The 115,343-nt window shown below is 37.6% G+C and carries 120 protein-coding genes and 4 pseudogenes (2 of these 124 only partly in view); 37 read left to right on the top strand and 87 right to left on the bottom strand.

The features are described 5' to 3' along the window. A protein-coding gene (gene poxB / locus GLP24_RS04980) for a ubiquinone-dependent pyruvate dehydrogenase (protein ID WP_232575594.1) crosses the window boundary here: on the top strand, positions 1-1,160 show its 3' portion. Its footprint begins 559 nt before the window's first position; the window shows 1,160 of its 1,719 coding nt (coding positions 560-1,719); the start codon falls outside the window, past its left edge; its stop codon occupies positions 1,158-1,160. 58 nt (positions 1,161-1,218) lie between these two features. Here poxB and GLP24_RS04975 read toward each other — a convergent pair whose 3' ends face one another. Together GLP24_RS04975 and GLP24_RS04970 are read right to left on the bottom strand one after the other, a co-directional pair. Beyond that, complete coding sequence (locus tag GLP24_RS04975) at positions 1,219-2,379, bottom strand: alpha-hydroxy acid oxidase (RefSeq protein ID WP_232615627.1); 1,161 nt, start codon at positions 2,377-2,379, stop codon at positions 1,219-1,221. Between the two features lie 1,143 nt (positions 2,380-3,522). Beyond that, positions 3,523-4,607, bottom strand: a pseudogene (locus GLP24_RS04970) (type I restriction endonuclease). 526 nt (positions 4,608-5,133) lie between these two features. On the opposite strand from GLP24_RS04970, the gene GLP24_RS04965 reads away from it, so the two are divergent. Continuing rightward, the gene (locus GLP24_RS04965; RefSeq protein WP_232615625.1) at positions 5,134-5,283 is read left to right on the top strand and encodes a hypothetical protein; all 150 of its coding nucleotides are present in this window, start codon (positions 5,134-5,136) and stop codon (positions 5,281-5,283) included. A gap of 102 nt (positions 5,284-5,385) precedes the next feature. Here GLP24_RS04965 and GLP24_RS04960 read toward each other — a convergent pair whose 3' ends face one another. The 7 genes from GLP24_RS04960 to GLP24_RS04930 form a co-directional block, all read right to left on the bottom strand. After that, a complete protein-coding gene (locus GLP24_RS04960) occupies positions 5,386-5,544 on the bottom strand; it encodes a hypothetical protein (protein WP_232598848.1) in 159 nt (52 codons plus the stop codon). Beyond that, positions 5,522-5,737 (bottom strand): HP1 family phage holin, encoded by a 216-nt coding sequence (locus tag GLP24_RS04955; RefSeq protein WP_232615624.1) that lies wholly within the window; start codon positions 5,735-5,737, stop codon positions 5,522-5,524. The genes GLP24_RS04960 and GLP24_RS04955 overlap by 23 nt, the downstream gene beginning before the upstream one ends. 177 nt (positions 5,738-5,914) lie before the next feature. Further along, positions 5,915-6,379 (bottom strand): hypothetical protein, encoded by a 465-nt coding sequence (locus GLP24_RS04950; protein WP_232615623.1) that lies wholly within the window; start codon positions 6,377-6,379, stop codon positions 5,915-5,917. 74 nt (positions 6,380-6,453) lie between these two features. After that, the gene (locus tag GLP24_RS04945; protein WP_232615622.1) at positions 6,454-9,666 is read right to left on the bottom strand and encodes a reverse transcriptase domain-containing protein; all 3,213 of its coding nucleotides are present in this window, start codon (positions 9,664-9,666) and stop codon (positions 6,454-6,456) included. Positions 9,667-9,848: 182 nt separating this feature from the next. Then, a complete protein-coding gene (locus tag GLP24_RS04940) occupies positions 9,849-10,343 on the bottom strand; it encodes a hypothetical protein (RefSeq protein ID WP_232615621.1) in 495 nt (164 codons plus the stop codon). 128 nt (positions 10,344-10,471) lie between these two features. Then, a complete protein-coding gene (locus tag GLP24_RS04935; RefSeq protein WP_232615620.1) occupies positions 10,472-10,819 on the bottom strand; it encodes a hypothetical protein in 348 nt (115 codons plus the stop codon). A gap of 230 nt (positions 10,820-11,049) precedes the next feature. Then, on the bottom strand, positions 11,050-11,388 hold the full coding sequence (locus GLP24_RS04930; protein WP_269154960.1) for a tyrosine-type recombinase/integrase: 339 nt from the start codon (positions 11,386-11,388) through the stop codon (positions 11,050-11,052). 576 nt (positions 11,389-11,964) lie between these two features. Here GLP24_RS04930 and GLP24_RS04925 point away from each other — a divergent pair. Together GLP24_RS04925 and GLP24_RS04920 are read left to right on the top strand one after the other, a co-directional pair. Continuing rightward, positions 11,965-12,297 (top strand): hypothetical protein, encoded by a 333-nt coding sequence (locus tag GLP24_RS04925; protein WP_232615618.1) that lies wholly within the window; start codon positions 11,965-11,967, stop codon positions 12,295-12,297. Between the two features lie 27 nt (positions 12,298-12,324). Continuing rightward, positions 12,325-13,014, top strand: a complete 690-nt coding sequence (locus GLP24_RS04920; protein WP_232615617.1) for a hypothetical protein — start codon at positions 12,325-12,327, stop codon at positions 13,012-13,014. A gap of 487 nt (positions 13,015-13,501) precedes the next feature. Here the strand turns inward: GLP24_RS04920 and GLP24_RS04915 are convergent, their stop codons facing one another. From GLP24_RS04915 to GLP24_RS04740, 36 genes are all read right to left on the bottom strand, one after another. After that, a complete protein-coding gene (locus GLP24_RS04915) occupies positions 13,502-14,035 on the bottom strand; it encodes a type II toxin-antitoxin system YafO family toxin (RefSeq protein ID WP_232615616.1) in 534 nt (177 codons plus the stop codon). After that, a complete protein-coding gene (locus GLP24_RS19835) occupies positions 14,028-14,162 on the bottom strand; it encodes a hypothetical protein (RefSeq protein WP_269154959.1) in 135 nt (44 codons plus the stop codon). Before GLP24_RS19835 ends, GLP24_RS04915 begins: the two co-directional genes overlap by 8 nt. A gap of 95 nt (positions 14,163-14,257) precedes the next feature. Beyond that, on the bottom strand, positions 14,258-14,611 hold the full coding sequence (locus GLP24_RS04910) for a type II toxin-antitoxin system PemK/MazF family toxin (RefSeq protein ID WP_107274097.1): 354 nt from the start codon (positions 14,609-14,611) through the stop codon (positions 14,258-14,260). After that, positions 14,611-14,865, bottom strand: coding sequence for an AbrB/MazE/SpoVT family DNA-binding domain-containing protein (locus tag GLP24_RS04905; protein WP_107214036.1), 255 nt, complete (start codon positions 14,863-14,865; stop codon positions 14,611-14,613). The genes GLP24_RS04910 and GLP24_RS04905 overlap by 1 nt, the downstream gene beginning before the upstream one ends. A 417-nt stretch (positions 14,866-15,282) precedes the next feature. Further along, positions 15,283-16,587, bottom strand: coding sequence for a site-specific integrase (locus tag GLP24_RS04895; protein WP_232575586.1), 1,305 nt, complete (start codon positions 16,585-16,587; stop codon positions 15,283-15,285). Then, positions 16,587-17,561 (bottom strand): contractile injection system protein, VgrG/Pvc8 family, encoded by a 975-nt coding sequence (locus GLP24_RS04890; protein WP_232575585.1) that lies wholly within the window; start codon positions 17,559-17,561, stop codon positions 16,587-16,589. The genes GLP24_RS04895 and GLP24_RS04890 overlap by 1 nt, the downstream gene beginning before the upstream one ends. 3 nt (positions 17,562-17,564) lie before the next feature. Then, on the bottom strand, positions 17,565-17,768 hold the full coding sequence (locus tag GLP24_RS04885; RefSeq protein WP_045044485.1) for a hypothetical protein: 204 nt from the start codon (positions 17,766-17,768) through the stop codon (positions 17,565-17,567). Then, positions 17,765-18,133 (bottom strand): phage tail protein, encoded by a 369-nt coding sequence (locus GLP24_RS04880; protein ID WP_036794900.1) that lies wholly within the window; start codon positions 18,131-18,133, stop codon positions 17,765-17,767. The genes GLP24_RS04885 and GLP24_RS04880 overlap by 4 nt, the downstream gene beginning before the upstream one ends. A gap of 8 nt (positions 18,134-18,141) precedes the next feature. After that, a complete protein-coding gene (locus GLP24_RS04875; protein ID WP_232615614.1) occupies positions 18,142-20,904 on the bottom strand; it encodes a phage tail tape measure protein in 2,763 nt (920 codons plus the stop codon). A 112-nt stretch (positions 20,905-21,016) separates the two neighbouring features. Next, on the bottom strand, positions 21,017-21,586 hold the full coding sequence (locus GLP24_RS04870; RefSeq protein WP_232575583.1) for a phage tail assembly protein: 570 nt from the start codon (positions 21,584-21,586) through the stop codon (positions 21,017-21,019). Positions 21,587-21,649: 63 nt separating this feature from the next. Beyond that, positions 21,650-22,144, bottom strand: a complete 495-nt coding sequence (locus tag GLP24_RS04865; protein WP_232575582.1) for a phage major tail tube protein — start codon at positions 22,142-22,144, stop codon at positions 21,650-21,652. Then, complete coding sequence (locus tag GLP24_RS04860) at positions 22,137-23,312, bottom strand: phage tail sheath protein (protein WP_232575581.1); 1,176 nt, start codon at positions 23,310-23,312, stop codon at positions 22,137-22,139. The genes GLP24_RS04865 and GLP24_RS04860 overlap by 8 nt, the downstream gene beginning before the upstream one ends. 2 nt (positions 23,313-23,314) lie before the next feature. Continuing rightward, entirely contained in the window at positions 23,315-23,506 is a 192-nt protein-coding gene (locus GLP24_RS04855; RefSeq protein ID WP_232575580.1) for a hypothetical protein, read from the bottom strand. 57 nt (positions 23,507-23,563) lie between these two features. Continuing rightward, positions 23,564-23,791, bottom strand: a complete 228-nt coding sequence (locus tag GLP24_RS04850) for a tail fiber assembly protein (protein ID WP_232575579.1) — start codon at positions 23,789-23,791, stop codon at positions 23,564-23,566. Between the two features lie 14 nt (positions 23,792-23,805). Beyond that, a complete protein-coding gene (locus tag GLP24_RS04845) occupies positions 23,806-24,426 on the bottom strand; it encodes a hypothetical protein (RefSeq protein WP_232575578.1) in 621 nt (206 codons plus the stop codon). Positions 24,427-24,429: 3 nt separating this feature from the next. Continuing rightward, complete coding sequence (locus GLP24_RS04840) at positions 24,430-25,083, bottom strand: hypothetical protein (protein WP_081278114.1); 654 nt, start codon at positions 25,081-25,083, stop codon at positions 24,430-24,432. 8 nt (positions 25,084-25,091) lie between these two features. Continuing rightward, positions 25,092-25,394, bottom strand: a complete 303-nt coding sequence (locus GLP24_RS04835; RefSeq protein WP_232575577.1) for a hypothetical protein — start codon at positions 25,392-25,394, stop codon at positions 25,092-25,094. Further along, complete coding sequence (locus tag GLP24_RS04830) at positions 25,387-25,755, bottom strand: hypothetical protein (protein ID WP_232575576.1); 369 nt, start codon at positions 25,753-25,755, stop codon at positions 25,387-25,389. Before GLP24_RS04830 ends, GLP24_RS04835 begins: the two co-directional genes overlap by 8 nt. Before the next feature lie 18 nt (positions 25,756-25,773). Next, positions 25,774-26,298 carry a phage tail-collar fiber domain-containing protein gene (locus GLP24_RS04825; RefSeq protein WP_065176874.1) on the bottom strand — a complete coding sequence of 175 codons (525 nt, stop codon included), beginning with the start codon at positions 26,296-26,298 and terminating at the stop codon, positions 25,774-25,776. After that, positions 26,295-27,038 carry a phage tail protein I gene (locus tag GLP24_RS04820; protein ID WP_232575575.1) on the bottom strand — a complete coding sequence of 248 codons (744 nt, stop codon included), beginning with the start codon at positions 27,036-27,038 and terminating at the stop codon, positions 26,295-26,297. The genes GLP24_RS04825 and GLP24_RS04820 overlap by 4 nt, the downstream gene beginning before the upstream one ends. Continuing rightward, positions 27,022-27,999: a baseplate J/gp47 family protein gene (locus tag GLP24_RS04815; RefSeq protein WP_232575574.1), complete on the bottom strand. Its 978-nt coding sequence runs from the start codon at positions 27,997-27,999 to the stop codon at positions 27,022-27,024. The genes GLP24_RS04820 and GLP24_RS04815 overlap by 17 nt, the downstream gene beginning before the upstream one ends. Then, positions 27,996-28,328: a phage baseplate protein gene (locus GLP24_RS04810; RefSeq protein ID WP_107228681.1), complete on the bottom strand. Its 333-nt coding sequence runs from the start codon at positions 28,326-28,328 to the stop codon at positions 27,996-27,998. The genes GLP24_RS04815 and GLP24_RS04810 overlap by 4 nt, the downstream gene beginning before the upstream one ends. Then, entirely contained in the window at positions 28,325-28,909 is a 585-nt protein-coding gene (locus GLP24_RS04805; protein WP_232615613.1) for a phage baseplate assembly protein V, read from the bottom strand. The genes GLP24_RS04810 and GLP24_RS04805 overlap by 4 nt, the downstream gene beginning before the upstream one ends. Continuing rightward, positions 28,890-29,381 carry a hypothetical protein gene (locus GLP24_RS04800; RefSeq protein WP_232615612.1) on the bottom strand — a complete coding sequence of 164 codons (492 nt, stop codon included), beginning with the start codon at positions 29,379-29,381 and terminating at the stop codon, positions 28,890-28,892. Before GLP24_RS04800 ends, GLP24_RS04805 begins: the two co-directional genes overlap by 20 nt. Beyond that, entirely contained in the window at positions 29,347-29,862 is a 516-nt protein-coding gene (locus GLP24_RS04795) for a phage tail protein (RefSeq protein ID WP_232615611.1), read from the bottom strand. The genes GLP24_RS04800 and GLP24_RS04795 overlap by 35 nt, the downstream gene beginning before the upstream one ends. Beyond that, positions 29,843-30,175: a hypothetical protein gene (locus tag GLP24_RS04790; protein ID WP_232579664.1), complete on the bottom strand. Its 333-nt coding sequence runs from the start codon at positions 30,173-30,175 to the stop codon at positions 29,843-29,845. Before GLP24_RS04790 ends, GLP24_RS04795 begins: the two co-directional genes overlap by 20 nt. Positions 30,176-30,198: 23 nt before the next feature. Next, complete coding sequence (locus GLP24_RS04785) at positions 30,199-30,522, bottom strand: hypothetical protein (RefSeq protein ID WP_232615610.1); 324 nt, start codon at positions 30,520-30,522, stop codon at positions 30,199-30,201. Positions 30,523-30,591: 69 nt separating this feature from the next. Then, entirely contained in the window at positions 30,592-32,589 is a 1,998-nt protein-coding gene (locus GLP24_RS04780) for a ClpP-like prohead protease/major capsid protein fusion protein (protein ID WP_232615609.1), read from the bottom strand. Next, positions 32,573-34,060 (bottom strand): phage portal protein, encoded by a 1,488-nt coding sequence (locus GLP24_RS04775; protein ID WP_232615608.1) that lies wholly within the window; start codon positions 34,058-34,060, stop codon positions 32,573-32,575. Before GLP24_RS04775 ends, GLP24_RS04780 begins: the two co-directional genes overlap by 17 nt. Continuing rightward, positions 34,053-34,262 carry a hypothetical protein gene (locus GLP24_RS04770; protein WP_232615607.1) on the bottom strand — a complete coding sequence of 70 codons (210 nt, stop codon included), beginning with the start codon at positions 34,260-34,262 and terminating at the stop codon, positions 34,053-34,055. The genes GLP24_RS04775 and GLP24_RS04770 overlap by 8 nt, the downstream gene beginning before the upstream one ends. Further along, positions 34,259-36,352, bottom strand: a complete 2,094-nt coding sequence (locus GLP24_RS04765) for a terminase gpA endonuclease subunit (protein WP_232579708.1) — start codon at positions 36,350-36,352, stop codon at positions 34,259-34,261. Before GLP24_RS04765 ends, GLP24_RS04770 begins: the two co-directional genes overlap by 4 nt. After that, on the bottom strand, positions 36,333-36,803 hold the full coding sequence (locus GLP24_RS04760) for a hypothetical protein (RefSeq protein ID WP_045044047.1): 471 nt from the start codon (positions 36,801-36,803) through the stop codon (positions 36,333-36,335). The genes GLP24_RS04765 and GLP24_RS04760 overlap by 20 nt, the downstream gene beginning before the upstream one ends. 17 nt (positions 36,804-36,820) lie before the next feature. After that, a complete protein-coding gene (gene lysC, locus GLP24_RS04755; RefSeq protein WP_232598881.1) occupies positions 36,821-37,045 on the bottom strand; it encodes an Rz1-like lysis system protein LysC in 225 nt (74 codons plus the stop codon). After that, the gene (locus GLP24_RS04750) at positions 37,026-37,415 is read right to left on the bottom strand and encodes a hypothetical protein (RefSeq protein ID WP_232615606.1); all 390 of its coding nucleotides are present in this window, start codon (positions 37,413-37,415) and stop codon (positions 37,026-37,028) included. Before GLP24_RS04750 ends, lysC begins: the two co-directional genes overlap by 20 nt. After that, a complete protein-coding gene (locus GLP24_RS04745; protein WP_232598883.1) occupies positions 37,402-37,938 on the bottom strand; it encodes a lysozyme in 537 nt (178 codons plus the stop codon). The genes GLP24_RS04750 and GLP24_RS04745 overlap by 14 nt, the downstream gene beginning before the upstream one ends. Further along, positions 37,916-38,131, bottom strand: a complete 216-nt coding sequence (locus tag GLP24_RS04740) for an HP1 family phage holin (RefSeq protein WP_232575563.1) — start codon at positions 38,129-38,131, stop codon at positions 37,916-37,918. The genes GLP24_RS04745 and GLP24_RS04740 overlap by 23 nt, the downstream gene beginning before the upstream one ends. A gap of 208 nt (positions 38,132-38,339) precedes the next feature. Here GLP24_RS04740 and GLP24_RS04735 point away from each other — a divergent pair, with 208 nt between their 5' ends. Then, positions 38,340-41,342: an NACHT domain-containing protein gene (locus GLP24_RS04735; RefSeq protein ID WP_232615605.1), complete on the top strand. Its 3,003-nt coding sequence runs from the start codon at positions 38,340-38,342 to the stop codon at positions 41,340-41,342. 33 nt (positions 41,343-41,375) lie between these two features. Here GLP24_RS04735 and GLP24_RS04730 read toward each other — a convergent pair whose 3' ends face one another. Genes GLP24_RS04730 through GLP24_RS04710 form a run of 5 tightly spaced genes read right to left on the bottom strand, consistent with a single transcriptional unit; the run spans position 41,376 to position 44,472 of the window. After that, entirely contained in the window at positions 41,376-41,969 is a 594-nt protein-coding gene (locus GLP24_RS04730; RefSeq protein ID WP_232615604.1) for a hypothetical protein, read from the bottom strand. After that, positions 41,966-42,691: an ATP-binding protein gene (locus GLP24_RS04725; RefSeq protein WP_232615603.1), complete on the bottom strand. Its 726-nt coding sequence runs from the start codon at positions 42,689-42,691 to the stop codon at positions 41,966-41,968. Before GLP24_RS04725 ends, GLP24_RS04730 begins: the two co-directional genes overlap by 4 nt. Further along, the gene (locus GLP24_RS04720; protein WP_232615602.1) at positions 42,688-43,566 is read right to left on the bottom strand and encodes a hypothetical protein; all 879 of its coding nucleotides are present in this window, start codon (positions 43,564-43,566) and stop codon (positions 42,688-42,690) included. The genes GLP24_RS04725 and GLP24_RS04720 overlap by 4 nt, the downstream gene beginning before the upstream one ends. A 47-nt stretch (positions 43,567-43,613) precedes the next feature. Then, on the bottom strand, positions 43,614-44,183 hold the full coding sequence (locus GLP24_RS04715; protein ID WP_232578135.1) for a toxin YdaT family protein: 570 nt from the start codon (positions 44,181-44,183) through the stop codon (positions 43,614-43,616). A 52-nt stretch (positions 44,184-44,235) separates the two neighbouring features. Next, positions 44,236-44,472 carry a hypothetical protein gene (locus GLP24_RS04710; protein WP_232598887.1) on the bottom strand — a complete coding sequence of 79 codons (237 nt, stop codon included), beginning with the start codon at positions 44,470-44,472 and terminating at the stop codon, positions 44,236-44,238. A gap of 103 nt (positions 44,473-44,575) precedes the next feature. Between GLP24_RS04710 and GLP24_RS04705 the strand changes: the two genes are divergently transcribed. From GLP24_RS04705 to GLP24_RS04695, 3 genes are all read left to right on the top strand, one after another. Next, complete coding sequence (locus GLP24_RS04705) at positions 44,576-45,271, top strand: S24 family peptidase (protein WP_232578839.1); 696 nt, start codon at positions 44,576-44,578, stop codon at positions 45,269-45,271. A 185-nt stretch (positions 45,272-45,456) separates the two neighbouring features. Continuing rightward, positions 45,457-45,840 carry a hypothetical protein gene (locus GLP24_RS04700; RefSeq protein ID WP_232615601.1) on the top strand — a complete coding sequence of 128 codons (384 nt, stop codon included), beginning with the start codon at positions 45,457-45,459 and terminating at the stop codon, positions 45,838-45,840. Positions 45,841-45,850: 10 nt separating this feature from the next. Further along, positions 45,851-46,192: a helix-turn-helix transcriptional regulator gene (locus GLP24_RS04695; RefSeq protein ID WP_060999139.1), complete on the top strand. Its 342-nt coding sequence runs from the start codon at positions 45,851-45,853 to the stop codon at positions 46,190-46,192. A 450-nt stretch (positions 46,193-46,642) separates the two neighbouring features. Here the strand turns inward: GLP24_RS04695 and GLP24_RS19830 are convergent, their stop codons facing one another. The 4 genes and pseudogenes from GLP24_RS19830 to GLP24_RS04680 all read right to left on the bottom strand — a co-directional run bounded on the left by GLP24_RS19830 (position 46,643) and on the right by GLP24_RS04680 (position 50,627). Then, positions 46,643-46,810, bottom strand: a complete 168-nt coding sequence (locus GLP24_RS19830) for a hypothetical protein (protein ID WP_331254160.1) — start codon at positions 46,808-46,810, stop codon at positions 46,643-46,645. Between the two features lie 148 nt (positions 46,811-46,958). Further along, positions 46,959-47,735, bottom strand: a pseudogene (locus tag GLP24_RS04690) (IS256 family transposase). Positions 47,736-47,914: 179 nt separating this feature from the next. Continuing rightward, positions 47,915-49,303, bottom strand: coding sequence for a hypothetical protein (locus GLP24_RS04685; RefSeq protein ID WP_232615600.1), 1,389 nt, complete (start codon positions 49,301-49,303; stop codon positions 47,915-47,917). A 160-nt stretch (positions 49,304-49,463) separates the two neighbouring features. After that, positions 49,464-50,627, bottom strand: a complete 1,164-nt coding sequence (locus GLP24_RS04680) for a tyrosine-type recombinase/integrase (RefSeq protein WP_232575548.1) — start codon at positions 50,625-50,627, stop codon at positions 49,464-49,466. A gap of 179 nt (positions 50,628-50,806) precedes the next feature. Here GLP24_RS04680 and sbcB point away from each other — a divergent pair, with 179 nt between their 5' ends. The 7 genes from sbcB (at position 50,807) to purT (ending at position 57,516) form a co-directional block, all read left to right on the top strand. Further along, positions 50,807-52,228 carry an exodeoxyribonuclease I gene (gene sbcB / locus GLP24_RS04675; protein WP_232615599.1) on the top strand — a complete coding sequence of 474 codons (1,422 nt, stop codon included), beginning with the start codon at positions 50,807-50,809 and terminating at the stop codon, positions 52,226-52,228. Between the two features lie 166 nt (positions 52,229-52,394). Further along, positions 52,395-52,919: a hypothetical protein gene (locus tag GLP24_RS04670; protein ID WP_232615598.1), complete on the top strand. Its 525-nt coding sequence runs from the start codon at positions 52,395-52,397 to the stop codon at positions 52,917-52,919. Between the two features lie 117 nt (positions 52,920-53,036). Then, on the top strand, positions 53,037-53,381 hold the full coding sequence (locus GLP24_RS04665) for a CidA/LrgA family protein (RefSeq protein ID WP_101768373.1): 345 nt from the start codon (positions 53,037-53,039) through the stop codon (positions 53,379-53,381). Then, positions 53,378-54,067, top strand: a complete 690-nt coding sequence (locus GLP24_RS04660) for a CidB/LrgB family autolysis modulator (protein ID WP_152652642.1) — start codon at positions 53,378-53,380, stop codon at positions 54,065-54,067. Before GLP24_RS04665 ends, GLP24_RS04660 begins: the two co-directional genes overlap by 4 nt. A gap of 212 nt (positions 54,068-54,279) precedes the next feature. Next, a complete protein-coding gene (gene cdd, locus GLP24_RS04655; RefSeq protein ID WP_232575545.1) occupies positions 54,280-55,167 on the top strand; it encodes a cytidine deaminase in 888 nt (295 codons plus the stop codon). 133 nt (positions 55,168-55,300) lie between these two features. Continuing rightward, complete coding sequence (locus tag GLP24_RS04650; RefSeq protein WP_101768376.1) at positions 55,301-56,176, top strand: DMT family transporter; 876 nt, start codon at positions 55,301-55,303, stop codon at positions 56,174-56,176. A gap of 164 nt (positions 56,177-56,340) precedes the next feature. Beyond that, positions 56,341-57,516: a formate-dependent phosphoribosylglycinamide formyltransferase gene (gene purT, locus GLP24_RS04645; RefSeq protein ID WP_232615597.1), complete on the top strand. Its 1,176-nt coding sequence runs from the start codon at positions 56,341-56,343 to the stop codon at positions 57,514-57,516. Between the two features lie 76 nt (positions 57,517-57,592). Here purT and GLP24_RS04640 read toward each other — a convergent pair whose 3' ends face one another. Together GLP24_RS04640 and GLP24_RS04635 are read right to left on the bottom strand one after the other, a co-directional pair. After that, on the bottom strand, positions 57,593-58,231 hold the full coding sequence (locus GLP24_RS04640; protein WP_232615596.1) for a thiopurine S-methyltransferase: 639 nt from the start codon (positions 58,229-58,231) through the stop codon (positions 57,593-57,595). Positions 58,232-58,529: 298 nt separating this feature from the next. Beyond that, positions 58,530-58,823: a hypothetical protein gene (locus GLP24_RS04635; protein WP_005367981.1), complete on the bottom strand. Its 294-nt coding sequence runs from the start codon at positions 58,821-58,823 to the stop codon at positions 58,530-58,532. Between the two features lie 237 nt (positions 58,824-59,060). On the opposite strand from GLP24_RS04635, the gene GLP24_RS04630 reads away from it, so the two are divergent. Beyond that, positions 59,061-59,468 carry a nitrous oxide-stimulated promoter family protein gene (locus tag GLP24_RS04630; protein ID WP_232615595.1) on the top strand — a complete coding sequence of 136 codons (408 nt, stop codon included), beginning with the start codon at positions 59,061-59,063 and terminating at the stop codon, positions 59,466-59,468. 80 nt (positions 59,469-59,548) lie between these two features. Here GLP24_RS04630 and GLP24_RS04625 read toward each other — a convergent pair whose 3' ends face one another. Both GLP24_RS04625 and GLP24_RS04620 read right to left on the bottom strand, forming a co-directional pair. After that, complete coding sequence (locus tag GLP24_RS04625; protein WP_152652637.1) at positions 59,549-59,917, bottom strand: spore gernimation protein; 369 nt, start codon at positions 59,915-59,917, stop codon at positions 59,549-59,551. A gap of 74 nt (positions 59,918-59,991) precedes the next feature. Continuing rightward, complete coding sequence (locus GLP24_RS04620) at positions 59,992-60,681, bottom strand: pseudouridine synthase (protein ID WP_232615594.1); 690 nt, start codon at positions 60,679-60,681, stop codon at positions 59,992-59,994. Positions 60,682-61,022: 341 nt separating this feature from the next. Between GLP24_RS04620 and GLP24_RS04615 the strand changes: the two genes are divergently transcribed. Beyond that, positions 61,023-61,796: a class I SAM-dependent DNA methyltransferase gene (locus GLP24_RS04615; protein WP_221944959.1), complete on the top strand. Its 774-nt coding sequence runs from the start codon at positions 61,023-61,025 to the stop codon at positions 61,794-61,796. 101 nt (positions 61,797-61,897) lie between these two features. Here GLP24_RS04615 and hpf read toward each other — a convergent pair whose 3' ends face one another. Further along, positions 61,898-62,287 (bottom strand): ribosome hibernation-promoting factor, HPF/YfiA family, encoded by a 390-nt coding sequence (gene hpf, locus GLP24_RS04610; RefSeq protein WP_101768383.1) that lies wholly within the window; start codon positions 62,285-62,287, stop codon positions 61,898-61,900. A 484-nt stretch (positions 62,288-62,771) separates the two neighbouring features. Between hpf and GLP24_RS04605 the strand changes: the two genes are divergently transcribed. Further along, complete coding sequence (locus GLP24_RS04605; RefSeq protein WP_232615593.1) at positions 62,772-64,133, top strand: phosphatidylserine decarboxylase family protein; 1,362 nt, start codon at positions 62,772-62,774, stop codon at positions 64,131-64,133. 263 nt (positions 64,134-64,396) lie between these two features. Here the strand turns inward: GLP24_RS04605 and GLP24_RS04600 are convergent, their stop codons facing one another. Beyond that, positions 64,397-64,918, bottom strand: a complete 522-nt coding sequence (locus GLP24_RS04600) for a hypothetical protein (RefSeq protein ID WP_232615592.1) — start codon at positions 64,916-64,918, stop codon at positions 64,397-64,399. A gap of 703 nt (positions 64,919-65,621) precedes the next feature. On the opposite strand from GLP24_RS04600, the gene GLP24_RS04595 reads away from it, so the two are divergent. From GLP24_RS04595 to GLP24_RS04580, 4 genes are all read left to right on the top strand, one after another. Further along, positions 65,622-66,629, top strand: a complete 1,008-nt coding sequence (locus GLP24_RS04595) for a substrate-binding domain-containing protein (RefSeq protein WP_232615591.1) — start codon at positions 65,622-65,624, stop codon at positions 66,627-66,629. 286 nt (positions 66,630-66,915) lie between these two features. Then, positions 66,916-67,566, top strand: coding sequence for a 2OG-Fe dioxygenase family protein (locus tag GLP24_RS04590; RefSeq protein WP_232615590.1), 651 nt, complete (start codon positions 66,916-66,918; stop codon positions 67,564-67,566). After that, on the top strand, positions 67,556-68,800 hold the full coding sequence (locus GLP24_RS04585) for a cysteine desulfurase-like protein (RefSeq protein WP_232615589.1): 1,245 nt from the start codon (positions 67,556-67,558) through the stop codon (positions 68,798-68,800). Before GLP24_RS04590 ends, GLP24_RS04585 begins: the two co-directional genes overlap by 11 nt. 226 nt (positions 68,801-69,026) lie before the next feature. Next, on the top strand, positions 69,027-69,599 hold the full coding sequence (locus GLP24_RS04580) for a DUF2913 family protein (RefSeq protein ID WP_101768389.1): 573 nt from the start codon (positions 69,027-69,029) through the stop codon (positions 69,597-69,599). 129 nt (positions 69,600-69,728) lie between these two features. On the opposite strand, the gene GLP24_RS04575 is transcribed toward GLP24_RS04580, so the two are convergent. Next, positions 69,729-70,085, bottom strand: a complete 357-nt coding sequence (locus GLP24_RS04575) for a hypothetical protein (RefSeq protein ID WP_101768390.1) — start codon at positions 70,083-70,085, stop codon at positions 69,729-69,731. A gap of 183 nt (positions 70,086-70,268) precedes the next feature. Then, a pseudogene (locus GLP24_RS04570) lies at positions 70,269-70,428 on the bottom strand (GNAT family N-acetyltransferase); the annotation flags it as partial. A 470-nt stretch (positions 70,429-70,898) separates the two neighbouring features. Here GLP24_RS04570 and GLP24_RS04565 point away from each other — a divergent pair. Then, a complete protein-coding gene (locus GLP24_RS04565) occupies positions 70,899-71,369 on the top strand; it encodes a cell division inhibitor SulA (RefSeq protein ID WP_232577872.1) in 471 nt (156 codons plus the stop codon). 200 nt (positions 71,370-71,569) lie between these two features. Continuing rightward, on the top strand, positions 71,570-72,988 hold the full coding sequence (locus GLP24_RS04560) for a basic amino acid/polyamine antiporter (protein WP_232615588.1): 1,419 nt from the start codon (positions 71,570-71,572) through the stop codon (positions 72,986-72,988). Between the two features lie 81 nt (positions 72,989-73,069). On the opposite strand, the gene GLP24_RS04555 is transcribed toward GLP24_RS04560, so the two are convergent. From GLP24_RS04555 to GLP24_RS04530, 6 genes are all read right to left on the bottom strand, one after another. Then, positions 73,070-74,392, bottom strand: coding sequence for a GGDEF domain-containing protein (locus GLP24_RS04555; RefSeq protein WP_101768392.1), 1,323 nt, complete (start codon positions 74,390-74,392; stop codon positions 73,070-73,072). A gap of 211 nt (positions 74,393-74,603) precedes the next feature. After that, positions 74,604-75,884 (bottom strand): DEAD/DEAH box helicase, encoded by a 1,281-nt coding sequence (locus tag GLP24_RS04550; RefSeq protein ID WP_101768393.1) that lies wholly within the window; start codon positions 75,882-75,884, stop codon positions 74,604-74,606. Positions 75,885-76,022: 138 nt separating this feature from the next. Continuing rightward, positions 76,023-76,934, bottom strand: coding sequence for an N-acetylglucosamine kinase (gene nagK, locus GLP24_RS04545; RefSeq protein WP_101768394.1), 912 nt, complete (start codon positions 76,932-76,934; stop codon positions 76,023-76,025). A 162-nt stretch (positions 76,935-77,096) separates the two neighbouring features. Further along, positions 77,097-77,825, bottom strand: a complete 729-nt coding sequence (locus GLP24_RS04540) for a tRNA-uridine aminocarboxypropyltransferase (protein ID WP_101768395.1) — start codon at positions 77,823-77,825, stop codon at positions 77,097-77,099. 100 nt (positions 77,826-77,925) lie between these two features. Then, positions 77,926-78,951, bottom strand: a complete 1,026-nt coding sequence (locus GLP24_RS04535) for a sensor domain-containing diguanylate cyclase (protein WP_101768396.1) — start codon at positions 78,949-78,951, stop codon at positions 77,926-77,928. After that, on the bottom strand, positions 78,948-79,940 hold the full coding sequence (locus GLP24_RS04530; protein ID WP_232615587.1) for a response regulator: 993 nt from the start codon (positions 79,938-79,940) through the stop codon (positions 78,948-78,950). The genes GLP24_RS04535 and GLP24_RS04530 overlap by 4 nt, the downstream gene beginning before the upstream one ends. Positions 79,941-80,234: 294 nt before the next feature. Between GLP24_RS04530 and GLP24_RS04525 the strand changes: the two genes are divergently transcribed. From GLP24_RS04525 to GLP24_RS04515, 3 genes are all read left to right on the top strand, one after another. Further along, positions 80,235-80,591 carry a glutathione S-transferase N-terminal domain-containing protein gene (locus GLP24_RS04525; RefSeq protein WP_101768397.1) on the top strand — a complete coding sequence of 119 codons (357 nt, stop codon included), beginning with the start codon at positions 80,235-80,237 and terminating at the stop codon, positions 80,589-80,591. Positions 80,592-80,760: 169 nt separating this feature from the next. After that, complete coding sequence (locus GLP24_RS04520; RefSeq protein ID WP_232578862.1) at positions 80,761-81,453, top strand: DUF3334 family protein; 693 nt, start codon at positions 80,761-80,763, stop codon at positions 81,451-81,453. 203 nt (positions 81,454-81,656) lie between these two features. After that, on the top strand, positions 81,657-82,679 hold the full coding sequence (locus GLP24_RS04515) for an acyltransferase (protein WP_232615586.1): 1,023 nt from the start codon (positions 81,657-81,659) through the stop codon (positions 82,677-82,679). Between the two features lie 64 nt (positions 82,680-82,743). Here the strand turns inward: GLP24_RS04515 and GLP24_RS04510 are convergent, their stop codons facing one another. From GLP24_RS04510 to GLP24_RS04485, 6 genes are all read right to left on the bottom strand, one after another. Next, entirely contained in the window at positions 82,744-84,285 is a 1,542-nt protein-coding gene (locus tag GLP24_RS04510) for a GTPase family protein (RefSeq protein WP_232615585.1), read from the bottom strand. After that, entirely contained in the window at positions 84,282-85,454 is a 1,173-nt protein-coding gene (locus GLP24_RS04505) for a YcjF family protein (RefSeq protein ID WP_152652625.1), read from the bottom strand. Before GLP24_RS04505 ends, GLP24_RS04510 begins: the two co-directional genes overlap by 4 nt. Positions 85,455-85,614: 160 nt before the next feature. Beyond that, the gene (locus tag GLP24_RS04500; RefSeq protein WP_101768402.1) at positions 85,615-86,304 is read right to left on the bottom strand and encodes a potassium channel family protein; all 690 of its coding nucleotides are present in this window, start codon (positions 86,302-86,304) and stop codon (positions 85,615-85,617) included. Positions 86,305-86,317: 13 nt separating this feature from the next. Then, a complete protein-coding gene (locus GLP24_RS04495; protein ID WP_101768403.1) occupies positions 86,318-87,427 on the bottom strand; it encodes a lipocalin-like domain-containing protein in 1,110 nt (369 codons plus the stop codon). Continuing rightward, positions 87,427-89,886: an ABC transporter permease gene (locus GLP24_RS04490; protein WP_101768404.1), complete on the bottom strand. Its 2,460-nt coding sequence runs from the start codon at positions 89,884-89,886 to the stop codon at positions 87,427-87,429. Before GLP24_RS04490 ends, GLP24_RS04495 begins: the two co-directional genes overlap by 1 nt. Beyond that, positions 89,867-90,538 carry an ABC transporter ATP-binding protein gene (locus GLP24_RS04485; RefSeq protein ID WP_101768405.1) on the bottom strand — a complete coding sequence of 224 codons (672 nt, stop codon included), beginning with the start codon at positions 90,536-90,538 and terminating at the stop codon, positions 89,867-89,869. The genes GLP24_RS04490 and GLP24_RS04485 overlap by 20 nt, the downstream gene beginning before the upstream one ends. 554 nt (positions 90,539-91,092) lie before the next feature. Here GLP24_RS04485 and GLP24_RS04480 point away from each other — a divergent pair. After that, on the top strand, positions 91,093-92,553 hold the full coding sequence (locus GLP24_RS04480; RefSeq protein ID WP_101768406.1) for a DUF2867 domain-containing protein: 1,461 nt from the start codon (positions 91,093-91,095) through the stop codon (positions 92,551-92,553). 155 nt (positions 92,554-92,708) lie between these two features. Here GLP24_RS04480 and GLP24_RS04475 read toward each other — a convergent pair whose 3' ends face one another. The 6 genes from GLP24_RS04475 to GLP24_RS04450 all read right to left on the bottom strand — a co-directional run bounded on the left by GLP24_RS04475 (position 92,709) and on the right by GLP24_RS04450 (position 99,071). Next, complete coding sequence (locus GLP24_RS04475; RefSeq protein ID WP_227990240.1) at positions 92,709-94,232, bottom strand: BCCT family transporter; 1,524 nt, start codon at positions 94,230-94,232, stop codon at positions 92,709-92,711. A gap of 620 nt (positions 94,233-94,852) precedes the next feature. Then, on the bottom strand, positions 94,853-95,623 hold the full coding sequence (locus GLP24_RS04470) for a class II glutamine amidotransferase (protein WP_101768409.1): 771 nt from the start codon (positions 95,621-95,623) through the stop codon (positions 94,853-94,855). A 152-nt stretch (positions 95,624-95,775) separates the two neighbouring features. Further along, entirely contained in the window at positions 95,776-96,558 is a 783-nt protein-coding gene (locus GLP24_RS04465; RefSeq protein WP_152652621.1) for an AraC family transcriptional regulator, read from the bottom strand. Between the two features lie 159 nt (positions 96,559-96,717). Beyond that, positions 96,718-97,332: a glutathione S-transferase family protein gene (locus GLP24_RS04460; protein ID WP_152652620.1), complete on the bottom strand. Its 615-nt coding sequence runs from the start codon at positions 97,330-97,332 to the stop codon at positions 96,718-96,720. A 15-nt stretch (positions 97,333-97,347) separates the two neighbouring features. Beyond that, complete coding sequence (locus GLP24_RS04455) at positions 97,348-98,376, bottom strand: NADP-dependent oxidoreductase (protein WP_232615584.1); 1,029 nt, start codon at positions 98,374-98,376, stop codon at positions 97,348-97,350. Positions 98,377-98,480: 104 nt separating this feature from the next. Continuing rightward, positions 98,481-99,071, bottom strand: coding sequence for a TetR/AcrR family transcriptional regulator (locus GLP24_RS04450; RefSeq protein WP_101768413.1), 591 nt, complete (start codon positions 99,069-99,071; stop codon positions 98,481-98,483). Positions 99,072-99,275: 204 nt separating this feature from the next. Between GLP24_RS04450 and GLP24_RS04445 the strand changes: the two genes are divergently transcribed. From GLP24_RS04445 to GLP24_RS04435, 3 genes are all read left to right on the top strand, one after another. Beyond that, positions 99,276-99,866, top strand: a complete 591-nt coding sequence (locus GLP24_RS04445) for a hypothetical protein (protein ID WP_101768461.1) — start codon at positions 99,276-99,278, stop codon at positions 99,864-99,866. 203 nt (positions 99,867-100,069) lie between these two features. Beyond that, on the top strand, positions 100,070-101,305 hold the full coding sequence (locus GLP24_RS04440; protein WP_101768414.1) for an MFS transporter: 1,236 nt from the start codon (positions 100,070-100,072) through the stop codon (positions 101,303-101,305). A gap of 22 nt (positions 101,306-101,327) precedes the next feature. Next, positions 101,328-102,002: a peptidoglycan DD-metalloendopeptidase family protein gene (locus GLP24_RS04435; protein ID WP_232615583.1), complete on the top strand. Its 675-nt coding sequence runs from the start codon at positions 101,328-101,330 to the stop codon at positions 102,000-102,002. Between the two features lie 92 nt (positions 102,003-102,094). Here the strand turns inward: GLP24_RS04435 and GLP24_RS04430 are convergent, their stop codons facing one another. Together GLP24_RS04430 and GLP24_RS04425 are read right to left on the bottom strand one after the other, a co-directional pair. Further along, positions 102,095-103,261: a PcfJ domain-containing protein gene (locus GLP24_RS04430; protein ID WP_232615582.1), complete on the bottom strand. Its 1,167-nt coding sequence runs from the start codon at positions 103,259-103,261 to the stop codon at positions 102,095-102,097. Positions 103,262-103,543: 282 nt separating this feature from the next. Next, positions 103,544-104,323: an AraC family transcriptional regulator gene (locus GLP24_RS04425; RefSeq protein WP_232615581.1), complete on the bottom strand. Its 780-nt coding sequence runs from the start codon at positions 104,321-104,323 to the stop codon at positions 103,544-103,546. A gap of 191 nt (positions 104,324-104,514) precedes the next feature. Between GLP24_RS04425 and GLP24_RS04420 the strand changes: the two genes are divergently transcribed. Beyond that, positions 104,515-105,663, top strand: a complete 1,149-nt coding sequence (locus GLP24_RS04420; protein ID WP_232603816.1) for a multidrug effflux MFS transporter — start codon at positions 104,515-104,517, stop codon at positions 105,661-105,663. A 127-nt stretch (positions 105,664-105,790) separates the two neighbouring features. Here the strand turns inward: GLP24_RS04420 and GLP24_RS04415 are convergent, their stop codons facing one another. The 3 genes from GLP24_RS04415 to rsuA form a co-directional block, all read right to left on the bottom strand. After that, positions 105,791-106,444: a DUF2913 family protein gene (locus GLP24_RS04415; RefSeq protein ID WP_232577861.1), complete on the bottom strand. Its 654-nt coding sequence runs from the start codon at positions 106,442-106,444 to the stop codon at positions 105,791-105,793. 45 nt (positions 106,445-106,489) lie between these two features. Continuing rightward, entirely contained in the window at positions 106,490-107,680 is a 1,191-nt protein-coding gene (locus GLP24_RS04410; RefSeq protein WP_101768419.1) for a Bcr/CflA family multidrug efflux MFS transporter, read from the bottom strand. A 174-nt stretch (positions 107,681-107,854) separates the two neighbouring features. Beyond that, complete coding sequence (gene rsuA / locus GLP24_RS04405) at positions 107,855-108,553, bottom strand: 16S rRNA pseudouridine(516) synthase RsuA (protein ID WP_101768420.1); 699 nt, start codon at positions 108,551-108,553, stop codon at positions 107,855-107,857. Between the two features lie 303 nt (positions 108,554-108,856). Here rsuA and GLP24_RS04400 point away from each other — a divergent pair, with 303 nt between their 5' ends. After that, positions 108,857-109,351, top strand: coding sequence for a GNAT family N-acetyltransferase (locus GLP24_RS04400; RefSeq protein ID WP_101768421.1), 495 nt, complete (start codon positions 108,857-108,859; stop codon positions 109,349-109,351). 260 nt (positions 109,352-109,611) lie between these two features. Next, entirely contained in the window at positions 109,612-110,571 is a 960-nt protein-coding gene (locus GLP24_RS04395) for a DUF3137 domain-containing protein (RefSeq protein WP_232575521.1), read from the top strand. 62 nt (positions 110,572-110,633) lie between these two features. Here GLP24_RS04395 and GLP24_RS04390 read toward each other — a convergent pair whose 3' ends face one another. Beyond that, a complete protein-coding gene (locus GLP24_RS04390) occupies positions 110,634-111,227 on the bottom strand; it encodes an NlpC/P60 family protein (protein WP_101768423.1) in 594 nt (197 codons plus the stop codon). A gap of 292 nt (positions 111,228-111,519) precedes the next feature. Here GLP24_RS04390 and GLP24_RS04385 point away from each other — a divergent pair, with 292 nt between their 5' ends. The 3 genes and pseudogenes from GLP24_RS04385 (at position 111,520) to GLP24_RS04380 (ending at position 114,100) form a co-directional block, all read left to right on the top strand. Beyond that, positions 111,520-113,265 carry a DEAD/DEAH box helicase gene (locus tag GLP24_RS04385; RefSeq protein ID WP_232615580.1) on the top strand — a complete coding sequence of 582 codons (1,746 nt, stop codon included), beginning with the start codon at positions 111,520-111,522 and terminating at the stop codon, positions 113,263-113,265. Between the two features lie 91 nt (positions 113,266-113,356). After that, positions 113,357-113,467, top strand: a pseudogene (locus GLP24_RS19980) (IS91 family transposase); the annotation flags it as partial. 357 nt (positions 113,468-113,824) lie between these two features. Further along, complete coding sequence (locus tag GLP24_RS04380; protein ID WP_407951491.1) at positions 113,825-114,100, top strand: phage integrase N-terminal SAM-like domain-containing protein; 276 nt, start codon at positions 113,825-113,827, stop codon at positions 114,098-114,100. Between the two features lie 40 nt (positions 114,101-114,140). Here the strand turns inward: GLP24_RS04380 and GLP24_RS04375 are convergent, their stop codons facing one another. Beyond that, on the bottom strand, positions 114,141-115,343 hold the 3' portion of the coding sequence (locus GLP24_RS04375) for a hypothetical protein (RefSeq protein ID WP_232615579.1). 372 nt of this gene lie beyond the right edge of the window; the window shows 1,203 of its 1,575 coding nt (coding positions 373-1,575); its start codon lies beyond the right edge, outside the window — the gene reads right to left on this strand; its stop codon occupies positions 114,141-114,143.

Below are 115,343 nucleotides of genomic sequence, written 5' to 3'. Positions count from 1 at the left end.
CTGAATTAGCATTATGCAAAAAAATAATTAACCAATCATCAAAAATAGTTTTATTTTGTGGTGCTGGCTGCAAAGGCTCACACGATCAAGTATTAGCTCTAGCTGAAAAACTAAAAGCCCCCATTGTTCATGCCCTCAGAGGTAAAGAGCATATTGAATATGATAACCCTTATGATGTGGGTATGACGGGGCTCATCGGTTTTGCTTCTGGTTATCATGCGATGGAAAATGCTGACACAGTAATTTTACTTGGTACCAGTTTTCCATTTAAACCGTTCTACCCTAAAGCCGCTAAAATCATTCAGATTGATAATGATCCTGATGCTATTGGCCGACATACCCAAGTTGATCTTGCGTTGATTAGTGATATAAACCCAACATTATCAACACTACTACCATTAGTGGATGAAAAAACAGATCACCATTTTCTTGATAAATGTGTTGAACATTATCAAACAACGCGTAAAAATTTGGATAATTTAGCCGAGATAAAACCGAAAAGTACGCTCATTCATCCTCAAACACTGGCAAAAATGCTCAGTGCAAAAGCACAATCAAATGCTGTTTTTACATGTGATGTTGGAACGCCAACATTGTGGGCTGCGCGTTATTTCAAAATGAGCAGTCAGCGCCGCTTAATTGGTTCATTTAATCATGGTTCAATGGCAAATGCACTTGCACAATCTATTGGTATACAAGCCGTAGATACTACTCGTCAAGTCATTGCATTATGTGGTGATGGCGGATTTTCGATGCTAATGGGCGATCTTCTTACCTTAGTACCTTATAATCTCCCTATTAAAATAGTCATTATCAATAATAGCTCATTAGGTTTTGTTGATATGGAAATGAAAGCATCAGGCTTTGTTTCTAATGCAACTAATCTTAATAATCCAAGTTTTGCCGCGATTGCCAATGCTTGTAACATTAAAGGGATCAGCGTATCAGATCCTCATAAGCTCAGCGATGCTATTGATGAATTATTAAATCATGATGGTCCGGCACTGCTAGAAGTGATCACTGATAAAAATGAATTAAGCTTACCGCCAAAAATTAAACTGGCTCAAGAAAAAGGCTTTACCATCTACACATTAAAAGCCCTCTTTAATGGCTATGGTGATGAATTAATTGATCTTGTAAAAACAAATATACTCCGTTAATCCAAAAAAAGGTGTACTAAGTACACCTTTTCCATTTTTTAATACAAACAATCAATTATCAAAGATTTTTAATTTGAGCGAGATGATTAGGCAAATCTTGTGGTTTTTCACAACATACTTGCTCCATCACCTGCTGAAGTTGTTTTTTCAACATATTCATTGCGTGATAACCACCATTTTGACCAAGAGCACCCACACTGTACATAAAACTACGTCCCATAAACGTAAAGTCCATTCCCGCAGCCAATGTACAAGCAATATCAGAACCTTCTCTAATACCGCTATCCATCATAATGGTTGTTTGACCTTTACAAGCATTAAGAATTTCAATACCTTTACTAATGGTTGATGGACCCGCATCCAATTGACGTCCACCGTGGTTAGATACAATAATCCCATCAAGACCAATTTCAATCGCTTTTTTTGCATCTTCAACAGTTGATAACCCTTTTAATACTAAGTTACCATCCCACTTATCACGTAACTTACGTACTTTTTCTTCACTTAAACGTCCATTAAATGTTTTATCCATGAACAATGCTAAGTGGTGCATATTCATTGAACCAGACATATATTTAGTTAACGATTTAAATTCCGGCTTACCTTTAATTAATGTCTCAAGCGCCCATTCAGGAGAAAGCATAATTTGTAGCATATTTTCTGCTGTCATTTTTGGCGGCATCGCCAAACCATTTTTTATTTCTTTAGGACGATAAGCAAAGGTTGGAACATCAGATAGTAAGACTAATGTTTTAACTCCTGCCGCCTTACAACGAGCAAGTAAATCATCCGTAATAGCATCATCAACGGGATGATAAAGTTGAAACCACATTTTACCTTCAGTAATTTCAGCAATAGTTTCAATTGATGAAGTAGAGACAGTGCTCAACACAAACGGTACATTATTATCAAAAGCCGCTTTTGCTAAAATCTCTGGTGCTTGCGGCCAAATTAATCCTTGAAGTCCAACAGGACTTACACCAAATGGCGCATCATATGTTTCACCAAATAATGTCGTTTTTAAAGATACATCCTTATAATCTCTTAAATAATAAGGAATAAGTTCAAGCTTACGAATGTCATCAGTATTTCGTCTTAAACCAATCTCATTGTTACAACCGCCATCCACGTATTCAAACGCAAACTTCGGTAACCGTGATTTGGCTTTTTTTCTAAGAAGATCAATGGATGGGTATGCAGTATTAAAATAGTCTTTCATGAGACTTCCTTTATTATTTTGATAATATTTTTATTAGAATTTATAACTGAACTTTATATTTCTATTACATATATATCACAAAAAAAAACAAACGACTATCACTTTTATCAATTATAAGTAAAAAATTACATTTCGACATTTAGTATATAAATATAATAAAATAGCATCTTCATAAATACAGACTAAAATAAATAATCACGAGGATTTTACTGGTTACTTTCTTTGATTCATTATAAAAACAACATTATAGTGAGTTATTATCAGAATAATATGCAAAATTAAAGGTATTCATCACCATAGCGCGCCAATAAAGAACAAAAACAACTCAATAATGACAATAATACAACTATACGTCTCTCATCTATCACAAAAATCAGCAATTAAGTTACGCTGTCACAATTTAAAAGTAAGTAAAAATATCACCTCTTACCCACCCTACTTAGCATATTTATATTTACTCATTACTATTTCATCAAACAAATACCGTAATTATAAAATATACGTTAAGTTAAAAATTACTCTATGAATTTAACTATCAAAGAATCATCACCTAAAATTAATTTTCAATAAGTGTCTCAGTACCAATTAACTGAATATTATTATCAACAGTACATCTTCCATTACAATTTATGAACTATCATATTCATAGAGATGAAATAAATCAAACAATCACTTGGCACTTGGCACTTGGCACTTGGCACTTGGCACTTGGCACTTGGCACTTGGCACTTGGCACTATTGTAGTCAGTCATTACCGGAAAGATATAAAAAATTAAATATGGAAGGCTGATTTAAAGGTGATACCCGTTACCAGCACACCATAAATCGAGTTTATTTTCTCATTTTATTAGTAAAACTTGTCAATAATGAACTAAATATGTCCAATTAGAATAACTGCCCTACTGTAAACATCACTTATACCACAAATAACAGCTTAAACGTGACACTGTCACACTGTAAAAGTAAACAAGAAAGCAACTACCGACATTCGCCGCTATCGGAAAACATCATACTGAACTTAATGGGTAATCAACGTATATTTTAATTAGTCACGTTGAAGCATTAGAGATATTTCAAATCACAAGTCGAGCAACAATGTATCTTGTAAAAAACAAATCAAGGAGGCCTACCCTCCTTAATTTATCATTTAAACTTAGATGCTGCTTCTAACAACAAATCGCTATGCATAAAAATATCATCTAATGCTGAAATGGGATGTCTAACTTCTTTCTTATTTTCACCAACGACACCAAGATACTTTTGTTTTGCATTAAAATGTAATCTACATAATGGTTTTCTATTATTATCATCTAATAACACACCAAAGTAACTTTGCGTATCTCGATGAGTAATACGTGCAACTGCAAATTTTGAACGCAAAATTGCTTTAATAATATTAAAACCATCTAACTCATCTTGCGTTGTTTCAACCTTAGCTTTTTCATCTACTATATCTAACTCAATTTCAGCTATAGACTCAGGCATTAACGGTGTCTTCATTGAAATATCATCATTAGTACCAATCGCAGATTTTAATCGATTATTAATACTATCATTTAAAAATTGCTTTAAAGCTTTCGTTGTAATATCTAAAAATTGAGCCTTAACTTTTGCAGTTTGTACCCCTTCATATACTCTCGATGTAAAGAACTTAACAAATTCTTCTTCTGGAGCATTAAACTGTTCTTTCAATACCACTTTGATCTGATTAAGATATTTAAGCTCTCCAGCTGCATCAACAACTGAATCTACATCAAATGAAGACTTAGTCAGTTTTTTAACTTCTGGAACAATATGCTCGTCTAAGTCAGACATATTCAAGATCAAAAATGGTTTTTCATCCATTTTATTTGGAGCATCTAAATCTGTATAAAATTCATAAATATCACCATTAGTAAGTATGGCAATACGAGCATTAGTAACTGAAAAATATCGGAAAAGTTGGCTTGCATGTTTGGTTGATAATTTTTCACCAAATTTTTTACATTCAATTAAAATTTGAACTTCACCATCTTTAAGAAGAGCATAATCAACTTTTTCTCCTTTTTTAGTACCAGTATCCGCATTAAATTCAGGAACAACTTCCGTTGGATCAAAAACATCGTAACCCAAAACTGTATGTAAGAATGGCATAATAAGAGCATTTTTTGTTGCTTCTTCTGTCTCTAATGTAGAACCTATCTGTGAGATTTTTTTGATAAACTCTGTAAACGATCGATAAAGTCCATATACACACCACTAATTAAACAATTAAATTAATTGCATATATTACTATATCATATCGGTTTCATATAGGAGCGATAAATTGCATTTTCTTATGCAGTAACTTGCTATTATTTGATCTATGTATAATTTTGAATGCTAAAAATTATCAACTGTTCCGCAATATATGATGCTTAAATCAGCGATAAGTCACTGGTAATAATTAACTTATATTACATTGTGTCATTGATTACAGTAACTTTTAACCTAATTATATAAAACAATTAAATCAGTTTGATTATTTCTTAGGACACTTCACAGACAAAGTTATTTATTTTACGTATCAATCTAATACTATATAAATATAACTTATTTTAATTATTGAACCACATAAATAATAAATCTAGTACGTTCTGATGTTTGTGTTTATATAACTGTACCACTTCAATCTATACCAAAAAATATATTAAATAACAAATAACCATAAAATTCAGGACATGATTTAATATACTATTATACAAAGCCACTATATAAAAAAGAGCTGGAGAGATCATGAACAAAACAAAAACTAAGCGTTTATCGGCTCAAGACATGCTCAGCCTACTCTTGAAAAATGCTAAAACATTAATGTCGAATAAATACAAAACTTCTGCACCAGAATCAAATAGAAAGCGTTTGTTTTTATTTTGTTCTTCTTTTTGAATTGGTATATATCACCTTCGAAAATAACATCATCTCTAATACTATTAGTCATCCACATTATTATTAACTTTTATTCAAACTCACACTGACGAATAAACAAATTCAAGCCAGCCGCTCATTCGCACATAACGACCTATCACAAAATCCCCCCATCACCAAATAGTCTTCAGCAACGTACTCGCCCACTAATTCTACTACAACCGCCAGCACACTCGCGACCAAGCAGCCAATAACGCCACTAGTCTTCTTCAATTTGCTCATGGATTTTCTTCACCTCTGGATGGTTTTGCAGGGCTTTGAGGGTTCGATGTCGATAAAACCAGTTAATAAACGCGGTAAATACGGTGGCAAAAATAGAGATGAGCACCCCTATTTCGTTCATGGAAAGACCAGAGGCTACACCGGTTAAACCTGCCCAAAGGTAGGCAAACCAGCTAATAACTTTCTCTCTCATAGGCGAATTTCAGACATAAAAAACCGCCTCAAAGGACGGTTATGGATTAAATGGAATCCTAAAACGACAAAACCCCACCGAGTAGGTGAGGTTCTGCAATGTGGTGATATTGCCTAGATTCTTAGTTTAAGTCAATAGTAGATAATAATTCATTTAAAAATAGAAATAATCCAAATGCTATTTTTTCTTAGGGCAAGTACAGCAAGTTTCGAGAATGGCTTTATTAATTAAACTTGTTAATCTTTTATCCCAATCCCCTCTTTTTACACTTTCTGATTTATTTAAATGCCATGAATGATACTTTAGTTGACTTAAAAGCGTAGTTTCCCAATCTTTATCATTTCCTAGTGCTTCAATAATCTGTTCAAACGAATAAAGCATCTTTGCTACAAACCAACGATATTGAGTATAATCATCTGCATTCCGTGTTATTTCAGATTCCTTTCCATCAGCAAAAATAGGATGTTGAAAACAAAGGGTCAAATAATCTTGGTATGCTATTTTTGCAGTTGATATTTGACTTTCTTGTTTAGAACTATCTAATTGCTTTTTAGCGAAAAAAACAGCCACAACAGCTACAATAGCCATAACTATATTAGCAATTGCAACTAACAAATTTGTTTCAAAAAGAGTTTTAAACATTATTTTATCCTACAATTCAACTTCTGTTTTTATAAAAAACCAATTACTTTTCATTCATAAAAGAAAGAAAAAAATTATTTCTTATTTCCTGCTGGCCGAGTCTTAATCGGTTTGTTAGATTTCATTGATAATCCTATATCTCTAAAATCAAACATATTCATTTCAAAACTGGATATTGAAACTTGATGAGACCCATGAGTATGTGTAATTAATTTATCAAATTTGTTACTATAGGGAGCTTTAGCGACAGAGCCACCAAATTCACCACTATTGACTAATACTACATATTGGTACATATGATAAAATAATGAATCAAGCATACTATCAAATGTAGCTACATCTTTATTCATTGCGGAAATAATATAAGCATTTGATTTACTTTTAAGATCAGCACTAAGTTCAATATCGGTAGCATCATAACAAATAGAACCTGTAAGTTTAAATCCTTCTTGATTTTTAAAAGCAGGATGCAATAATTCAATTATTAACTGATATGGTCGCCATGGTGTAATATCCCTTATTTCTCCAATCGTCATATTATACTTCCCTTGTAAGCGTTTAATAAATCGTCGACCTGAGTTTTTTTGATTAGGTATTATCCATATGGCTGTATTATTTAATTCATGATCATTATTTATATGACTAAAACTAATACCAGCCAAAATAATTGCACCAGTCTTATCAGATAATCGTTCTAAAATATCTAAATCATCTGGTGACACTGATAATTCAGGCCATATAATTAAATCAACCTTACCTTTTAATTTTGGTTTTTCATTAGAATTATCTACAGTTTCAATATTATGAAGAATAAGCTCTGCTACTGATGCTATATGCCGACGATGCTTTGCTCTATATTTCGGCTGATCAAGTTTTAAACCATAAAGGCTAAAATCCGCCTCCATCGGTAATAGTGGTTGCACCATCATTACATTTAAACTTTTTTTGTCTTTACTCCAATTTAGATTAACCTTTTCAACATATGTTGGAATATTTGTTAGACGACAAAATCCTTTCCCTTGAATTTCGATTCTTTTTTCTATGAGTTTATTTAATTCAATTAAATTCCATTTTTTTGGCCAATCATAATCATCGCTTACATTATCAACACCAGGCCATTGCAGTAATTTAAATAACAATGAAGAGAGCCAATTACTCATTGGTGATTTACTATCTCCAAAGATTTCTGGAGAGTGAGCAATACCTATTTGACGTTTCAGTAAATTTGATTTAATACCTCGATAAGTAGGATTTCCCTGATCTATAGTTAAACTCCCACTCCAATCAACCAAGCCTAATAAACAATTACGGATAAACATTCCTATATAATATAATGAATGATGTTCTTTTATAAGCCATTTTGGAGGTGAATGGAAAAATTTATCCTTTGCCGACAAATAATTAATTTCAACATCTAATTTAGTTGAATTATTTAATTGTAGAAGACTATCCCAATCAGAACATTCAACTGTACAATTAGAAATATCAATTGGATTGGGTATTTCTGATTTTACAAACTGTTTCAATATTGACTGCAAAATCATTAATATTCCATTTTCATGTCTAAACGGATTATCCTTAGCTCTTAAAATAGCTAACAACGATATTTTTTTATTATTGTAGCTAGATAACTTTCCTCTTACTTTAGAAGCATTTGTTAATCCAAGATAATTAGACATATCTTTTACTTCTCTATACCATGTTAATCCCTGCTTTCTTGATGATTTATAAATAATCTCAAATAACTTTGGATCACCTAACATAATAGATCTACAAATTGATTTTAAATTGTGATAGTTAAGAGTTTTACTCTTTTCTTCTTCAGGAGGAATAGAAAATGGTATCCATGTTACGGTACAAAATTCAAAATTAAAATCAAACATTTTACTGTTTATTTTTTCTAATGTACTTTCAATAGACCTAATTACTTTATTTTTATCTGATGCTATCTGATATGCTAATAATATTGCCGTCGTCAATTCAGTTTCACTAATATCAATATCAATTGTTCTAAAACCATTAATTATTTGAGTTATAATATTAAAAGTTTTATCTGACATTTCATTTTTTAATGCTGAATCGTTTCTTATTAAGCAAAAAAACAATATTTGCTCACGAAGAGCATCATGCAAATCACCAAGATCACTTAATTGTGAAGATGCATAATTTTCTAAAAAAGTAAAATATCCTTGATAATCAGAATGAGCAGGAAAAGACCATTTATCTTTTATATGAATAACTGTTGCAGAATGCCTTAAAATCTCACTCAAACAATACTCAGCTAATAAAACTAATTCCTTATTATCTCTTTTTCTTACGTCTTCTAAATTTTGTATTACAGGTCGTAATAAATCAATATGTGGAAATAGTTCAAGTCCTTTTTTTAAAAGGAGAGTTAATGATGGATCTTTTGCCCATTTAGAAATTAATTTTCGCGCCATTCTTTCCTGTAAATAATCCCAACTTCCAGCAATAGGCTCCCCTCTATCATTAACATCTTGAGCAATCATATTACGTTTTTGTTTTAATAGATTATGTATCTTATTTGCAGTAAATCGTAATATAGTATCTTTTCTTACATCATTAAATGTTGTATCAACAAAAGCTAATTGACTTACAAAATTTATTTTTACGTTATTATAGTCACTATTCGATATATTCAAATTATCTGAAAGTTCAATTAACCCTTCTAGATGGCCTAATTGCTCATCTAGTTCATGTAGTGGCATAGGACCACTAACTTTGCTTTGAATATCTGCTAATTTTGCAGACACAGCCCCCTCTTTAGAGCTAAAAATCTTCACTTTTGTTTTTTTTTCTTGAATATTAAGCTTCAAATCTTTCGTACACTTTTCAAATGCAATTAATATTTTTTCAGCTATCTCTTGTTCAGTATATTTAAATTTAGTAACTTTAACGATTAAACGGAGATCATCCACATAACGACATGCATCTATTAGAAATATATCATCTTCAAATAAAGGTTTACCAATACAACTTGAAACAGCATCATCAAATTCTAACATATATATATTAGATAAAAATCCTCCTGCAACTAAACCTTGAGGTATACCTTTTTTATTTTCTAAACTAGTAATATCTTTATTTATACAAACATCATCATATAAACTTATAGATTCTTTACTCCAACTCCAATTTTCGAAACTATCTAACACATATTTCATACAGCTATCTGGATCTTTACGAGTTATATCTTTAATCAACTCGGATATTTTTTCAACAAGTAAAGTTCTATCTACTGAATCATAAAATTTAGCAAAATCCAAGTGTACTTCATATATCTGCTCATCACTTTTTTTTATCTGTCTTGCTTTTCTTCCAAAATAAATAGGTCTAGATAAAAACTGTTGGTAATCTTTGAAGAATTTACTATATACGTTACTATTACCCCATGAATAGTTAGCTTCATCATCTTTATATCTACAATATAATCTATTACCATAGTTAATTATTTTTTTTCATGAACAAAATCAAAACTAGTTAAAGGATCACCTTGAATTGATTCAACCTTATTTGCAATAAGCATCATTAATGCAGTAAATAATACTTGATCATCTATAGATACATGAGCTAATGGCCGCATTGGTTGTAATAACTTACTATCATTATCAGTCGATATTGGTGTCCATTTTAAAAGTATTTTATCTTTTCCTGAAATATTCTTATCAGTATTGTCTTCTATAAACTCCCAAGTATGAGATTTTGGTATTGGTATAAGTTTAAGATCCGATAAATTTAAACTTTCAGAATCTAAAGATGATGAAATATGACTAATTCTTTTATCTAGCTCTAAAGCTGACTTATCTAAGTCTAAACAATCGACATAAGAATTCATTCCTCTAATATGCTGATGTGCTTTTTTCCAAGCATTTAACAAAACAACTTCATCAATTAAGTAATCTTTTATAGGCAAAAGATTACTATATATTTTATTAAGTAGCATTTACTAATATCTACATTATGATTTCATCACAATATGATACATTACTTATATCAACCTAATAAGGTAATTATCCTAACAATTTGATCTAAATAGGATTAATAAAAAACAAAGACACAAAAAAGAAACATCTACACAACAATTAAAACACTCTCCCTCTCAACTTGCTCTTCCATCGCCATAACAGCTATCACTCTATTCTCCACCAACTGACTCAACACCACGTTATAACGCTTAAATCGACTATAAATCACAGGCAGAACTTGAGCAAAATACGCAAAGCGCGTTTCTTGCGTCCATACAATACGACCCGCTTTACAACACTGGCACTTACAACGATTACGGTTCTTATCCACCACAATGGCACTACCATTACACTCTGGACACACTTGGCCGTTCTGTTGAGTCACTTCAGCTATTGCAGTCGCACATAACGCTGTTAACGCCTTTTCAAGGTAAACACCACGCCAATATTCCATTAAACGTAATGTTTCACCTCTGGTCGCTATTTGCAGCTGTTTAAGAGCATGAACAGTATATAAATAAATATTAGGTCGAACCCATAAAGGGACATTTCCGTATTAGGAACTATATCCAACACAGATTAAATCCATAACCAAACCTACTTCAAATAATTATCCAGCTTCTCAGCATACAGCTCATACCCTTCTAACTGGTCTTTCAACCAATCATGTTTGTTATAAACTGCTCATATCCCACACAGCTCATGGCCTAACATCTTCTCGACTACATGTGGCATTACACCAAGCTCTGATGCACAGGTGGATAACGAACGTCTAAAATCATGGGTACACCAATCGTCAATGGGTAAGCCATATTTTATACGGCGGATATAACGGTTAGCGGCTGAAATAGTTATCGGCTTATCAAGATCACCACCAGGGAACAACACATCATCGTAGGTTGCCATTACTCGTTCTAAAATCGCCCTTGCTTTAGTTGGTATTGGGCGTCTTATTGGCGTGTTGATTATGGTTCGCTTTATTGGATGAGCTATCAGTGATCGATTCACCACATGTTTGAGCATTAATAACGCCAATGCAAAACAGTAAAAAATAACCCTACAACACGCGAATAGTAGATTCCCTATCGCCCTCCGCGAGCATTCACTGTAGGGAATGACGATGGGGACGCTTTATTTTCCCTAAAAACTTGCCTCTGTTAGGTCAGTTACGGGATACTTAGCTTTATAACGTATTGCTTTAAGAAAATATTAAGTTGATATGCAGCGTGTCATTAATTGCGGTAACTTAATATTGAGCCAACGGCTTTTGGGAAAACTATGAAAAAAACCAACGAACCAAGCTTATACTGGATTGACTCTAATACGTCACCTGTAACCATTTGATATAAAATAGCCAAATGACTTTCTTTGTTACTAAGGACACTTCAGGGACAATAGCACATATTAATTCCATTAAATTAGCATAGCCTAAATCATTCTCTACTGACTGAATGACACTACTCCGTATAGTTTCCATAATATAAAGAAAAGCTAACATTTATATATTGATAATTATTTTTTAAAAGCATATTTTACGTGAAAGTAAAAATACTTATTAATAATTCTGTATACAAAGCGTACTTGGTAAGGAATGTAAAAATGAACAGTCATGATTTTGATAATTGTAGAGAATTCCTAGAGAATTTAATTAAACAAGAAGGCATTAATGAAAGTCTTTTAAATGTCTACTCCAAGTTAATTGAACTTAAAAGTCTTCACGATAAAGAAATTGAAAAAGCTGTAATAGAAAAAGAAATTCGAGAATCAGAGTCTTATAACGATCTTCATGCAAAAAAGCATCGGAATGACACCGATTATGATATCACAAGAGATAACAATCAGACATCAGATTACAGAGAAGATCATCATACGCTTCGTGAATTGGGTATTGATTCGTTAAAAAGTATCGGCAATAGAAATCATAAATATTAAATTTACTTAGTTTGTAGGAAGTCATAAATGATGATGATAAATAAAGAAGAATTTGCCCCATCGATAGAGCCTACAGGCGATAAGATTCATAGGCTTGTAAGAGCTGGGATTGGCTTATCCCCAATGTTCTCTGGAACAGCCCTTGAGTTATTGAACTCTATTGTTGAAGACCCATATAATGCACGGAGAACACGTTGGCTTCATACCCTTACCGACGCGTTTAATAATACTTCGATAGATATGGAGAGGCTTAAAGCAGATGTAGATCGACATAATGCAGTTTTAAGTGCAATTCTAAAGTCAACAGATATAGCTCTAAAGACCAGTGATGTTTCTACTCATGACGCTCTTGTACAGTTGATTTTGAATTCAATTAAAACCAATAACGTTAGTGAAGAGTTGAACTCAATTTATCTTTCTACAATTAGCCAATTAACAGCAAGTCACCTAGCATTATTACGCTTGTTTAAGATCCGTGATCGGTATAAATCAGGGTCTGAATTACCTAAATATGAAGCAATATTAAGACAAGAGATCGAACAATGTGAGGGAGTGTCTAACTTAATACCATCTTCTCGTCTATTGAGTGATTTGCACTCAATGCAATTAATTTTCTCTCCTGAAAGTTCTCCTTGGTCGAGTGGTTGTACAAACTATAGCACGATGATGTTATCTGAGTACGCAGACGGCTTTTTAGCTCATTTAAACGCAATTTAACAAATAAGAATATGTATCCGCGTAGCCGACACATATCCGAAATATTGGACAAGCCTAAACCACCTCAAATAAGTAAATATTAAAAAAATCATGAAGGATGATACTGAAAAGAAATCAAGAGTTACCCTTAATTTTCCTAATACCTGCCAGCCTTAATAAATTAAAGAGCCAAAGCAGTTTATGTCCAAGGATATTTTAGGCCTAGTAATTTCGTCATTACCGTAGTAACCACGATATGAATATTTTTTAGGTAGCGTTACGCATCACGATCTTCCCTTTACCACCGAAAATAGTCTAAATCACCAACCTCGGTGGTGGTGGCTAAGAGAACCAGAAAATTTTTATTTCCCGAGAGTCTGCCTCGTTTGAAGTTTCTGAACGCCCAGAAGAACCTAACAATATAAATAGGTCATATATAATCAAGTAATGTTTTATCTCTACAAATAAAAACGAACCATAAAGGTCCGCTTCTATACGTAAGTTATATTTAAACAAAACAACCTTGATTATTCGGATAGTTTTCTCTATGCCATTCAGCCAGCACTAATAACTCTTCAATATAACTACGCTTATAATATTTATGAGCCCCGCTTTCATCTTCAGGATCAAAATCAGAGAGTATTTCATGAACTACAAATACAAGTTCATTAATATCATCCTTTTTATCTGTATATTTGAATGCTGAATATATGAGGGCATTTTTAGACGTTGTATACCATTGAACTTTAGGTGGCTCAGACCATTCAGCATCAGTATCAATATGGATATGTGCTAAATTATCAATCCAAATTTTTGCTAATAAATCTTTTGGAAAATCAAAAATTCGATCTCTACCAAAAAAACTATGAAGAGATGGCTCCTGACGTTGAGTTGATTCTTCATTAGGAGCTGCAAAATTATCATTCGGATTTTGTTGAATTGACAATTCTTTATATAACTTAAATTGCTCAACTATAAATTGTTCGGGAGGACTAAGATAACAATCATCACAAAGGTCATGAATTACAACAACTTTAATCAAGCAATCCTCTCTTCGTTATCTTAGCTCGAATTCGCTTTCGAGACTCAGACATTGTAACGCCTGGATTTTTCCAATCTGTTTTTTTACCAAATGGATTTTCAATTACTTTTCTTTCGATTTTTTCCATAATTAAGTCCTCTCTTGGCTTATTTAATCATTATACAAGAAGAGCTCATTTAGTCAAAAATCAATAACTACAAAGCACTTCATCATTAACTGAAATTAATCTTCAAACAGCGTGTCAGCACCAATCAATGGAATAATTCTCAACAGTACATCTTCCATTACACCACTGTCTGCAGTCGTAATTAACTTAGCACTACGGTCGGCCCATGACAGGGTTTGAATCAAACTTGCTGCCACTACTGATGGCTTATCTAGGTTCTTAACAGGTACTTCTGTCACTCCACCACGAATGCTTGTACTGATTGGACAACAAATTAATAGTCCAGACTTCTGATTATACTCTTTGCTCGATAGCACTAAAGCTGGACGATATTTACCAATTTCTTTACCTTTTACTGGTTCAAAATCTAACCAAACAATATCGTTCCTTTGCGGTATATATTTCACCATTACTCGCCTAGCTCCTTGGCTGAAACAACCGCAATTTCATCTGCATGAGCAGTATACGCATTCATGCTTTGTAATAATTCTTTTTCACTAAATGGAAAACGTTTTTTCTTTGCTTTAATTGGCTCAATAATAATTTTACCGCCTTCTGTTTTTACTTCGATTTCTGTGCCTTCTTCAAGACTCAACTGACGAATAAAAGCAGCAGGAATAATGTTACCTAAGCTGTTACCTATCTTTCTAACTTGAGTACGCATACATTACCTTTACGTGGCTACTTTGTTATAACACCAATTATTGTATGCTTAACTGCCAGTGTCAACATTGTTATAACTTTCATTCAAACTCATACTGACGAATAAACAAATTCAAGTCCGCCATTCATTCGAACATGGCCACCTCTTACCAAATACCCCCTTTCCCAAACCATCTTCAACAAAGTACTAGCCCACGAACTCGACAACTCACAACGCTCGGCAATCTGCTCTGCTGTTACCTTTTCACCAGGAATTATTAACTGCAGAACTTTCAACTGGGTTTTACTCAATTTTATTAGGCCAACTTGATGAGGAACAACGCGAGCTGATCCCATCAAATTAGCACTGATTTGTTCGTTTTTCGTACAAATCTGCATTCTTATTATCATCCGCTGAGGTTTATAATGAAAAGTGGCTTCAAGCCAGTCTGGATAAGGGTTTATCGAGGGTGTCATTTTGAATCGAGACAGGTGCTAGACAGGTACACCATCCTTTTTTAAGCCATTTATGGTACATTTCTAACGCTTCTTTCTTCTGTAATTCCATATGTGTATGGATATAGGCTTGATCTAGCTTATCTCGAGCATGATTAAGTAAAGATTCACAGACAATGTAATCAACCCCCAATTCCGCCCATATTGAACGTGCTCGCTTTCTAAGATCATGGGCACTCCATGCTTGCTTTGATACTCCTCGCACCCATTCACTGGCTTTAGCACTGTGGATTGGCTGATTATTCCAACGAGATAACGGGAACAAGTGATCACTGTTATAGCCTAGTCCACGTTGCCATGTTTGATATGAACGTAGTAGTTCAATCATCTCAGCGGTAAGTGGATAGCTCATTGCTACCCCATTCTTGGCATCTTCTTTAGGGATTAACCATCGCTTTTCAATAAAGCTGATATTCCGCCATGTTGCCTTTCTAGTCTCTCCAATACGAGAGCCATGCGCTAACATCATCATCAATAGTAATCGTTGTGGTGGTTGCTGTTGGCCAATTGCCGGCAAGATATCAATCAGGTCTTCAGTATTCACTCGACAGCCTTTGATTTGAGCTTCTGTAACAGAGAAAGTCTCAGGAAAAAACGTCTTAAATTGCACCTCTGATAGTGGATTGGCGGTAATGTGTTTCAATCGTCTAGCGATAGAGAAAGCTGTTTTCAATAAGAAGAAATTCGCCCTCACATAACTCACTGAATAGCCTTGTTCAAACATAGGCTGAATCAAGGCACTGTCTATCTTTTGATGGTCCATATCAGTGATAGCAACGCCATGAAATAGGCTCATAACGTGGGTTTCAGCCATACTTTTTAGGTTATTCAATCGCTCTTTCGTGGAACGTTTTAAGGTGCATTGCCGCTGAACATGCCAATCAACCAGCTGATCTACCGTTTCAAAGCGATTACATTCAATGGCTTTTCCTTTGGCTATTTGGACTGATACCGCACTCACCACATCCATAATGTCTTTGGCCTGAGTACCAGGATATTTAGCAATACGGTATGGGTATTGTTTGCCTGCTTCATAACGATAAAACCACCACGTTCCACCGGTTCGAGATGCATTAAACCGCAAGTAAAGTGGGCATCGAACATCTTTTAATTGGCGTACACGTTGATCATTAATATGACGTTTGATTTGAGCATCAGAGATTTTTACGGGGAGGGTTGCAGAAAAGAAGGCATGTTGATTAAAGCGAATTTTACTGTTTGTGATCATTACTCACCTATTAACGTTGCTTGAATACTCATTCGATTGGGTTGTAATCCTTGGCCAGAGAACGACACTTGATCAACAGAACATTGACCTTTGAAGGCACGAGGAAAAGTGTCATCAAGTAGCACTAACCCTTCAGCAAAAATGGTGGGATTAGGCGGTGCTTCAATGCTGATCTTTCGTCCTTGGCGTTGCATTTTTCGAAGCTCGGCAGCACACGCTTGTTCTGCTTCCTTCTTGGTGTTCTTATCTTTGCCTAACGACTTAAACGGTTTACTCCCCACCTTAACTTGTTGCCGGCTTCCATCTGCAGTTGAACTATAAAAAGCCTTAACACCATTAAAATCTTGGCGACCGTCTAACTCTGCTGACACATTAACAAAGTCACTATTGCCCGGATGATTCACCACAGGGAGTGACAGCGTAACGCTTTCAATACGCTTACCTGAAGCACTACGTTGTTCACCCATTGGCACAAAGATAAACCGCCCTTCAACAGGTTTCGCTATTGCATCATAAGACTTAGCCAAGCGGTTCATAAATGCAGGTGTACTTTCATCAGAACGATCAATATGCTCGATTTCAATTTTTTGTAATCGCGGATGAACAAAAACATCAAAGCCATGAGGGGTAAGACAGTCATACACGACTTGTCCTACTGTTGTTTTATCCCAACTGCACGACTTACGTTCACGATAACCACTTTCATCTTTGATAGAGAAAGGCGCAACAGTGAGAACTAACGTGATCTCTCGTGGATATAAATTTACTGACCGTTTTGATATCTGAAAACTATCCCGTACAACATCCCCCAATCGCACCGAATAACGTTCACCTTTGGGTGGCAGTCCATCAACATCATCAGAGCTCACCACCAAAGTGACGTTATCGCCTTCGGTACCGTTGCCATCATTCAACCGCCATGACTTTAAACGGTCCAAAATCAAATCAGCATTATTGCCTATTAAATGAAACATTCCTTAATCCCATGATTTAGTAACACGTTGAGTTTTAGGTACCTGCTTGACTTGAGGTAACACTACTTCGGTATCGACAAAAAAAACCTCACGCCGAACGTGAGGATTTAATTGATAGAAGGCTTGTTCTAATTGGTCATTATCTTGGCCAGTGTGCTTATAGAGTAAATCGGTGATCAACTCACCGGCTTTGGCGCTTACCTTCACTCGCGGTACTCCTTCAATTGCAGCATGACATCTGTCACCATGGCTTGGCCGTTATGGATCAATGCCGACTTACCTTCTTTCAGTTGTTGAATCGTCCATTTACCTAAGTTAATGCCTTGGCCATCACTGACTTGTTGTGGAGATTCAATTAACGTTCGGAGCTTTTCAACTGACTCTTGCGCCCCGTATTGCAACCATTTTGCCGTTATATCAAGGGTTTCAAGCGGTTTTCCGGTCATTTCAGAGCGAGCGTCATAAATCAAACTGACTTCTGAATACGCGCCTGGTGAAGTTCGCTCAAACTTCATAATTGGTGTTTTATCACCCACAGAAAAAACGAACTCACCAATCACTAAATGGTGCATAACGATCCTTAGCTATCTCTATCAATAGCGGCATAACTAAATTGGGTGGATAAGGTGTTCTCACCCATTAATGACGATAATTGTTGGTTCATTTGACGGGTAATTTCTTGCGCTATCAGCTTTTCATCTTGACCCGCTGCAGCTGTTATTTGAAAAGTAGGTGAAAAAGATATGGGTGGGCTTTGCTTGGCCATCGCCTCTTTACTTTGAACTTCATCAACCTTTTTAGCGGTTTCTTCAGGTGAATCGAGTTTCTTGCCAAACCAGCCGCCGAGCATTTCACCGCCCATGCCACCCGCAATAGAACCCAACAAACCACCAATCGCAGTACCGATACCAGGTAAAATGAAAGTACCAATAGCAGCACCTAACGCACCACCGCCCATAGAACCACCGATATCCCCCAATGCACCGCCTGTTTGTTCCATATCTCCATTAATGACACCTTCAACAACGGAAGAGGCATTCATCATCATTCCTAATGGTTTCAATACCTTGGTTAGTCCTGTTTTACCCGCAGTTTCAGCAATATCACCACCAATTCCAATCACATCCATTGCATCTGATGCTATCGCGTCCATAGGCATTAAAGCTAATCCAGAACCCGCTAAGGCCATAGCTGCACCTTTAGGGGTAACATTACTTACCAAAGACTGAGCACCAGAACCCACCTTTTGAGCCATTTGACTTTCCATAACAGAACTAAGTAGCCCACCTAACCCTTTACGGCGACCACGAACACGGCGACGACCTTTACGCTTTTTACGAGAACGGGCTTCTTTACCTACACTGCTATTGCCTTTCCTTTCTGGCCCTTGGCTAGATGAAACAGCCGCATTTAAGCTTCGCCAACGTTTGGCAGCCAATGCCGCAATCCGCCCACCGTCTTGGGTTTCACGATTTAAACCTTTCGTAAATAAACGGGTTTTATCCATCGAATTACCAAAGACGAGCGATAACGCTTTCCCCGCTAATAACACCCCTTTCAAACCAATAAACGCTGCAACACCAATACCCACCGCTTGAGTGACACCAGTATTCGCTTCAGCAAAGTTAGCCAGTAAATCAACACCTTTACCTAACGGTTCAAGTACCCAATTAAGAGCTGGCAATAACGCGGTACCAAACACTACACTGAGTCGATTTAACTTATTCACGAACATATCAATGCCACTACCTGTAGTACTGATTCTGGCATTGTATTCTTGGTCAAGAGAATCAAGATGAACGGTAGAATCTTCTTTTGATAGCGTTAACAGCTTAGTGAAATTCGCCATATTGCCCGATAGGGATGCCACTGCACCTTTGGCTTCTTCACCAAATATCTGACTTAATATGGCGCTTTTATCTTCTTTTGGTGCCTGATTAACGGCATTAAGCACTTCAATCAAGGTGCCTGATGCATCATCTTGCATTCTTGCGGCAATATCATCAGCATCTAAACCAATTGAGGCCATCGCTTTTTGTTGAGTACCACTTGCTGCATCACCTAACGTCAATCGACCGGAGATATTCTTCAAGGCTGTTGCTGCACGCTCTTCACCCATGCCTAATGACAATAATGAAGCCGATAATGCCGTGGACTCATTAACTTTAAAACCACCTGTTTTGGCAGATGCCCCTTCACGCGCCATCACACCCGCAATATCTTTCGCTTTGGCATTTGAGTTGTTTGAAAGATAGTTAGCCAAACCAGCAACATTCATTGCCCCTTGTTGATCAACACCTAATGCCGCCTTAAATATTGATAAGGTTTCACCGGCTTGACCCGCATCCATATCAAAGGCAACGCCCATCTTAGAAGAATCAAGTACAAAGCTTTTCAGTTCATTGATGTCTTTAATACCACTTTGACCACCTGCCGCTAACATCGCATTGATATTATCGGCACTCATGGGTGTTGTGGTTGAGGTTTTCAGCGCCCACGATTTCAATTCGGTGGACTGCTCATCACTCATGTTGACGACTTTTTTTACATCAGCAAATGAGGTTTCATTTTTAATCGCTGTCCAAATAGAACCAACAATCGGTGCTGCCGCTGCCGCTAATCCTGTTGCTTCACTGCCTATTTCACCTAACTTCGCCTTACGACTATCAATCCGACCTTGGATTGATTGCATCTCTTTTAAACGAGCATTCTGCTTTTCAAGGGCTAAGGTGGCTTTATCAGCTTGTTGTTTTAAACGGTTTTGTTCATCACCAAGCTTATCGGTACTCACACCCGCCGCTTGCAGTGAGCTTTTTAACTTGTTTAGCGTGTTATGTTGCTTTTCTTGCCTGTCGGTTAACTTACCCACTTTTCCGCTGGCACGTTTATAAGCAACAGAGAGATTATTAGTTTGGGCTTTGTTCTGATAAATCTCAGTATTGAGTGATTCAAGTCGAAGTTGAGCCTCTTTTAGCTTAACTTGTAAGACCTGTGCCCCTTCCTTTGAGGCTTGTTGCATTTCCTTATTTAACCCACGAATTTCGTTCTGAGTTAAATTGTATTCACCCCGCAATTGGGTGGTTTTCTGCTTACTCTCAGCGATGGTAGCACTAAGAGACGTCATGGTACTTTTGGTTTCAGCTAATTGAGCAGACAGCTTTTCAGCTCTAAGCTCTGCCGCTTCAAAGCCTTTAATACCCTTTAGCTGACCATTTAATGACTGAACCTCACCCCGTTGTTCTGCCAATGCTGCAGTTAATCGTTCTGTCGCGGTCGTGGTTGAAACAATGTCTTTAACACCTTTGACTGACGCATCTAAGACAAAACTAATCTTTTCGGTCATTGTTTGACTCCGAGCTTAGATAAGATCAATTCATAACGCCGTAATGCCTGGTCTTGTGACCATTCTCTGAGTTCACTTTCAGTGGTATTTCGGTGCATTGGGATCAAATCAATCAGAGCTTCGACGTCACGGGGCGAAAGTAATCCCCCGCAAGTTGAAAAAAAGCGCCCACCTGCGGTTTAATGGCTAAGTAATCATTCAATGCCATGGCGTCCATATCTTGTTTATCTAAATGACATACCACCCGAAACATAAACTCTTCACGTTCGTAATGATCATCAATATCTGCCAATGCTTCAGAATGTTTCACCTTAGGAACAGCAAATTTAATGTGGCTAATGGTTTCTTCTAGTTCATTGGTAAACGGAAACGCCAAATCAAATTCAAAGTCTTTACCTGTTAATGCGTGATCATTCATTTCATCGGATGGCGTTAAGATAAAAGCACGAATATCTTGATGTAATTGGGTGAAATCAGGCACCGACAGCTCTTCAAACTCAGTTGGTGTTAAGTCCGTACAGGCTAAAATCATCGCCTTAAACTGCTTAAATTGTTCCGCTGCAGACAGATCATCCTTCATCACAAAAGGCAGCTTACGAAACGCGCCTAAGGTAATGGTATTAATCGTTAATTTATGGCTACCTGTACGGGTAAAAAACGGAAGTATGATTTGTTTATTCATTGTTTTTCCAAAAAATTCATCAAAAAAAGCGCCCGTAGGCGCTATTCGTTATTCAAGATAAAATTAGATTGAAATGATGCCGGCTAATCCCATCAAATCGACACCACCAACAATCGTTTTACCGGTATTCACATTAATATCGTGAACGATAATGCCAGTATCATGTTGGGTATAAGCTTTACAGGTCCCTTCAATGGTAATGGTTGGCTTCTCACCCATCTTCACCGCTTCTTTCTTAATGGCCGTGATCGGTCCATACATTGAATAGGTTTCCACATAAGGAATGCCATCAGTACTTTTGCCTTTTTCAACCACGTTAATCTGAGCATTACCCATGGTGTACTTACCCAAAGAGCGCGATAACACCCCATGTTCGCCTTTCACTTTCAATGACCAACTGAGCTTTTCTAAGCCCACGGTATCTTCAGAAGCCACAAATGCCCCTTCGTTATTGGCTAACTTGGCTTTTACTTCTGGTGGTGTAAAGTCCACAATTTCATTCATCAATGGCACAGATTCAACCTGTGCCGTAATACGCATACGAATACGATCAGCCATTTACCACCTCATCAAGCCATGCTGCAATTAACCCGTTATCAACACTCATTTCATACACCATGTGTTCATTTGGTGAGTAGCGGCCATAGTTCACGCATAGGAACCACCGACCCGATGTATAGTTTTCTAACGTATTCTTAGTGGGATGAAGAAAGGCTTTAAATACCGGAATCACGGTCTGCGCCACTAAGTCTTGTCCCCAATTGGTTAAACGATCAACAACTTGCTGCATGAACTCTTCAGTTAATTGTTTACCTAATAACGGTTGGCTGGTTTCTTCTAACTTACGTGCCATCAAGTCTTCTAAACCAACATGGGAGATAAAACGTCCGGTATTAGTGCGGTTACCAATGATCGAATAACCGCCCATCCGTGTATGCGCTATCGTCACCAACCCATGCTTATTCAGAAAGTTCGCTTGCGTGGTTTTATCATTGATTTTATAAGCAATATTACGGGCGGTTTCATCACACACCACAGAGCGATTTTGTGGGCTTTCCCAACCTGATACCGAAGCCATTGCCGCGACTAATGCAATGGATGCTGGCATTAATACCTGTACGCCATCGTAAGTTTTCATAAACCAAGGATCGATAATGCACAGTTTATCTTCGCCCGTCCCTTCAGCGCCAAACTCTGCCGCAAACTCTGCCGCTGCCATATCATTGGTGTTTGGGCCATCAAGTACAGGACGACAACGTACATCGCGCCCAATTAACGCTAACTTTTGTCCTACTGCTTTTGAATGAAAACCAGGGGCGGCAATAATAGTGGGTGTTTCAGGACAAGCCTTAACGGTTTCCAAACCACGAATGGCACCGGTTGCTGAATCCACACCACCAATCACATTAGCTTCTGTTGCTGCAGTAGTCGCACCAACTTCTACTACTGTCACATAGAGTGCGCATTTCACGTACTCAAACAAGTAACGCACCACGGTAGGTAACGAACCTTGACGGTTACCCGTTGAATCTAATGCCATCATTGCATCAGCATAATTCCATAACCGTGTTGGCTCGTTATAAGCAATAGAGCCGCGTTTATCGGGAGCTGTACCAATCAAGTGCACCACCTGTTGCGCTAATGGCCCCATACTTGGTTGCGGTTCAATGGTACGAACCTCAACCCCGTTTAATTCAAAATCTTGAATGGGTGCTAATGAACTCATTGTTACTGTCCTTTGGCTTGTTGTTGGGTAGGAAGTTGTGCCGGTTTACCAATCTTGCCATTCATCAACAGAAAAGCTGTTTGTGTTGGATGCAAAGCAATAGTGTTATCTGTAGGTGAATACCAACGCCCATTTAAACGAAAAGGCTGCAAGATCGGATGATCTTGCAGCCCTGTTTGATTCAAGGTTGCCATGTTGTTCCTTATTAACTCAGATTTTAGATATAAAAAAACCGCCAACTAGAGCGGTTTCTAAAGGGTTGGCTTCGTTGGCCATGCAATGTCATCAGGATTATCGTAAGTTTGGGGAATATCACGAAGAGCTTGGCGATAAGCTGTAAATTCAGCTTTCTTTTCTGATGTTAATGGTGAATCAGAAACTTGCATGAAATCAGTTTCTAAAATCAAATTATCGCGACGAGAACGAGTCGCTGCCCAGTTCATTAGTTGAATCACTTTTTGAGTTGGTTGATTTATCATTAAAATATACCTAATTAAAATACAACAGTTTCAGATAAACTAAATTTAGCCTTCAAATCATTAACATTAAATAAACGACCATTACCCACACGCATCGTATCTACACGACACGTAGTAAAATAAATAGAAGGTATTTTAATACGTAGAATTACATTACCATTTGAATCGGCATAACTTGCCGGCGTAAAATTACCAAAGGCATTTTGATTTAATAATGATCGAGATACTGAGTAACAATAACCAACGATAGTTTCATCAATGATCTTAGCTGTACCATAACTATAGCCACGGATGTTAAACCAAAACATCTCATTGTTTTTATTAATATTTAAAGGCGTTTTAAAATGTATAAATACATTACCGGATGCTCCTAAATCATCAGGATTAGAAAACCCACCAACACCAGCAACCCCTTGCACACCACCAGTTCCGATAACTTGTCCTTGAAAAATGCTCATTCTCATTGCACCAGCAATACTTTCATCACCCAGTACATCTTTTTTATTACGCCATTCATCAAATTGGGCTTCAGCGCTATCCATGCGCTTATCTATTGTCCCAATCTTGCCATTCACGGCACCCGTAAGGTTTTCTGAGGCTTTAACCAATGCCCCTATTTGTTGTTCTAAACTCATTGATTAACTTCCATTAATTGTATTCGCTGCATCATTGAACGATGCTGCAAGTCGTGTAAAACCATCCGCAATCTCTTGCTCTAATATGGATACTTGGCCTGAGGTTGCATAGTGAGCGGGCGCATTACCACCAAACAGCGTGGTATCTGCCGCTTTACCTCGTTTAGTTAGAAATTGTGCATCCGCCGCCGTGATGCTATAGACCTGATTGGCATTAGCTTTCTTGGCTAGCTCTGCTGTCATAGTGGCAGCAAAATGCGGATCATTACCTAGTGCCTTGGCCAACTCTTCAAAGGTATCTAATACTTCAGGTGCCACACCTATTAATTGCTTAATACGGGCATCTATTTGTGCCGGTGTTAAGGTATCAATCGTGTCGGCTTTATCATCAAGTGCAGGAATGGTGACCTGCAATGTGACATTACCCGAACCATCAAAGGACACTGAGCCATTTGCATCGCGGCCAAGGGTTATGGTGCGTGCGACTTTGAGTTTATTCGCCGTTGCTGTGTTAGCGCCTAAGGTAGAAAGCGGATCATCAAGATAAGAACGTGGATAGATTTCTGTTTTGTCAGCTTTTAATCGCAACTTGCCATTAATCACACCCATCACGTTATTGAGTGCCGCTATCAGTTGGTCAATTTTATTGTTTAACACTTTCACTCCTAAGCTGACAGTTCCCCCGCCTGAAAGTTAAACCCGTTAGTAATGCTAATAATGACGCTATCTAACAATGTTGCGGTTGATTGGGTAATCTCCGAAGCGGTCACCGCTAAAGCTTTTGCCTCTGCTGCCGTTGCTAAGACTTCTTCACTGACCGTACCCACTGGCCCTTGCTGACCAATCGTTACCACTTGAATATTGGGTTTCACTTGCTCACGAACGACAGCAATCCCTTGGGGTAACCGTACTGTTATCACGCGGTCAGTATTGAGCGTGACCAACACTTTTGCATTTGCGCTAATCATCAACCGCCCCTTTTATCAGTACCGCAGGACCACGTAAGATGCTGTAAGGATCACCACTCGAAAAGGTTACCCGCACTTCATAACTCGCGTTCTCCCATGCTGTTGGTTGATGGCCTTGGGTTTGGTCATGGGTGACTTTGATATCGAGTGCATCGCTTTGCTGTGGGTGTTCAATAATGGTGATATGTCCAGATTCTGTGGTACCCCGTACCAGCACTTCACCCTCAATAGAACGCACAACGAAAACAGCAGTACAGCCAAACAATTTCACATAAGGATTACAGTCATCACCAGTCGTCCAACTAACATCAAAGCCATAGGTTGTGCCGGCAATAATGCTCAGTAACGGCGGTCCCTCCATTGTGCATGCCATATTCCCTCACACTCTTTTCTCTAGTTCATTAAAACGAAATAGCAATTCAAGATGGCGCGACATATTGCCAATTTGAGCCGTTGCCATGGTGGTTAACTCTTCACCTAGTAACAGGTTTATATTGTCATTACCGACCTCAATCGTGATGCTATTTGACGGCAACGGGGAGACATCTAACGTGAATTTCTGTAACCAGCTGGCATTGGCTGATTTATACGCCAATAAGGTATTCGGCACTGAATAGACCGCTAACAAGGTGCCAGTTTCTAAAAAGAACCCGACTTCTCGCACTTCATATTCCAGATTGCCTTTAAATACTGCCGCCATGCGTAGTTGTGTGGGGCTTAATTCTTCCCAATCTGAAATCAGTTCACGTTGCTTTTCGTTGTACAACGCTTTTTGTTCAGGTGTTGGCTGATAACTGCGGTCACCTGCCGCTATCCATTTAATCGCCCCTTTGATGCCTTGGTTTTTGGCGCTAATTAGCTCGGCCAATCCCACTTTAGTAAATTGAACAACGGGTGAACTCATGTTCTTGCTCCTAACGTTATATCGGTACTCATCACCATACGCATACCGCCTGCAAAATAGCTTCCACCTACACACCATGAGTCATTAGGCATGGCTCCTTGATACGACTCATCACCGATTGTGGTATGAAAGTGACCACCTGAAACACCAAAGGGAGCCAATACCAACGGTGATGGTGGCATGATGCCAGAGGCTGAATCATCGTAATCAACAACGGATGGCTGTTTTACCCCTGAGAACGTGAGCCCAGTATCTAAACCAAAGGCTAAAATCAGTTCAACGGTGTCACGCTCAGATTTGGTATTTTCAATCCGTGTCAGCATCCGTTTAGCGGTTTTTTGATTCACTGGCTTATTACGTTTCCAAGCCACTACCTCAATATGATAAGGACCTGGCGGCGCATCCATTTGATACCAAGGGGTAACTTCAATATCACAATCCAACGCATCCATAGCCACCGCTAAACCGTGACGAGTTCCTGCTTTTCGATGGATTTCAAAAGCATTATCGGCAGTTTTACGTTGCTGCTCTAAGGAATCTTCAGGTCGCCAATCGGTTACCCCTCGCTCACCAGCGAGTAAGGAAACAAAGTGCTCTGAGGTTAATCGTGGTTGTTTCAGTTCAGGGAAAGGATCGGTTTGGTTAGCCAGTAAGGTATGCCAGGCATACTCTAAGGATTCTTCAATCAGGGTGCGGTTTTCAGGTTGAACCGAAATAAAAGGCTCAGTCACCTCGAACATCAATGATCACCTCCGTACAATACGGCGCTTGATCCCACTGGCAAATAACATCAGCTGCAGGCTCATGGACTTTGGCGCGTTTTGCCCCTAACTCATAAAGAATGTGTGCCACCTCTTCTCTATCAACAATGCCATGTAACTTATGGCGTTTTTCAGCTAACGCCCATGCAGCGTGTTCGGCTTGGGTTTTATCAACATGCGAACTTGGATCAGAGCCGGTATACACCGTGGCCACAATTCGATACAGCTTTGGAGCTGCACTCTTAGTGGTGATTTCATCAGACTCTTGGGCAATATCATCACGTTGAAGGTAATCTCCTACCCGCTTTAATAACGCAGCACTGGCAATGCCTTGTGGATGTTCTCGACTTAGCACTGCCACACACACTTTGCCAGAGTTAGGCGCTAACATTTTAGGCATCGCATCTTTAACCGGCATTGGCCTGTTTAAGTGCTGAAATTCATACCGCATCACCACCGCATCGGGTTCTGATTCAATCTTTATCAGCGGCCGTTCATCTAAGGTCAGCGCATGGAATTTATACCCCATTCGCGTACCTGTGGTATGAAACTGATAAGGCGCTAAATCAAACCTCTGCAATAGGCTTGCATCTGATTCCATAATGGCGGGTTTAGGTGGAAAAATACTGTTATCACTTGGCGTTAATATTTGCCGCTTTAAGCCATATTGCAATGCCAGTAAATCGACCATATCGGATTCAGTGACGAACTTACGAAACATCTGTAAGGCTTGGTGATTCTGCTCTCGAATCTCAGCCACTCGCTTTAACACAAACGCCTGAGTCACTTGTGCCAGCAGTTCACCATCATTGGTCATGGCTTGGTGTAATAATTGCGCCTTATCGGTATCTGACTTAGCGCAATACGCCACCGCCGCTTCAATATACTCACTTAATAAGGTTTCAAATTCAGGCACCACAAACGCTTTAGGTAAACTCATAACCGCACCTGTAATTTAATCTCATTCCCTTGCCACACGCCTTTCACCACCACTGAAAACCCTGTATCACTTGATATGGCTTGGCACTGTTTAGCTTTAAATTGGATTAAACCATTAGCAGGGTTCGCCAGCGCTTCAAGGGATAGGTTTTGTACTATCATGGCTTCCGTTGGGCTTTGCATGCGACCTAAACGGGCAATCACTTTATTGCCTATTTGACGGCGCTTAATCCGTGAGGTCATTTGTGTTGTCAGGATCCGTTCAAACCGACACGTTAACGCAGCTATACCTGTGACGGTTTTCCCTGTTTTAGGATCAATCCCTATCATTGTTGTTGCTCCGTTGTACTGGTGTTAGGGTTTCCATGCCGATGGATATGACCGTTATAAATCTTACGATCCGCAGCCATCGAACGAGTACCATCAGCCACATCACCCGAAGCACGATAATTACCCTCTTGTTCAATATCACCCACCACTTTGACACCACCAGGATAATGCGCCGTTAATGCACCTGTATCTAAGTCATAACACTCCGTCATACCGTTGCCGTAATCGGTCATTACTTGGTTTTCTTCGGTCGTTGGACAAGGAAAGTTTGTTGACGGTAATCCCATCAGAGCAACAGAATTATTGAGGTTATCGCCGCAGCCTAAGTTAATCAGAATGCACTGCTCACCCACACTAGGACGCCGATAGTGACTAACACGCCCCGCACTATGAACAAAGAACGGCACCCGCGTTGCCTTATTCTGACCAGCGGTAACATCAACGCTTTGTTTTGATGCCGCAGCCACCACACCAAGGCGAATAATATTGCTCGAAGAACGGCGGTTTTCTTCCATTTCTTCACGCAAAGCCATCACTTCTTTTTCTAACGAACGGATCCGTTCAACTAATGCCCTCAACATTGGCTTTCGTTCCTATAATCTCCTGCCAATCGTGTTCAATCGGCCCCATAAAAATACGCTGCTTGATGGTAACAACCCGTAAGAACACGCCATTATCTGGATTAAAACGGCGCGGCAGATTTGAAATCAATCGCGCCTCTTCCATATCATCAACACAACCAAAACGTTCATTGAATAACTCACGTTCAATACGGCTAGATAAGTCCAGCGCCACCACATCAAAGTTAGCTTGAGCTATTGGCACTTCTACCAAGAATCTCAGCTCAATCTCATGGATTTTACGGCCATCATTGTTGGTGTAATTAATGGATTGGCACTCACCACATTGATAACGCACGATAGGCGCACTTGGCTCTGTTTCTTCACGTTGATAAGCGGTTTCTATCTTGCCAAGCTGTAAACGCTGCTCTAACCGTTCAATGACGGTCATCACCCACTCACTGGGTGCCCGAAAGAATGAATTGGAACTCACGATGAAAAAACTCCTCAAATTTACGGTTCAAATCGGGTAAGTAAGAATCAATGATATCTTCTGCTTCCTCACTAATATCGATGGTGACTAACTTAATGGATTTTCGACCTTTATTTTCACGGCGAAAGACCAGCAGTTGATCACTGTCCATTGGTGAAATAAACGCACCATCATAGAAATGGCTACCGACTTGCACCCCTTTACCATTTTGAACGGGTCTGCCTAATCGATGCACACCAAGGCTTCTTACCCCCACCCACAGCTTTGACATCCCGCCGTTTTTATAGGTTCTAAAACGGGTGGTCATGGCTTTTGAATCAATACTGAGTTCATACCCTAAATCAGCCATAGAAGCCGCCCTTAACCAGCGATTGGTTTTGATCATCGCTTGTTTAGCGGCTTTATCTAATTCATCGGGAAGGTAAGAAAGACGAGCAAGAAAACGGGTGTCCAATACCATATTAGAATTCAGAGAAGTCATGTGTAATCCCTGCTTGTGATAGATTTAAAACATATTCACGTTGCAGCTGACTGTCTTTATTACCCTTGCCTTGTTCATGGCCAGAGAACACCAAGCTATAACGCTTACCCTTTATCATCATGGTTGATAACGGTGGTAAACAACTGGCCGTTAATAACCGTTTAATGGCATGACTCTCTGTTGATTGGTGTTTGATGTAACCTTGAATTTTTCGTTGTTGGCCATCGGGTAACATCACCACTAATTCACTGCCAAAACACTGCTGAATAGCGACTCGAATCAATTGCCGAGCATCATCAAACGCACTCTTCATTGATGATCACCACCCCTTATGAATTAACCGTTTAAGGTAACGCCCATCAACAACACGCCGTTATCAATGAATGAGCCGATAGGAACAGTCACAGCGCCATCACCTGTTGGTGCGGTTTTAGTAAAGAAGCCACTGTCAAAATAAGCCGCTTCACCAATAAATGACGGTGAATCACCCGCTTTAATGGGTCCATCAAACAAACCACGATAAGTACAGCTCACCACTTGACCTTCTTTAGCCGAATAGTTAGGTACCACAATCAACGCGCCATACTTAACCGGCACATCTTTCTCAAAGCCACCCACTGGCGCTTTTAAATCAATCTTTAAACCATCAGCAATACGCATAGTGTTTTCTGTCCATGTGTTTATTACGCTTATAAAAAAGGATGCCGAAGCACCCTATAACAATCGATATTATTTATTGGCAAACGTTGCCTGAGCGATGCCACGACGATCAAGCACTTTCGAGGTCACATCATAAGTAATACGGAACTTAGCACCGTCACTGCTCCAACCATCCCCCGTTTCTAACCAAGGATCTTGTGCACCATCAAGGAAGCCCATCACCACCGAATCAAAGTCTTTACCGGTTAACGCAATCGCCCCATTAATCGAGGCTAATCGTGCCGTTTCAACCACTTTAGGAAACTTCTTATAAGCAGGATTAAACGTATCAGGTTTACTGGCCGTATTTAGTACCGCTTCTAAAAATGATGCATGGTCAGGGTTAGCAAGCAGGATTTCACCGCGTAAATCTAACGCATCACCTTCAGAGGTGGTCGCGGTTGCAAAGGCTTTATGCAGCGCCATCACTAAAGCTTGGTAATCAGCGGCAGGAATATCATTAACTAAGTTACCCCACTTATTCGCGCCACCCGCTTGGAACACACCTTTGCCATCACCCATCTTTCCGCTGAGAATGGCGTTAAACATCAACTTATCCGACAAGCGATAAGCCGATTGCATAAACTTACGTGGAATTTTCGAGATCAAGGCAATCTCATCATTGATGATAGCTTGACGAGTAAAGGCAATTTCACGACCAAAACTGGCTAACTGAATTTTCTCACCACTGCCTTTAATAGTGGCTGATTTGTATTCACCATCTTCTGATACCGCCATTAAATCAGGCGCATCATTAATCAGAATTAAATCGGTTTCTTTAAAGTTAGGCAGGTTTTCAGTATTCGCCAAGTCTCGCCATAAGGGTGCACGTACTTGCGCTTCATCTCGCATCACCGTTCGTACACTTTCGGTGATGATGTCAGCAAAATCGCCGCTGTTAAACGCACGAGCGACTAATTCATTCTTGTTACCGCAATATTTAGCGTCCTTACCCACCGCAATTTCAGCCATATCGAGTAAGGTTTTTAAGCGGTACGGGTTATCTTTTTCAATCTCTCCCGTACCACAACGGGCATTTAACGCATTTTGCAGCGTATCTTTAGTGGTATTACCGTTGCCCACATGAATATGGGTATTGGTTAACCCTGTTGGTGATTGTTCGGCATTAGGCACTTGGCCATTAATGGAAACCGCCCCCAAGTATTGCAGTATCTTGAGTGAGCTATCTTCAGCACTACACTGTAAATTATTGAGCATTTCATCACGCAAGGTGTCACTCACCTTATGGGTTGCACACAAAGCACGAATAGTCGATTGACGTTGGTTCTCGTTTTTTAACGCATTTTGTAATGCATCGTTATCGATAGGTTTAGGCATAGGATCACTTTGTTGGTTTATTAGAGGTTCAGGTGTTGGCGTTGCTGGCGGTTGCACAAGCTGATTCAATAAATCATCAGGGGTATGTTTAAAGGCTTTGGCTTGCAGCTCAGTGGCAGAGACTTTTTTAAGGCAATTGGATAAGTCCACAGCATCAATCACCGCATCAATCAAACCAAACTCCAGTGCTTGGCTGGCGGTGAACCACGTTTCTTTTGCCATCGCTTGCAGCACATCCTCTAACGGCTTACCACTGCGTTCGGTATACGCTTCAGCAATGGTCTGCTTAGCGTTCTTCAGTTGGGTTAACGCACTTTCTATTTCATTTTCGCCACCCCACGCACCGATAGCAGGATCATGAATCATTAGCTTAGCGTTTTCAGGCATTTGAATTTCATCGCAAGCCATTAAGAAATAGCTAGAAATCGATGCCACTAGCCCATCAACAATACCAATGGTTTTGCCTTTATGGGCTTTAATGGCGTTATACATCGCCAGCCCTTCATAGACCGAGCCACCATAACTTTGAATACGGAACTCAGCATCTTGCGAACCGACTGACTGCAAGGCCTTGATTAAATCAATGGCTTCAATGTCATAACTACCAATGTCACCATGGATCCACACCTTCACCGGTTGGCCTTCGCCTTGGTTATTGAGCGTGAACCACGATTTAGTTGTCTTTGGCATGTTGTGCCTCTTTGGTTGTGTGTTGGATCTTCGTTTGAACGTTATGCGCAGGATCAGCCGTACTCACAATGGCATCATCATTCATGGCTTGGCGTTCGGCTTTTATCTCACGGCGTACAGCGACAGGGTTATAGTTGCGTTCACGTTGGAAGTGACTGAGTGATTGCAGCCCTAGACGCGTCCCTTTTTCAATACCGGTCATCTCTTTAGCAGGATCAATCCACGGCATCACTGGGGCTTGATAAATGGCATTGAGTACGGATACCGCATCCACTTCTTTAGGCACCACTAGTTCCCGCGATAAAATCGCCATCTGCAGTGCCATTCGATATTGAGGACGGGTCCAACTGGTAACGAACTTGCGTTGTAAAATGCGATAACGGGCAAAGGAATCAATCAGCTCTTGCCGTTGGGCGGAATAAGAACCGGTGTAATGACGAGTGACACTTGAGCAGTTAACTCCCGCACCTGATGCTGCTAATCGCATTTGAGCATCACGGAACGGACTGCTCATGGCTTCTTGGCGCTTACTTTCAACAATGCCGGCATCTTCACCAGGGGCGAGTTCAAAACTGTTCCCCATCCCTAGAAAGATATCACCGCCACGTTCAAAGTTATCAGCCTCACCTGAACCTGAATCTCGTTTAATAAAATAGGCAAAGCGGCTGGCAATCTGCGCACTAACACGCTCTGATTGATCGTAATCTTCAATATCAGCTATCAAATCTAAGACCGAATGCAGCAGTGTTACCCCTCGATTTTGATGAAATCGACGGGTGAATTTTAAATGCGCCACAAACCGCGCATCCACTTCAGAAAAAGAAAAGCCATGCGCATCACGCTGAATCAGCAATGACACCATCTGACCTAGACCATTACGGCGAATACCTTCATACATACCCTTTTCAGGCTCGTTGATATTCAGAGGAATGTAATCAGGCTCAAACGGCTGCACTCCAAACGGTGTTGTTGATGGGTATTCAATTCCTGCATCTCGCCCTAAGTAATAACGGGCAAACACTTCACCATCACGCAGCCACGTTCGACAGGCTAACCATTCGGTTTCAGCCCGTGATAACTCACCATCAATATTTTGTTGCAATGAAAACCGTTCAAACCATTCGCTGATCTTACGGGCAAAATCAGTGTGAACATCACCGTTCATGTCTAACGGCTGTGGTTCAATCATAATGCCGTTAGGCCCTACAACATTGGCACACAGTTCATCAAGGATAGCGGTAACATAAGGTGTATTTTCATCCATATGTCGCGCACGTTCGCGTAAAGATTTCGCATCTTTATTTATTTGGTTGGCTTTGCCAGTAGATCGGGCATTACGTTTTTTGGTGTGAGGATTAGCAGGCAGTGCGGCTTGGTATTTATTAATCAGGTTACGGTTATAAAGCCGTTCAGCCCCTGACTTAGGATTAAAATAACAAATGATACGATCGGCTATATTCAATTTACTCAAGATAGTTTCTCCGGATCATACTGCGGCGTCCTCCCTGATTTTCACGGCTAATCAACTGCTGCAGACGTTCTATCTCACGGCGAACCGTTGCCAAACTCGCAAAGGTCAGCTTTTCCCCTTCAGCCGTTTCAATCACTTGTTGCATCAAGATCTTTTTCTCGGCATCGAGATACCACTGCAGCCGTTCACGTTGGGTTGTCATCCAAAAATTCCTTTTGAGTGGTTATATCGTCGACGCGCTACACGCTCAAACTTCGGCGTTTGGTCGGCATCAACCACATTGCTATTAAATTGCCAATCAGCCGCCCATGCTGGCGGGTTATCCCAATGGATATCATCACCGCCTTTGTAATGCATACCGGCTTCGGCATAGGCACATAAATCAAACGACTCATTACGTGCACCATCGGGCTTTTGCCAATGGCCAAGCTCATCAATATATTCAACGGTGAGTTCATCAAACCAAACCCGATCCGCCCAACCCGGTAAATGAAAGAACCGCGCACCAAACTCTAACCGTGAAAAGCTGGCAGCTACGCGGTTTTTTAAACGGTTGGTATGCAGCATTAACAACGGGATTTCACCGTTGGCCAACTTACTGCGTTTATCGGGATAGGTTTCTTTAACCAGATCATCGATGTCACGGCTTGCCCCTTTCACTAATCGGAATAGGTGCGATAAACCATGCCCTTTGAGGCGGTTATAAAACTGATAAGCATGATCGGTAACGGATGAGCTTTTCTGTTTACCTTTTTTCTTCTCACCTGAACCACCAGAATCACATAAGGTTAATACTGGCTTCATCACTCGCCCTGAACCATCCGCTAAGGGATAGGTTTTCTTAATCACCTGTTCAATCAATAAATCCCAATCTTCGGCATACACCATCGGGTTAATGCGGTCATTGTTACGATAGGGATTAGTGAGAATTTCAAAGCGGTCAATCACCCACCGTTGCAGCCCTTCACCATAGATGTGGGCTTGCACTACAAAACGCGGGTTCTGTTTGCCACCTTGCACATCGATGGACATCATTAAGAAACGTCCACCCAATGGCACAATGCCCCGTTCATGATCAGCAGCTCGCGCCATTAATTGATGCGCACCGACTTCCTGACCACGCGACTGCATCACATAAGGTCGCCCCACACGCACGTTGATAAAGGTTTTTAATGACTCTTCATCACCACAGTCTTGGAACAAGGCATCCGCATTCAGGAAGCGATAGACTAAGTTTTCCCAACTGGCATAGGCTGCCACAACCCCTTCAAACCAAAACGTTGCCCATTTACTGGTTCGAATGGCTGATTCATCGGTGACAACCTCACCATATTGGTCAATTGCACCATCACGAAACCAACGCCCTTCAAGGTTCATGGTCTGTTTTTGTGATTCAGTATGACGATGGCAACAACGAGGACATTCAACCCAAGCGGTTTTAGCTGCTTCTAAAGGCTCAGCATGTTGTTCCCATTTAAGGGTTTCAAAATCAGGACGAAAATAGCTATTACAGTCTCGGCATAACCAATAGAAACGGCGGCGATCACCTTGATTGTACAAATCAGCAATACCACCACAGGGTTGAGATTCATGTGGTGATAAATCTTCAACCCGTTTAGGGTTACGTACAATACGACCAGGGGAAGATTCAGCCATCACCATGCCGGATGATTTCGCGTTTTGGACACGCATTAGCATCAGTTCAAACTTAGAACCTTCTTGGCCTACCGCATCATCAGCACGATCGTAATCGGTCGCGCCGGCATAACGATAGGTAGACGCAGATAAACTGGTTTCAGTGGCAGAATCCAACTTTAGGATCATGCCATTTTTAAATTTCTTCGAGGTGATATTGTCATCAGCTTTACGCCCAGTTCGCAGCTTGGCAATACCTGCGGTAGCTGAAAAGCTCCGTTCTAAATCAACTTTCGACATATCGGTAGCTTTAGTCTTGGTACTGTAGATAAGCAGCATGTCACCAGGGGCTTGCGTGACGGTATAATTTATCCAGCCTTCCACCATCGCTTTGGTTTTACCTGAACGTGCAGGACCAACCACAATCACCGCTTCATAAATACGCCGAGCCAAACAATTTAACGGCTCTCGCATGTACGGCACTTGTGACGATAAGAACTTAGTCACATCGGTACCATCAGAGATCCACAGTTCATCATCAGCCGCTTCCACGGGGGTTTTATCCGTAGGTGCACATAGATAAGCAAAGCCACGGCGAATGGCTTTAGCATTGGCAAACTTAATCCCTAAACGGGCATCAAACTGTTTCAAGCTCATCAGCGACCGCCTTTAAATCGAAATTAAGCAGAGTTTCTAAATCTTCAAGTTGTTGCGGTGTCGCGGTAGGAATAGCAGATTCAATACGGGTGATCACCTTGTCTTTAAAACCTTTAACACTGGCAATACAGACAGCAATTTCATTTTCATAATCTTCTTTGGTGACACTCTCACCAGATTCCCGCATCAAAGTCAGCTTTTCACGTTCACTTTGTACATACGCCCGTAACTCAGCCGCCGTTTTAAATCCCATTAAATCGGGTGCGTCTGATTCTTTACGCGGTTGTTGGCATAGGTACGGCGCGACTTGCACCACATCATAAAGTGGCGTGTTGCCCTTATAAGCGACAGGAGAAACCCCTGCCGCTTTTAAGTTTTTACGAATGGTTGAACGGTGTTTACCAAACTGTTCAAGTTCGGTGGTATTCCAAAAACGTTTTTCATTATTCATGGCACTCTCTATTGTGGTTATGGCTCTCCCTCTGTAATGGGTAACGCCGCACAGTGTGTTGGGTCGTTATAACAACGGCGTAGGTTTTCAATTTGTGCAGCACACAGCGAGAAATGGTGTAACCATACTGGATCACGCTTAGCGGCTTCACCCCAAGTCATAGGCGGTTTATGGAAAGGTTGTTTACAGGAAATCAAATACGCAGCAGGTGGTTTGATATATTCAATTTTGTATTGAGTCACCACTTGCGGGCTTGGTGTAGTACAACCAATGACTAGCGTTAGGGATAGGCAAATCAGCACACTTTTCATGAGCAATATCCTTATCGATTTGACGTTGTGCTTTTAACGCTCGTTGTTGCCATTGCTGACGTTGACGTTCGTTATGCTCAGCCGCTAATCGTTCTTGGTGGGATGCTTGCTCTAAACGGGTAATAGTAGATTGCATCGACTGATTAACGTCTACCAACTGGTTTGATTTGGTTTGCTGTTCCACAACCAGTGCTTGAGCCGCTTCCAGCTTTTGCACTGTCTGTAAATACATCCACACCAACATCGATAACGCCGTTAATACACCAACAACCCCGATGAGCTTGAACTTACTGATAGCCATGCAAGCACACCTTTTGCTCTGCTAAACGGCGTTTAACGATGCCAGCACAGTGACTGCTATCAAGTCGACAATCTTTACCATTCACAAATACCCACCGTGGAAATTCATTACAGGCAGCGGTTAACTGCCCTGATTTAAGTTTCTTGAGATAGGTAGAACTGCGAAAGTTGCCAGCCCCGAGGTTAAACACAAATGACACTGCCATATCGTATTGAGGGCCAGCAGGTAATTTAACTTGCCGATTAACCACCTTTTCCGCCGCGCTGATATCTTCAATGTACCAATCTGCAATGGTTTCGGTGGTCACTTTGTCGCCTTGTTTTACTCCTTTGGTATGGCCTAACCCTGCGGTCCAACGGTCGGCACTGCATTGATAGGCGGATGATGAACACCCTTCTAAATCACTGATAAACGCTAATCCATCAGGGCTGGTTTTTAAATCAGGATTTGTACCAGCAACAACCGCCAGCACACTAGCGACCAAGCAGCCAATAACACCACTAGTCTTCTTCAATTTGCTCATAAACTTTCTTCACCTCTGGATGGTTTTGCAGGGCTTTGAGGGTTCGATATCGATAAAACCAGTTAATACACGCAGTAAATACGGTGGCAAAAATAGAGATGAGCACCCCTATTTCGTTCATGGAAAGACCAGAGGCTACACCGGTTAAACCTGCCCAAAGGTAGGCAAACCAGCTGATAACTTTCTCTCTCATAGGCGAATTTCAGACATAAAAAAACCGCCTCAAGGGACGGTTATGGATTTAATGGAATCCTAAAACGACAAAACCCCACCGAGTAGGTGAGGTTCTGCAATGTGGGGATTAGACGGCATAATACACAAAATGTCAACACAACATGGTGCATAGTGGCAAAATTTAGTTTAACATGCTGATTTTAAAGTTAACTTTTAGGATATACTACTTGTTTACAAACATAGACTCCAAACACAAACTCTTATTATTAATCTTTGTTATTGGATTGGTTACTATTATTAGCAGTTATTATATATCAGGAATTTTACTTACCATTATTAGTAGTATCTTTATTTTATTTTTCTTATATATAACTAAAAATATTTGGGCTCCTGTTCATAGTAAAAATAAAATAAGGATGGCATCACTAACAATAATATGGTTAGTGGCTTCCATTTTATTATTTGATAATAAAATATCATCAATGATAACATCATCATTGCTAAATCCTCTTTTTGATAATTTGTTAAAAAACATACCAATTTTAAAAAATATAAGAGTAACTGATGGATTATCATCATCAATAATTCTTATTTTTGTTTTATTTGGGATTGCTATTATAAACTATTTCATGAGAGACAAATCAGTTATGGGAGAACATCCTACTTCCCTAAATAATGAGTTCCCTCAAAAAGAATATAAGGATACGTTACCTTCATTTTGTAATGTTTTAAATAACAATATAAATAAAATAGATATAGAAACAAATTGGAGTTCAGAGTACTTCACTCCATTAAATGCAGAAGTTGAAATTATAACAGGAAATAAAAAAGAAAGAAAAGTCACAGATTTATTAAAAGCAATTCAATCAGACAAAAAAAGCCAAGTGTTTTTAATTCTAGGCGACCCAGGTTCGGGGAAAAGTGTTGCTTTAAGGAAATTATGCTCAGAAATGATTAAGGAAGTTCAAAAAACAGGTCGAATTCCTATTTATATTAATTTAAAGGACTGGATTACAGAAACACCATGGAGTGATAAAAATCCTCCTACACAAAAAGATCTTTTATTTTTCATTAAAAACTCATTAAAAAGTGAATTAGATGTTTTTGGGTGTGAGTTTATAGATGAAAATTTTGATGATATGTTTAAAGATGGTAGATTATTTATTATTCTTGATTCGTTTGATGAAATACCATCATTACTTGATGAAAATGAAAAATCTTGGTTAGTTGACCATTTATCTGATCTTATATATAAAACATTAGCTGGAACTCATGTATCTCGTGGAATTTTAGCATCAAGAATATTTCGAAAACCAACTCAAAAATTCCAAACAAACACAACGTTAGAAATAAGACCTTTTAACGAAATACAAATAAAGTTAGCTCTTGAAAAATCAATTTCAATAGATAAAAAACAAATATCTAAAATATTTAAAGAGAGACCTGAGCTAATATCAATCGCTAGAAATCCTTTTACAACATCTCTAATATCTATGTATGTTAAAGACAATAAAAATAAATTACCCACAAAGCAATCAGACTTATATCAAAGTTATATTAATAAAAGATTATTTTCTGCTAACGATCGAATGAAAAAATATAACTTATCATCTGAAGATGTAATAAATTGTGCATCTGAAATAGCTTTAATTATGTTTAAAACACCAAGTTATGGTTTAGGAGCCCCCATTAATGAGTTAATAAAAGAAATACCAAACTATGATGTGAGAAATGTTACCAATATACTTGAATTTATTCGTTTAGGTAGAATTGGTGGTATTGATAATGATTCATTTAGCTTTTCTCATAGAAGATTTAATGAGTATTTAGTTGCAACTAAATTGTTAGAAGACAAAAAGTTAGTAAATTTAGAATCAATACCAAATGATTCTAGATGGCGAGATGCTCTCGTAATGTATTGTGAAATTGCTGATACTGATTCAGCAAGAAATATAGCCTTTTACTGCTGGAGTGAAATAAAAAAACTCTCTAACATCAAATATGGGATAACAAATAATCAATATATTAAATCAATACATTGTTTAAGGTTTATCAGAGATGCATTTCGAACTAGAAAAGATTGTCTATCTGATTTTATTCAACCGTTAACAGATATTATATTTGACCAAATCAATAATAATAAAAACATTGTTTCTCAAAAAATAATAATAGAATCAATAGGTATATTAGATGAATCAAATATAGATAATATAGTACATAAAGCTCTAAAAATAAATCACACATGGGTCCAAGATGAAGCATTTAAAGCTTGTAGAAATTTACAACAAATAAGTAAAAAACTCGCATATGAAACAACCAACTATATATATAGTATTTCTGATTTCGATTTTTTAAAACGAAATAACGAAATAATATTTTCTCTCTCTTTATCAGATGCATTTAAACAGGTAAAAAAAATAATAACCTGGCGAAAGAAAATCATTCAGCTAAATATTATCGCTCTAATTATATCTTTTATATTACAGCCTATAATTACTATTATTACAATCTCTGCCATTTTATTAAAATCAATATTTACAACATTATTAAGTAATACAAAAAAAACAAACAGACTAATTAAGATAGCAAAAATAGAATTGCTTTTATTAATCATAATATTCATTAACTCAAAAGACCTTTCTACATATGAATACTTTTACACATTACCTGAAAATCAAAATATTACATTATTTTATAATATAACTGCTGGATTGACATCATTAATGTTAATACCTTACTTTGATATGTACATGATCTTTAAGTCAATACAAATAAAATTCAAAGGTAAGGAAAAAATAAAAATTTTAAAAGAAATAATATCATTAATTAAATTACCAATATTAACTATGTTATTTATTTCTTTATTCCTATTTTTGGTTTTAAAGTTTATTGACAAGGAAACATTAAAATATATATTCTCTTTTATTTACCCTGTAATTATTAGTATAACACTATCGCTTTTCATTATATCATTTTCATATATAAGATATAATGAATTTAAAAAACTAAAAAATATTACTATAGGTAATTATATTGATAGAGATCTAATTTCAGATTATTTATCAGAAATGAGCACCTCTTGGGGAAGAAATAAATTAACGAATAAATTATTAGTTCATAAAACAATTCTCACAGGGAAATGGCATAATAATAATTTCCCAGAAGATCCTGGACAAGAATACATATCAACATTAGCAAGAATAGAAGAACATAGTTTGAACCTAAATTAAAAACCAAATAGAGGGGTTAATACCCCTCTATTTTTAATTAAACATTTCACTTACCATTCTTTCTTCCTTTATTTTTTTATTAACAGACATAACAACAGATTCCCTATTAAAATCAAGCCAATGTGTTAGTTTATTCAATATTTTATAATATTGCTTAAATCGACTATACGTAACAGGCAGAACTTGAGCAAAATAAGCAAATCGAGTTTCCTGAGTCCATTCAATTCGTCCATTTTTACAGCACTGACATTTGCGCTGATGATTACATTTTGAAAGCACTTTTCCTGCGCCATCACACTCCGGACACACTTGGCCGTTCTGTTGAGTCGCTTCAGCAATCGCGGTCGCACATAACGCCGTTAACGCCTTTTCAGGATAAACACCACGCCAATCTTCCATTAACCGTAATGTTTCACCCCTAGTCGCTATTTGCAGCTGTTTAAGTGCATGAACATCTCTTAGCCCTTCAACAAACAGTACCAACCACCCTACTGGCGATTCATGCCAGCATAGCCCCACTACCGCCAATTGTTCTTCTGCAGACAATAACGCTTTACCACCACCAGATAGAGGATCGTAGTTGATCCCTTTAATCGCAAATTTACTCAACAGGGTTTCGATTCTCATGCTGGTTGTGTTCCATTGTTAATTCTAAAACTTGACCAATTAAATGTTACCCACTTACCGTCTTCCATAATGCGGTCGACAGCTGCGCGGCCTAAAGTTGTTATAAGCTCATCACTCTGAAGGTTGGTAATCACCCCTGTTGGTTTTTCTAGGGTATAACGTTCATCAATGATGCGGTTTATCATTACTCGTTCGTTATTGCTGTTGTGCTGAACGCCCAATTCATCTATCACCAGCAAATCAACATTACTCAGAAAACGAATCAGTGCTGTTTCACTGGTTGCTGAGTCTTGACGGTAGGTATCACGAAATTTAAGCATCAATTCGGCAACGGTGATCACCACAACTGATCGGCGTTGCTGAAGTGCTTGATTGGCAATCGCACACGCTAAGTGATTCTTACCTGTGCCTGATGTACCCGCAAAGATAAAACCACCACATGTACGCCCATTCAGTAAATTATCCACAAACGTTTTTGATTCATTGAATGCATGTTGCTGACCCGCACTCTGAATCACGAAATTATCAAAGCTACAATGTTGATGACGCTTCTTGATACCTGAACGCCCTAATGCTTTTGACTCGCGTGTTTGTTGGTTTTGCTCATAGACATTTCTACCTAACTCTCTCGTTTCACGCTGATGGATGGCTTGCATTTGCTCGTAAGTGTATGGCTTCACATGTGCTGGCATGGCTTGCGCTAAACGTTGCATGATATTCATCGATAATCCTCCGGTGGACCATATTTGCCATCGCTGGCACCCATTCGCTGTGTGGCTGAGATTTGTTTATTAGTACGCTCTGCTGCCCACTTGTTGGCATTGCGCATGCCGTTACGCCAAGCGGCTACCCAATCTGAGTATTTACAATCACGGGCTTTCATCGCATCCGTCCACTGACACGTTGCCGCTTGTGCATCGAGCGTAAAACCTTGTGTTGCATACCACTGCTGCATCGGCTCGGTGATGGTGAAATCATCTCCCAATTCGGTTTTCAATTTACGCTGAGCACGAACAGGCTTGGTGTTACGTTCCTGTGATGTTGGTTGTGGCTGTTCAGTGATATCAGAATCTTGATAAGCATCCTCACAAGGGACTACAGGGTTATTGATCTGTATTATCGGATCTGTATTGGATCTGTTTATGGATTCGGTAATATTCCCGTTTCCTAGGTTTCGGTGAGATCCCCGAATGGATTCGGTAATATTCCCGTTTCCATTCGGTAAATTTACCGAATCGGAATTTTGACTAAAAAAGATGATTTCCATTAGCTTTGATTCGTTGAATTTGTAGTGCACTGTCGGTACACCATTTGCCTTCTTACGGGCTGTTTCTAGGCAATCAATTAAACGGGTTTTCAGCTTCTTTAATGCATAACGAACTTGATCGACAGAGAAGCCTAATTCATCCGCTAATTGCTCATGACGCTTATAGAACCAACCATCTGTTCTAGTTGTACGGCCTGACCAAAACACGAGCTGAGACAGCACTGCGGCTTGATTTAAATCACCCTTACAAAAACGAATGTAAACACGCGGAATACTGATGTTCGCTTCATTACCTGATAACTCGCGTATTGCATTAAATAGCCCAGCCATACTGCCCCCGTACCTGTATTGATGTAATGTTGATAACTTGATGACAATTATTCATGGCTGCCAGCCTTATGATTTTTAGCGGTCATTAAGGTTTCTAAATACCCCAGTAAAGGTTTATGAGAGCCTTCACTTTCTTGTACTTCACGGTAAGCAGCACGAAGCTGTTCAACAGTAGCGTTATCAGGTAACGACAATAACGATGACAATGCTTCGGATGATTCTTTGTTAAACATAGCCAATAGCTGATCACGTTTAGGTGTTTCACTCCCCATACCTATTACTGCTACGGAAAACCCGAGTGGATTTAAAAACGCATTGAGCGCATCAGAAGCTCGCTGTTTGGGTAAGGCAACCAAAATAGCCGGTAACAAATCCATCATGGTGGCTTTGGCTTCAATACTGGTTCGTTCTAAATAACGGAAAAAGTTTTGTTGGTTGTTCTTATCATCAGCCCCTACCGGTTTAAGCAATTGCTTTCGTTGTGCATCAACTTCAAATGGTAAATCCATGTTGTGATATTGACGGGCAACTTTTTGAGCAATGAACTCTTTACTGACTTCAGTACGCCATCCTTCAACAGCGTTACGCATAACGCTTTTTAGGCTCTGAATTGACATGCGGGTTTTCCTTAACTGTATAAATAACCAGAAGATTGACAATCATCTATAATCAGATTGTTTCGTTACTATTTTTCATTACTGGTAACTTAAAAATGGATGGTGATAAAACGACATAATCCAGTTGAGTTAATTCATGAGCTTGTTGCATTCGTCCTGATTTGGCAGGAAATTCTTTCTCTAACTCCCATTTCCGAAATGCAACAGGTGATACACCAAAAAAGTCAGCAGCTTTTTTCAAAGAACCATCAAAATACGTTGCCTTAACGTGAGTAACTACATTTTCCAAGTTAATAACCTCAAAAGTAACTATTAGTTACTAAATTAAACACTAACTGATAGTTATAGTCAATAGATGTAAAATAACCTTTGGTTAATTAATCGGTGGTTCTATGGTTTACGGTGAAGATAAAGCAAAAGAATTTGCAGACAGGCTGAATAGCATCTGTGATAGGAATGAAATTCCTGTTCGTGGTCGCGCCGGTTATTTAAAAGAAAGACTTCCATTTACCATATCACTTGTTGGTGTTAGAAAATGGTTAATAGGTGAATCAATTCCTGATACAAAAAAACTTGCTGACATTGCAACTCTACTAGAAAGTACAGTTGAAGAATTAATATCAGGGAATCAAGGTAATAGCATCACACCATCAGTAACGCCAATTAAACCAGATATAAACACTATACCTGTCAAAGCACGTTTAGTTCCTATCATTTCATGGGTACAAGCTGGTGATTTTTGTTCATCAGAAACACAAGTATTACCTTATGACTGTGACATGATTCTATGTCCAGAGCCTTCAGCATCAGATAAAACCTTTGCTTTACGTGTGGTCGGTGACTCTATGACCGCTCCTTTTGGGCGTACATATCCCGAAGGAACTATTATATTTGTAGATCCTGATAAAGAACCAATGGTTGGTAAACGTGTAGTAGCGAGAACCGCAAAAGGACAAACTTTTAAACAATTAGCTCAAAACGAATTTGGTGAATTATATTTAAAGCCTCTCAATCCCTCTCACCATCCTATCTTTGAAACAGATACCCATATTTGTGGTGTTGTAATTGGAAGTTACAATCCTGAATAATCTTCTATAAATCCTTATTTATTCGAATATTTCCACGAATTATCGTGGATTTTTTTTATCTTAAAATCATCATCATAATTAAGTTTTGTTTAACCATTAGTTATAAAAGTAACTAATGGTTATTGACACTGCCTAAATTTTGACTAAAATAACCAATAGTTACTTTTTATTGAATTAAGTTACCTATGGCGATTAATGATAAAAAACGTGAGCAAGCACGTAAACGCGCCCAACGTTTGAGAAATAAACGTAAAACCAATGGCGTGACCAGTTTCCCTCTCCCATTAAATAATATGGAGATCGAACGGCTAAATGAGATCTGTAAATTCTTCTCTTATCCCAATACAGCTTGTGATAACGCTGAAGCATTACAACTAATGATCCATCGTATTCATGGTGAGATGGAACAAATCAAACAATCACTAGGTACTTGCCAACATTGTGGTGAGTCATTACCGGAAGGATGTGCAAAATTAAAGGCAGGAGGCTTATTTAAAGGTGATGCCCGTTGCTGGCACACCATGAATCGAGTTCGTCTTGCTAATTTTGTTAGTACAACATGCGAATAAGGAATCAAACATGTTCGATTACAACAGCTACCCTACTGTAAACATCTCATATACCACAGAAAACAGCTTAAACGTGACACCGTCACACTATAAAAGTAAACAACAAAAGCAACTACCTGATTCACCGCCACCAGCAAAAACTTATGCTGAACTTAATGAGCAATCAACACATCTTTTAATTAGTCACATTGAAGTATTAGAGATGTTTCAAATCACAAGTCGAGCAACTATTTATAAGTGGCGACAAACACGCGGCTTCCCTGAACCAATTACACTTATGCCCTTACGTTGGTTACGTTCTGCCGTTGAAGAATGGAAGGATAATACCAGTCGGTTTGGGAAGCGGTTTTAGCAACAAAGCGATCTTGGTGAGAGATCGCTTTGTTTGTTTTGGTAATAACAGTCAGGGATAAATTATGGTAAGTATTAACTATGAACATTCACTAGATGAAAAAATCTTAGTTGTTTATGAACACGATTCCTTCAATGATATTCAAGATACATTATTAACGTGGTGTTGCCATCAATATATAAATTGCACATTCAAAGTTTATTTGAATAACTATCGCCATGAGCTAACTCATATTGGATTTGTAAAACTCAGCTATAACGACACTGATGCTGTATATGTTATTGAGCACTTCACTGTTAATCATGAAGAACTATCCAATCAATCGGACGCGGTTAAGAATAGAAAAATAATACCAGTCGGTTTGGATGGATAGGTCTTAGGAATAAGTATGGGTACAGTTCAACTTCGTTTCCAAATCCGACCCTGTAAATAATTCTGTGTAATTACCTTTTACAAGTGATCTTTTAAACAGCCTTCAAATTCAATAATAAAACGGTTCATCGCTACTTTCCAATTATGAATTGGCATCGACCATTTTTTTGATACTAACCGAATTGCCAAATAAATGACTTTTTTAGCCGAGTCATCACTTGGAAATACTTTTCGGTTTTTAATCACTTTACGAATAACACTATTCAGTGACTCAATAGCGTTCGTTGTATAAATCGCTTTCGTATTTAAATTCTCCCAATTATTTATCCACAACCTTGATATTTAGGATATTTTTCATCCCAACGTTCTAAAAAAGCATCTCGCTCCATAAGTGCTATTTTTCAGTATCTGCTTGATAGATTCGTTTTAAATCTTCGGTCATTGCTTTGTAATCCTTCCTGGATACAAATCGTAGTGAGTTCCTTATCATATGGACAATACAAGTTGGATAACAGTATTAATTGCATCAGGAAAGCCTTTAAGGACATCTATACAAGCAATTAGGATATCTTCAACGCCTCAGTTCTTTAATTAAGTTAAGGCATTAAGTTAAGGCATTAAGCCAAAACTTAACACCTTCATTTTCAGAAAACCACAAACCTAATAATGCTTTTTCTCCATCAAGATTAATCGCTAAAGCAAGAAAAACTGCTTTATTAATTACACGGTTATCTTGACGGATTTTAACCACAATACAGTCTAAATAAACAATGGGATAAAAACTGTCTAATGGCCTATTTTGCCATTCATTGACTTCGTTAATGACGGCATTATTAACTTTGGATATGAGTGTTGGTGAAATGTCTGCATTATACATTTCTTTAAACGAATCAACGATATCACCTATTGACATGCCTCTAGCATAAAGACTGATAATCTTGTCATCTATCGATGTAAAACGTGTTTGATTTTTCTTAACCAATTGTGGTTCAAAACTGCCTTCATGATCTCTTGGTGTATCGAGTTCAAATTGTCCATCTTCTGTTTTTAAAGTCTTAGTTGATGAACCATTTCGATAATTTATTGAGGTGTTTTTCTGATTTTTTTCATAACCCAAATGTTCATCAAGCTCTGCATTAAGAGCAGCTTCAACTGTTATTTTAGTGAGCATTTAACTGAAATCGAGGAGATCTTGATGAGATTTCAAACTTTTTGCAGCTTCCTTCGTAAAGGCTTCAAGTTCTTGCTTGGTCATAATTACCTATCCTTAATATAATTAAGTTAATGATAGGCAATTACACAGATTTTGAGACAGGATCATTAATAATTAGAATACTAAAATTTAATTGGTTATTTATATTCTTTATTATAATGGGCCTCAATTACTATTACCTTTTCTAGTATTTCTTTATTTTTGAAATTATTTTTATTTTTTAATATGTAATTATAAAGTTCTATAAATAGATCCTTACAATAATGTTTTTGTAATTTAATTAAATATATCTGTATTATAATTTTATGAACCGATTGATCTACTGGATCTATATTAATTATATGAAAACTATATGTGAGCGCCTGATCATATTCTTCTAAATTATTTTTCAAAAAATGTACGTAATTATAAAGAAAATCAACACTCTCTTTATTATCACCGATAAGATTTTTCCCAAGTTCAAATATATCACTTGCTAATTTATTATCGGGTATGTCAGATAAAAATAAACCTGCATTAATAAAAAAATTGAGACATCCATCTCGATATGCATCGAACATGTGTTTATTTATTAAGTTAACAATATAAAAATTATTTTCTGGTGAATTTTCATTACTATAACATGCAATGATATTAGATAACTGTACTATATTAAAATTCAAATTTAAAGCATGCTGAAAATTAATTTTTGCTTCTTCAAACTGATTCTCTTGAGCGAAAATTACCCCTAGCTTTAAATATAACCCTGCTCCATAAAAACCGCCTATAGAAGAAAAATCCTCTTGATATTGTTGACATATTTTTTTTAAACAAGTTTTATTTAAATCTAACTTAGAAAATAAATTTCTTTTTTCTTTTTCTTCTTTAGAACAAAAAATATTATTAAGCTCATTAATCATGTCACAATATTGGTTGTGAGGAAATATATCACTTATAATATTATTGTTAGATTTAACTTCTAGTTTCCTTGCCATTAATCGTAATAAATATGAAAAGCAAAAAATAATATGCGATAAATAATGATCAAAATAAACTAAATTATTTTTATCATTATAAAACTGAATATATGGGAATTCTGTTTTTTTATTTTCTAATAATTGAAAATAATTAAAATATGATTGTTTCACTTCTGGTTTTTGACTATCATGAGAAAAACGATTTTTTATTTTTCTAATTGGTTCTAACCAATCTAAATTTGCCAGATTAAATCTATCCTCTTCATTTTTATAAACCTCAAAAAACTTATCTTTTTGTTTTGGGGTAATACTTTTATTTTCAATTAAAGAAACTAACTCAAATAACTTATCCCTAAATGTTGATGAATATTGAAGAAAATTTTCTATATCACTAACAGATATATTATTTGAAGGTCTATCTAACAATTTAGTTAAATTTTCGATTAAAGACTCAGTTATACCATATATATTTTCATACTTTTTTCTATCGACGACAGATCTACTCAACTTGAAGTAGCTATTTATTACTGAAAATGAATTAGAAAAACCTATTTCATCATACACGATCATAACTTATCCTTAGGTATATCACAGTAAACTCATTTTAATGCAGATATATCAATTAAAATAAACTTTACCATAGGTCATAAAAAAAATTATATTTGTAATATATATTACACTTCCCTCAACATAAACAACACTGAAAATTAAAAGTAAATAACCAAAAAACCTACTTCAAATAACTATCTAGCTTTTCAGCATACAGTTCATACCCTTCTAACTGGTCTTTCAACCAATCATGTTTGTTATAAACCGCTAATACTCCACCTAGCTCGTGGCCTAACATCTTTTCAACCACATGTGGCATTACACCAAGCTCTGATGCTCCGGTAGATAGTGAACGTCTAAAATCATGAGTACGCCAATCTTCAATGGGTAACCCATCCCTTATACGGCGGATATAACGGTTAGCCGCTGAAATGGTTATAGGCTTATCAAGATCACCACCTGGGAAAAGCACATCATCATAAGTAGCCATTACTCGCTCTAATATCGCCCTTGCTTTAGTTGGAATTGGGCGTCTTATTGGTGTATTAGTTTTACTAAGTTCTTTCGGTACCGTCCATATACCCGCTTCCATATCAAAGTGGCTACGACGCGCAAGGCGTAATTCTGATAAACGACTGCCCCACAACATGGTTAACTGATGCAACGCTTTATTAGATGAGCTAGCGCGGCTGCGTTCGATGGCCAACCAAATCATGCTGAGTTCTGAAAACGTTGGCACTCGAGTACCGACTTCTGGTGCTTTACCTACGTGTTGTCTTTTAATACGGTCTAAGTCGGTTTTTTCAATAATGAACTTGCTCTTACAAAAGTTTAAACAGGCTCTTAGCTTGGTGAATAGTGAATTAGCGGTTTTGGGTTTATCAAGGCTAATGGTATCTAACCACTGCATCCATTCTCTAGCTGGTATCGTTTCTACGTTACGTTCAGGGAACGCACCAATAAGATAATTCTTAGCAAAAGAGCGATAAAGAGCCTGAGTACCCGCTTTTAATTGAGGGACATAATGTTTAAGCCAGTACGCTACACAATCATCTAAAGTGATAAATTCAAGCTCGCCCGTTAAAGCAATGTTGGGATTTCGACCAGATTCTCTCAATTCCATCATTAATTTATGCTTTCGCCTTGCCTCTTTAAGGCTAGTTACGGGATACTTACCTATACGAATTCTTAGGCTTTTTTTATTAAAGCGGCAACGGTAATCAAAATAGATTTTAGCTTGCGGTGTAATGCGGACAACGAGCCCTTCACCATCACTAATTTCAGCTTTACCGTCATAAGCGTCTTGCTTTGATATAAGATTAAGTTGTCGGTCTGTCAGGCTCATTACGCTATTCCTTTAAATTAGGACACAGGCTCAGATTTAGGGACACACATTAGGACACAAATGCAAATCCCACGCTGAATTCAATTGGAATTAACTACTGTATATACACACAGTATATCACGAAAAGCCATAGTTATAACAATTACTTAATACAACACACATGGCTTCTGGAAAATACTATGAACAAGAAAAATGAGCCAACACTATACTGGATTGATTACGAAACCTTTGGTGCCAGTCCAGCGAATGATCGCCCTTGCCAATTTGCAGGGGTGCGTACCGATATGGAGATGAACATCATCGGTGAGCCTTTGGTGATCTATTGTAAGCCACCAGCCGATTACTTACCGTCACCTGAAGCCTGTTTGATTACGGGTATTACACCACAAGAAGCGATGGAGAAAGGTTTATCAGAGCCTGAGTTTATTGCGCAAATTCATGCTGAGTTATCAAAGCCAAATACCTGTGTAATTGGTTATAACAACGTGCGCTTTGATGATGAAGTTACCCGTTATACGTTATACCGTAACTTTTATGACCCTTATGGCTGGGCGTGGCAAAACGGCAACTCTCGTTGGGATTTACTCGATATTATGCGTACATGTTATGCATTGCGTCCTGATGGCATTAACTGGCCGACAGATGATGAAGGTCGTCCTAGCTTTAAGCTTGAGAAGCTCTCTATCGCCAATGGTATTGAACACGCGAATGCCCATGATGCCATGGCTGATGTCTATGCCACAATTGAGCTGGCGAAGATTTTAAAGCAAAACCAACCTAAGCTGTTTGATTACCTGTTTGAGTTGCGTCATAAGCGTAAATTACAAGATCTGATCGATATTGTAGATCTAACCCCGATTGTGCATGTATCCGGTATGTTTGGCACTGAATGTGGCAATACCAGTTGGATCGTGCCGATGGCGTGGCATCCCGATAATCAAAATACGGTGATCTGCGTTAACCTTGCCCAAGATCCAACCCCATTGATTGAGATGAATGCTGATCAACTGCGTGAGCGTTTATACACTAAGCGTATCGATCTTGGTCCTGATGAATTACCAGTCCCGATTAAAGAAGTGCATTTAAATAAGTGCCCTGTGCTTGCGCCTGCGAAAACGCTTAAAGCAGAAGATGCAGCCCGATTGGGGATTGATCGTGAGTTATGTCTTAAACATTTAGCATTATTAAAACAGCACCCTGAAGTTCGTGCGAAGTTGCTTGAAATGTTCAGTGTTAAACGTGAATACGCCAATAGTGATAACGTTGATACCATGCTTTACGATGGCTTCTTCTCAACCGCTGATCGTTCTACGATGGATATTATTCGAGAAACTGAGGTTGATGCACTGGCAACATTAGAAATCAATGTTGAAGATGAACGTATTAAACCGCTGTTGTTCCGCTATCGTGCACGAAATTACCCATTAACGCTTACCTATCAAGAACAGCAGCGTTGGAAGCATCATTGCCAAGATTTCTTTGAACAGAACATGACTAAGTACATGGAGAGCTTTGAAGCAGCTGCGCTCGATTGCCAATCCAATGAAAATAAAATGAAGATCATGAAGTCGTTATATGACTATATTAATAAGTTAATGTAATTCATGGTGTTACACATTTAAAAACACAATAAGCTCATCATAATAATCATGTGATGGGCTTTTTTATTATTAATAAGACCTGTTATTTGATGATTGTCGCAATTACGTCAACACTTAATGCTATCGAGTGAGGTTGTGTTCGAGGCGTTTACAAATGGGTGGAATAATGACAACGAAAACGGCAATAAAATGTTATCGCTTTGAAGGTATTGATTTTATTCCTGAAGATAGGCTACTTCGATGGCATGATAATCAACAAATACTATTAACTGATGACGAATCCCGTTTTTTAGCCTCTCTTTGTCATCTTGCTGGTGAAGTTGTCAGTATTGAGTCGGTGTACCGTTATACCTTTATCTACCCCAATGCATTCGAAGATAGCGGTGATCATCATTATGATCTCAATATTCTATTATTATCACTGTCTAAAAAATTATTTCGTCATGGAAAAATGGCTATACCTATCTATATTATCCCTAGTTATGGCTTTCGCGTGTCATTACCCAATACCGCAGCAGTACGCAATGAAACCTCGGTATTAAAAAAAACGCCATCATGGTCAAACATCGCAAAAAAGCACACCAGAAAACCATTCTCATTAGTGATAAAGACTAATTATGCAACTATTTTTACAACAATAGTCATTACATTCATACTACTAATAAGCTTGTATGTATTTACGATTAATTAACATTATCGCTTGTTTTATCAACGAAAACTCATATAGTCCGTTAATATTAAAAAATTAGTGTGACAATTGTCATGCTAATTTGTATGATGAATAAAACATTTAAGAGTTATTCTACACATGAATTACATCCGCTCATTTGCCATCGTCATGGCTTGTTTCTTTTTAGGGCAAGGCATTCAGCATTTTTCTGGATTACCGGTTCCTGGCAGTATTATTGGTTTATTTATCCTCTTTATCGGCCTGGTTACTGGAATTTGTCGTGCTGAATGGGTTGAAAGTACCTGTAATCTATTAATTAAACATATGGCACTGTTATTTGTTCCCGTGGGTGTCGGTTTAATGAATTACTTAGGCATCATTGAAAATAATGCCGCTATTATTTTTGCAAGTACTCTTGGTAGCACCACTATTGTATTAATTGTAATCGGGTTAGCAGTACACCATAAGGAGAAAAATTCATGATTTGGCTAGTGGCAACTTTAGTCTGTTTTTATTCTGCACGTTATTTAGCGATGAAAATTAAAAACCCTTTTTTCAACCCTCTTTTGATCACCCTTATTATCATGATTCTGGCACTAAAATGGCTGGAAGTGCCTTACCAAACTTATTTTGCTCAAAATGAAGTGATCAACTATTTGTTAGGCCCGGCCGTTGTTGCATTAGCTTTCCCGTTATATCAACAAATTGGACTTATTCGTAGTAAGTGGAAAACCATTTTAACCTCATGTTTTGTTGGCAGCGTGTTATCAATGACCTTTGGTACTGCGATTGCTTTTTCAATGGGTGCGGATGCTCAACTTGCGGCAAGTATTTTACCTAAATCTATCACTACGCCCCTTGCAATGGCGGCTTCTCAACAAATTGGTGGTATTCCTGCGATCACTTCTGCAATGGTGATTATTGTCGGGTTATTTGGCGCGGTATTAGGTTATCCGATCATGAAGCTATTCCGTGTAAAACACCCATTAGCAAAAGGCTTATCGATTGGTACGGTTTCACATGCATTAGGCACAGCCAAAGCTGTAGAAGAAAACTATCAAGAAGGGGCATTTAGTTCGTTAGCCTTGGTTATTTGCGGCATTATGACAACCCTATTAGCCCCGCTGATGTTCCCTTTGCTTTTACACTTGTTTGGTCATGCTTCGTAGCGCAACACGTAATCGAACATAAAGTAATCAAAATAATCAAATTTCAACAAGTCATTGAAATAATGTCTTGTTAATTACAGAAACAAGTGTGACGCCACTCTCAATAATGTAATAGGTGTAATAGCAAAGTAAATAATGTGATCAAGATCACTCTCAGCGTACGGTGATTCACATAGAATGTTTTGCCATAAACAATGAAGGAGTAACACCCAATGTACGCACGTGTTATAAAAGCATTAAGCTTATTACCTGCTGAATTGGCGTCAGCTTTAAAGCCTATTATTGAAGCTTCAGATTTCGATTCGACTATCAGTCCTGAGCAATTTGAATGTTTATTATCAACAACGCACATGACTGATACTGAACTTCGCTTGGCCCTCCTTCCTCTTGCTGCTTCCTATGCTGTAGTCCCTATTTCTAATTTCTATGTTGGTGCAATTGTACGTGGCACATCTGGCCGCTTATATTTTGGCGCTAATATGGAATTTGAAAACGCAAGCATGGCTTGTACTATTCATGCTGAGCAATCGGCTATTAGCCACGCATGGATCAAGGGCGAAGTGGGCATTAAAGATGTCACTATTAACTACAGCCCTTGTGGTCACTGCCGTCAGTTTATGAATGAATTAACCTCTGCTAACGACATGATCATCCAACTGCCACAACGTGAACCAATGACGCTGCAACAATACCTACCTGATTCTTTCGGCCCGCTAGATTTAGGGGTTAAAGATGGTCTATTAAGTGATTTGAATAATGGTATTCGTATTGAAGAAAATTCAGAACTTGCGATTAGCGCGTGTAATGCAGCCAACCGTTCACATGCACCTTACTCAAAGAATTTCAGTGGTGTGGCATTAAAAGCACAAGATGGTCGTATCTTTGAAGGAATGTATGCAGAAAATGCGGCATTCAACCCAAGCTTACCGCCTCTGCAAGTTGCATTAATTAATATGAATATGTCTAACTATTCATTATCTGAAATTGCAGAAGCGGCACTGGTAGAAAGTGCTGAAAGTAAAATTAGTCAATTAGCGCGTACACAAGCATTGTTAGATGCACTTAATCCCGATATACAATTAACGTATGTTGCTTATTAAGTCTGCAATTGATTTAAAAAGATTGAAGAGACCGCCTAAGTGGCGGTTTTTTGTTATCTAAACTTGATCAATGTTGGCTATCAAACACCAAAAGCGTATCATCTTGCCACCTAATTATTAGAAGCCAATGACAATGTCTCAAACACATAATCCTCTGCGAGGCGCAGCATGGATGCTAACTGCCGGGCTCGCGTTTGCCGTAGTAAATAGCTTAGCTCAGTACCTTAGTATCAAAATGCATGTTCCTTCCACCTCTGTGGCGTTGATCCAATACTTTATTGCATTGATCGCAATGCTGCCTTGGCTACGCAAGTTAGGCATTCGTCAATCACTTAAAACTAATCATTTTTGGTTACACTGCTTACGGGTGTTTTTTGCAGTTATTGGTATTCAGTTATGGTTATGGGCATTAGCCTACCCTGTTCCTATTTGGCAAGGTATTGCATTACTGATGATTTCCCCGCTGTTTGCAACCATTGGTTCAGGGCTCATTCTTAAAGAAACTGTCGGTAAAGCGCGTTGGTTAGCAACGTTAGGTGGTTTTGTTGGTGCAATGATTATTCTTGAGCCATGGTCTGAAGATTTTAACATCGCGACATTATTGCCTGTAGGTGCAGCCTTTTTCTGGGCAGCTTATTCATTGATGGTGAAAAAACAATCTAGCCATGAATCACCCACAACCATCGTGATGTATCTACTTATTTTAATGACGCCTTTCAATCTTATTTTAGCTGCTCCTGATTTTACCATGCCAACAATCGGTTTGGGCTGGTGGTTATTAATTCTGGCAGGTTTATTAACTGGGTTAGCACAATGGGCAATCGCTAAAGCCTATGCCGTGGCTGATGCTTCTTTTGTCCAACCTTTTGATCATGCTAAATTACCTTTAAACGTATTAGGTGGATGGTTAGTCTTTGGCTGGGCACCACCCGGACGATTATGGCTTGGTGCTGGGATTATTATTCTCTCCGTTGCTTTTATTACCCATTGGGAAAATCGTAAAAAATAACCACATTAAAACCGCTTATGATAAGCGGTTTTTTTTCGCTTCACGTTCTTCAATTATGATCTTTCTATCAAATACCCTCCAAAAGCAAACGATTGCGCAAACATTAAAATAAGGTATTATTAGCGACAGATTTCACCTTTAATGACAAATCGTAAGGAATTTCAATGTTTGGTACCGCTACTTGTTCTGATGCAACCCGTGTATTACTGCTTGGCTCTGGTGAGCTAGGTAAAGAAGTTGCTATTGAGTGTCAGCGTCTTGGGCTTGAAGTGATTGCTGTTGATCGTTATGAGAATGCGCCAGCAATGCAGGTAGCACATCGTAGCCATGTGATTGATATGTTAGATGGTGATGCACTTAAACGTATTATTGCCCTTGAACAACCCCACTTTGTTGTACCTGAAATTGAAGCAATTGCGACAGATACTTTAGTTGAACTTGAAAGCCAAGGTGTCAATGTTGTACCCACCGCTAACGCGACTAAACTGACCATGAACCGTGAAGGTATTCGTCGTCTTGCAGCTGAAACCTTAGCCATTCCAACCTCGCCTTATGAATTTTCTGATCAATATGCCGATTTTGAAGCCTCAGTGCATCGCATTGGCATGCCGTGTGTTGTAAAGCCGATCATGAGTTCATCAGGCAAAGGTCAAAGCGTGATTAAAACTGCCGCAGACATTGAATCAGCATGGCAATACGCACAAGAAGGTGGACGTGCAGGCGCAGGTCGTGTGATTGTTGAAGGCTTTGTCGATTTTGATTATGAAATCACGCTACTGACAGTACGCGCGGTTGATGGTGTGCATTTCTGTGCGCCAATTGGTCATCGTCAAGAGAATGGCGACTACCGCGAGTCGTGGCAACCACAGCAAATGTCAAAGGCAGCCTTAAAAGCGGCTGAGAACGTTGCTAAGAAGGTTGTAAACGAATTAGGCGGTTATGGTCTATTTGGGGTGGAATTGTTCGTTAAAGGCGATACAGTGCTGTTTAGCGAAGTATCCCCTCGCCCACACGATACAGGAATGGTAACCCTGATCTCTCAAGAGTTATCTGAATTTGCATTGCATGTCCGTGCCTTTTTAGGCATGCCCATTACCACGATTACACAGTATGGTGCATCAGCTTCTGCGGTTATTCTTGCTGAAGGTATTTCTACCAATATTCGATTTGATAATTTAACCGCTGCGTTATCTCGTCCACAAACGCAAATAAGACTGTTTGGCAAACCTGAAATCAATGGTCGCCGTCGTCTTGGGGTTGCGCTTACACGCCGTAATGACATTGACACAGCTGTTACGGATGCCATTGCTACGGCAGCAGATGTTAACGTCATTCTGTAGCCTTAGCGGCGCAATAAAGACAATAAAGGCGTCACATAGACGCCTTTGTTTTTTCAGCTACGCTATTGTGAGTTTATTAAACGTCAATTAGCCATACTTCTTCAGCGAAACGCTCGACACCACGCTGACGACGAGGATGGGTTGCATCAGCTTCATCACGTTCTAAATGGGTGATCTTACAACCACTGAATAACGCTTCTATTTCAGCCTTAGGCACTGAGAATGGAGGTCCGTCCATTTGTGATTGAGGGTAATCTAAGGTCACTAATAAAATACGCCCACCGGGTTTAATCAACTGCAATAAACGCTCAACATAACGTTCACGCATTGATTGTGGCATCGCAACTAAGGCCGCACGATCATACACCACATCAACCGGTGCAACAGGAACGGTAAAATAGTCCCCTTGATAAATTGTGATCTCATCAAATGAATACACATGCTCACAGCCGATCCCGGTGACTAATGGCGTGTAAAGATTCTCAGCAAAAAAAGCTTTTACAGCAATATCACTCAGTTCAATCCCAACCACATCATTATGACGCGCCGCAAGCCAAACTAAGTCTTCTGATTTGCCACACATTGGTACTAACACGCGATCATCACGTTGAGCATTAACCAGTGACCAGTGTTTTATTAATAATGGATTAACATCGGTTAAATGAAACCCGATACGATCTTCAGTCCAACGGCTATGCCAAAATTCAGCGTCCATGTATTACCTTCTTTCTTTATATATTTTTTATTTGATGCTAGTTGACCATAAGTCGCTATTGAGACTCAAGGGTTAAGTACAGAAGAAACAGGAAAACAGCAGGAATAGGAAAAATCGAAAGTGCAGGAAGAGAAGATAAACAAGGTAATGCAGGTGAACATGTCACTTTATAATAATCAACAAAAAAGGGATGCCATAGCATCCCCTTTTTATTGACCACGCTGATAGCTAGATCAAAAATCTGTTTTTCAATTTTTCTATCGGAGAGTCATTGAATAACGATTGGAAGCCACTCAGGTTATGAAATTCTGAATAGTTTAATCGAATCACGACGAACCGTTACGCCACGGAAAGTTACTGGCTCTAACAACGTCATTAGTTGCTTAGAAACAAAAAACTTACCGCCATAGCTACGATCACCGCCACGATTAACCCAATCAGCAAATTCATCAGCCAGACTGAACATTGAGTTACCGACTAATAAAACTAGAACTTTAGCCACTTCGCTATCGTTCTGACGGTTAAACTCTGCGTCACGAACTTTCTTACGATATTCGTCGACAATTCTTTCAAGGCACTCAAATCTGCTCATATACACCACCATAAAAATCGAGGCGTGGATACTACTGCTCAACTCCCGTTAAATCAAGCCATCTCCGCATGTTTCTTGTGTTTAATCATTAAATTTTTCACTCTAATAACATTATTAACACTTATTACCACAAAAAATCGTATTTCTATTTATTTTTACTCTTTTGAAAAGTTTTATTTAAAATACATCTTTGTAAGCGTTAGAATAATTCCTTTAACTTCTAACAGGTAACAATACATGGATAAAAAAGACGACTTTCACCTATTTGGTCAACTTAATGATGAATTTAGGACTATAACGGCAATGATCGATCTTTATTGCTTAAAACATCATCAAATCAATAATAACAAATTTCAACGCTGTGATGACTGTGAGCAATTTAGGATCTATGTAAAACAACGTCTCGATCGATGCCCTTATGGTAAAGATAAACCCAGCTGTAAACAGTGCCCTATTCATTGTTATAAACCACAACAAAAGATAAAGTCACAGACAATCATGCGTTATTCTGGCCCCAAAATGCTAATTAAACATCCTATTATGGCTATCAAACACCTTATCAAGGATAAAAGAGCAATACCGGTACTAAACAAAGAAATGATATCTAATCATAAAAAAAGAAAAACGTTATTAAACAATGAATAATAGAAAAAAAGCAGATATAAAAATGCAGTCCTTAAAGAATAAAGACTGCTTCCATCATGATATTGTTTGTAATAATCTATTTAATTACGATAAAAATCAATTACTTCAATTTTTACAGGTGTATTCTTTTTCGTTAGTTCAACAGTAAATTGATCTTCATCAACCACTTTAGCATTTTTAGCACCGTCACCAATAACACTCACCCCTTCAATTTTAGTGTAAAGCTTAGTGTAGTCATAGTGCATAGTAACCGTGACTTTAGTCGGTGCCGTCGTTGATAATTCAAAGGTACAAATACCTGTTGGACAAAACACATCAATATCATCAGGTGATGTAACCGACACTGTATCAACATTTTTAACAGGTGATGCTGTAACCGTTGCCTCACTACAGCCTGCTAATAACATTGTTGCCGCTACCACAAGAAAACCTAATTGACTTTTTTTCACCGATTTATCCTCATTTTATTTTATATACCGTGATATCTACTTAGACAAATACATCACAGTACAAATTATATTTATTATTGGCCTAATGACTTGATTTCATCAACCGTTAAATAACGCCATTGGCCCTCACCAACATCTAAAGTCACGCATCCAATACTCTCTCGATGCAAGCCCATTACTTTATTGCCAATACTAGCAAACATACGTTTCACTTGATGAAATTTACCTTCAGTGATCGTTAATAACACTTGTTTATCATCAACGATAGTTAATATTGCAGGTGCAGTCAGCTGAGGTTCACCTTGCAACTTAATTCCTTGAGCAAACAAATACTTAGCACTTACATCAATGGACTGACGAAGGTGTACTCGATACACTTTAGGGCATAATTTATTAGGAGAGGTAATATTAAACGACCATCGACCATCATCAGTAATAAGGACTAATCCTGTCGTATCTGCGTCTAACCGCCCCACAATATGTAGCTCTTGTGGGCGTTCTATATCAATATAGTTAAATAGCGATGGGTAAACTTCGTCAATATTAGAACAAATTGTTTGCGATGGTTTATTCATTAATAGATAACGAAATGGACGTGAACAAAGTTGCTCACCGACAAGAGTCACATCATTATTTTCATGAACTTGAGCCGAAATATCGGTGATCACGGTGCCATTAACCTGAACATCACCTTGAGTAATAGAAGCAATGGCTTGCGCTTTTGTGAATGCCGTACTTTTACAAACAAATTTATCAAGACGCATAGAAACATCGCTATTTATAAAGCGATTATTATCCTTGTCCGTCAATAATAAGCAACCACTAGACTTAGATTTAATCTATCCACTTTCAATGCTTATCCGATCATCATCAATAAACGCCTTTATCTACCAATTAATCTTACAAATGACGCTTATTTCAACGGCTTAATATTGAACATCAACACATATACCAAAAAGGTATTAAATGAAATCTATCTCAATAATTTTATTAATTTACTAAATATTGTTTGTCGCAATAATAAAGCTAGGCTAATATCGCGCAACTTTGGTAATAGTACGATTACCATAACCAACATAATTTCTTTATAATCATTAGGTTAACAATGTCTTATAACGCTTTATACACTGATTTGTCTGGCTACTATGATTTAATGTGTGCTGATATCGATTACCAAGAACAAAGTAATTGTGTCCGCAGACTCCACCAGCTATTTGGTAATCAAGGCACTCGTTACCTTGATCTTGCTTGTGGTACTGGTCCTCATGTTGAACATTTTATGGGTTATGGTTATCAAGCGAGTGGCTTAGATATTAATCAGCCAATGCTGAACATTGCTCAACAGCGTTGCCCTCAAGCAACGTTTATCCAACACGATATGTGTAACTTCACAGTTGATGCGCCATTAGATTTAATTACTTGCTTCTTATATTCATTGCACTACAACGCCAATATTGAAAAATTGATGCAATGTATTGAAAGTGCATTTAATGCCTTAACTCAGGATGGCGTTTTTTGTTTCAATGCCGTTGATAAAAATAAAATCGATAACAGCTCTTTTGTACGCCACACAACTGAATTTGAAGATAGCCATTTTATGTTTCAATCAGGCTGGAATTACAGTGGCGAGGGTGAGCATCAACAATTACAACTTCATATTGAAAAAACAAGTGACAATGTAACGCAATCTTGGCGTGATAATCACCCAATGGTGGCAATAAACTTTGTTCAATTACAACAATTATTAGCGCCATTTTTTGATGTCACCATGTTCGAACACAGCTACGATAAAATCGTACCGTGGAATGGCCAATCAGGTAATGCTATTTTTGTGTGTGTAAAAAAAGAAAATACTGTTACCAGCCAACAGGCGGCATAAAAAAAGCCTCGATCAACATACATTGATCGAGGCCTCATCAGCTTAACAATTAATATTACTCTAATAGAGTGCCTTTATAGCACCCTATTAAGCCAACACTATTATTTGTCGTTTTCAGCGATAACTACATCAGCAGCAGCTTCTGCGGCAGCTTCTTCTTCTTTAAGAAAATTTTCTTTGTCACGATCGTTTGATTCAGAACGGTGAGCTAGTGGTTTTTCTTTTTTCTTGATAATTTGACGCTCTAAACGTGCAAATGCTGCGCTTAGTGCTTCGCTTAATTCTTTTTCATCAGCTGATGCTTCAATATCACCAACACTAGTCTTAACCGCAATTTCGACAATAAATTGACGGCCTGGTTCTAGCTTCATAAATACATTACGGCTATGAAAAGCCACTTGGAATTTATCAAATTTAGCAAACTCAGATTCAATGTGAGCTTCCATATATTCAGGTAATTCAAAACCTTTAGCAATTACTTTTAAAGTCATATTTTCCACCAATAATTTATTAAGTTATTTATTGTTTGTGTTATTAACATGAACCTAAATTAAAAAACAAAACGTGACGCAGATCACAATTTAAAATCATAACACTTAACACTCAATTTAATAACTGCTGTCAAATCAAGCACAAACACCCTTCGTTTTGTGTAAATAACAGCCACAAAATATAAATACGTTTATATTACAGACGAAATGTCGTTTTTTAATCACTATTATTTAACCAAAAAAATATATAACTAATAATTAGATCTAAATGATTAATTTGGTCTATGTTTTATCTCACTACTATTTAAATCTTATTTAATTACCTATTTATAATAATTGATTATGTAATTTTGAGTTTTAACCTTTAGATTTTAGATAATGACTTAAATAGTTAGTACCGCTAATGTAAATGCAACATATATCTTTAAATATGTTGTTTATGCTTTAGCGTTTTTAAATTTAATTTCTCATTTGGTATAGAATTATGAATCAGACATACCCTCTAATAAAAGGCAATTGGCTTCCTAAAAACAAAGCACATATTGCTGCTTGGATTAAAGATTTAAAAACACGTACGCATTTAACATCTAACTCAATCGCTCAACCGATTATAGATTTTAAAGAGTTAGTTGAAAATGATCCGACATTATTACGTCTTTCACAAGATATGTTTAGTGAAGCGAAAAGCCACAAAGAATTAACGCCATTAGAAACCCCTGAAGTTAACGACTTTGATGAATTTTTAGTTCTTCTTAACCATATAATGACGCAAGCTCCCGAGTGCACTGAGTTTTTAGATCCTAAAACAGGTGCACTTGAACCTTGTGGTCTAATTGGCTTCCCTATTAATGCGCTACTTGATTGGCCAATGGCAACAGATTCAGGTTATGCATTCTTTGCTAACGAACTTGTTAACCAACAATTTAAGAAGATTCTTACTTACTGGAGTTTGTACCTTTCATCTCCAGCATCACGATCAGTATTAATTGAAAACCATCCAGATCGCACACCAAAAGTATTTGGTTGGTTAAGTGATAACGCACAAAAAGAAATGGTCACGGTTGCTTGTCAGGCAGAAGCAAGTGATTCAGAAAATTATAATAAGCCGTTTGAGCATTTCTTTAACTGTGATCCAACAGATCAACACTATGGTTTTAAATCATGGGATGACTTCTTTACTCGTACATTTAAAGATGGCGTAAGACCTATTGCTGAAGGTGATGATGTTATTGCTAACGCCTGTGAATCAGCACCATTGCAAGTTGTGACTAATGTTGCTAAGTCTTCAAATTTCTGGCTTAAAGGTCAACCTTATTCATTAGAAAATATGATGGCTTTTGACCCACTAGCAGAGCAATTTGTAGGTGGTACGGTTTATCAAGCATTCCTTAGTGCATTAAGCTACCACCGTTGGAACAGCCCAGTAAGTGGTACAGTTAAGAAAACGTATATGGTTAACGGTTCATACTACTTAGGCAATCGCTACCAAGGCTTTAGTAATCCTGATGGCGCTGATGATAGCGCACCAAATAATTCGCAGCCTTTCTTAACTGCTGTTGCAACACGCGCAGTGATCTTTATTGAATCAGACAATCCTAACATTGGCTTAATGTGTTTCATTGCTATTGGTATGGCTGAAGTATCTTCTTGTGCTGTTACTGTAGAAGAAGGCCAACATATTGATAAAGGTGATGAACTAGGTATGTTCCACTTTGGTGGCTCTACACATTGCTTAATCTTCAAACCAGACGTTGAGCTTGAATTTGATTTCCATAATACAGCGCCAGGTCTTGATGCGACTAATATTCCAGTATGTTCTCGAATTGCGACAGTAAAAAGTAAATAGCTTTTTAAGATGTATTATATAAATACTGAAGCAGTCTAAATTAGACTGCTTTTTTTATACCTTAACCTTCCAATCCACACTCGTTTATTATGGCTTAATGCGCTTCTGCCCAACAACAAAAAGAATTATCGCGATGTTTATATTTTTATTCATACCAATATCCTTTGTCATTAACAATAAAAGGCTTAATGTATATTAGTACCCGATCAATAATGACAAAGGAAAAACAGATTTATACTTACTTAATGTGTAACAAACACAATTTATAATGTAGCCACAGTACCCGTTTCTTTGACCCAATGATTAATTAACTCACCAATAGCTTCTGTATCCGTATACTGGTGCCTATCCCCACCGACTTCTACACAATGAATATTATGTTTACCTGCAACCTCTGCGGCAATCTCAGCATAAGATCCAAAAGGATCGTGCTTTTCTTGAATAATTAATACCGGCTGACTTTTCTTTTCAAGTGCAGGTAGCAATTCACGTTCTGACTCTGAAAATAGACTCCACGCAACACCAATCAATACTAGCCGATCCCAAGTAATGGCCTTTTGTGCCTTAAGGGTAATTAAACATCCAATAGATTTGGTGATCACAACATCAAAATGCCCAGATGGAAGATAACTTATTTCGTTACCAACACTAAAAGCTTGCTCATTCTTCCATGCGACAAATCGATGCATATCAACCGTTTCCTGTCGCCACTGGGTTGCTGATATTATTTTTAATAACCATGATTCAGTAATTGGCATTTTCCCCGGTATCGCTAAAATCTTCATAAATTATCCTTAGTTAGATTCATCATACAAAAATATTAATACCATAATAGCGCTATTTACCTATTAAAAGAGACACTCAAAAATACAATATTATTGTTATTTAATTAGTATCAATTTTAAACGTTATTAAGAGAACGATAATCACAAAACAATTAAGTGTAACCGATACCACTACGAATAATTTACACCTCAATAATTCTATTAATTTACTCTAAAATTCAAACTATCTCACTTTTAACATTACATTTACGCGTAATTATTTGCTAGTAATCTAAGTAAAATACGCTCGCTTTTGTGCGTTATATTTCAAAACGAAATATTCAATGTAACCGCTTCCACTAATTTGTATTAGATCACAGTTAGGACCTAAATATCGAGTAATAATAAAAAATAAAATAAGGCCCTACACACTATGTCATCACAATCTATTAGTTTAAAAACTAAGTTCAGTTACGGAATAGGTGCATTAGGTACACATTCAGATTCAATAATTAAAATTCAACATATTCCCTAAAAGCACTGGCCGCAGTGCTTTTTCTTTTTTGATTTCGTTTACAATATGCTTTTCTGTTAATCTTTTAAAATTCAGTATGATATGTAATAAGATAGCTTTATAATAACAAACTCATTTTATAATAAACGACAATATTATCTGTCACCAAGATTGAACCACACAATAGTGACATTTAATTTGAGAGCATCTATGGCAACAATTAAAGATGTTGCTCGTGAGGCAGGCGTCTCTGTAGCAACGGTATCACGTGTATTAAACCACTCACCTAAAGCAAGTAAAGCCTCTGTTCTCGCGGTAACGACTGCAATTACCACTTTAAATTACCAACCTAACCTAGCAGCACGAGCTCTTGCTAGCCATCATACAAATACGGTGGGTGTATTGGTCGGTGATGTCTCTGATCCTTTCTTTGGTACATTAGTAAAAGCTGTTGACACTGTCGCTCAACAAAATGGCAAAAACCTTTTAATTGGTAATGGTTATCATCGAGCGGAGGATGAAAGAAAAGCCATCAATTTGCTTATAAACAGCCGCTGTGATGCACTCGTTATTCATTCAAAGGGACTTTCAGATCAAGCTCTCATTGATTATGCACAACAAGTAAAATCTTTGGTTTTAATTAATCGCTATATTCCTGAACTGGCAAATCGTTGTATTTCACTCAATAATACCAAAGGTGCTTATATTGCGACTGAATACCTCCTTCGTCACGGTCATACACATATTGCTTATATCAACTCATCACACGATATAGAAGATGCAACCCAACGATTACAAGGTTATAAAGACGCACTAGCCGCCTATAATATAGAGCTAAATGAAAGTTACATAGAAACCACCGAACCGTATATTGAAGGTGGTGAACAAGCAATGACAAACTTGCTGTCAAAATCATTACCCATTTCAGCCGTTGTTACCTACAACGATAATATGGCAGCAGGTGCGATTAATATTCTTGAAGATAATGGGGTTAAAGTACCCGATAATCTTTCTGTAATAGGTTTTGATGACGGTTTAATCGCTCGGTATGTACGTCCACAATTAACCACTATTCGCTATCCGATCTATCTTATGGCTGAAGAAGCCACAAAATTAGCGTTAAATTTAATTAATGATAATAATATAAATACTATACCTCGTGTTTTTTCACCAATACTTGTCAAACGTAACTCTGTTATAAATAAAATATTAACTTAATCACCTTATTTATAAAAAATAATCAACTAATGACTATGTATATTCATTGGTTGATTATTCTTATTCATCATAAAATACGTCTACCTACTTTATTACGCCTTATAAAAGCAGTATGTGGTGTTAATCCTTAATCACAAGAAACAGCTTAAAACTTCAACATAACCATAAAATATAGATTTATACTTCATTTTTGTATTTTCTATTGAATAAATAGTCGATTAAATTTGTAATATTCAGTTTTTTAGCTAACCCTAATTGTAAGTGATACACATATAGGAGAGGTAAAATGAACATACCACTAATATGTAATTTACAATTAACGCAACTTAGTGATCATGCAGTGAATGAACTTGCACCCTCCTTTAAACATCTACCTCAAACCACCCATGCCGATGGAAAATACCGTTTACGTCGCTATTCTATTGTTCGTATTCATAACGGCAGAATAGATCACTTACCGCCAACTGACTTTGTACAGTCTAATGATATTAATCATTTTCAGGGCAACGTCGTACGTCACTTTGAAGCCCTAGATGATGATCTGATTTATTGTGATGGCATGTTAGAAATGTGTGAGTTGTTTCAACAAGCCAATGCCTTACCTGATGGTCAACCCATTGAGATTCATCAAATACGTATAGCAGTACTCAATGGCGAAACACCGACTTCACCAGAGGGTATTCATCAAGATGGTTTTGAACATATTGCCGTCATTGGGATTGATCGTCATAACATTAAAGGTGGTGAGTTCTTAGTTTATAAAGATAAAACCGCATCGCCTTTTCTATGTACTACATTACAACACGGTGAAATGGCAATTCTGGCTGATAATATCTTGTGGCATAACGCTCACCCTATTAAAGCAATAAAAAAACATCAACAAGGCTATTGGGATGTCTTTGTATTGACCACCAAGGAGATCCAACATGACATTTGATCCCATGACCATTCGATCATTATTTCCAGCACTCAATCAACGCATTAATAACCGCCCAGTGTGTTTATTTGATGGACCCGGTGGATCGCAGGTTCCGCAATCAGTTTTAAATGCCATGAGTCACTATTTAGGTCATTTCAATTCAAACTTAGGTGGCGCTTTTTTCTCTAGCATTGAAACATCCACATTAATGGCAACAGCGCGTCATGCGGCGCAAACATTAGTTAACGCCCCTTCAATAAACAACATGATCTTTGGCGCGAATATGACCACACTGACCTTTCAATTAAGTCGAGCGATTAGTCGCGATTGGCAGAAAGGTGATGAGGTAATTGTTACGGCACTCGATCATTATTCTAATGTTTCAAGTTGGCAACAGGCCGCAGAAGATAAAGGTGCAACTGTACATCAAGTACGTATCAACCAAACTACCTGTGATTTAGATTATGAGCATTTCAACGCCCTACTCACACCTCGTACTAAGTTAGTGGCAGTAACGTACGCTTCAAACGTGACAGGATCACTTATTGATGTGCAACGCATTATCACCGCAGCTCATGCCGTCGGTGCCAAAGTGTATGTGGATGCTGTGCATTACGCACCACACCGATTAATTGATGTACAAGCATTAGACTGTGACTTTTTAGTTTGCTCAGCTTATAAATTCTTTGGGCCTCACCTTGGTATTGCTTATATCGCACCGCAATGGATTCAATCATTACGCCCTTATAAAGTTGAACCCGCCCCAAATAATGGACCGGCACGGTTTGAAACAGGTACGCAAAATTTTGAAAGTTTGGCGGGTTTTATTGCTGCCGTTGATTATTTAGCCGCTTATAGTCGAACTTTAGACACACAAACATTGTCATTACGCCAGCATCTAAGTCGAAGTTTTGACGCTTACCAAACCTATGAACAAACACTAAGCCACTACTTTATTAATAAATTACGTCGTTATAATAATATGCAATTGTTTGGCTTACTGCATGAGCAACATCGCACTCCCACCTTTGCTATTCGTATTAACGGCATCCAACCAGCAGACGTTGCTATCGCATTAGGAAAACAAAATATCTGCGTCTGGCATGGTCATTTTTATGCTCAAGGTTTATGTGAACAATTAAACCTTATCGATAATGGCGGTGTTATCCGTATTGGGTGCATGCATTACAATACCTTTGACGAAATTGACACCTTATTTGAGGCTCTTAATTGCTACTTAACCCTCAAATAACCCTTATCTTTAGCAACCAAAAATAAAAAACCAATAAAAATGCAACATGTCACTTAGGTTTATTAGAAAAACAAAGTATGCTTAATCAGAGTAAAAGGAGTAATATCACTCAAGGAAACAAATGATTGCGCTAATTTCTATAATTTACAATTAACGCATTTATCTATTATCTTACATCAGTAATAGTATGATATTATCATCTAACCCGCTCCAATTCGGTACACCAATGAACCAGTCTCAACAACTACTCGATATTAGTACTAATGCTCTACTACATCTAGAATTTAAAAAGCTTGATAAACGGCTGACACAGACTGAGCAAAATAATCTACTTGTTCAGTACCTAAAAAAAATCATCAAGAATGATAAATATCGTACGGTTAAGAAATCGACGAAAAGTTGGTTATTGCGCGGTAGAAAAGTAGGTGTCTGTTTAGAATCAATACTTAATAATGATCGAGAGCGAATTTTGCAAACCAGTTCAACAGACCTTTATCGTTTTGTTGACCTCATTGAAGATGTTGAAGCTCAATTGCATACTCAAGTGCAATATTCACTCGCACATAATATCAATCTTAATGCTCGTTTTGGTAAAGTATTGGTGTGTGTGGTTGATGAAGATTTAACGTCTAGTTTTGATGATGATGGACTAATGATCAAATCAACTCAACTTTTATTCATTGGCAGCACTGAACATAAAGATATATTTTCTGCTGCAATAGATCAAAGTGGTTATTTTCAATCTGTAATTGCATATGAAGATGAAAGCCACCTTCGTGTTGAACTCTTTAGATTATAATTTTTACTGTATGAAAATACCAATGAGTCAGCTCTATTCTAATAACTTACTCATTGGTTAATGAATATTTCAAATTATTACAATTCAAAAATTATAAACCCTTCTTGATAATAAACAGTATTATTTTATTTACTGTTTATTAATGAACATTTTTCTTGCCTCAACAAAAGATACTTCTTCTAATAAATAATCAACGTTATCACAAGCATCATTGACCATTAATTTTGTTGTTATTTGTTTTACAACGTAACATTTAGCAGGAACTTGAGGTTGTTCATGGGTATCATTGAAAAAACGTAAATCATTAATAGATAAAGAAACAGCCAGCTGACTATTAATATCAATTTCCACCGCTAAAACATCACCCACTTTAGGTAAATAAGATAAGCTATCACCTGTAATATACTTTCTTGCTGGTAAAATATTTTGATCTGATTGTAAATCAACAAAATTAACCATTAATGAAATCATTGGATTATTTAACATTGTATTACCTTATTTGATTGTTTTTTTTATTATATCTATTTAGAGATAATACAACGCTCTCTAAAACATAATTATTATTTTTCATAAACTAACGGTAACTTGCGAGTATATTTTAGCGTATAAAAATCTTAAATATTTTTTGGCATGAAATGGCTGAAACCTTAAGAAGATGTCGGCCATATGATATACGGCCAACGCTCGCTCATTATCACAACGAACATAAGCAAACAGTTTTTCATCCCCCTTTCTGTTTTTCAACCTCAAACGTAACTTGAAATAACAAATGATACACCCATTGGCCTCTGCTGTTACTGCCAAGAAAGGTTCCAATAATACCCCCATGAATTTACACCTAAGTAACGCTCACGGTATACCTCGACTTGTCATACCATGGTTGTTGATACAATTTTTAATACGTTAAACGCTGAATCAGTAACAATTCATTATTTGTGATTTTTTCTGGTTCATTTGATTAAATAGTACTGAGAAAAAATCGTATTCACAGTACTGTATAAATCATCAAATACTCAGTAAAACCACTGTATATATTGAACGTGAGATACCGCATATTTTTATAATGCAACTTTATTAAATTCTAATTATCGCTAGAAAATCACAACGTTAAAATACAAAGTAATGCAATATATTCATTAATTAACAACATGTTAGTAGAAACCCCATGTCAAATATTATCCATTGATAAGTATGCCTTCAATAACCAAACATCGATAAATAATGCTTGCATCCAAACTCAATTAAAACTACTGTATGTACATACAGCATGTATATATAACCACTATCGGAGATGGTACTATGAAATCACTAATGCATACTCAAGAATCTATTACAGCTTCTGATGCTTATAAAGCGACATTGAGTTCTCATGCAGACATTTATCAATCTCCGCCAAGGGTTATTTCAATTGAAGTCAGCTATAGCGAACAGCAACAAGCACAATTAGCATATTTCTTACGTTTACTTAAACAAGCGAATCAAGAAAACCGTTGGATAATGTTTATCGGCCAAGATGCATTATTAGATAAGCGCTTATTAATCAATGCCGGTATTGATCTAAATAAAGTGCTTTTACTTAAAAACATAAAAAACCAAAGTAAACATTTACTAGTGGTAAAAGCATTAGAAATGGGTAATTGTTCTGCAGTGATTGTTTCGGGTGAAATTGAAACGTTTAATACCTCTATAATTACAATGGCAGCAAAACAAAGTAAAACATTAGCGTTTGTACTAAATCAAAATGTTAAAGCTCAATTAACATTCCATTAAGTCACTTTACAACCTATAATGTTGCTATTAAGTTGCTGTATCCTTATTATTATATAAAGTTAATAATGGGATACAAACAAAAAAAGTATTTTTATTTAAAATCGTGCTTAATTAATTATTAAAAATAGTAGAAATAGCTTTTACGTATAATGAAAATCCATATAATCAAGGAAATTCAAATTTAAATACTAGGTTTCAGAATGGATAATAAGCTCGGATTTGGTGCATTAACTGCATTTGTAATCGGCTCAATGATAGGTGCGGGAGTATTCAGTTTGCCACAAAATATGGCTGCTGTTGCAAGTCCGGCTGCCGTCATAATTGGCTGGACCATTACGGGTGTTGGCATGATTTTCCTTGCAATGTCTTTTCAAATTTTATCATTATTAAAACCAAATATTAATAGCGGCGTCTTTGGCTACGCACAAGCAGGTTTTGGCGACTTTGTTGGATTTTGTTCTGCATGGGGTTATTGGCTTAGCGCTATGCTAGCTAACGTTTCCTATTTAGTGATTGTATTTAGTACTCTTGGTATGTTTTTTGATAAACCTGGCCATATTATTTTTGGCATGGGTAATACTTGGCAGTCGATTGTTGGTGCTTCGGTTTTATTATGGCTCGTCTATGCTTCTGTAAGACGTGGCGTACAAACTGCAGCAACAATTAATGCAATAACAACGGTTGCAAAGCTAATCCCATTAGTCCTCTTTATCTTTATTACCTTGATTGCATTTAAATGGCATACGTTCACTTTTGATTTCACTGGATTACACTTTGGTGCCCAGCATGATCTACTGAATCAAGTTAAAAGCACCATGCTTATTACTGTATGGGTGTTTATTGGTGTTGAAGGTGCGGTTATCGTCTCCTCACGAGCACGTAATCGTCGTGATATTGGTCGAGCAACGATTCTAGGTCTATTAACAGCCCTTGTTATTTATGTATTCGTTACTTTACTGTCTATGGGAGTCATCTCTACACCTGAACTAGCAAAATTCCAAAATCCATCAATGGCACTTATTTTGGAACATGTTATTGGCCCATGGGGTTCAGTTATTATTGGCTGTGGTTTATTAGTTTCGGTCAGTGGTGCATTTTTAAGTTGGACAGTATTAGCGACAGAAGCACCATTACTTGCAGCACAAAATAATATGTTTCCAAAAGCTTATGCTAAAGAAAATAGTGCTGGTACATCGATTAAGGCTCTGAACCTTACTATTATTTGTATTCAAATCTCATTATTTGTGGTTATTTATGCTGGTGGCACCTATAACTCTTTATTAATTATTGCCTCTGAAATGATTTTAGTACCTTATTTCCTTGTGGCTGCGTATACCCTTAAACTTGCTATCAAAAATAAAAACCGTGGTATGTTATTCTTTATTGGTTTAGGCGCTACGATTTATGGCATCTGGTTACTTTATGCCTCAGGTTTAAGCCACTTATTATTAGCTTCTCTACTGTACCTACCGGGTCTGTATTTCTTTATAAAAGCAAAGAAAGAACTAAACCAACCTTACTTTGTGGGTAAAGAACATATTTTTGTTGTCCTACTGATTATTTTAGCTATTTTTGCTGTTTATATGGTGGCCACTGGGCATATTGTATTAGAGAGCTAATTTATTAAAGTAGCAAAATGCCGTGTATTTATATACTTTCAATTAAGAAAAGTATATAAATCACGGCTTTTTATTATGTTATTATTTTAAGTGGTGTTCCCAACTTATTTCAGTTCGATTACGTCCCATTTTTTTAGCTTTTAACAACGCTAAGTCTGCACGCTTGATCAAATCTTCACTCGTTTCATCAACTAATTCAGCAATACCTAAACTGCACGTTAAGTGAAAGTCTTTATCAAACTCCCACTTTTTCATCATAATTGTTTCTCTAATACGTTCAGCAATTTCAACCGTATTTTTCATATTTGTTTCAGGGCAGAAAATAACAAATTCTTCCCCACCCCAGCGAACAAATACATCAGACCTACGTATTAATGTCTCAACAGTCGTGGTGAATTTAATTAAAACCTCATCACCAAAATTATGACCATAGGTATCATTAACTGATTTAAAATAATCAAGATCGATAAAAATCATTGAAAAAGGAATATTATTTGCTCTTGTCTGAATAATTATTTCTTCTAACCATTCAGTTACAGTATGTCTATTTCGAATACGAGTTAATGGATCGGTACAAGCTAAATATTCAAATTTCAAACTTTTATTATAAAGCAACCTATTAGCATCTCGTAAGTGCTGGCTATGCGCTTCTGATGTTTTTATTTTTTTATTAAGAAGAAAACGTTCAACAAAAATAACAACAACAGCGGTTGTTACCCATAATAATAATAATAACTTTACTAAAGCTGATTCTGTTATCCAATCACCATAGAAGACTAAGCGATTTAACTTAATAGCATAATATGCTTCTTTAACATAACTTCCGGTTGCAATTTCAATGATTGAGATATTATCAAATTGGCGATTTGCTTTATTTACAGGAATGTTATTCTCTGCGATCCACCAAGATAATACTTGGAATGAGCGTAATGGGAATATTTGTAATCCTTGGTCAGTACCTGGGGAATATTCAATCGCATTAAACTTCAATGATAATGGATCATTAACATTAGCATAAATAGGATCAAAATTACGCAAATAAACACGTACTCTTTCCCCTTTAAGAGGACTTGTATAATCAATATCAAGCCCAACAGAATGATACGAACTTAAATCAATGCCATTATCAATCGAATCAGTTAATGCTATCGCAATTTCACAAAATGGCCACTTTGCTTTATTAACAAGGTTACATTCTAGTAATATATTTCGTTTATGAATATTTAGCTTTGTTGTTGACGCTCCATTTTGACCAGAATCATCAATAATTTTATATGTACTATTTGTAGGGGCAACAATATACTCCTTTTTTGCACCGCCAAGAATAAACCACCCATATGTGGCAATAGTAAAACAGACTAAGAATAAAACAATGAATCGAAGCCCTTTATTTAACCCTGTCATAAATCCCTCTAACAACATCAGAGCTTATAAAAATAAAAGCGAAATATTACAAGCAAGGGCGACAAAATAACAGACAACATTAGGTTAAACAACTAATTTTACTAATGATTTACAGTTAAAATAAAATATTTTTAAATTAGTTTCATATCAATAAAAAACACCGCTTTATCGGCGGTGTTTATGATCATTTTGAGTTAATAATAACGCTTATTTAACGACGGCGTTGAGTATTCTTACCGCGATTTTGATGTACCTTATTTTTGGCTTTAGCACGACGTTTTTCTGCCGATGCTCCACGATGAACAGATGTCGTTTCAATTAAACTAGGATCGGGTTCATAACCTTCAAGCCATTGCTGTGGTAAGCGTGTATTTAATAGTTCTTCAATCGCTTTTAATGCCCATTCTTCATCAAGGCTCATTAGCGTGATGGCATAACCCGTATTACCTGCTCGACCTGTACGCCCAATACGGTGAACATAATCTTCGGCATTAAACGGTAAGTCGAAATTAACAACATACTCTAGCTGTTGGATATCTAAACCACGAGCAGCGATATCTGTTGCGACAAGCACACGAACTTTACCCGCCTTGAAATCATCAAGCGCGCGCTGACGAGCACCTTGACTCTTATCACCATTAATAGATACCGCTTTAATGCCGTCTAAGCCTAAACTTTTAGCTAATTGATCTGAGCCTTGTTTAGTTTTAGTAAACACTAATACTTGTTGCCAATTACGTGAACCAATTAAATAAGCCAACAATTCAGATTTACGCTTTTTATCAACTGGATATACCATTTGCTGAACAGTATCGGCAGCAATATTTTTAGGTGTTACTTCTACCATTTTAGGTTCAGTTAAAATAGTACAGGCTAATTTTTTCACCTGCTTTGAAAAAGTAGCAGAAAAGAATAAGGTTTGACGTTCTGCCGGCATGCGTCTCATGATACGGTTAATATCAACAATAAACCCCATATCAAGCATGCGATCAGCTTCGTCAAGTACAAATGTTTCAACATTTGCTAACGAAACATTACCGACAAAAACATGATCAAGTAAACGTCCAGGTGTCGCAATCAGAATATCAACACCCGCTCTTAATGCTTTAATTTGAACATTCATGCTGGTGCCGCCATAAGCGACCGCTACTTTCAACTCGCTATATTTACTGTATGCAACAAAACTATCATAAACTTGCTGTGCCAATTCTCGAGTAGGTGTAATAACTAAAGCTCGAATTTTGGCACCTTGTTGAGGCTTAGCGTCTTCAGTTTCCTGTTCCGCTAATGACGGTAATGTCATTAAACGTTGTAAAATAGGGAGCGCAAATGCTGCTGTTTTTCCGGTACCCGTTTGTGCCCCTGCCATCACATCATCCCCAGCTAATGCTAATGGGATTGCTTGTAGTTGCACATCGGTTGGTTGTTCATAACCTAACTCTGTCACAACTTGCAATAATTTAGGGTGAAGGCCGAGCGTTTCAAACGACATAGTGTATTCCTAGCAATAAATACGCTTATACCAATAGATCAGTATAAGAAAACAAGCGCGAATTCTAACACAAAAAAAAAGCACTTCGTCATGAAGTGCTTTTTGTTACAACATAAACAGTAGTTATTTATATAATAACTACTGTTTAATATTCAAGAATGCAGCACCACGAACACCACCTGCATCACCATGTTTGGCTTTTACAATTTTAGGCGCTTGTGAAACGGACAATAAATATTTAGGCAAACGCTTTGGTAGTTCATCATAAATCAATTCAAAATTAGATAAACCGCCGCCTAATACAACAACATGAGGATCAATACCAGTGAATAAATTAGCGAGACACATTGCTAACACTTCCATAAAACGATCAACATGCTGCTGGGCTTTTTTATCACCCGCAGCATTGCGTTCAATTATTTCAATCGCTTTTAGTTTTTCACCATAATAATGTGCATAAATTTGCTCAAAACCACGGCCTGATAAATAATTATCCATACAGCCTTTTTGACCACAGCCGCAATCAAACAATGGTGCTTGTTCACCCATGTATAACCATGCATCTAACGGTAAACGCATATGTCCTAATTCACCACCTACATGGTTTAAGCCTGCGAAAACTTTACCATTAAAGATCATTCCCCCACCAAAACCAGTGCCTAAAATAAGGCCTAAGACTGATGGCGCATCTTTGTGTTCATCATCCCACGCTTCAGACAGAGCAAAACAGTTTGCGTCATTATCAAGGCTAACACTTCGACCTAGCTTAGCTTCTAAATCTTTACGTAAGGTTTTACCTTTAGCGGAAGGAATATTTGATGTTAATACGGTGCCATCTCGTGCATCCTCAATTCCAGGAATACCCAGCCCGACCGAACCTTCACAACCGAATTTTATATCTGCCGCAGTAATAATTGAAACAATAGTATCAATCAGTTTATCGTAATCATTACTCGGTGTTGGTACACGCTCTGTTGCTACACGTTCTAGTTTTTCATTAAATGCACCAAATTCAATTTTGGTTCCGCCTACATCAAAGCCGTAGTACATCCGATTCTCCTACAAATAATGTTTAACCACACTATGAGTCTATAACTCATTAAATATACTCAAAATTATCCACATTTAGACTAAAAATGACTGTGATCTACGACTCAATTCATCAGTTATTGTTCAAATGGCTTTTAATATTATCCAATTAACATCACATTTTTATAATGCAGCATCATCGGATAACATGAATTTTTCTAATATAGATAACGATGAGTATTCAGGTAATTGGCGATTCATTTTACCTGCGATATAATTTTCACGAAAAACATCGAACCATAAATCTAATAATTCAGCATTATGGTGCTCACCAAATAAATCAATAATACGCGCTGCAACTTCAGCAGTTCCTAATTGATTTGCCTTTGATGCTTCACGCATTTTATACCGAGACGGTTTATCTGGATTAATTGATAATAATGGGAACCGATCAAGATATGGACTCTTACGGAACATTTTTTTTGCTTCTGCCCAACTACCATCTAGCATAATAAATAATGGACGCTTTCCAGCCTCAAGTGTCACCGTCGTAACTTCTCTCTCCGGTGCATATTCAGCAGGAAAAACAACATAGGGTTGCCATTGAGGATCATCTAATAATGCTAGCATTTCTGCATTAGGTTCAGTTCGAGACCAAATATAAGCAAAAGTGTCTTCAAATACATCGGCAATTAAACGCCCTGTATTACTTGGCTTTAGAATCTCATCATCAAACATAACCAACAAAAAAGCCGCATTTGATGTCGCTAATGGACGATGTTCACAAACACACAAATGCGTACGCAACATGCACTGACGACAGCGTTGGACTTTAGAACCACGGGCAAGAAAAGGACGAGTTGAACGTGCAAGACGTTCCTCATAAAGAGTATGTATAACATGAATGCGCATAGCGACTGACCTAAAAACAGGAAAACGCCAGCATGTTACCGAAACCCCCACTAAACATACAGTCATTATCTGTATTATCAGATTGGCAGCTAACTATTGCCTATTTTATGGGCATATGCTCATTGTTATTCGATAAAACAAACTCGCCTTTACTGTTTTTAAAACAATTATCGCTATTAATAATGGTGGTCGTATTACGGCCCCTTTTCTTTGATTCATATAAAGCTAAATCAGATTTCTCTAGCCACGACTTATAATCAGTTAAGGTCGAATTCCACTCACAGACACCTAAGCTAATCGTGACTTTTATAACACCCCGCTGATCATCAAATACAGTTTCTTGTTCAATACGATTGCGTAATCTTTCCGTAAAATACCCCGCTAACTCAGCAGACGTCCCAGGAAGAATAATACCAAACTCTTCACCACCGTAGCGTCCTGCAATATCGGTTTGACGTTTAGTGCGCAGTAATACATCAGCAATCACTTTAATGACCCCATCCCCCGCGACATGACCATAGGTATCATTAACACGTTTAAAATAGTCGATATCAAACATAATCAATGTGGCTGGTATTTGTGTTTGATGACAATAATCAAAAGCATCAGCTAAACAGTTTTCCCAATGACCTCGATTATAAAGCTGCGTTAATCGATCAGTAATACTTAAATATGTCAGTTGTTTATTTGATTCATGAAGATGGTTTTTATTTTTAGCGATATCAGTAACATCAGTGATCGTTAAACAAATATGTTTATATTCACCAGATAATGAACGTAATGGTGTTAAAGTCATATTTTGAAACATGATATCTGAACTACCAGAAATTGGACAAAAATTCAAAAACCGAAATACCCATGGTCGATCTTCCCATGCTGAAAATGATCGCATTCGTAATTTAAATGTCGATTTTATTTTACTCTGTAACCATGATTCTGGTAAATCAGGTACAACCTCAAATAATGATTTTCCTATTATTTCAACATTAGAAATACTGCTATAAGCTTGCATAAAGGTATTCCATGCACAAACATTATAGTTTTCATCTAATATAACAACACCCGCATCAAGATTATCTAATACTTGCATTGTCAAATAAAAATCAGCTAAAGATATTTCGTTCAATTTAATGATTCCATCACTTTGTTATTCATGATTGCTAGAGAATGACTATCCATAATAAATAAGACTTCACACTCAACGTCTAATATTTCAGCTTTATAGGTATATTCAATGGTAAAAAAAGTCTGCATCTCACAATCCGTACTATGTGAGTTCATATATTCTTCTAAAACAATCGGCTGACGCACAGAAAATGGAATTGAAATTTGTTCCGATAACGCCACTAAAAAAGAAGAAACCATTAAATTAGCAATATCAATAATCACTTCATTTTTATATTCATCCGTTTGACTAAACCCAAGTTTTTCACCAAACAAATAAATATCATCACCATGTAATTCAACTAAGGCCTCACCGTGAATCCCACCACCAACAAAACGTTGGGTAATAGCAATTAGTCCATGATCATTACGAACATCTGCAATCGCCATTGATAAGTCACTGCTTGTCATAAATGCAACATTCGGTAATGGCATTTTAATGAAATCACCAAGATGATCAGAAATAATTGCCGCACCTCGCCCTAAAGCAATATTGGCTAATTCACGAATACTCTCAATAGGATTATTATCTAAATGAGAATCTAATAACGGTAATTGAGTACGATCAAAAATCAATCCTAACCGTTGCGAGAGTTCTATTAATTCATCATGATTAAATGGTTTAGATAAAAAATAATCAGCGCCTAATGCTAGGCTTCTTTCCACTGCGGTTAATTGTACATCAGCGGATAATACAATGATCGTGGTGTTATATTCACGGACAGGTAAGGATTTCATTACACTAAAACCATCCATTACAGGCATAGTTAAGTCTAAAAACATAATATCAATATCACTATTTTTTAGACAATCAAGGCCCTCTTTTCCATTCTCAGCATAGAAAAAAGTCGCATTACTGCATGACTGTAATAGACGTGTAATTGATTTATGAACTAATACTGAATCATCACAAATGAGAATATTTATATTATTAATCATCAGATTAATCACTTACCCACCAAACCTTAATCAAGTATAAAGCAAAGCAACATTATGCCGCACCTTAAACTTATGCATTCAGTGACATACATCTAAATATTGATCTTAGTTCCACTAATTATCACTAAAACAAAAATAAAATCGTATTATTAACCATCAATATCGATTGATTAACATGTACTGATAATGTTTCTAACAGTTAATGCAAGGTAATAACCCACCGATATATCTTACAATATAGTTACCCGCTGACATTTTTATAATAGAATCACGATATAATTTTTATAATCAGCCATAGGATAAAACATGAAAGCACTTCGTTGGTTCGTAGGTAAAATCATTCTTTTACTTAACTCACTATTTTCTCCGCGTGGTATAGAGCGGTCAGCAACGGCTCAACAAGAAATTGATACTGCTGTCGCTAATATGCAACTTTATCAATTTGAAACCTGTCCGTTTTGTGTAAAAGTACGTCGCCATGCTAAACGTCTAAATATCCCACTAGCAACTCGTAATGCAAAAATTTCACCATGGGGTCAAGAACTATTAGAACAAGGTGGAAAACGTACCGTACCTTGCCTACGTATTGAAGAAAATGGCCAAGTGACTTGGATGTATGAATCAAACGATATTATTGCGTACTTAGATAAACGTTTCGCATAAGATCACCAATAATTCACACAATAAACTCAAATAACTATTTAAGTCCTTACCGTATAAGCCGATAGCTTTTATTACACTTTAAAGTTGTAGTATAAAAGCGACCTAGCTATCGGCTTTTAACTACTGAATTTTTATTTATTGGTTACAAATACGTTTTACAGGGCTGTATATGCAAAAAAATCATACGATAACTACCGACGATATTTTAATTAAATTATGTCACTCTCTAGCTGATGTATTATCACGTGCAACAGAAAGCCACATTAAATATTCTCCTATGGTACAAAAAATCAATAAAACAAGCTTAAAACCTGATATTGGTTGCTTTGTTTTATTTGATGGTGGCTTCACAGGATTAGTCGTCACTAATTTTTCCGCTACTGCCGCAATGGAACTTTATCAAAATTATATGCTCAGAATGGGCTTTCCTGACACAGATATTGCTATTCATCATACTGCTGATGATGTCGCTAATATTTTAGGTGAATTAATGAATCAAGTTGTTGGTGATTTTACGGGGAAAATTGGCAGAGAATTAAACATCTCAATTACCCAAAACCAGCCAAAAATGCTCGCTCTGCATAAACAAATTATTCTTTCTGTTGATACTAATCTTGATCGTCCTCAAGTACGTCGTGTTAGTTTTACAACTGCAAAAAATAATATTTTCTATCTTGAATTAGCAATGGATAAAACTGAATTTATTCAATTAGAAGAATTTGAGATTGATGAGCAAGATCCTGATGCTATTTTTGAAACGGCTTATGACGCTCAACAACAACAAAACCCAGTAATTTCATTCAATAAAGACACAGAAAACAATCACGCCAATCAAGATTTACTGGATCAACTTGGACTGTAAAAGCAGCCTTAATTTGAATAGCTAGGTAACTTTAATACACATATTGTTACCTCTTTACCTTCCATTCTTAATTAAAGTATTTACTTTTATTGATCATAAATTTAATTCTGTGATCAATAACATAATTCACTTCCATAATACAATTTACAAAATCCTTAATTCCATATAATTTCGACACCACTTTCGTTTGTGAGTTTATCGTCATGTCTCAACATCGTATCGCCAGCTTTGAATTTGGTCGAGTTATTGCCACGATTGCCATTATTGCTTTGCATAGCCAAATATTCATGCAAGCGCCATTATTTGATGATCAACCCTTGTTAGGGATGGGACTCAATCAAATTAGTCGGTTTGCAGTACCGTTATTTTTTATTATAGCGGGTTATTTTATTCAACCACGTTTAACAACCGAACGTATCCCTTATCTCTGGCGCTATGCTCGTCCATTACTCATTATGTGGGTCTTATGGAGTATCATTTACCTTATTTTGCCGTTTAACTTTCATCTTGTGGCAACTGAAGGATATTTTACTGAACGTCTTTTTTATTGGCAAAAACTACTCACAACACCATTAAATACCTTATTTGAAGGTGGATTAGTACATCTTTGGTATATTCCAGGGTTACTCAGCGGTTTAACTATCATTACCGTTTTACTTCGTTTGAAGTTATCTCGCTTAATTATTCCAGTGGCTACTCTGTTATTTATTTTTGGCTTAATGGCAGGTAGCTATGCTCAAATAACAGAATTAAGTTCACCGATTTTTACGCGTAATGGTCCATTTTTCAGTACTTTTATGATCATGCTTGGATTTGAAGTTCGCCGCCGTAATATTAGCGTTAGTCTGAAAAACAGCATAATAATGATGCTCGTTGGATTTGGCTTATTTATCGGTGAAGCTAATTACCTTTCACTGCAAGAAAATGGAACTTTTTTCCACGATTTCCTATTTGGCACGCCGTTATGGGCATTAGGTGTTTTCTTTATTTTATTAGCAAAACCTAACTTAGGTGACTATAAAATCATTCACTCATTAAGCAAAGATGTTCTGGGTATTTATCTCTGCCATCTGCTTATTGTGATTTATTACCTCAATATCATCAGTATTTTGAATATTAACCCGATTATTGCCAGTCTTTTTGCAGTACCAGTGGTGTTCACCGTTTCGATAATAATCGTTCATTGTCTACGTAAAACATCAATAACAAGATATCTAGTACGCTAAACTAATAATTTAAAGCCCTTATAATCACTAAATCATAAGGGCTTAATTAGTTTAGCAATACCTATTATTTCGTTGCCGCATCAAACACCAGTTTACCTAAGCGATATAACCGTTTTGCTTGCTCACTATAATCAATCGTTTCACCTTGCGCGCGACGACGGTTTAACTGGGTATTGATCCCATCTTGATACACCTGCTGTAACTGTGATTGCAAGCTATCAAGATTATACGGAATACGATCGCTACTCACGGAAAATGGCAGAATATACTCAGCGTGCATTATCTCGCGGTTATACTTCACTGCATCACTAATAATTTGCCCTTTGTCCGTTTGTGGTGACTCAAGATCATACGGTGGTAACCATTCATCAACCGGTTTGAGTTTATCAACTTGGTTAACCAACATGATCACTTTCGGTGCTTTTCGTTGCTGATTTTCAGGTTGCTTATAAAACAAATCAAATGCCGATTTTAGAGTAACATCTAATTGGCGTGACGATTGATTGGCCTTTAATACCCAAATAACCACATCACTTTCAGTCATTTGTTTCAATAATTTTTTCTCAGTCTCAGCACCGCCATCAATGCCGGGTAAATCAATCAGATTGATTAAATCGAGCCCTTCAACTTCACATTTATAGGTTGTAGCTTTGTCTGTTGATGGTAACGCACTTACTTCAGCCGCAATCTCACCCAATAACCCATTAATAACCGATGACTTACCCGCACTCACTTGACCAACAACGGCTACCCGCAAGGGTTCTACGGCAATGGCGATTGCTTGCTGATCGTGATCTTGAAGTTGACTGTGTGGAACCGCTGCATCATCAAGCTTAAAACGACCACTGTATAAATCAATCGCTACCGATGCGACTTCTTGTAATAACGTCGCTTTTAATTTACTTTGAACTTCAGCACTAACATCATCAAACAACTTACCGACAACCAAACCGCGTACTTCGGCTAACCAGCCTGTCGGTGTGGCTATGCGGAATAATCGATAGACATCATAAGCACTTTTTGCATACCCCATTTTATCTTTAATCGCGTAACCTTGTTTAAGGCTCGTTAGCGTGATCTTCTCAGAAAAAGGAACATGTTGTTGTAGAAAGTGACGATAACGACGACTTACCTCTTCAACCATCATTAAAAATTCAGGCGCAGTAAACGCTAATTTTTGCGAGCTCGATTGTTGATGGTACTGCGCAGCAACATCAGCAACCAAGACATAAGCATGTGCTTGTAGGCTTTCCCATGCAGCATCCTCGGCTAACTGTTTATCAATCACCAATGCCATTTGTTGCCAGACTTGCTGATCGTGCTCACTCCACTGTGGATTAGCTGCCACATGTAATGGTGCAATATCATCCATAACAGCATCCGCCACGACACGTTTACGACGTAACCACCAATAAGGTAGGAAAGCCAATAAACAACCACCAGCAATAATGGCGAAAAATAATAGCCACTGCCCTTGTTGAATCAGATCAACAACACCAAACCCCGCCAATACCATAATGGGCAAACACACTGCCAACATCAATAATGGTAAGAAACCTTCAGAAAGTTGATTAATTAGCTGATAACTTTTATTCACCCGTTTCATTCGTGATCCTTTTTAGGTGCCGATTTACTTAACTGCTGTCGATCAGCAACCTGCTTTACAGTCTTAAATGCTTGTTGATAAGCCAGTTTAATTTGGTCTTTTGAAATCGACTCACCTTTACTACGATGATATAAATACATACAAGCTGCACGACCAATCGCATAAGTTGATGAGAAACTCATCGCAGCCGCGGTCGCACTCCCCACCGTTTGACCGTATGCTGGAATAAATTTAACTAACTGGTTAAGCCCCAATTTAGATAAATATTGCAACAAAAAGCCAGAACCTAACATACCCACAAATTCTGCGTAATCTTTTTTATTCCAACTAACGCCATATTGATTCGCAAGGCTATGCAGCATTTTTCCTTGAATAGCAGGTACACTGAATAAACCAACCGCAGGAATGGCATCACTCGCCCCCGCAGCCCCTGCATACCAGAGAACCTCTTGACGTAACTGGTAAAAATTTTGTTCTTCGCGATTAGTATGGGCTTGTTGATTAGATAACAAACTCAACATTGGAAGCGCATCCGTTAAAGCATGGTGTAAGATATCAACACCAATAAACTGTTGATCCTCAGGAATAAAGTCAACCACAATCGGCTGATAGCTGGTAGCCGTTTCTGATTGCCACTGGGCTGGTTTTATACCCCACACATCCATAACTCGCTGATGATTATATTCAATCGCACGTTGGCGTTCTTGAGCATCCACAATACTGTTCACGGCAGTATGAATAACCAATAAATGTTTGATCGCACCGCTACGTTTAATTTGTTTTAGTGCCGTTAATAACCCAGATTGTTCTGGCTCTTCCGCTTTCATCACCACCATTAATGCATGGCTTTTACCACTACACATTGCAATGTCTTCAATGGGATCGTAATCCGCCTCACCTAATCCTCGTGTATCTAAAAAACACACTAATGGATTTTCTGCAGGGTAGAGATAATGATGCGCGGTACGAGTACATGGCTGAAAACCATTGCCTATTTCAACCAAACTATTCCCAGTAAGCGTTTGGATAATAGTTGATTTTCCTGCCCCTGTTTTACCTAACAGCCATAACGTTGGAATATGTTTCTGCCATTCATCAAACGCTGGGGCTAAATCAGGATTCATAGAGGGATTTATATATTGGTAAATTTTCTTAAAGAAGCGATTCATATTACCTTCATATCGCAAATAACAAGCAAGCCATACATCAAATCTGCACATATGGCTATTTAATCAATACTAGCAAAATAGCACTAAATGAAAAAAAGAGAATAACCTTAATGATTATTCTCTTATTTATAAGCCAGTAATCAGAGTCAATGACTACAAATTAATCATCCACATGCTCAATAAAATATTGTTCTCGACTTGAACTCACTAAACTTGAAACTACAATTGCCATATAAAATACGCCAACAATCGCTTCAAGATAAGCAAGAACTTTAGCAATGGGCAATATTGGTAAAATATCGCCATACCCTAATGTCGTTAAAGTAACAAAACTAAAATAAGCGGCATCAGCAAAATTCTCATGCCACGGCCCTTTATTAATGCCTTGAAATGATCCAGGTAAAAAATGGATTAAAATCAAATATCCAATGGCCCACATTAAACCAAGCAACAAAAACAATGCCATTGAACCAATGATTTTATTGGCAGTAATTGAACCTGTGAATAATATTTGGCGCATAATTGAGCAAAATGTGCCATAGAAGAAAGTAAACATCAATAACAGCATAATAATTTCTATTTCTTCAATGCCTAACACCGTTCGAGTAATCACCGCTATCAGCCATGCAACCACTAATAATAATAAAAAACGGAACCAATTCTTATCAAAGCGTAAACTCAATAAACAAATGCCAAAAGTGATAAACGTGAAAACTTCTAGTATATATTGTAAAAAACCAGACGTAATCACTTTGTCTAATGATGCACTAATCAATAAAAAGACCAATGCTAAGGTTAAGTAGAAAAAATTATTTTGATTATTTATACGTTGGGCTTTTTTACTCAACATTTATCAATATTCCTTATTTATCTTCATAACCAGTAAGTTCCATAAACCCTTTTCCACTGTGAGTCCCTGTGACATTAATTGGCCCTTCCCAATAGGGAAATATAAAATGTAGCCATTGATCTTGACGGACAACACTTGTTTGGAGCTTTAATCCTTGTGATGGCACTTCAATTAACCAATTTAATGGAAATGAAATTCCACTCACTTTATAAAAGTGCATAGGTTTCATTCGAATTTGATTATTATCTAATTTAACCACTCGACCATCAGGCCATGAACGCGAACCAATAAAATAGGGTCTTTGTCCTTCTTCTCGTAATTGCGATACCATCAAAGCACTGCCATCGTTAAGGTGGATTGCAAACCAATCCCAACCTTGTTGTTTGGCACTGAGCATACTACTGCTCCACTCACGATCAAACCAACCACGACCACTCACTTTATATGGTTTTCCATCCAGAGTGATCGTCCCATCAAGATCTAAAAATGGAACACTGTAATAATAAGAAGCAATACTCAGTAATGGATGTTTTTTGCTATATCCTTTATCACCTTGTAAAACAATGGCCCCTTTTTGCTTGATGTTTAATCGCGCAGACATGTGATCATCTGAAAACTCAAGCCGCCCAGGAAAAGGATCACTGGTTGCTGCATCCCATGACCAATTATCTAACCATGCATGAAAAGGATTAAGACTTACCCCTGCTTGACCAATTCCACCACGAGCAAATCTTTCCGCCGCCCAAACTTTCTCTTTTGTTGTTATTACCGCATGCACCATGTACATCTGGGGTGTTTTCCAACCACTCAAATCTTCATCACTGGTCGCCATGCGAAATATCGTCCATTGCACCGCAATTTCTTTACCCGTTTCTGTTTTAAGGTTAGCTGTTAAATACCACCACTCTGCAAGATATTCAGGATGCTCACCATGATCTTTAGGAAATGTTATTTCTTCGCCTTTAACGACAGGTTCAAACACGAAATTTTGAGATTGCGTTAATATTTTCACTGAATTACTGCGAATAGGTTGCTGATCACAACCACTCAATACCATCGTCCCAAATAACATTATAGTTAAATAAAGCAAATACCAACGAGATTGCATAATTGAAACTCTCATTAAAATGACTCTCGTAAAGATAAAATTGCAGATCGATGAACCAAACGCCATACAGGCCACGCTCCAGCAACAAGCAGTGCTAATAAAGCCGTACCTAACGTCATAAAATAATCGAAAGGAAAGTATTGAACTTGCATTGTCCAACCAAAAGAATATTTCAACACAACATCAATTAATAATTGCGCTAAAAGTAGACCTAATGGCAATGCTATCAATGCAGTCATAAGTCCTATAACCAACAATTGACCACCACCCAATAACGATAATTCAATGCTGGTCATTCCCATGCAACGTAATAATGAATATTGTCGTTGCCGAGAAATCTCTCCCGCGATAGTCGCGAAAAAAAGACCACAAACAGCAATAAATAACGTTAAATTACCTAATGTCGATGTCACAACAAACGTACGATCAAACACAGTCATCGCTTGTTTCATTAACGCGGAATTATTACGTATTCGCTCTGGTTGCAAAAGGAATCGCTCACCTAATTTTGCTAATAGCAATTCTGACTTTGCTCCTTTTTTCAAATGAATCGCTAATCCTACTTGTCCAGAATGAGGCCAAAAACGCTGCCATTTTTGTTGTGAGATTAGGACTTGTCCATAAGGATTACCATAATCATAATAAATACCCACCACTCGCCATTTTTGATTCATGGGAGCAGGAAGATTAATAATATCTCCTGGTTGCCAATGATGTTTCAGCGCCATCGATTCACTGACCATTACCGCACGATCATGATGCAGTTGCTGCCAATAATTATTAAGACCCACTTTTACTGACAAGGCTTTTTGTTCACCTGCGGTTTGACCAATACTCATGACTTGGATTGTGCCATTATTTGAGCGAGTGGCTTTTTGTCTGCTCCACCACACTTGATCCACTTCAGGTTGTTGTTGAAGCCATTTTGAAATACGAGGGGCCATATTCATTGATGGACGAATATAAATATCCGCAGCTAAACGCTGTTCAAGCCAGTTTTCTGTTGTATTACGAAAACTGCCAACCATAGTCTCCATACCAATGTTAGAAGCTAACGCCAACATAAACGCCATTGCTGCTATACCGCGATAACTTAAACTTGCAGCAGCATCAAAGAAAAACCATCGCATACGCGCTTTACTGCTGATATTACCGAGAAAATGGAACAGCAACCAAAGCAAATAAGGCATCATTAAGCCAGAGGCTATAAGAATAAAGGCAATTAAAACAAAGCCAGTTAACTGTCCATGAGAAAGCTTATAAACAACCACAGCGCCAATGATAAAGACACAAGAAAACAAGGCTTGCCACGCAAATTCTCGACCACTAAAACGCACTAAAGACAAATGTGTCGCTAGTCGCGCGGGTGGCGATTTAATTAAACGTACAACTGGCCATGTACAGGCAAAGGCACATCCAAAAATCGCAATCGCTAAACTCGCAGCACCCCACTGCCAATTCCAGTGCACTTGTAAGCCAACATTAGCGTTATATAAATCATTCAATGATGCAGCAACAGATGGTAATAATTGCTGTGCTAATAGCAATCCAATAAGATTACCGCCAACCAGTCCAACTAATACCCATAAACACAATTCACCGATGAGGGCTCCAGCAAGTTGGGTACCGCTAACACCTAATTGACGTAAAATGCCAACTAATGGTTGTCGTTGCGCTAAAGAAAGCGACATTGCTTGGTAGAAAATGAACAATCCAACCACAAACGCCAGCATTCCCATAGCAAACAGATTCAAATGAAAGGCCTTCGTTAATGGCTCTAATTTTGCGTTTTGTTGCCGTTCAAGCGTTAACCCTGGCGGTAAAATATGCGTCAATTTCATTAACTGTTTACTGCTCATTTCACCACAAACAACCGCACTAAAACCAGAACTAGGTTGTAATTCGCGTAACAAAGCCATGTCTGCAATCATACGAGAATCATTCATACGACTATCATTAACTACTTTCATCGGGCCAATTTTACGCCCAGAATTAAGCGTCAGCATATCTCCGCTTTTGAGACCCATATAATTAGCTAAATGCTCACCTAACATAATCGGGTACGGTGGTCGCATTAATTGTAATAAGTTGATTTTACTTTCATCAATTACGTTATTTTGTACTGCGCCCAAAATCGCAACAGGATCAATGCCTAAAAGTTGAAAATCACGTTGTTTTTCTGTAATAATGCGATGTTCAACTAATGGCGCACAGGTTTTAAGTCCTGCTCGACGCATTTGAATGTAAAAACCTTGCGGTACATTCATACCAACTTGAACATGACGTATACGATAAGGAAAAGGATTAGAAAAAAGTTGTTCGCCTTTACGATAGCTTTCTTTTGCTTGCTGATTAACACCCATTACCCCAACTAGTAATGCAATACCCAATGTTAATCCAAGCCACACTAAAACAATTTGTAATGGGTGACGACGATAGTGTCCCCAAAGCGCACTAGCTACGGGGCGTAACATGTAACTGACCTCCTTGTAAGCGAATACATCCCTGCATATACGACGCAACCTTCTCACTATGGGTAACAACTAATAACGTACAATGAAGTTGTTTCGTTAAAGAAAGAAGTAATCGAATAACAGCACTTGCATTACGTTCATCTAGACTACCTGTCGGTTCATCTGCTAATAACAGTGCAGGTTCCATATAAATAGCTCGCGCAATAGCAGCACGTTGCTGTTGACCACCTGAAATTTCTTCAGGATAACGTGATAATAATGACATCAGATCCAAGGCAGAAACCAACTTTAACCATAATTTTTTATCATCTGGCAATCCCTTTAACTGACGGCAAAAACGAATATTATCGGCTACGGTTAAGGTCGGTAATAAGTTATATTGCTGGAAAACAAGACCAATATTTTTACGACGATAAGCCGTTCGCTCACGTTCAGAAATTGCATGCATCGCCGTATCCCCGAGCCATATCTCACCTGATTCAGGTTTATCAAGCCCCGCAATTAAATTCAGTAATGTACTTTTCCCTGAGCCGCTTTCTCCCATGAGAGCCAATTGCTCTCCAGAATTTAAAGATAAATTAGCGCCCTGAAGCACAGAATGAAACTCGGTACCGTCTAGATACCCTTTGCAGAGTTTAGATAGTCGTAACATGTTCAATCACCAACGTTTGCTTACATGACAAGTTAATCACTATTTATTTTAATATTCATCCAATTAAAATAAATAATTATTCAATATTACCTATTTTATTCCTCATATAACAGCTTAGCCATATAAGTATTACTATTTATTATACTTATCTTGTTGAGATATTCTTCTTTAACAACAAATAGCTACCAACTAGGTATAATAAACTACTATTAAGAAACAATTTTTATGTTTTTATATTTGAATTTAATAACTATGAGATAAAGTCACATATATAATTTAACCAACAACCATACTCACGGTTTAAGCTTTGATTTGATTTAGATAAATGACATCTGTACTTTATTATTATGGAATCATCTTCCACATATGCATAAAAACCCATAATAAACGTGGTGATAATAATCATATTAACCAGCAAAAACTATCATCTTTTGTAGTTTATTATTGCTTTTAATCAATAAAAAGCCATTATCTTTAAAGGCGATATTAAAAATTTTAAGAACGGAATTTTTTGCATCTTTATATCGCAACACGGAATTTAGAGTGGTTACTTAATGAGCAGAAATATTCTTGTCGTCGGCGCCTCTGGTTACATTGGCAGCCACCTCGTGCCTAACTTACTAAACTTAGGCCATCACGTAACCGCAACAGGACGGAACCTTAAGCTATTAGAAAAACGTGGTTGGGGAAATATTAATAATCTAACGTTAGTTGAATTAGATCTAGACATTGACCAAGACTTAACTGATCTGTTTACAGATATCGATACTGTTTATTTTCTCGTTCATGGCATGAATCATGGCCATGATTTTATTGAATTTGAACTTGATTGCGCCCGTCACTTTAGCCATTACCTTCGCCATAGTGATGTTGAACATGTTGTTTATCTAGGTGCTTTACAGTCACAAACTAGCCAATCAAAACATTTAAGTGCCCGCAAAGAAACGGGAAATATTCTTCGCAATAGTGATAAATGCGTTACCGAGTTACGTGCAGGTATTATTATCGGTCCAGGCTCTGCGGCATTTGAAGTCATGCAAGACTTTGTTTATCACTTACCTGTAATGTTAACCCCAAGTTGGGTTACTTCTCGTAATTCACCGATTGCATTACGCAACCTACTCTACTACCTAACAGAACTTATCGAATGCCCGCCAGATCATAACCTTATTTTAGATGTCGCAGGGCCAGAACAGATGACTTATAGAGATCAAATGGTCCGATTAAGTAAAGTGCATGGTAAAAATATTCGCGTCATCCCATTAAAATGGTTAAGTCCCAAAATGGCGACCTATTGGCTCCGTTTTATTACCTCCGTTCCGACCAATATTGCACGAGCACTTATTGGTGGATTAAGTTGTGATCTTCCCGCAGATGGCAGTGAACTTCAACGACGTATTCCTCAACATTTAATCAATTATGAAGAAGCGATCCAAGAAGCATTAGCCATGAATACCGAAGTGGTTAAAAGTGATATTTGGGGATTTGATCCAGATGCCCTATTACGCTGGCAAACAGGTTATGGCTATTACCCTAAACAAGCAGGTTACACACTTAAAACAGATGCAAGTTGTGAAGACTTATGGCGTCAAGTACAGCTGATTGGCGGTGAAGAAAGATATTTTTATGCCAATGGATTATGGCTAGTGCGAGAATGGATGGATGCCATGATTGGTGGTAATGCCCTCAAGCGTTATCGACGAGATCCTCAGCAATTACAATTGGGCGATAAAATTGATTCGTGGAAAGTGATCAGCCTTGAAAAAAATCACTTCCTATCGTTATTATTTGGTATGAAAGCCCCGGGTTTAGGTCGATTAGAATTTACCATTGAAGATTGTGGTGATCATCGTACTATCGACATTCGTGCGTGGTGGCACCCTAAAGGCTTTATGGGACTACTGTATTGGTTTGCAATGATGCCAGCGCATTTGTTTATTTTCCGTGGCATGACCCATGCTTTAGTTAAACGTTGTAAAGCAAAAATACAACAAGGCAATATCGAAACAAAATAATACGGCTTATCTAATTATCAACCACATTACTTATCGCTATTATCAATGTGATGATGATTAGATAGTTATCAAAATAGAGACATAAAAAAAACCGAAAGCATGACACTTTCGGTTTTTTATATTATTAACTGAATGTGAAAATCACATCACTTATATTAAGCCGCCTTGGCTGCTTTAGATGCACATGTCATCTTCCATGCCGCAATAGGACCACTTAATAGTGTTAATCCAATCAGCAATGAAACAGGTACTGCGGTAATAACAATAAAGGACTGCAGAGCCTTCAAACCACCATCACCAGCAAGTAATAATACCGCAGCCACTACACCCATGGTAATAGCCCAAAATAAACGATGCTTACTACTAGGTTCATTATCGCCAGAAACCACCATCGCAATTGAGTACGCCATTGAATCACCTGTCGTTACCACAAAGGTTGTGGTCAACACTAAAAATGCAGGTAATAAAATATAACTCAATGGTAAATTAGACAGTGTTGCTAATAATACAGAAGGCAATCCGCCATCATGCAATGGACCTGAAATCATACCAGGATTATTTAGCTCTAATGAAATACCCGTTCCACCTAATACAGCAAACCAAAAATTTGTCGCAATAGGTGCGCCAACAGCTACACATAAGATTAAGCTTCGAATGCTACGACCTTCTGAAATACGGGCAATAAAGATAGCCATCATAGGGGCGAAACCAATAAACCAGCCCCAGAAGAACCATGTCCACCATAAGTTCCACTCAGGCTTAGCCGTAGTCAAACTCATCGTTCCCATATTCTGTAAATAACTGCCAAAAGCGGATCCAAATTCTTTTAATAAAAATGTCGTTGGACCTAAAATTAACATAGCGGCTAAAAGTACAAATGCGCCAATAACATTAAGGCGAGATAACCACTGTAAGCCTTTATCCATACCTGATGCGGCTGAAGCCGAATAAATAGCAACAACAATGGCTAAAATAACCAACTGAGATTGAGTATTATTTTCTAGGCCGGTTAATAATTCTAAGCTATAGCCTAATTGTGACGCTAAGAAACCAATCGGACCAATCGTGCCCGCTGCTACAGCAATAATTGAACATGCATCAATCACACTACCTAGCCAATGATTTTCTAAGCGATGCCCAAAAAGTGGAAATAATAAAGCACGTGGACGTAATTTAATCCCATGTTCATGATGGGCATACATTAACACTATAGTAGAGAGCGTACCTAATACAGCCCATGCAAGAAAGCCCCAATGCAAAAAGGCTTGATCTAATGCTGGAGTAACAGCAGCAAGCGTGCCGCCTTCGACACCAGGAAATGATGGAGATGGTGTCATAAAGTGATAAATAGGTTCAGCGGCAGACCAAAAAACACCACCACCAGCAAGCAGCGTACACATGATCATAGCTAACCAACGAAATGTGCCAATCGTTGGTTTAGCAACGCTACCCATCACTTTTTTACCTAGCGGACTAATCGCTACAATTAATGCTAGGACGAAATTAATCAGCATCAGCCACTGCCAGCTTGAACCGAAAGTTTTTGCTGCAGAGCTAAAAGAAGTTTGAATCATTGCGCTAAATGCGGGCATATCAATTAAAGCAGAAAGAACGAATAAGGTGATAAACCCAATCGTTAGAGCTGGAACGAGTTTATTATCTAAACCTTTAAGTCCCATAACTATGTTCGGTACTATATTATTACTAATTTCGCTTGTATTGCGTTGCATAAATGTCTCACGCTGTGTGTGAGGGAAGACACACTATCAGCATGTAAACTTTAACGCTAGTTAAATTTTCTCTATGATTTTCAATAAAAAAGGAAATAAACATACGATTTCATTGGTTTATAATTTGAAAACAAAAACTTATAAATTGTCACACAAAAGCCAATAACGACAAATAAAAATAATCATAACCATTAAATTTACTCATTAACCTTCCCGTCTAACACTTAAAAAAATAGTTACTGAACAAACAATATTAAGATTAACTATTGAAAACTTAGTTATCACTTTATTCTTTTATACACGTTAACGAGTGTGACATTTCACGCAAATACCCCTATTTCAATGCCCTATAGTAATAGCCGATTCCATCGATAACGGTAACGATCGTTTTTATAATTATCCGCAAGTTTATGCCTTACAACACAGTAACCAATCCATTAACTTTCCCTGTATTTACAGTTCCAACTCATAAGTTATCGATGAATGAACATTGCTTATTCGTATGATTACCGCAGATATTAAAAAGGCAGCCTATTAAAGGCTGCCTTTTCAATATTACACACTACAGGTTAATCAATAATTAAATCATATTGAGTGCAGTGATTATTCACAATGTGAGTAATAGTTTGGCGAGGGATTTTTTGCCATGAATCAGAATGATCTAAAGGTTCAGAAGCAAGGATCGTCTTATGTGCTGAACACTGAATAAATACCGGTGGCGGTTGATGATCAGAGCTATAGCGAACCACCCAAAATTGCTCACCATCAGAAATACAAAGTGACGTTTTTAATGGGCCAGTTATAGATTTATCTTCCATTGCTTGTTCAATTTCATACAAAGTCTGATTAATAGCAGCAATAGGATCGACTCTTAAACCATTTTTGATCATCATTAAAAAGATCAATTCGCTATCGGTTGTTCCGACCCGCTTTAAGAATAACTCTTCAGTTAATTGACGTACTAACGTGAATTTTACCTGATCAAAACCACTAATTTGACCATTATGCAAAAACATCCAATTATCAAGTACAAACGGATGACAATTGACTCGTGAAACCTGCGAGCCTGTTGATTGACGAATATGTGCCATAAAACGATGTGAACTAATATGATGCGCTAGCGAGCGTAAATTCTCATCACCCCATGCGGGTAAAATATCATGATAATAGCCGGGTAACGCACGGTGCGAATACCACCCTAAACCAAAACCATCACCATTAGCTCGAACGATGCGTTTTTTATTTGATTCGACACTTTGCTGAATTAATGAATGTTCAGGTTGATAAATCAATTCATCCAAATAGATACTATCACCATGATAGGCTAACCATCGGGACATAGCATATTCCTTACTTAATAAAACAACATAGACACTGAATAAGTAACCTAATTTATCACGCACTAGACGTGATCTCTATGCTTATATTGTTCGTTACCGCCTACTTATTTATACAGATCACTGTTGATACATATCACCATCGTAAACAAAGTTTATTCTCGTTCTTTCATATATTGTTTTGGCGGTTTCCCTAACGTTTTTTTAAAAAACAAAATAAACGCGCTGACAGATTCATAGCCTAAATCTTCGGCTACTCGTTGTACGGATTCACCCATTGATAACTTTTGTAATGCAACAACAATATGTAGCTGCCCACGCCAACGACCAAAGGTTAATCCAATTTCTTGTTTAACCAAACGTGCTAACGTACGTTCACTCATCGCAAATTGTGTCGCCCACTCACTAACGGTCTTTCTATCACCAGGATTAGCTAATAAACGCTGCGAAATTTGATGTAATCGCGGCTCAGATGGAATGGGAAAATCAAACTGTTCAGTTGGCATTAATATCAATTCATCTACCAATACATCAACTAAACGTGCTACCGCGCCATCTTTATCATAGTCTTGACGTTCTTGTGCCAGACGAATAATTAATTCTCGCAATAACGGTGTGATAGAAAGTGTGCACGCTTTATTAGGCATTCCAATAATATCTTGATCAACAAACAGCATACATACATCGGCATCGGGTGAAATACAGATACTATGTGGAATCTGGCTTGAGATCCAAACGGCGCAATGCGCTGGCACCATCCACACAGCATCATCAATATAGCATTTAGCAAACCCGGTTAACGGCATAACTAATTGGCCTTTATGGTGCTGGTGGAATGGCGCTTCTTCTTCTTTTTCAATACCTGCAACCCGTAATGCTAGTACCTTTTGTGGGTATAGATCCGTATCAAACCCCATAATATTGGCTTTAAAATGCATAATCTGTCTGCTTTTAAATATGAAGAATAAATATATCTCAATACAGAAACAAAAGTAAGGTCTAAATCATACGATTAATAAGATCACAATTTTAAACAATTATAAACAATTATAAAAAAAGGCCACTCGAAAGTGACCTTTAATAAACCATAATAACAATTAACCCAATTGCTGCTCAATCTGATCCGCTTTAATAAACTTATCATGCGTTGCTAATTGAGCTTGATAACGTTGAATATTCGGATAATTAACGATCATGCCGTTATTTTGCAGTATTTCAGCAATAAACGACATCATGATATCAGCACCAGTAAGTCGCTCTTCAACTAAATAGGTTTTGCCTTCAAGGCTCTGCTCAAAATAACCAATAACCTTTTCAGCTTCAACGTCAGCATAGCCTTCTAAGAAATTAGTTTTCGCGCCATCTTTAGCAACAAACATCTTTAATAATAACGGTAGAATAGCCGAACTTTCAGCGAAATGAAGCCATTGTAAATATTCAATATAAGCAGGCGTTCCTGCTTTAGGTGCTAAATTAGGGTTATAAGTCTGAATTAAATATTCAGTAATAGCGCCAGATTCAGCAATCACCGCCCCATTATCTTCAATAACTGGCGATTTTCCAAGCGGGTGGATATTTTTCAATTCTGGCGGCGCTAAAAAAGTGACCGCGTCACGTAAATAAGGCTTAACCTCATACGCTAAGCCAAGCTCTTCCAATAACCAAATAATGCGTTTTGAACGTGATTTATTTAAGTGATGTAGTGTGATCATAATATACCTGCCGTATTATTGAGCTTGATTGGTTTGGATAACAAGTTTGCCGAAGTTCTTACCGTCTAATAAGCCAATAAACGCTTGAGGTGCATTTTCTAACCCTTGCACTAAATCTTCACGATAATGGATTTTACCTTCCGCTAACCATTGGCTCATCTCTGTTGCGAATTCATCATAACGATCAGCATAATCATCAAAGATAATAAAGCCTTGCATCTTAATACGCTTAACTAATAGCGTACCCATTAGCATCGACATGCGATCAGGCCCTTGGGGTAATTCAGTGGCATTATATTGAGAAATCAAACCACATAGTGGAATTCGAGCCCCCGTATTAAGTAGTGGTAATACTGCATCAAAGACTTTACCACCGACATTTTCATAATAAATATCAATGCCATTATCACAAGCAGCTGCTAGTTGTACCGCAAAATCATCAGCTTTGTGATCAATACAATCATCAAAACCTAGCACGTCTTTGGCATAGCGACATTTTTCTTCGCCACCAGCAACACCCACAACGCGACAACCTTTAATTTTACCAATTTGACCCACCATTGAACCCACAGCGCCAGTTGCTGCTGCTACAACAATTGTGTCACCCGGCTTAGGTTTACCAATATCAAGCAAACCCATGTAAGCGGTGAAACCTGGCATTCCCATCACACCCAACGCATAAGATGGATGTGTTGGCTGCATACCCAATTTAATTAAGCCGTCACCATTTGAAACGGCATAATCTTGCCAACCTGAATAAGATAACACCCACTCACCTTGTGCAAAATCAACATGATTAGACTGCTCAACTTGACATACCGTACCACCAACCATAATCTCACCGATCGCAACAGGCTCAGCATAAGACTTAGCATCACTCATACGACCACGCATATAAGGGTCTAATGATAAATACACACTACGCAGTAAAATCTCCCCTTCAGCTATCGTTGGAATAGCGGTTTGTTCTAAACGAAAATTATCAGCTGTTGGAGCACCAACAGGGCGAGATGCTAATACGATTTTGCGGTTTACGTTTGTCATTGAGCTATCCTTTTCTTTTTTATTAAACATTAGACCAGTCGTCTAGCTTAGGGTTTTAAAAAATCCCATCATAAAATAATGGGATAATTAATAAGTAACCACCACTAAACCACGGGTTGTAGCTGAGCTTTTGTTGTTACTAACGCTTGTTGTAATACGTTTAAATCTTGACTAAGCTTATAAAACAAACTCGCACCAAGCCATAATTGATACAGCGTTTGTGCAGTTAATTGACTATCGGTTATCGTAATTGAACCATCTTTAATACCATCGTCAATGCAGTTTGCAAGTAAGCTAACAATTCTATTAGCCCCTATTCGTAATGCTTCACGCATTGGTTCAGACAAATCAGAGACTTCAGCACTGAGTTTAACAACAACACATTTATTGGCATTACAAGTGCCATTATCGATGATTAACCAACGTGAAAAATAATCAGTTACACGCTCAAAACCCGTTCCAGTACCTTGTACTAAAATAGCGCTAACGTGTTCTAAATATTGTTCAAAATAGTGTTGAATTAACGCCTCACCAAATTGCTCTTTTGACTTAAAATAATGATAAAAAGAACCTTTTGGTACCGCTGCTGTTTTTAAAATTTCAGACAGGCCAACATTTGTGAATCCCTTGGTCACCACAAGTTGGTAACCAATATCTAAAATATGCTGACGTGTATCGTTTGTTTTTATTTTCATGCGATAACTATAAACTCGACTAGACCAGTCGTCTAGTCTTGTGTTCCATTATTTTAAATAGCGTCGTTACGGCTTGTAATAAATATCTTCTTTCTATCTCATTTATAACGACGGATATTAATAGACATACAGCACCGAATACGTATGATCAGCAACATTAGTTATGCAAAACACCTATATAACACTGTCAATTGGAATAACATTTTGATTAGAGAAAATGTATTTACCCCATTTGCATCTTGGGAAAAACCTTTAGTTTCTGAAGTTGCTGAAGTAATTAATTTATTGAAAAATAACGGTTATGACACCAAAAAACTGACATTAGCTACTGGCTTAAAAGAAAAAAATATCTGTAAGTGGACAGCGAAGTATAAAAAAGAACCATTAGAGGTTTCTACAATCCCTTACCCATGCTGGTGCTTTATTTCAGCCCTCGTTGGCCGATTAAATATCGCAACCAACGGTAAAGTAATTGAAGTGGAAGAAATTAAGCAAATATTACATTTATTTAAGCCTTCTGCATTCGGTGCCCAAGATACATTTATCTGCCCGACAAGTAGCCATTTTGCTAAGTTAATTAATAGTGGTTTATTTGAAGAAATGACGACTGAAAGCCTTTCAGAGCTATATAATTGGAGTTCTGGTTATTTTAATGAAAGCTTACGTCTCGGTAAAATGCCTTACTTAAACTGGTGTCTGATTCTGATGATGTTTGGTATTAATATCCAGAAAATGGCATTAAAAAATCTTGAGACTGACATTGTTCTAGAACAATCAGCTTATGATGCTGATTAAAAACTAAAGTAATGCCTTGTGTAGACTACCAACGTGTTAACACAGGGCGTTTCTTTATCTATAATCGCATGATGTAAATCATAATGTGATAATACCGTTCCTATTTACCTCCTGCTATCGTGACATAACGTATAATAACTTGATTCATGATAATACCTGATTAAAATAGTCGATTATTATCGTCGCCAGGAACTTCACACCTCATGCCAACCTTGACCCAACCTTTGGCGTTAAAACCCACTACCCTATTTACCCTTTACAGCATTATCTTCCTTGGCTCTGCCGGGTTTTTTATTACTATTCCCGCTTATGTGAGTTTATTTCTAACTGATCACTCGCTTGCCATTGCACAAAATATGCCAATAGAACAACGACGTACTTTGTTTGGTACGGTGATGTCAGCCGCTCCTTTTATCTCCATGTTTTTCACCCCCCTCATTGCCCGTTTTGCTGACCGCTTTAGCCGTAAAGTAACCATGGTCTTATGTTTAATTATTGCCGCGATTGGTTTTGCGATGCCAATTTATGCCATTGTTATCGGATCTATTGCATTATTATTTGCAGGTAACATGATCAATAGCCTTGGCTCTGCTAGCCAGCCGATTGCACAAGCGATTCTTGCTGATAATAGCCGAGGCAAAACCAAAGCGACATTAATGAGTATGGTGGCAATCGTAATGACAGCAGCCATGTCATTTGGTCCAGCATTAGGCAGTAAATTATCAGCAACCTATGGCACTCAAGCACCATTTTATGCTTGTCTTATTATTGCTATCTTTTGTTTAATACTACTAAATCTTGTTCGGTTACCGCCGCAAATCACCTTACACAATGAAAATCCACTCTCTTTTGTTGCCCCATTAAAACGGAGCCAACCGGGCTTATTGGCTTGTTTAGCGATCGTTTTTATTTGTCAGTTTAGTTGGAGTTTATACTTTCAAAATATCGCGTTTATTTTCCCTCAAAAATGGGGTATTAGTGTAGAAAGCAGCTTCTACCAATATTTTATGATGGCGATTGGCGTGGTCATGATCTGTTCGCTATTACTGCTTCCTCGGCTGATTCTAGCGCGTATTAATGTACTATCAGCATTACGGATCACAACCCTATTTGCTGCTATTGGAATGATTTTATTAGCGATCACGCCAACGCCAAACACTCACATTGCCGCGATGATTTTTACCGCCGTTATGGTGGCGATCTCCTTTCCTTTTTATATTACGGCATTATCAGATAGAGCCAGTGAAGCAGATCAAGGTTGGGTTATGGCAATGTCGAGTGCAATGGTGGGTTTAGCGTGGACATTAAGTGGCTATTTAACCAGTGTATTTGTCAATATTGATTTAATTCTACCGACAGCGATTGCCGCCATCGGTTATGTAATTGCGATGATTATCGTTCCTAAAAAGGCAGCAACGCTCGTTACAGCGGCTAATTAAGATGATGAATAGGACAACAAACATGGCACCATTAACCAGTGTACTTCAAGCTCATCAGTTTCATGCAGTGATTCCAGAACCGCTTCAATTTGGTCGCGGGCTCATTGTTGATCTTTCCCCTGCTAGTGAGCTTTGGAATAAAGTAACGTCAACCCACAATTTTGCTGATGAAATAGCCTATCAGGCAACAGCAATGAACGCACAAATAGTGATTGGTCGTTATGAAGAACAACGGCTGATTTATCAAGATAAAGCGAATTTTAGTAACAGTAAAAATCGTACCGTTCATATGGGAATCGATTTAGGTGTTCCCTCTTTAACACCGGTTTTTGCACCGCTTGATGGCGAAATACATAGTATTGCTAATCACCAAGGTGAAGGAGACTACGGCCCCACTATTATTTTACGCCACCAGCTTGAGGGAATAGCCTTTTTTACTTTATATGGTCATCTTCACCAAGCCGCACATACGCAATTGCACGTGGGCGATCATATACAAGCAGGTCAACAATTTACGGCAATCGGCACCACAGCAGAAAATGGCGGTTGGGCTCCGCATCTTCATTTACAGATTATTGAGGATATGGGAACCAACACTGACGACTATATTGGCGTTGTTGATCCCGCTGAGTTAGATTTTTACCTACGTAACTGCCCCAATCCTAACTTGATACTGAAACGCTCTGATCTTGATTAAAAATCAACGGCCCAAATCTTAAATCGCATATTCACAATAAAATGATATGCGATTTAAATCTCTTGGTTAATATACTAACAATAATCACAGCATTATTTTCTAACGCGATCAAGCCAGCTATATACAGTTTCTAAGGTTTCATAAGACGGTAAACGATTATTTCGCGCTTGAATTTGATCGACAGTATACGTTTCACTTGCACGTCCATTGGCTAAATAGTGCCGCTTTAACCCTATAGTGACGCGCTCTGGCATATGCATTTTATACACTAAATATTCACCTTTAATAATCCGGTGATGATAAATAGCAACATAATGACTTTGTTCAATTCCTTCAAGCTCAAGCTGTTGATAATTTCGAATCGGTACAATATTACTATTGCCTTCAAAAGGAATGTCATACGCCTTATCACAACTTGGATCTGGAACAAATTTCGCTGTTTTTTGAGCAATTAGCCATCGATCATGTAACTTTTTCAATTCATCATACGATGTAACAGCATGAATACGTCGCACTGAATCAACATCAAGCACACGATAACCTAACTGAAATACATCCGATAATATCTGATTAATTCGCAGTCGTTCTCGCGGTGACGCTTTAATTAAATAAAAGCCTAATTTTGTGCCTGTCAATGTTGGCCACTGTAAATAAACTTGTAACGTTACGGTGGTGATTACTGAATAATGGCGAAATAAGGTAAACATCATCGTTTCTGGATCTAATAATCGATGAATAACAATAATCACTGAACGGGTAGAAAAATCGCTTTGAATACGATCAATAAAACGCAATGCTGAACGGCACGATGCTAGGCCTAAATGAGCTAAAATCTTACGTTGACCTAATTCGCATAAAGTTAACACTTGTTCATGATCTAATGGATAACGTTCACACATTAGATAAAGCAACATTGGTCGCTGGGCTAATAAATGGCGGGCTTTATCACTCATTGCCGCCATTTTGAGCATATACACACCAAGATCAGCGTAAGCACGGGCTTTATCAACCAATCCTGCGGGAATACTTTCAATCCACGCCCTGCCGCCAGCCAGTGATTCAATATGTTCGATATAAAACGAACAACTACCTTCTAATAACTCACGGTGTCCATCACGATAAGCGCGGTACATAATAAGACCATCTCGCCAATCGTAAAATTCCAGAACAAATGGAAAGAAAGTCAATGTCTCATCAAACGATAAGATCAATGGTGTTGAAATATGAGTAGACTGATGTTCAGTACAACAAACAGGCATAGATGTCCCTATTAATCTGTTATTCCTCCCTCATAATAACAATAATAGCTATCTCAGTATTAACAGCATTATTGTAGTAATTACTAAGCCTATCATGACTTATTAATATGAATATTCAACTTAAAAAATATCAAGATGAGAGCTTTACATAGAATATATATTCTACAATATTGTTGGTTATTTAAATGTTTATTCGAAGTTAAATTTTCGATAAACAATGTATTAATTGGCGCAAATATTCACCTTATAGCAGTTATTATTAAAATATAGTGGGTTTAAAAATTACGATTTAAATTCAATCATAAAATTAAGCGGCGTAAATCCTGTTTTTTGACGAAAGAAACTAATAAAAGCACTATCATTCGCAAAACCTAATCGATATGAAACATCAGAAATGCGCTGATGTTGTGATAATAATTCAATGGCAGCTAACAACCGCCATTGTTGACGCCAACTTTGATATGGCATTGCCGTTTCTTTATTAAAAATACGTGTGATCGTTTTCTGGCTCGCCCCCACCAACAGGCTAAGATTAGCTAACGTCGGAGCGATAAAATCGGGACAATTAATCTCTTCAAGCCACTTAGCTAATCTGGCATCATTAGGCAACGGTAAATTAAAATGACTTTCAGTAGCAGAATTAAGTTCTTCTATCAATAAGTTAACTGAATTTAGTTGTTCTTTGTTGGGTTTATCAAACGGCCACATCGCCATTCTTTCAAGCAGTATCGCCATCAATGGATTAATATCAATAATCTTCATTTTACGACTAAGTTGTGGCTGTAATGATGGATCAAAATACAACGAACGGTAATGTGTAACATTGGTCATCTGCGCATTATGCAACATGCCTGCTGGGATCCAAGCTGCACGCATGGGAGGTAAAACACACTTAACCCCTTCAAGGGTGATCACCATACAACCATGATGGGAGAATAATAGCTGATCTTTATCGTGTCGATGCTCACCAGAATTATGATCACCAACATCAGCCGCGAGGCCAATCACTAAACCGTCAAGGTTATTGGGACAAAATTGTTGACCATGTTCAATATATGCCATTACTCACGCCACCTGTCCTTATATTAATATATATAGTCTTTATATTAATATAAGTTCAAAAATAAGCACCTTATAATAATTACCATGATGAAACAATACGTATATTCACCCTAACCACACAACTCATTAATAAAAAGAATAGTTTTATCTTCTATTTTTAGAACAACATTATGGAATTTATAAAAAATCATATGAATAACAATATTAATAAAATTTCAATACCATTAGCGGTGACATTATTAATGTTTCCACAGATCATCGAAACCATGTATAGCCCCGCATTAACCTCCATTAAAACCCATTTTGGCGTCACAGGTTCAACCGCAGCGCAAGGGATGTCTGTTTTCTTTATCGCCTTTGCTATTGGCGTCGTTTTTTGGGGCAGAATGTGCGATATCATTGGGCGACGTTATGCAACGCTTATTGGGTTAATCGTTTTTATTGGCTCCGCTATTCTCACTTTATTTGCATCAACATTTACCTTACTTCTTATCGGCTTTGGTTGTTGTGCCTTTGGTGCAGCGGTTGGCTCAGTCTGTACCCAAACTATCCTTCGTGATTGTTACCAAGGTGCAGAACTAGGACGGGTATTTTCTATTATTGGTACATCCATTGGGATCAGTCCTATTATTGGCATGATAACCGGCAGCTGGTTAACCGTTAATGGCGGCTATAAATGGGTGTTTGTTGGCATGATAATACTAACAAGTGGATTACTCTGCTGGAGCTTATTGCAATTACCCGAAACAAAACCGACTCAAACCCAACGAGATAGTTTACTCTCTGTTGGCACCAAAATGCTGAAAGATCTTCATATTTGGTACATCATGTTGATGGTTGCTATCTTTAATATTGCATTATTTTCCTATTATAGCCTTGCTCCTTTTATGTTTGAAAAATTACATGTCAGCATTAAATTATTTGGCTATACCAGCGCTGTACTGGCGTTAGGCTCAATCCTTGGCGCAATGCTTAATATGCGATTACTGCGTCGACACGTCATGTCACAAACTATCATCACCATTGCATCGGTCATACTGCTCATGAGTAGTGTTGGCGTTTATCTATTACAAACCTCTATTTGGTTTTTCTTGCCAATGATCTTTATATCATTGTCATTTGGTTTAGCCTTACCTAACTTATTAAGTACCGCATTAAATAACTATCGTGATCATTTAGGCAGTGCGGGTGCATTACTGGGGTTATTTTATTATCTCGTCATTGGCGCGGGTTTACATAAAGCAGCAATCGTGGGCGATCTTGGTCTCACACTCTTAGTCTGTGCCATCCTTGCGATAACACTAACGTTCTTTCATCGCGTCAATAAACAACGTCAATAAACAACGTCAATAAACAACGTCAATAAAGCGATCACCATAACAACCTAACGCTATCTATACCCTCTTTTATCTATATCAAATACAACTAAGCCGCAATAATGCGGCTTAGTGTGTGATTCAACGTAAGTTATAACATTCGAGTCGGTAACTCTGGCAAGTGAGTGCCTGTATTTGATGGGTAAATAATATATTCCCCATGAAATTTAACTTTCGATTTATAATCAGTTATTTTATACAGCAAGATTCCATGTTGATAAGCAATATCAATAAATTGCTGCACATTACCACGGATATATAAAGATAATGGTTTAACTAGCTCGCCATCCTCATTCATTGACGCAGCATACTGAGCGGAACAGACCACTAACGATGCTTTACCATCAGTATGGTGGCTAACTTTACGATTCACTTCGTATTCATTAGTCACTAGCCAATCTTGCTGCTCTAATGCAGCATAAAACGTTGTCATTACAACAGGTGTAATAACCGTTGATAGTCCTTTGTCATCAGTCACTTTGGCATAGGTTTCAGCTAAGTGCTCAAAATGCAGTTTTAGTTGTGCATTTTTACCCATAGTACGTGATTGTTGCTGCCATTCTTGTAATGTTTTCACTACGCAACGATCAAAACTATGTTGTTTAAGTACTTTTGTTACCCAAGCACTTAAAAATATACTTTCACTGACAGGGTTTTTTTGTGCTTTACCTGTTGCTTGCGCTTCTTGTAAAGCGGTTAACCCACTACTAACTACATTGTAAATTTCATTAAAAAAAATGGTCATGATTTATTTCAAACAATCCAAAAATATCAAACCACAACACAGCCTCTAAGCTGTGCGTGCAAGGAACCAATAAAAACCAGCTGATAATATAGCACATGACGCCATCGTCAACGCCATTGGCCATGCATTACCATCTGGCATTAACGCAACAAGGCCACCAACAATCGAACCAATACCAAAACGGAACGTTCCACCTAAAGAAGAAGCCGTACCCGCCATCTGAGGATAACTCGATAATAAACACGCCATGGTATTACTACCAATCGTGGACAGTGTACCAATAAACAAGGCCACAGGAATAACAACACCCCACAACCCTAGATCTAACCATTGCCCAATAAGTAGCAGTATGCCAGCAACTAATTGTATAGTTAAACCAAAACGTAACATCCAATGAGTGCCCTTTCGCTTCACAAAACGACCATTGATGCTAGTAAATAAAATCATACAAAGAATATTTAAACAAAAGTAGTAACCAAAATTCTCAACACTAATACCATAAATATCAATGTATACAAACGAACCTGCGGTTAAGAACGTAAACATGCCAGCAAAAGAAAAACCACTGCAACACACTAAGCCAAAAGCAACAGGATTTGATAATAACCGTTTATAGTTTTTAATAATTGATGATACATGAAACGGGATCCGTTTTTCTTTCGGCAGTGTTTCTTTAATTTTAAATAAAATCGAGATCAAAACAATGACGGCAAAAACAGCTAACGCCCAAAAGACAGCACGCCAACCAAACCACACAGAAAGATGACCACCAAGCACAGGTGCAATTAACGGTGCGATAGTCATCACTAACGTCACAAATGACATGGTGCGTGAGAACTCTTCGCGCTCAAACATATCACGCACAAGTGCACCAATGATAACGGCAGCCGCAGCACCAGCAAAACCTTGCGCTACACGCACAATGGTTAACTCGGTAATATTGGTACTCAACGCACCTAAAATGGTTAACACCAAGAAACTGATAGTGCCCGCGATCAACATTGGACGTCGACCATAGCTATCCGCTAACGGCCCATGAATTAACTGACCAAAAGCAAAACCTGCCGTATAAGCAGTTAGTGTTACCTGAACAGCACTCGGAGACACTAAAAAATCTTTAGCAATATCAGGCATTGCTGGCAAATACATATCAATAGCAAAAGGGGTTAAAGCAGCAATCGCACCAAGAATGAGAATGAGCTGTAAACTCAATTTAGATGAAGCGGGTTGAGTCATAAATATTCTTTTTATAAAAATAACAACAATAATCCATTGTACGCTAAAAAATGGTAATCATTCTTTCCTAATAGGAAATATAAATTATCTTAATATAAGAGAATAATAATCGTTATAAAAAAAGCATAAATAATAAAATTTATGCTTTTTGGGTATTTAAAACAATCGCTAAGATTATTTAGCTAAAAATGATGCAATCTCTTCAGCTGTTAATGGGCGGTATTTACCAAGTTCAAGATCTTCATCCAATTCAAGCCCACCTACACGCGCACGATGTAAACTAACAACGTGGTTACCTACCGCTGCAAACATACGCTTCACTTGGTGATACTTACCTTCAGTGATGGTTAATACACCCTCACGTTCACCGACTATCTCTAATTTAGCAGGTCGAGTAAGTCCTTCTTCACCATTTAATTGTACACCCGCTTTAAATTGCTCAATATTCTCAGCAACAATAGGATCAGCGGTTTCTACCAAATACACTTTTTCACACACATGACGTGGTGACGTAATACGGTGTGACCATTGACCATCATCCGTTAATAACGTTAAACCTGTAGTATCACTGTCTAAACGTCCAGCTACGTGCATTTTTTCAGGGCTAACTTCATCAAACAATACAAAAACAGTCGGATTGAAACCATCAACATGTGAACACACAAAACCTTGTGGTTTATTCAACATGAAGTAACGAGGCCCTTGCAGGCGAAGTGGACGACCTTTAAATTCCACATTGTGATTGTCACCGACAGAGAAAGAAGCACTACGGACAATTTCACCGTCAATTTCAATCATTTTATCTCGAAGAAGTTTACCGGCTTCTCTACGGGTGATACCTAAAGTGGTACCTAAGAATTTATCAAGCCTCATTGAGTGGCTCCGTTACTTACAAAAGATTCGGTATTATAGGAAGCAAATCACAGATATGCATTAAAAACTTCATTTTCGTACACATTCATACTTTAAGCACATAGCTTTTATGACGATCTAAAAAAATAAAACCATTAAACATGGCGCTATTTTGCCAAAAAATGAACATTTCTATGACTCAATTGTCATATATCTGCTAGATTACAAATTAAAAAGACATTTACTCTATGCAAATACAACAATTTACTTACACGTTGTAACCAATAAAGCTTTTAACGATAGGCTTTAACTTAGGGACTCAGTATGAATATTTCTCTCAGCACACCAACACTTTCTTCACTCAATAAATTTCTTCAATTAATAGATGAGTTATTTGATTATGAAGCCTTACCACAAAAGGCCGAACAAACCATGATCGCGGTAAAGCAGCTATTAAGTAATCCAAAACTTGGACAAGCATGGTTTATTGAAGTAGAACAACACGGTATTAAACATATTGCTGGGCATATTATTGTTAGCTATAGCTTCAGCCTTGAGCATGGAGGGAAAATTGGTTTAATCGATCAGTTCTACTTAAAAGCTGATTGGCGCCAACATGGAATTGGAACTGAATTATTACCACAACTTGAAGCCTTGGTTATTCAAGATGGCGTTAAAGCGTTATCGCTTGAAGTCAATATAGGCAATGCTGGTGCTCGTAATTTCTATGAAAAGCATGGATTTACGCCTCGTCGTCAATTTTGCATGATGACAAAAAACTTAACTGAATCCCACATCCCAGCGACCATTGCCTCATAAATAAAACCAATAATAATGATTAATTTTCATTTAAGCCTTGTTTTGACAAGGCTTTTTTCGTTATAACTACAGGGGAAACATCACGTAGGTAATAACCGCCTTGACTCTTACCTATTGGTTTATATAAAGGAACATAAAAATGTTAATAAATATCATCACCTTTATGCTATTGGTTACATTTTCATATTTTGAAATTCTAAACATAGAACGCACTAACATTAATGCGACACTTGTATTTAAACAGTAGGATATAATCATTTATGGATAGTAAACTTACTGTACTTTATGAGACTCATCTCAAGCCTCAACTTAAAGCACTTGATCATGATCGTAAAAAAGTCATAAAACAATATTGGTTATCATTACTGCTTGGGATCGGTTTTGCCGTGATTATAATTCCACTAAGCTTTATGTTCGATTTACAAGCCTTTGGTATTATTTTTTCGATTATTATTGCTATCGTTATGCACCGTTTATATAGCAAACGCTGGGATCAATATAAAAAAGACTATAAGCATAAAATAATCACTAAACTCATTAATTCAATTGATAGCAGCTTTAATTACAAGCCTGCACAATGCATAGATAAACAAGATTATAAAAACAGTGCCCTCTTTGGTCGTCATTATGATCGCTATCGTGGTGAAGATTTTATTGAAGGCCAACTCGATAAAACGTATTTACGCTTTTCTGAATTACACACTGAATACAAAACCCAAAGCCGTAATAACAGCGGTAAAAACCAAGATCAATGGCATACTATTTTTAAAGGGCTTTTTTTTGTTGCTGATGCAAATAAACACTTTTCAGGCCAAACAACTATTATCCCAAATAACCATAGTATTTTCTCGGCTACAGATCAGAAACTATCGGATATATTCAGTAATAACCAACAACAAGTGATCCTCGATGATCCTGAGTTTTCGCAACTGTTTAATATCTATAGTAATGATCAAGTTGAGGCTCGTTACTTATTATCGCCCTCAATGATACAACGACTTATTAATTTTAGTAATCGTTCTGATCATACAATAGCCTTCTCATTCGTCGACGATCATCTCTATATTGCCATTTCCAGTTCTAAGAATTATTTTGAACCTAAATTATTTCAACAAGCGGATTCTTTAACCTTTATTGCCGCTATTTATTACGATCTAAAATTTGTTATTAATATTGTTGATGAACTCGACCTCAATACGCGAATTTGGACAAAACCATAAAGCGAGTAATAAATTACAGCCATAAAAAACGGAAGCTCAAGAGCTTCCGTTTTTATTACATCTTATATTGCAACTAATCGTCTAATCTGCCAAAAATGCCGCTTCCAAAAAACATGATGTAAATTAGAAATAGACACTCCTCGCGAACTGGCTGAGTTCATAAAATCACCATTAGAAAGATAAATCCCCACATGACGTTCATTACGACCCGTCTTAAAGAAGACTAAATCTCCTAACTTAGCGTGATCCTTACGAATACGTCGCCCTAATTTCACTTGCCCTAACGTTGTTCGAGGCAAGTCTTGATGAAATACTTGACGATACATCTTCATCACAAAAGCAGAACAATCAATCCCTCGATGGCTTGAACCACCAAAATGATAAGGTGTTCCTTTCCAACCATAATATGCATGAAAAATTTTACGTTTTACCAATCGTACATGTCGCCGTTCTTGCGACTTTGTTCGATGATGACTCTTACGTAAATAATGCTTATGGTGTAATGTATGTCCTTGTTGCTTATTTTGATGTAAGTAATGATGATGAATACGAGAATGATGCACAATTGTATGGGCTGTCGTTCGCGTAGTAGACGCAGCGGCATACCATGACAAAAATGCCGATAAAATAATAATAATTCTAAAAATATAAAGCATGGTCGTAATTTTTTAATTATAAGTAAAAATCATAGCTAAGTTACAATGTAACATTATATTAATGACTATATTAGTCTATTTCTGCAATATATAAATTCAATAACAATCATACCTATCACCCTCAAAATAAGCACTATTTCCTTGACAGTTTACTTTGTAATATGTCAGTTCTATTTTATATATATTCGACATTAATCTGCTCATGGTCTTCTATTTTAAGATACCATTGTCTCTTGCCAAAATACTGGTTAAATGTACACTAGTAGCAGGTCATTTGTCATAGATTTACTGTATGTATACTTTACGTCCTTACCAACAAGATAGCGTTAACGCTACCATTCATTATTTTCGCAAACATAGCACACCCGCCGTCCTTGCTCTGCCTACGGGCGCAGGAAAAAGCCTCGTCGTCGCAGAATTAGCCCGTATTGCTAGAGGCCGTGTTCTGGTGCTCACTCATGTAAAAGAGCTGGTGGAACAAAACCACGCTAAATATGAAAGCTATGGTCTTAAAGCAGCTATTTTCTCTGCGGGATTAGGGCGTAAAGAAACCGATCAACAAGTGGTGTTTGCTTCCGTTCAATCAATGGCAAACAGTCTTGATAAATTTCATGAACAATTTTCATTGTTGGTTATTGATGAGTGTCATCGTGTACCTGATGATGAAAATAGCGCTTATCGCAAAGTTATTACACATGTACAAACCGTTAATCCCAATATCAAAGTGCTTGGATTAACTGCCACCCCTTATCGATTAGGTACAGGCTGGATTTACAAATACCATACCCGTGGTCAAGTAAAAACGGAAACTGAACGCTTCTTTCGTGATTGTATTTTTGAATTACCCATTCGTTACTTGCTTGATGAAGGCTTTTTAACTGAGCCTAAAGTGATGGATATGGCGGTATTAGGCTACGATTTTTCGTCGTTAACACCATCTAATACCGGTCATTATAAAGAATCAGATCTTGATAATGTGATCGAGCAATCAGGTCGCGCTACACCAATGATCATCGAACAAGTCATCGATTACGCCAAAGATCGTCGCGGGATTATGATCTTTGCCTCTACCGTTAATCATGCTCAAGAGATCATGGGCTATCTCGCACATGAAAATGCCGCGCTTGTTATCGGCGATACTCCCCTTGATGAACGCGATCGGATCATTAATGATTTTAAAGCACAAAAAATCAAATACCTTGTTAACGTATCTGTATTAACAACGGGGTTTGATGCGCCTCATGTTGATCTTATTGCCGTATTACGCCCAACAGAATCAATTAGCCTTTATCAGCAAATTGTCGGCCGTGGTTTACGTTTATTTGAAGGTAAAAAAGACTGCCTTATTCTTGAATATGCGGGTAACTGTTACGATCTCTATCAACCTGAAGTGGGTGATCCTAAACCGAATGGCGACAGTGAAGTGATAATGGTTCCCTGCCCTGCATGTGGTTTCAACAATAGCTTTTGGGGCAAGCTTGATCCTGCTGGCTTCCTCGTTGAGCATTATGGTCGACGCTGCCAAGGCTATTTTGAAGATGACGATACGGGTGAGCGTGAAGAATGTGGCTACCGTTTCCGCGCAAAATATTGCGAAGAATGTGGCGCAGATAACGACATTGCCGCCCGCCGCTGTCATCAGTGCAATGCGGTGATGGTTGACCCTGATAAAAAGCTACGCGAAGCATTAAAGCTCAAAGATGCAATGATAATGAAATGCACCGATATGCGCTTAGAGCCGAGTAAGAATAAGTTTGGTAAGCCACAACTTAAAGTGGTTTATATTGGCGAAGAAGATAATGAAATTAACGAGATTTGGCAGTTATCAACCAAGACTCAAAAAAGTGACTTTCTCACCAAGTTCATTAATCCGCACTTAGTGGATAGGCATCGCCCCTTTACTGATACCGCCCCGACAAAAGTGGCAAATAACGAACATCGATTACGTCCACCAGAAATCATTATTGCCCGTAAAAGTGGCCGCTTCTGGGCGATCCGCGATAAGTTGTTCGATTTGGATCAGTATCAGAAAGGCTAAAATAATAGCGACTTAGCTGTATTGACTTTTACTCGTCTTACAGCTAACTTACTGTTTTTGAAGTTTATAGTTGGATAGAAGTTAGTTAGTGATATTACGAGTGCATGAGAAGAAACAACTTCAACTGATCCAATATGCCTTTATGTTAGCAAGGAAACTGACGTTGCCCTCACAACAAAAAGTTGTCCGTTTAACGGCATAACCTTTTTGTCCATGCTGTCAGCACATCATGCAATTGGCGGGGATTTTTCGACCCAGATAAAAACGTAAAAAATAAGGATAATGGCATTAACGCGTAATAATTAAAGAGGATCTAATTATAAATCAATAAATTAAATTGATTGGTTCACGCCAAGGATAACGCTCGACTTATTTTCAATACCACCCTTCATGACATTCGCAATATTTACTTATATAAGGTTGCTCGGGCTTGTCCAACACTTCGGATAGGTGTCGGCTGCGCGACACATATCCTTATCTGTTGAACAAAGCCGCTATGCGGCAGATTAAAGCAGACAGCGATTAAGCTACCTTTAATACTCCTTTTAATGGAGTATTAATGATGAACAACGAACAACAGCAACGATCAGATTATCTTTATGTACAACATGTTACCCACTTAACTTTGCAAGGTAAACGTCCAGCTACTATTGATGATTATAGTCGTGCACTTCGTCGTATTACTCTCCATTTAGATAAATCGCCTGATACATTAACTACTGAGGATCTCAAACGATACTTAGCTCAACGGATTACAATCATTTATGGAGTACCGTCAGAATTAATCAAAATGGATTACGAAAGTTATGGGTGTCCTATGTTTTTCTTCGGATAGGTGTCGGCTGCGCGACACATATCCTTATCTGTTAAGCCTTTTATGACTCAATAGCTGTTTTTAATAAGTCTTTAAATTCATCTAATTCAAAAGTGATCATATGATCTACAGTATCTAACATTTCATATAGCACTATTGTATAGTCGTAATTAAGTTTATTGGCATAACCATTGTATATTATAGACTTCATTAGCACTTGATTAACCAAACAGTAATCATCCACATCTTTATGATCTACCAATTTTCGCAACACAATTTCTAAAATGTACGATTTAAAATCACTTGATAATTTATCGGTAGATATAATCTGACAAACAAGATTTCCTAAACATAAAATTGAACTTTTCATAATTGATTGATTATCATGTATAGGGCTAGCATTATTAAATTTAAATAATATTGCATTGCTAGAAAAGTCTAAACTATATATCCAGTCCAAACAGTTATCAACCATTGTATATAAGTGAAAATGAAAGGGGGTTGGCCATTCTTTGCTTAAATCAACGTTGTCTTCAATATTTAAATTATTTATTATTTTACGAGTAAATGACTGATAATAATATAACCACATGTGCCATTTTACTTGTTGATGCAAGGATTCAGATATCATTATATTAAAAAATTGTAATCCACAATACACTGGACATTCATACAGACCATTTTCATAATAGTTACCTAGTGGTTCATTATATTTTTTGATTAATTTATGGTCATAATCAATTAAATCATTAATTTTATCTCCGATAGGTTTATAAACAGACACCTCCTTGGCAACATTACAATCCTTTAGTAAACCGAATAAAAATTTATTATTTGGATGAAGGAAATATCTATTATTCGCTACCAAATTTTGTGTGTTTTCAATTTCATAGTAAAAAACACTACTTTTATCATCAATTAAGTTATTGATAAATAATTTAAATGGCACTTCGCTTCGAAGTGATTTTTCTTTTAGTAAATCAAGTAAGTAATATGGTTTTAATTCCGATAAAAACTTGATAAAACCTTTATTGTTAAATATCCTAGATATAATTACTAATGCATTTTCTTTATACCCTTCATCAACACTAATAATTTCAGATAATTTCAACATATATTTATCATATTTAAAATTAAAATGACTTTTTTTAACCCCAAGTAAAATATCAAACTCAGCTTTAGGCTTTATAAAAAAAGCCAACTTATTCCTTAATTTATTAGAATTACTAACCGTCTCTACATCTCCAAAATACTTCTCAAGTAA

It is taken from the genome of Photobacterium carnosum, from assembly GCF_021236965.1.
Taxonomy (GTDB): Bacteria; Pseudomonadota; Gammaproteobacteria; order Enterobacterales; family Vibrionaceae; genus Photobacterium; species Photobacterium carnosum.
The sequence above is the reverse complement of the archived record's forward strand: the minus strand, read 5'-3'. Positions and strand labels throughout refer to the sequence as shown.

What these genes read in the sequence shown, in the direction of transcription:
- GLP24_RS04890 (WP_232575585.1), bottom strand. Translation starts at nt 17,561, where the DNA reads ATGTTTCATTTAATAGGCAATAATGCTGATTTGATTTTGGACCGTTTA.
- GLP24_RS04795 (WP_232615611.1), bottom strand. Translation starts at nt 29,862, where the DNA reads ATGACTTCTCTGAATTCTAATATGGTATTGGACACCCGTTTTCTTGCT.
- GLP24_RS04805 (WP_232615613.1), bottom strand. Translation starts at nt 28,909, where the DNA reads ATGTTGAGGGCATTAGTTGAACGGATCCGTTCGTTAGAAAAAGAAGTG.
- GLP24_RS04395 (WP_232575521.1), top strand. Translation starts at nt 109,612, where the DNA reads ATGGATAGTAAACTTACTGTACTTTATGAGACTCATCTCAAGCCTCAA.
- GLP24_RS04725 (WP_232615603.1), bottom strand. Translation starts at nt 42,691, where the DNA reads ATGAATATCATGCAACGTTTAGCGCAAGCCATGCCAGCACATGTGAAG.
- GLP24_RS04765 (WP_232579708.1), bottom strand. Translation starts at nt 36,352, where the DNA reads ATGAGCTTGAAACAGTTTGATGCCCGTTTAGGGATTAAGTTTGCCAAT.
- GLP24_RS04555 (WP_101768392.1), bottom strand. Translation starts at nt 74,392, where the DNA reads ATGACAGGGTTAAATAAAGGGCTTCGATTCATTGTTTTATTCTTAGTC.
- GLP24_RS04895 (WP_232575586.1), bottom strand. Translation starts at nt 16,587, where the DNA reads ATGATCACAAACAGTAAAATTCGCTTTAATCAACATGCCTTCTTTTCT.
- GLP24_RS04495 (WP_101768403.1), bottom strand. Translation starts at nt 87,427, where the DNA reads ATGAGAGTTTCAATTATGCAATCTCGTTGGTATTTGCTTTATTTAACT.
- GLP24_RS04440 (WP_101768414.1), top strand. Translation starts at nt 100,070, where the DNA reads ATGCCAACCTTGACCCAACCTTTGGCGTTAAAACCCACTACCCTATTT.
- GLP24_RS04590 (WP_232615590.1), top strand. Translation starts at nt 66,916, where the DNA reads ATGAACATACCACTAATATGTAATTTACAATTAACGCAACTTAGTGAT.
- GLP24_RS04825 (WP_065176874.1), bottom strand. Translation starts at nt 26,298, where the DNA reads ATGAGTTCACCCGTTGTTCAATTTACTAAAGTGGGATTGGCCGAGCTA.
- GLP24_RS04635 (WP_005367981.1), bottom strand. Translation starts at nt 58,823, where the DNA reads ATGAGCAGATTTGAGTGCCTTGAAAGAATTGTCGACGAATATCGTAAG.
- GLP24_RS04715 (WP_232578135.1), bottom strand. Translation starts at nt 44,183, where the DNA reads ATGTCAATTCAGAGCCTAAAAAGCGTTATGCGTAACGCTGTTGAAGGA.
- GLP24_RS04730 (WP_232615604.1), bottom strand. Translation starts at nt 41,969, where the DNA reads ATGAGAATCGAAACCCTGTTGAGTAAATTTGCGATTAAAGGGATCAAC.
- GLP24_RS04490 (WP_101768404.1), bottom strand. Translation starts at nt 89,886, where the DNA reads ATGTTACGCCCCGTAGCTAGTGCGCTTTGGGGACACTATCGTCGTCAC.
- GLP24_RS04455 (WP_232615584.1), bottom strand. Translation starts at nt 98,376, where the DNA reads ATGACAAACGTAAACCGCAAAATCGTATTAGCATCTCGCCCTGTTGGT.
- nagK (WP_101768394.1), bottom strand. Translation starts at nt 76,934, where the DNA reads ATGTACTACGGCTTTGATGTAGGCGGAACCAAAATTGAATTTGGTGCA.
- GLP24_RS04385 (WP_232615580.1), top strand. Translation starts at nt 111,520, where the DNA reads ATGTATACTTTACGTCCTTACCAACAAGATAGCGTTAACGCTACCATT.
- GLP24_RS04745 (WP_232598883.1), bottom strand. Translation starts at nt 37,938, where the DNA reads ATGAGCAAATTGAAGAAGACTAGTGGTGTTATTGGCTGCTTGGTCGCT.
- GLP24_RS04785 (WP_232615610.1), bottom strand. Translation starts at nt 30,522, where the DNA reads ATGCGTATTGCTGATGGTTTAAAGATTGATTTAAAAGCGCCAGTGGGT.
- GLP24_RS04515 (WP_232615586.1), top strand. Translation starts at nt 81,657, where the DNA reads ATGTCTCAACATCGTATCGCCAGCTTTGAATTTGGTCGAGTTATTGCC.
- GLP24_RS04860 (WP_232575581.1), bottom strand. Translation starts at nt 23,312, where the DNA reads ATGAGTTCATTAGCACCCATTCAAGATTTTGAATTAAACGGGGTTGAG.
- GLP24_RS04815 (WP_232575574.1), bottom strand. Translation starts at nt 27,999, where the DNA reads ATGAGTTTACCTAAAGCGTTTGTGGTGCCTGAATTTGAAACCTTATTA.
- GLP24_RS04505 (WP_152652625.1), bottom strand. Translation starts at nt 85,454, where the DNA reads ATGAATCGCTTCTTTAAGAAAATTTACCAATATATAAATCCCTCTATG.
- GLP24_RS04910 (WP_107274097.1), bottom strand. Translation starts at nt 14,611, where the DNA reads ATGGTGAAATATATACCGCAAAGGAACGATATTGTTTGGTTAGATTTT.
- GLP24_RS04810 (WP_107228681.1), bottom strand. Translation starts at nt 28,328, where the DNA reads ATGATAGGGATTGATCCTAAAACAGGGAAAACCGTCACAGGTATAGCT.
- GLP24_RS04920 (WP_232615617.1), top strand. Translation starts at nt 12,325, where the DNA reads ATGATGATGATAAATAAAGAAGAATTTGCCCCATCGATAGAGCCTACA.
- GLP24_RS04400 (WP_101768421.1), top strand. Translation starts at nt 108,857, where the DNA reads ATGAATATTTCTCTCAGCACACCAACACTTTCTTCACTCAATAAATTT.
- GLP24_RS04600 (WP_232615592.1), bottom strand. Translation starts at nt 64,918, where the DNA reads ATGAAGATTTTAGCGATACCGGGGAAAATGCCAATTACTGAATCATGG.
- hpf (WP_101768383.1), bottom strand. Translation starts at nt 62,287, where the DNA reads ATGACTTTAAAAGTAATTGCTAAAGGTTTTGAATTACCTGAATATATG.
- GLP24_RS04420 (WP_232603816.1), top strand. Translation starts at nt 104,515, where the DNA reads ATGAATAACAATATTAATAAAATTTCAATACCATTAGCGGTGACATTA.
- GLP24_RS04575 (WP_101768390.1), bottom strand. Translation starts at nt 70,085, where the DNA reads ATGTTAAATAATCCAATGATTTCATTAATGGTTAATTTTGTTGATTTA.
- GLP24_RS04670 (WP_232615598.1), top strand. Translation starts at nt 52,395, where the DNA reads ATGACAACGAAAACGGCAATAAAATGTTATCGCTTTGAAGGTATTGAT.
- GLP24_RS04830 (WP_232575576.1), bottom strand. Translation starts at nt 25,755, where the DNA reads ATGGAGGGACCGCCGTTACTGAGCATTATTGCCGGCACAACCTATGGC.
- GLP24_RS04470 (WP_101768409.1), bottom strand. Translation starts at nt 95,623, where the DNA reads ATGTCCCGATGGTTAGCCTATCATGGTGATAGTATCTATTTGGATGAA.
- GLP24_RS04935 (WP_232615620.1), bottom strand. Translation starts at nt 10,819, where the DNA reads ATGGAATATTGGCGTGGTGTTTACCTTGAAAAGGCGTTAACAGCGTTA.
- GLP24_RS04835 (WP_232575577.1), bottom strand. Translation starts at nt 25,394, where the DNA reads ATGATTAGCGCAAATGCAAAAGTGTTGGTCACGCTCAATACTGACCGC.
- purT (WP_232615597.1), top strand. Translation starts at nt 56,341, where the DNA reads ATGTTTGGTACCGCTACTTGTTCTGATGCAACCCGTGTATTACTGCTT.
- GLP24_RS04660 (WP_152652642.1), top strand. Translation starts at nt 53,378, where the DNA reads ATGATTTGGCTAGTGGCAACTTTAGTCTGTTTTTATTCTGCACGTTAT.
- GLP24_RS04475 (WP_227990240.1), bottom strand. Translation starts at nt 94,232, where the DNA reads ATGGGACTTAAAGGTTTAGATAATAAACTCGTTCCAGCTCTAACGATT.
- GLP24_RS04580 (WP_101768389.1), top strand. Translation starts at nt 69,027, where the DNA reads ATGAACCAGTCTCAACAACTACTCGATATTAGTACTAATGCTCTACTA.
- GLP24_RS04665 (WP_101768373.1), top strand. Translation starts at nt 53,037, where the DNA reads ATGAATTACATCCGCTCATTTGCCATCGTCATGGCTTGTTTCTTTTTA.
- GLP24_RS04720 (WP_232615602.1), bottom strand. Translation starts at nt 43,566, where the DNA reads ATGGCTGGGCTATTTAATGCAATACGCGAGTTATCAGGTAATGAAGCG.
- GLP24_RS04410 (WP_101768419.1), bottom strand. Translation starts at nt 107,680, where the DNA reads ATGACTCAACCCGCTTCATCTAAATTGAGTTTACAGCTCATTCTCATT.
- GLP24_RS04450 (WP_101768413.1), bottom strand. Translation starts at nt 99,071, where the DNA reads ATGAAAATAAAAACAAACGATACACGTCAGCATATTTTAGATATTGGT.
- GLP24_RS04855 (WP_232575580.1), bottom strand. Translation starts at nt 23,506, where the DNA reads ATGGCAACCTTGAATCAAACAGGGCTGCAAGATCATCCGATCTTGCAG.
- GLP24_RS04790 (WP_232579664.1), bottom strand. Translation starts at nt 30,175, where the DNA reads ATGAAGAGTGCGTTTGATGATGCTCGGCAATTGATTCGAGTCGCTATT.
- GLP24_RS04975 (WP_232615627.1), bottom strand. Translation starts at nt 2,379, where the DNA reads ATGAAAGACTATTTTAATACTGCATACCCATCCATTGATCTTCTTAGA.
- GLP24_RS04695 (WP_060999139.1), top strand. Translation starts at nt 45,851, where the DNA reads ATGTTCGATTACAACAGCTACCCTACTGTAAACATCTCATATACCACA.
- GLP24_RS04650 (WP_101768376.1), top strand. Translation starts at nt 55,301, where the DNA reads ATGTCTCAAACACATAATCCTCTGCGAGGCGCAGCATGGATGCTAACT.
- GLP24_RS04685 (WP_232615600.1), bottom strand. Translation starts at nt 49,303, where the DNA reads ATGATCGTGTATGATGAAATAGGTTTTTCTAATTCATTTTCAGTAATA.
- GLP24_RS04770 (WP_232615607.1), bottom strand. Translation starts at nt 34,262, where the DNA reads ATGACAACCCAACGTGAACGGCTGCAGTGGTATCTCGATGCCGAGAAA.
- GLP24_RS04605 (WP_232615593.1), top strand. Translation starts at nt 62,772, where the DNA reads ATGAATCAGACATACCCTCTAATAAAAGGCAATTGGCTTCCTAAAAAC.
- GLP24_RS04480 (WP_101768406.1), top strand. Translation starts at nt 91,093, where the DNA reads ATGAGCAGAAATATTCTTGTCGTCGGCGCCTCTGGTTACATTGGCAGC.
- GLP24_RS04640 (WP_232615596.1), bottom strand. Translation starts at nt 58,231, where the DNA reads ATGGACGCTGAATTTTGGCATAGCCGTTGGACTGAAGATCGTATCGGG.
- GLP24_RS04950 (WP_232615623.1), bottom strand. Translation starts at nt 6,379, where the DNA reads ATGTTTAAAACTCTTTTTGAAACAAATTTGTTAGTTGCAATTGCTAAT.
- GLP24_RS04955 (WP_232615624.1), bottom strand. Translation starts at nt 5,737, where the DNA reads ATGAGAGAGAAAGTTATTAGCTGGTTTGCCTACCTTTGGGCAGGTTTA.
- GLP24_RS04560 (WP_232615588.1), top strand. Translation starts at nt 71,570, where the DNA reads ATGGATAATAAGCTCGGATTTGGTGCATTAACTGCATTTGTAATCGGC.
- cdd (WP_232575545.1), top strand. Translation starts at nt 54,280, where the DNA reads ATGTACGCACGTGTTATAAAAGCATTAAGCTTATTACCTGCTGAATTG.
- GLP24_RS04875 (WP_232615614.1), bottom strand. Translation starts at nt 20,904, where the DNA reads ATGACCGAAAAGATTAGTTTTGTCTTAGATGCGTCAGTCAAAGGTGTT.
- GLP24_RS04430 (WP_232615582.1), bottom strand. Translation starts at nt 103,261, where the DNA reads ATGCCTGTTTGTTGTACTGAACATCAGTCTACTCATATTTCAACACCA.
- GLP24_RS04585 (WP_232615589.1), top strand. Translation starts at nt 67,556, where the DNA reads ATGACATTTGATCCCATGACCATTCGATCATTATTTCCAGCACTCAAT.
- GLP24_RS04485 (WP_101768405.1), bottom strand. Translation starts at nt 90,538, where the DNA reads ATGTTACGACTATCTAAACTCTGCAAAGGGTATCTAGACGGTACCGAG.
- GLP24_RS04630 (WP_232615595.1), top strand. Translation starts at nt 59,061, where the DNA reads ATGGATAAAAAAGACGACTTTCACCTATTTGGTCAACTTAATGATGAA.
- GLP24_RS04525 (WP_101768397.1), top strand. Translation starts at nt 80,235, where the DNA reads ATGAAAGCACTTCGTTGGTTCGTAGGTAAAATCATTCTTTTACTTAAC.
- GLP24_RS04705 (WP_232578839.1), top strand. Translation starts at nt 44,576, where the DNA reads ATGGTTTACGGTGAAGATAAAGCAAAAGAATTTGCAGACAGGCTGAAT.
- GLP24_RS04930 (WP_269154960.1), bottom strand. Translation starts at nt 11,388, where the DNA reads ATGCTCAAACATGTGGTGAATCGATCACTGATAGCTCATCCAATAAAG.
- GLP24_RS04740 (WP_232575563.1), bottom strand. Translation starts at nt 38,131, where the DNA reads ATGAGAGAGAAAGTTATCAGCTGGTTTGCCTACCTTTGGGCAGGTTTA.
- GLP24_RS04780 (WP_232615609.1), bottom strand. Translation starts at nt 32,589, where the DNA reads ATGCCAAAGACAACTAAATCGTGGTTCACGCTCAATAACCAAGGCGAA.
- GLP24_RS04865 (WP_232575582.1), bottom strand. Translation starts at nt 22,144, where the DNA reads ATGGCTGATCGTATTCGTATGCGTATTACGGCACAGGTTGAATCTGTG.
- GLP24_RS04965 (WP_232615625.1), top strand. Translation starts at nt 5,134, where the DNA reads ATGAACAAAACAAAAACTAAGCGTTTATCGGCTCAAGACATGCTCAGC.
- GLP24_RS04850 (WP_232575579.1), bottom strand. Translation starts at nt 23,791, where the DNA reads ATGATAAATCAACCAACTCAAAAAGTGATTCAACTAATGAACTGGGCA.
- GLP24_RS04845 (WP_232575578.1), bottom strand. Translation starts at nt 24,426, where the DNA reads ATGAGTTTAGAACAACAAATAGGGGCATTGGTTAAAGCCTCAGAAAAC.
- GLP24_RS04760 (WP_045044047.1), bottom strand. Translation starts at nt 36,803, where the DNA reads ATGAATAATGAAAAACGTTTTTGGAATACCACCGAACTTGAACAGTTT.
- GLP24_RS04435 (WP_232615583.1), top strand. Translation starts at nt 101,328, where the DNA reads ATGGCACCATTAACCAGTGTACTTCAAGCTCATCAGTTTCATGCAGTG.
- GLP24_RS04620 (WP_232615594.1), bottom strand. Translation starts at nt 60,681, where the DNA reads ATGCGTCTTGATAAATTTGTTTGTAAAAGTACGGCATTCACAAAAGCG.
- GLP24_RS04510 (WP_232615585.1), bottom strand. Translation starts at nt 84,285, where the DNA reads ATGAAACGGGTGAATAAAAGTTATCAGCTAATTAATCAACTTTCTGAA.
- GLP24_RS04595 (WP_232615591.1), top strand. Translation starts at nt 65,622, where the DNA reads ATGGCAACAATTAAAGATGTTGCTCGTGAGGCAGGCGTCTCTGTAGCA.
- GLP24_RS04380 (WP_407951491.1), top strand. Translation starts at nt 113,825, where the DNA reads ATGATGAACAACGAACAACAGCAACGATCAGATTATCTTTATGTACAA.
- GLP24_RS04750 (WP_232615606.1), bottom strand. Translation starts at nt 37,415, where the DNA reads ATGGCTATCAGTAAGTTCAAGCTCATCGGGGTTGTTGGTGTATTAACG.
- GLP24_RS04425 (WP_232615581.1), bottom strand. Translation starts at nt 104,323, where the DNA reads ATGGCATATATTGAACATGGTCAACAATTTTGTCCCAATAACCTTGAC.
- GLP24_RS04465 (WP_152652621.1), bottom strand. Translation starts at nt 96,558, where the DNA reads ATGCATTTTAAAGCCAATATTATGGGGTTTGATACGGATCTATACCCA.
- GLP24_RS04905 (WP_107214036.1), bottom strand. Translation starts at nt 14,865, where the DNA reads ATGCGTACTCAAGTTAGAAAGATAGGTAACAGCTTAGGTAACATTATT.
- GLP24_RS04680 (WP_232575548.1), bottom strand. Translation starts at nt 50,627, where the DNA reads ATGAGCCTGACAGACCGACAACTTAATCTTATATCAAAGCAAGACGCT.
- GLP24_RS04820 (WP_232575575.1), bottom strand. Translation starts at nt 27,038, where the DNA reads ATGTTCGAGGTGACTGAGCCTTTTATTTCGGTTCAACCTGAAAACCGC.
- rsuA (WP_101768420.1), bottom strand. Translation starts at nt 108,553, where the DNA reads ATGAGGCTTGATAAATTCTTAGGTACCACTTTAGGTATCACCCGTAGA.
- GLP24_RS04615 (WP_221944959.1), top strand. Translation starts at nt 61,023, where the DNA reads ATGTCTTATAACGCTTTATACACTGATTTGTCTGGCTACTATGATTTA.
- GLP24_RS04390 (WP_101768423.1), bottom strand. Translation starts at nt 111,227, where the DNA reads ATGCTTTATATTTTTAGAATTATTATTATTTTATCGGCATTTTTGTCA.
- GLP24_RS04565 (WP_232577872.1), top strand. Translation starts at nt 70,899, where the DNA reads ATGAAATCACTAATGCATACTCAAGAATCTATTACAGCTTCTGATGCT.
- GLP24_RS04520 (WP_232578862.1), top strand. Translation starts at nt 80,761, where the DNA reads ATGCAAAAAAATCATACGATAACTACCGACGATATTTTAATTAAATTA.
- GLP24_RS04460 (WP_152652620.1), bottom strand. Translation starts at nt 97,332, where the DNA reads ATGATCACACTACATCACTTAAATAAATCACGTTCAAAACGCATTATT.
- GLP24_RS04500 (WP_101768402.1), bottom strand. Translation starts at nt 86,304, where the DNA reads ATGTTGAGTAAAAAAGCCCAACGTATAAATAATCAAAATAATTTTTTC.
- GLP24_RS04700 (WP_232615601.1), top strand. Translation starts at nt 45,457, where the DNA reads ATGGCGATTAATGATAAAAAACGTGAGCAAGCACGTAAACGCGCCCAA.
- GLP24_RS04960 (WP_232598848.1), bottom strand. Translation starts at nt 5,544, where the DNA reads ATGAGCAAATTGAAGAAGACTAGTGGCGTTATTGGCTGCTTGGTCGCG.
- GLP24_RS04540 (WP_101768395.1), bottom strand. Translation starts at nt 77,825, where the DNA reads ATGCGCATTCATGTTATACATACTCTTTATGAGGAACGTCTTGCACGT.
- GLP24_RS04940 (WP_232615621.1), bottom strand. Translation starts at nt 10,343, where the DNA reads ATGCTACTTAATAAAATATATAGTAATCTTTTGCCTATAAAAGATTAC.
- GLP24_RS19835 (WP_269154959.1), bottom strand. Translation starts at nt 14,162, where the DNA reads ATGGAAAAAATCGAAAGAAAAGTAATTGAAAATCCATTTGGTAAAAAA.
- GLP24_RS04870 (WP_232575583.1), bottom strand. Translation starts at nt 21,586, where the DNA reads ATGAATAAACAAATCATACTTCCGTTTTTTACCCGTACAGGTAGCCAT.
- GLP24_RS04415 (WP_232577861.1), bottom strand. Translation starts at nt 106,444, where the DNA reads ATGACCATTTTTTTTAATGAAATTTACAATGTAGTTAGTAGTGGGTTA.
- GLP24_RS04550 (WP_101768393.1), bottom strand. Translation starts at nt 75,884, where the DNA reads ATGTCGTTTGAAACGCTCGGCCTTCACCCTAAATTATTGCAAGTTGTG.
- GLP24_RS04880 (WP_036794900.1), bottom strand. Translation starts at nt 18,133, where the DNA reads ATGCACCATTTAGTGATTGGTGAGTTCGTTTTTTCTGTGGGTGATAAA.
- sbcB (WP_232615599.1), top strand. Translation starts at nt 50,807, where the DNA reads ATGAACAAGAAAAATGAGCCAACACTATACTGGATTGATTACGAAACC.
- GLP24_RS04925 (WP_232615618.1), top strand. Translation starts at nt 11,965, where the DNA reads ATGAACAGTCATGATTTTGATAATTGTAGAGAATTCCTAGAGAATTTA.